Source organism: Kitasatospora sp. NPDC058046, assembly GCF_042885595.1.
Lineage (GTDB): Bacteria > Actinomycetota > Actinomycetes > Streptomycetales > Streptomycetaceae > Kitasatospora.
The window spans coordinates 1-115,343 of the sequence record NZ_JBHVRS010000026.1; the positions used below are offsets into that span (position 1 = coordinate 1).

At 73.7% G+C, this 115,343-nt stretch carries 86 protein-coding genes and 1 rRNA gene (1 of these 87 running past the window's edge); 67 read left to right on the forward strand and 20 right to left on the reverse strand.

The window, feature by feature from the left end:
• Positions 1-91: ribosomal RNA gene (gene rrf / locus ACFVU7_RS37095) — 5S ribosomal RNA — on the forward strand; the annotation flags it as partial.
• A gap of 59 nt (positions 92-150) precedes the next feature.
• Positions 151-996 carry a phosphatase PAP2 family protein gene (locus ACFVU7_RS37100; protein ID WP_388050083.1) on the forward strand — a complete coding sequence of 282 codons (846 nt, stop codon included), beginning with the start codon at positions 151-153 and terminating at the stop codon, positions 994-996.
• An 8-nt stretch (positions 997-1,004) separates the two neighbouring features.
• Here the strand turns inward: ACFVU7_RS37100 and ACFVU7_RS37105 are convergent, their stop codons facing one another.
• Both ACFVU7_RS37105 and ACFVU7_RS37110 read right to left on the reverse strand, forming a co-directional pair.
• Positions 1,005-1,568 (reverse strand): GPR1/FUN34/YaaH family transporter, encoded by a 564-nt coding sequence (locus tag ACFVU7_RS37105; protein ID WP_049658771.1) that lies wholly within the window; start codon positions 1,566-1,568, stop codon positions 1,005-1,007.
• Between the two features lie 314 nt (positions 1,569-1,882).
• On the reverse strand, positions 1,883-4,444 hold the full coding sequence (locus ACFVU7_RS37110) for a SpoIIE family protein phosphatase (RefSeq protein ID WP_380743871.1): 2,562 nt from the start codon (positions 4,442-4,444) through the stop codon (positions 1,883-1,885).
• A 573-nt stretch (positions 4,445-5,017) separates the two neighbouring features.
• On the opposite strand from ACFVU7_RS37110, the gene ACFVU7_RS37115 reads away from it, so the two are divergent.
• The 9 genes from ACFVU7_RS37115 (at position 5,018) to ACFVU7_RS37155 (ending at position 18,312) form a co-directional block, all read left to right on the forward strand.
• Entirely contained in the window at positions 5,018-9,526 is a 4,509-nt protein-coding gene (locus ACFVU7_RS37115) for a HAMP domain-containing protein (protein WP_388050180.1), read from the forward strand.
• A gap of 293 nt (positions 9,527-9,819) precedes the next feature.
• Positions 9,820-10,458, forward strand: a complete 639-nt coding sequence (locus ACFVU7_RS37120) for a response regulator (RefSeq protein WP_049659044.1) — start codon at positions 9,820-9,822, stop codon at positions 10,456-10,458.
• A 148-nt stretch (positions 10,459-10,606) separates the two neighbouring features.
• On the forward strand, positions 10,607-13,282 hold the full coding sequence (locus ACFVU7_RS37125) for a DNA translocase FtsK (RefSeq protein ID WP_388050087.1): 2,676 nt from the start codon (positions 10,607-10,609) through the stop codon (positions 13,280-13,282).
• A gap of 282 nt (positions 13,283-13,564) precedes the next feature.
• Entirely contained in the window at positions 13,565-14,428 is an 864-nt protein-coding gene (locus ACFVU7_RS37130) for a helix-turn-helix domain-containing protein (protein ID WP_375877275.1), read from the forward strand.
• Positions 14,429-14,524: 96 nt separating this feature from the next.
• Positions 14,525-16,030 (forward strand): 30S ribosomal protein S12 methylthiotransferase RimO, encoded by a 1,506-nt coding sequence (rimO, locus tag ACFVU7_RS37135; RefSeq protein ID WP_049660304.1) that lies wholly within the window; start codon positions 14,525-14,527, stop codon positions 16,028-16,030.
• A complete protein-coding gene (pgsA, locus tag ACFVU7_RS37140; protein WP_049660306.1) occupies positions 16,027-16,665 on the forward strand; it encodes a CDP-diacylglycerol--glycerol-3-phosphate 3-phosphatidyltransferase in 639 nt (212 codons plus the stop codon). The genes rimO and pgsA overlap by 4 nt, the downstream gene beginning before the upstream one ends.
• 94 nt (positions 16,666-16,759) lie before the next feature.
• The gene (locus ACFVU7_RS37145) at positions 16,760-17,239 is read left to right on the forward strand and encodes a CinA family protein (RefSeq protein ID WP_387973948.1); all 480 of its coding nucleotides are present in this window, start codon (positions 16,760-16,762) and stop codon (positions 17,237-17,239) included.
• Between the two features lie 349 nt (positions 17,240-17,588).
• Entirely contained in the window at positions 17,589-17,957 is a 369-nt protein-coding gene (locus ACFVU7_RS37150) for a helix-turn-helix domain-containing protein (RefSeq protein ID WP_049660741.1), read from the forward strand.
• 55 nt (positions 17,958-18,012) lie between these two features.
• A complete protein-coding gene (locus ACFVU7_RS37155) occupies positions 18,013-18,312 on the forward strand; it encodes a hypothetical protein (RefSeq protein ID WP_388050089.1) in 300 nt (99 codons plus the stop codon).
• A gap of 77 nt (positions 18,313-18,389) precedes the next feature.
• Here ACFVU7_RS37155 and ACFVU7_RS37160 read toward each other — a convergent pair whose 3' ends face one another.
• Positions 18,390-23,102, reverse strand: coding sequence for an ATP-dependent helicase (locus tag ACFVU7_RS37160; RefSeq protein WP_388050092.1), 4,713 nt, complete (start codon positions 23,100-23,102; stop codon positions 18,390-18,392).
• Between the two features lie 159 nt (positions 23,103-23,261).
• Here ACFVU7_RS37160 and ACFVU7_RS37165 point away from each other — a divergent pair, with 159 nt between their 5' ends.
• From ACFVU7_RS37165 to rny, 7 genes are all read left to right on the forward strand, one after another.
• Positions 23,262-24,773 (forward strand): S8 family serine peptidase, encoded by a 1,512-nt coding sequence (locus ACFVU7_RS37165; protein ID WP_388050094.1) that lies wholly within the window; start codon positions 23,262-23,264, stop codon positions 24,771-24,773.
• Between the two features lie 92 nt (positions 24,774-24,865).
• The gene (locus tag ACFVU7_RS37170) at positions 24,866-25,456 is read left to right on the forward strand and encodes a GNAT family N-acetyltransferase (RefSeq protein ID WP_074005700.1); all 591 of its coding nucleotides are present in this window, start codon (positions 24,866-24,868) and stop codon (positions 25,454-25,456) included.
• A complete protein-coding gene (locus ACFVU7_RS37175; protein WP_049659179.1) occupies positions 25,453-25,647 on the forward strand; it encodes a DUF3046 domain-containing protein in 195 nt (64 codons plus the stop codon). Before ACFVU7_RS37170 ends, ACFVU7_RS37175 begins: the two co-directional genes overlap by 4 nt.
• A 37-nt stretch (positions 25,648-25,684) precedes the next feature.
• Positions 25,685-26,911, forward strand: coding sequence for an AI-2E family transporter (locus ACFVU7_RS37180; RefSeq protein ID WP_388050098.1), 1,227 nt, complete (start codon positions 25,685-25,687; stop codon positions 26,909-26,911).
• 195 nt (positions 26,912-27,106) lie between these two features.
• Positions 27,107-28,222, forward strand: a complete 1,116-nt coding sequence (gene recA, locus ACFVU7_RS37185) for a recombinase RecA (protein ID WP_388050100.1) — start codon at positions 27,107-27,109, stop codon at positions 28,220-28,222.
• A gap of 4 nt (positions 28,223-28,226) precedes the next feature.
• Entirely contained in the window at positions 28,227-29,234 is a 1,008-nt protein-coding gene (recX, locus tag ACFVU7_RS37190) for a recombination regulator RecX (RefSeq protein WP_387973916.1), read from the forward strand.
• A 133-nt stretch (positions 29,235-29,367) separates the two neighbouring features.
• The gene (gene rny / locus ACFVU7_RS37195) at positions 29,368-30,837 is read left to right on the forward strand and encodes a ribonuclease Y (protein ID WP_375877269.1); all 1,470 of its coding nucleotides are present in this window, start codon (positions 29,368-29,370) and stop codon (positions 30,835-30,837) included.
• Between the two features lie 21 nt (positions 30,838-30,858).
• On the opposite strand, the gene ACFVU7_RS37200 is transcribed toward rny, so the two are convergent.
• The 5 genes from ACFVU7_RS37200 to ACFVU7_RS37220 form a co-directional block, all read right to left on the reverse strand.
• Complete coding sequence (locus ACFVU7_RS37200; RefSeq protein WP_375877268.1) at positions 30,859-32,574, reverse strand: FAD-dependent monooxygenase; 1,716 nt, start codon at positions 32,572-32,574, stop codon at positions 30,859-30,861.
• Positions 32,575-32,696: 122 nt separating this feature from the next.
• Positions 32,697-33,545, reverse strand: coding sequence for an amino acid ABC transporter permease (locus ACFVU7_RS37205; RefSeq protein ID WP_074005696.1), 849 nt, complete (start codon positions 33,543-33,545; stop codon positions 32,697-32,699).
• Positions 33,542-34,192, reverse strand: a complete 651-nt coding sequence (locus ACFVU7_RS37210; RefSeq protein ID WP_049655583.1) for an amino acid ABC transporter permease — start codon at positions 34,190-34,192, stop codon at positions 33,542-33,544. The genes ACFVU7_RS37205 and ACFVU7_RS37210 overlap by 4 nt, the downstream gene beginning before the upstream one ends.
• Before the next feature lie 53 nt (positions 34,193-34,245).
• On the reverse strand, positions 34,246-35,154 hold the full coding sequence (locus ACFVU7_RS37215; RefSeq protein WP_074005695.1) for a glutamate ABC transporter substrate-binding protein: 909 nt from the start codon (positions 35,152-35,154) through the stop codon (positions 34,246-34,248).
• 122 nt (positions 35,155-35,276) lie between these two features.
• Positions 35,277-36,050, reverse strand: coding sequence for an amino acid ABC transporter ATP-binding protein (locus ACFVU7_RS37220; RefSeq protein WP_049655580.1), 774 nt, complete (start codon positions 36,048-36,050; stop codon positions 35,277-35,279).
• A gap of 391 nt (positions 36,051-36,441) precedes the next feature.
• On the opposite strand from ACFVU7_RS37220, the gene ACFVU7_RS37225 reads away from it, so the two are divergent.
• Both ACFVU7_RS37225 and ACFVU7_RS37230 read left to right on the forward strand, forming a co-directional pair.
• Positions 36,442-37,215 (forward strand): response regulator transcription factor, encoded by a 774-nt coding sequence (locus tag ACFVU7_RS37225; RefSeq protein WP_388050103.1) that lies wholly within the window; start codon positions 36,442-36,444, stop codon positions 37,213-37,215.
• 6 nt (positions 37,216-37,221) lie between these two features.
• Positions 37,222-38,655 (forward strand): HAMP domain-containing sensor histidine kinase, encoded by a 1,434-nt coding sequence (locus ACFVU7_RS37230; RefSeq protein ID WP_049655577.1) that lies wholly within the window; start codon positions 37,222-37,224, stop codon positions 38,653-38,655.
• A 15-nt stretch (positions 38,656-38,670) separates the two neighbouring features.
• On the opposite strand, the gene ACFVU7_RS37235 is transcribed toward ACFVU7_RS37230, so the two are convergent.
• Complete coding sequence (locus tag ACFVU7_RS37235; RefSeq protein ID WP_063780264.1) at positions 38,671-39,690, reverse strand: TAXI family TRAP transporter solute-binding subunit; 1,020 nt, start codon at positions 39,688-39,690, stop codon at positions 38,671-38,673.
• Between the two features lie 95 nt (positions 39,691-39,785).
• On the opposite strand from ACFVU7_RS37235, the gene miaB reads away from it, so the two are divergent.
• Both miaB and ACFVU7_RS37245 read left to right on the forward strand, forming a co-directional pair.
• The gene (gene miaB / locus ACFVU7_RS37240) at positions 39,786-41,288 is read left to right on the forward strand and encodes a tRNA (N6-isopentenyl adenosine(37)-C2)-methylthiotransferase MiaB (protein ID WP_255357448.1); all 1,503 of its coding nucleotides are present in this window, start codon (positions 39,786-39,788) and stop codon (positions 41,286-41,288) included.
• A 78-nt stretch (positions 41,289-41,366) separates the two neighbouring features.
• Entirely contained in the window at positions 41,367-42,065 is a 699-nt protein-coding gene (locus tag ACFVU7_RS37245) for a class III extradiol dioxygenase subunit B-like domain-containing protein (RefSeq protein WP_117489707.1), read from the forward strand.
• 25 nt (positions 42,066-42,090) lie between these two features.
• Here ACFVU7_RS37245 and ACFVU7_RS37250 read toward each other — a convergent pair whose 3' ends face one another.
• Positions 42,091-42,360 (reverse strand): antitoxin, encoded by a 270-nt coding sequence (locus ACFVU7_RS37250; protein WP_241853171.1) that lies wholly within the window; start codon positions 42,358-42,360, stop codon positions 42,091-42,093.
• 163 nt (positions 42,361-42,523) lie between these two features.
• On the opposite strand from ACFVU7_RS37250, the gene miaA reads away from it, so the two are divergent.
• From miaA to hflX, 5 genes are all read left to right on the forward strand, one after another.
• Positions 42,524-43,468 (forward strand): tRNA (adenosine(37)-N6)-dimethylallyltransferase MiaA, encoded by a 945-nt coding sequence (gene miaA / locus ACFVU7_RS37255; protein WP_388050107.1) that lies wholly within the window; start codon positions 42,524-42,526, stop codon positions 43,466-43,468.
• A 228-nt stretch (positions 43,469-43,696) separates the two neighbouring features.
• Positions 43,697-44,209, forward strand: a complete 513-nt coding sequence (locus tag ACFVU7_RS37260) for a hypothetical protein (RefSeq protein WP_049658893.1) — start codon at positions 43,697-43,699, stop codon at positions 44,207-44,209.
• A gap of 32 nt (positions 44,210-44,241) precedes the next feature.
• Complete coding sequence (dapF, locus tag ACFVU7_RS37265) at positions 44,242-45,147, forward strand: diaminopimelate epimerase (protein WP_388050111.1); 906 nt, start codon at positions 44,242-44,244, stop codon at positions 45,145-45,147.
• A gap of 259 nt (positions 45,148-45,406) precedes the next feature.
• Positions 45,407-47,584: a RelA/SpoT family protein gene (locus ACFVU7_RS37270; RefSeq protein ID WP_388050114.1), complete on the forward strand. Its 2,178-nt coding sequence runs from the start codon at positions 45,407-45,409 to the stop codon at positions 47,582-47,584.
• A gap of 237 nt (positions 47,585-47,821) precedes the next feature.
• Complete coding sequence (gene hflX, locus ACFVU7_RS37275; protein ID WP_049658942.1) at positions 47,822-49,324, forward strand: GTPase HflX; 1,503 nt, start codon at positions 47,822-47,824, stop codon at positions 49,322-49,324.
• Between the two features lie 68 nt (positions 49,325-49,392).
• Here the strand turns inward: hflX and ACFVU7_RS37280 are convergent, their stop codons facing one another.
• Positions 49,393-50,511, reverse strand: a complete 1,119-nt coding sequence (locus tag ACFVU7_RS37280; protein ID WP_380740134.1) for a trypsin-like serine peptidase — start codon at positions 50,509-50,511, stop codon at positions 49,393-49,395.
• 58 nt (positions 50,512-50,569) lie between these two features.
• Entirely contained in the window at positions 50,570-51,763 is a 1,194-nt protein-coding gene (locus ACFVU7_RS37285; RefSeq protein WP_380740132.1) for a trypsin-like serine peptidase, read from the reverse strand.
• Between the two features lie 412 nt (positions 51,764-52,175).
• Between ACFVU7_RS37285 and ACFVU7_RS37290 the strand changes: the two genes are divergently transcribed.
• Genes ACFVU7_RS37290 through ACFVU7_RS37310 form a run of 5 tightly spaced genes read left to right on the forward strand, consistent with a single transcriptional unit; the run spans position 52,176 to position 59,996 of the window.
• Positions 52,176-53,990 carry an IucA/IucC family protein gene (locus ACFVU7_RS37290; protein WP_074005688.1) on the forward strand — a complete coding sequence of 605 codons (1,815 nt, stop codon included), beginning with the start codon at positions 52,176-52,178 and terminating at the stop codon, positions 53,988-53,990.
• A complete protein-coding gene (locus tag ACFVU7_RS37295; protein ID WP_388050183.1) occupies positions 53,882-54,595 on the forward strand; it encodes a GNAT family N-acetyltransferase in 714 nt (237 codons plus the stop codon). The genes ACFVU7_RS37290 and ACFVU7_RS37295 overlap by 109 nt, the downstream gene beginning before the upstream one ends.
• Positions 54,596-54,604: 9 nt before the next feature.
• Positions 54,605-56,053 (forward strand): lysine N(6)-hydroxylase/L-ornithine N(5)-oxygenase family protein, encoded by a 1,449-nt coding sequence (locus tag ACFVU7_RS37300; RefSeq protein ID WP_388050118.1) that lies wholly within the window; start codon positions 54,605-54,607, stop codon positions 56,051-56,053.
• Positions 56,031-57,854, forward strand: a complete 1,824-nt coding sequence (locus ACFVU7_RS37305) for an IucA/IucC family protein (RefSeq protein WP_375876200.1) — start codon at positions 56,031-56,033, stop codon at positions 57,852-57,854. Before ACFVU7_RS37300 ends, ACFVU7_RS37305 begins: the two co-directional genes overlap by 23 nt.
• Before the next feature lie 12 nt (positions 57,855-57,866).
• Positions 57,867-59,996 (forward strand): ATP-dependent DNA helicase, encoded by a 2,130-nt coding sequence (locus tag ACFVU7_RS37310; RefSeq protein WP_079272798.1) that lies wholly within the window; start codon positions 57,867-57,869, stop codon positions 59,994-59,996.
• A 176-nt stretch (positions 59,997-60,172) separates the two neighbouring features.
• Here the strand turns inward: ACFVU7_RS37310 and lexA are convergent, their stop codons facing one another.
• Complete coding sequence (gene lexA / locus ACFVU7_RS37315; RefSeq protein ID WP_310593172.1) at positions 60,173-61,054, reverse strand: transcriptional repressor LexA; 882 nt, start codon at positions 61,052-61,054, stop codon at positions 60,173-60,175.
• A 354-nt stretch (positions 61,055-61,408) separates the two neighbouring features.
• Between lexA and nrdR the strand changes: the two genes are divergently transcribed.
• The 14 genes from nrdR (at position 61,409) to ACFVU7_RS37385 (ending at position 79,383) form a co-directional block, all read left to right on the forward strand.
• Positions 61,409-61,909, forward strand: a complete 501-nt coding sequence (nrdR, locus tag ACFVU7_RS37320; RefSeq protein WP_049653458.1) for a transcriptional regulator NrdR — start codon at positions 61,409-61,411, stop codon at positions 61,907-61,909.
• Between the two features lie 205 nt (positions 61,910-62,114).
• Positions 62,115-65,018, forward strand: a complete 2,904-nt coding sequence (locus ACFVU7_RS37325; protein WP_388050121.1) for a vitamin B12-dependent ribonucleotide reductase — start codon at positions 62,115-62,117, stop codon at positions 65,016-65,018.
• Between the two features lie 108 nt (positions 65,019-65,126).
• Complete coding sequence (locus ACFVU7_RS37330) at positions 65,127-66,014, forward strand: hypothetical protein (RefSeq protein ID WP_388050124.1); 888 nt, start codon at positions 65,127-65,129, stop codon at positions 66,012-66,014.
• Between the two features lie 35 nt (positions 66,015-66,049).
• Entirely contained in the window at positions 66,050-66,817 is a 768-nt protein-coding gene (locus tag ACFVU7_RS37335; RefSeq protein WP_387973888.1) for an SDR family oxidoreductase, read from the forward strand.
• A 303-nt stretch (positions 66,818-67,120) separates the two neighbouring features.
• The gene (locus ACFVU7_RS37340; protein ID WP_388050126.1) at positions 67,121-68,977 is read left to right on the forward strand and encodes an ATP-binding protein; all 1,857 of its coding nucleotides are present in this window, start codon (positions 67,121-67,123) and stop codon (positions 68,975-68,977) included.
• Positions 68,977-69,411, forward strand: a complete 435-nt coding sequence (locus ACFVU7_RS37345; protein ID WP_049653112.1) for a roadblock/LC7 domain-containing protein — start codon at positions 68,977-68,979, stop codon at positions 69,409-69,411. Before ACFVU7_RS37340 ends, ACFVU7_RS37345 begins: the two co-directional genes overlap by 1 nt.
• A gap of 82 nt (positions 69,412-69,493) precedes the next feature.
• Entirely contained in the window at positions 69,494-69,862 is a 369-nt protein-coding gene (locus ACFVU7_RS37350) for a DUF742 domain-containing protein (RefSeq protein ID WP_049653110.1), read from the forward strand.
• The gene (locus ACFVU7_RS37355) at positions 69,843-70,667 is read left to right on the forward strand and encodes an ATP/GTP-binding protein (RefSeq protein ID WP_388050128.1); all 825 of its coding nucleotides are present in this window, start codon (positions 69,843-69,845) and stop codon (positions 70,665-70,667) included. The genes ACFVU7_RS37350 and ACFVU7_RS37355 overlap by 20 nt, the downstream gene beginning before the upstream one ends.
• On the forward strand, positions 70,664-71,908 hold the full coding sequence (locus tag ACFVU7_RS37360; RefSeq protein WP_388050131.1) for a cytochrome P450: 1,245 nt from the start codon (positions 70,664-70,666) through the stop codon (positions 71,906-71,908). Before ACFVU7_RS37355 ends, ACFVU7_RS37360 begins: the two co-directional genes overlap by 4 nt.
• 127 nt (positions 71,909-72,035) lie before the next feature.
• Positions 72,036-73,250, forward strand: a complete 1,215-nt coding sequence (locus tag ACFVU7_RS37365; protein WP_388050133.1) for a cytochrome P450 — start codon at positions 72,036-72,038, stop codon at positions 73,248-73,250.
• 347 nt (positions 73,251-73,597) lie between these two features.
• The gene (locus ACFVU7_RS37370; protein WP_388050136.1) at positions 73,598-74,986 is read left to right on the forward strand and encodes an ABC transporter substrate-binding protein; all 1,389 of its coding nucleotides are present in this window, start codon (positions 73,598-73,600) and stop codon (positions 74,984-74,986) included.
• A gap of 281 nt (positions 74,987-75,267) precedes the next feature.
• Entirely contained in the window at positions 75,268-76,320 is a 1,053-nt protein-coding gene (locus ACFVU7_RS37375) for a carbohydrate ABC transporter permease (RefSeq protein WP_079272796.1), read from the forward strand.
• Entirely contained in the window at positions 76,317-77,282 is a 966-nt protein-coding gene (locus ACFVU7_RS37380) for a carbohydrate ABC transporter permease (RefSeq protein WP_388050140.1), read from the forward strand. The genes ACFVU7_RS37375 and ACFVU7_RS37380 overlap by 4 nt, the downstream gene beginning before the upstream one ends.
• A gap of 577 nt (positions 77,283-77,859) precedes the next feature.
• Positions 77,860-79,383, forward strand: a complete 1,524-nt coding sequence (locus ACFVU7_RS37385) for a DUF4153 domain-containing protein (protein WP_388050142.1) — start codon at positions 77,860-77,862, stop codon at positions 79,381-79,383.
• A 166-nt stretch (positions 79,384-79,549) separates the two neighbouring features.
• Here ACFVU7_RS37385 and ACFVU7_RS37390 read toward each other — a convergent pair whose 3' ends face one another.
• Positions 79,550-81,097, reverse strand: a complete 1,548-nt coding sequence (locus tag ACFVU7_RS37390; protein WP_049653101.1) for an MFS transporter — start codon at positions 81,095-81,097, stop codon at positions 79,550-79,552.
• Positions 81,098-81,471: 374 nt separating this feature from the next.
• Here ACFVU7_RS37390 and ACFVU7_RS37395 point away from each other — a divergent pair, with 374 nt between their 5' ends.
• The 3 genes from ACFVU7_RS37395 (at position 81,472) to ACFVU7_RS37405 (ending at position 83,726) form a co-directional block, all read left to right on the forward strand.
• Positions 81,472-82,143: a TetR/AcrR family transcriptional regulator gene (locus ACFVU7_RS37395; RefSeq protein WP_388050145.1), complete on the forward strand. Its 672-nt coding sequence runs from the start codon at positions 81,472-81,474 to the stop codon at positions 82,141-82,143.
• A 129-nt stretch (positions 82,144-82,272) separates the two neighbouring features.
• The gene (locus ACFVU7_RS37400) at positions 82,273-82,971 is read left to right on the forward strand and encodes a ribonuclease HII (protein ID WP_049653099.1); all 699 of its coding nucleotides are present in this window, start codon (positions 82,273-82,275) and stop codon (positions 82,969-82,971) included.
• 101 nt (positions 82,972-83,072) lie between these two features.
• A complete protein-coding gene (locus tag ACFVU7_RS37405) occupies positions 83,073-83,726 on the forward strand; it encodes a hypothetical protein (protein WP_074005679.1) in 654 nt (217 codons plus the stop codon).
• 146 nt (positions 83,727-83,872) lie between these two features.
• On the opposite strand, the gene ACFVU7_RS37410 is transcribed toward ACFVU7_RS37405, so the two are convergent.
• Together ACFVU7_RS37410 and ACFVU7_RS37415 are read right to left on the reverse strand one after the other, a co-directional pair.
• Positions 83,873-84,592, reverse strand: coding sequence for a hypothetical protein (locus tag ACFVU7_RS37410; protein WP_380719014.1), 720 nt, complete (start codon positions 84,590-84,592; stop codon positions 83,873-83,875).
• A 363-nt stretch (positions 84,593-84,955) separates the two neighbouring features.
• Complete coding sequence (locus ACFVU7_RS37415) at positions 84,956-87,151, reverse strand: RecQ family ATP-dependent DNA helicase (RefSeq protein WP_107418950.1); 2,196 nt, start codon at positions 87,149-87,151, stop codon at positions 84,956-84,958.
• Between the two features lie 229 nt (positions 87,152-87,380).
• On the opposite strand from ACFVU7_RS37415, the gene ACFVU7_RS37420 reads away from it, so the two are divergent.
• On the forward strand, positions 87,381-88,946 hold the full coding sequence (locus tag ACFVU7_RS37420) for a DUF4192 domain-containing protein (protein WP_074005676.1): 1,566 nt from the start codon (positions 87,381-87,383) through the stop codon (positions 88,944-88,946).
• 34 nt (positions 88,947-88,980) lie between these two features.
• Here the strand turns inward: ACFVU7_RS37420 and ACFVU7_RS37425 are convergent, their stop codons facing one another.
• Entirely contained in the window at positions 88,981-90,294 is a 1,314-nt protein-coding gene (locus ACFVU7_RS37425) for an alpha/beta fold hydrolase (protein WP_074005675.1), read from the reverse strand.
• Between the two features lie 762 nt (positions 90,295-91,056).
• On the opposite strand from ACFVU7_RS37425, the gene ACFVU7_RS37430 reads away from it, so the two are divergent.
• From ACFVU7_RS37430 to ACFVU7_RS37465, 8 genes are all read left to right on the forward strand, one after another.
• Positions 91,057-93,183, forward strand: a complete 2,127-nt coding sequence (locus ACFVU7_RS37430) for a glycogen debranching N-terminal domain-containing protein (protein WP_241853172.1) — start codon at positions 91,057-91,059, stop codon at positions 93,181-93,183.
• A 191-nt stretch (positions 93,184-93,374) separates the two neighbouring features.
• Positions 93,375-94,133, forward strand: coding sequence for an NUDIX domain-containing protein (locus tag ACFVU7_RS37435; protein ID WP_074005708.1), 759 nt, complete (start codon positions 93,375-93,377; stop codon positions 94,131-94,133).
• A 207-nt stretch (positions 94,134-94,340) separates the two neighbouring features.
• The gene (locus ACFVU7_RS37440) at positions 94,341-94,619 is read left to right on the forward strand and encodes a hypothetical protein (protein ID WP_074005674.1); all 279 of its coding nucleotides are present in this window, start codon (positions 94,341-94,343) and stop codon (positions 94,617-94,619) included.
• A gap of 337 nt (positions 94,620-94,956) precedes the next feature.
• Positions 94,957-96,573, forward strand: a complete 1,617-nt coding sequence (locus tag ACFVU7_RS37445; RefSeq protein WP_074005673.1) for an ATP-binding cassette domain-containing protein — start codon at positions 94,957-94,959, stop codon at positions 96,571-96,573.
• Positions 96,574-96,576: 3 nt separating this feature from the next.
• Positions 96,577-97,482 carry a hypothetical protein gene (locus ACFVU7_RS37450; protein ID WP_074005672.1) on the forward strand — a complete coding sequence of 302 codons (906 nt, stop codon included), beginning with the start codon at positions 96,577-96,579 and terminating at the stop codon, positions 97,480-97,482.
• Positions 97,483-97,671: 189 nt separating this feature from the next.
• Entirely contained in the window at positions 97,672-98,604 is a 933-nt protein-coding gene (locus tag ACFVU7_RS37455; protein WP_049650790.1) for a FadR/GntR family transcriptional regulator, read from the forward strand.
• 607 nt (positions 98,605-99,211) lie between these two features.
• Entirely contained in the window at positions 99,212-100,864 is a 1,653-nt protein-coding gene (locus tag ACFVU7_RS37460; protein ID WP_375876182.1) for an RNA polymerase sigma factor, read from the forward strand.
• 301 nt (positions 100,865-101,165) lie between these two features.
• Positions 101,166-101,966, forward strand: coding sequence for a trypsin-like serine protease (locus ACFVU7_RS37465; RefSeq protein WP_049650795.1), 801 nt, complete (start codon positions 101,166-101,168; stop codon positions 101,964-101,966).
• A 311-nt stretch (positions 101,967-102,277) separates the two neighbouring features.
• On the opposite strand, the gene ACFVU7_RS37470 is transcribed toward ACFVU7_RS37465, so the two are convergent.
• The gene (locus tag ACFVU7_RS37470) at positions 102,278-102,511 is read right to left on the reverse strand and encodes a hypothetical protein (protein WP_049650788.1); all 234 of its coding nucleotides are present in this window, start codon (positions 102,509-102,511) and stop codon (positions 102,278-102,280) included.
• Between the two features lie 538 nt (positions 102,512-103,049).
• Here ACFVU7_RS37470 and ACFVU7_RS37475 point away from each other — a divergent pair.
• The 6 genes from ACFVU7_RS37475 (at position 103,050) to ACFVU7_RS37500 (ending at position 110,246) form a co-directional block, all read left to right on the forward strand.
• Complete coding sequence (locus tag ACFVU7_RS37475) at positions 103,050-105,161, forward strand: type IIA DNA topoisomerase subunit B (RefSeq protein ID WP_049650787.1); 2,112 nt, start codon at positions 103,050-103,052, stop codon at positions 105,159-105,161.
• A 156-nt stretch (positions 105,162-105,317) separates the two neighbouring features.
• Complete coding sequence (locus tag ACFVU7_RS37480; protein ID WP_388050152.1) at positions 105,318-105,803, forward strand: DUF1453 domain-containing protein; 486 nt, start codon at positions 105,318-105,320, stop codon at positions 105,801-105,803.
• 9 nt (positions 105,804-105,812) lie between these two features.
• Positions 105,813-107,009 (forward strand): sensor histidine kinase, encoded by a 1,197-nt coding sequence (locus ACFVU7_RS37485; RefSeq protein WP_388050155.1) that lies wholly within the window; start codon positions 105,813-105,815, stop codon positions 107,007-107,009.
• Positions 107,006-107,698: a response regulator transcription factor gene (locus ACFVU7_RS37490; protein ID WP_049650785.1), complete on the forward strand. Its 693-nt coding sequence runs from the start codon at positions 107,006-107,008 to the stop codon at positions 107,696-107,698. The genes ACFVU7_RS37485 and ACFVU7_RS37490 overlap by 4 nt, the downstream gene beginning before the upstream one ends.
• A gap of 320 nt (positions 107,699-108,018) precedes the next feature.
• Positions 108,019-108,468: a DUF485 domain-containing protein gene (locus tag ACFVU7_RS37495; RefSeq protein WP_181970691.1), complete on the forward strand. Its 450-nt coding sequence runs from the start codon at positions 108,019-108,021 to the stop codon at positions 108,466-108,468.
• Entirely contained in the window at positions 108,465-110,246 is a 1,782-nt protein-coding gene (locus ACFVU7_RS37500; protein WP_234348313.1) for a cation acetate symporter, read from the forward strand. Before ACFVU7_RS37495 ends, ACFVU7_RS37500 begins: the two co-directional genes overlap by 4 nt.
• A gap of 95 nt (positions 110,247-110,341) precedes the next feature.
• Here ACFVU7_RS37500 and ACFVU7_RS37505 read toward each other — a convergent pair whose 3' ends face one another.
• Both ACFVU7_RS37505 and ACFVU7_RS37510 read right to left on the reverse strand, forming a co-directional pair.
• Positions 110,342-111,028 carry a response regulator gene (locus tag ACFVU7_RS37505; RefSeq protein ID WP_049650784.1) on the reverse strand — a complete coding sequence of 229 codons (687 nt, stop codon included), beginning with the start codon at positions 111,026-111,028 and terminating at the stop codon, positions 110,342-110,344.
• Positions 111,028-112,623 carry a sensor histidine kinase gene (locus ACFVU7_RS37510; protein ID WP_117489753.1) on the reverse strand — a complete coding sequence of 532 codons (1,596 nt, stop codon included), beginning with the start codon at positions 112,621-112,623 and terminating at the stop codon, positions 111,028-111,030. Before ACFVU7_RS37510 ends, ACFVU7_RS37505 begins: the two co-directional genes overlap by 1 nt.
• Before the next feature lie 271 nt (positions 112,624-112,894).
• Here ACFVU7_RS37510 and ACFVU7_RS37515 point away from each other — a divergent pair, with 271 nt between their 5' ends.
• The 3 genes in view from ACFVU7_RS37515 to ACFVU7_RS37525 are tightly spaced (at most 35 nt apart) and all read left to right on the forward strand, a layout consistent with a single transcriptional unit that may run on beyond the window.
• Positions 112,895-113,704, forward strand: a complete 810-nt coding sequence (locus tag ACFVU7_RS37515) for an ABC transporter ATP-binding protein (protein WP_049650781.1) — start codon at positions 112,895-112,897, stop codon at positions 113,702-113,704.
• Positions 113,694-114,623, forward strand: a complete 930-nt coding sequence (locus tag ACFVU7_RS37520; protein ID WP_380743594.1) for an ABC transporter permease — start codon at positions 113,694-113,696, stop codon at positions 114,621-114,623. Before ACFVU7_RS37515 ends, ACFVU7_RS37520 begins: the two co-directional genes overlap by 11 nt.
• Before the next feature lie 35 nt (positions 114,624-114,658).
• Positions 114,659-115,343, forward strand: the 5' portion of a protein-coding gene (locus ACFVU7_RS37525; protein WP_074005667.1) for an ABC transporter substrate-binding protein. 377 nt of this gene lie beyond the right edge of the window; the window shows 685 of its 1,062 coding nt (coding positions 1-685); its start codon is at positions 114,659-114,661; its stop codon lies beyond the right edge, outside the window.

Below are 115,343 nucleotides of genomic sequence, written 5' to 3' on the forward strand. Positions count from 1 at the left end.
GCCCGGTTACATTCCGAACCCGGAAGCTAAGCCTTACAGCGCCGATGGTACTGCAGGGGGGACCCTGTGGGAGAGTAGGACGCCGCCGAACAATTATTCCGAAAAGCCCCTTCCCATCCGGGAAGGGGCTTTTTGCGTTACCCTCTGCCAATGCAGAACCTGACCCTGACCTGGCAGTCCGCCGGGGCCGTCTCCGTCGGCCTCTACGCGGGCGCGTACGCCGCGGCGAAGGGCCGGAAGCCGGCGCTGTCCGCGCTGTTGCGGGAGGCCGGCACGCTGCTGGCGCTGTTCGCCCTCTGGCAGCTGGTCGGGCACCTCTCGGTGATGAGTACGGACCACGCGCTGGACCGCGCGAGCTGGATCCACCACACCGAGCAGGTGATCGGACTGCCGGACGAGGCCTCGTGGCAGAAGGCGGTCACGCCGTACCCGGTGCTGGTGAGGCTGGCGAACTACTACTACGCGGCCATGCACTTCGCCGTGATGCTCGGCGTCCTGCTCTGGGTGTTCGTGCGGCACCGCGAGCGCTACGCGTGGGTGCGCAACACGGTGGTGATCACGACCGCGGTCTGTCTGCTGGTGCAGTTCATCCCGGTGGCGCCGCCGCGGATGCTCCCGGAGAGCGGCTTCGTCGACGTGGCCGCCCAGTACGGGCAGTCGGTGTACGGCGGCGCGGTCGGCGGTGTGCTGGTGGCCGACCAGCTGTCGGCGATGCCCTCGGTGCACGTCGCCTGGTGCGTGCTGGCGGCGGTCGCGGTGATCCGGGTGTCGAGCAGTTCGCTGCGATGGGTGATGGTGCTGCACCCGGTGCTGACGGTGGCCGTGGTCGTGGTGACGGCCAACCACTTCTGGCTGGACGGCATCGTGGCGGTGGCGATCCTGCTCCTGGCCTACGCCGTGCTGGCGGTGGCGGCACGGCGCCGGGGCCGGGCCTCCGCCAGGACGGAGGTCCGGCCCCTCAGCGCCGCCGAGGAGCGGCTGGAGCAGGTGGGCTGAACCGACGGTCACTTGACCGGCAGGGCGAGCTTTCCCCAGGAGCCGTTGCTCAGTGCGGAGGTGGCCCGGTACCAGGCGGCGAGCCCGGAGGCGGCCGCGATCCAGCCGCCGGTCTTGGCCAGGCCGCCGTAGCCGCCGAAGCTGGCGACGGCGGAGAGCACCAGGGAGACCGTCAGCAGGCCGTAGACGGCGCGGCCGAGCAGGCCGGCGCCCCAGCTCGCGGCGGTCAGGGTGAGGCCGAGCAGGGCCCACAGCAGCAGGAAGAGGCCGGCGGCGTTCTTGCCGGCTCCGCCGGCCGCGGACCAGGCCGCCCAGAAGGCGCCGAGGCTGGTGAAGGCGGTTCCGGTGAAGCCCTCGCCGCCGCGGAGCTGCCAGAGGCCCGCGATGAAGAGGGTGACGCCGCCGAGGAGGAGGGCGAGGTCGGCCGCGTTCCCGACTCCGGCGCCGTGCAGGACGCCGGTGGAGAGCAGGCCGTAGGCGAGCAGTGTGAGACCGAGCGCGAGGTAGCCGAGGTTACCCGCGTCGGCTCCGGTGGAGCGGGCGTTCGTTGCCCCGGTAGCTTCGTTGCTCACCGGAGGCTCCTTTCACTCTGGGCGCGCGCAGGGCGCAGTGACGCTGTGGTGTCGTCCGGATGAGTGCGGAGAGGAGTGCAGAGATGGAGAGAAGGAGTGGGGATGAGGGCCGCGCGCGACCGCGCCGAGGGCGCACGGCTGTGAGCGTGCGCGGCTGCGGTCGAAGGTGATGGGCCGGCGGACGTGGTGGGCCGGCGGAGAGCCGCCGGTCACGTCCCGGCCGGGGGATTCCCCGGTGGGATCGGTCTACCCGGCCGAACGCGCTTGTACCATTGTGAATATAACAATTTGTGACTGCGTCAGCGGATGACCGCTCACACCTGACGCCGAGTGGGCACCCGCAGGGTCAGGATCGCCATGTCGTCGGACGGCGGCTCCGGGGCGAAGCGCTCGACCGCGCGCTGCACCCGCGCCGCGACCGCTCCGGCCGTCAGCCCGGTACAGCCGGTGAGCACCTCGGCGAGGCCGTCGTCGCCCAGCATCCGCCGGCCCTCGCGGCGTTCGGTGACCCCGTCGGTGACGCAGAGCAGGACCTCGCCGGGCGCGAGCACCAGGCGCTCGGCGGTGAGGTCGAGGTCGTCCATGACGCCGAGCAGTGGCTGCGGGGTGGCGGCGCGGTCGACCTGGCCGTCGGTGCGCAGTCGCAGCGGCAGCGGATGGCCGGCGCAGACCAGGGAGAGCTCGGTGCTGCCGTCCGGAAGGGGCGTCAGCTCGCCGTAGAGCAGGGTGAGGAAGCGGCTGCGCGAACCCTCGTCCAGGATGGCCGCGTTGAGCCGGCGCAGCACCTGCGGGGCGTCCAGGCCCTCGCGGGCGAGCAGCCGCAGTGAGTGCCGGGCCAGGCCGGTGACCGAGGCGGCCTCGGGGCCGGTGCCGCAGACGTCGCCGATGGCGAAGCCGTAGGTGCCCTCGCGGATGGTGAACAGGTCGTAGAAGTCGCCGCCGACCTCGTTGCCCTCGCCGGCCGCCTGGTAGTAGACGTCCACCTCGACGCCGGGGATCTCCGGCAGGTCCGGCGGGAGCAGGCTGCGCTGGAGGGCCTGGCTGGTGGCGGTGCGCTCGGAGTAGAGGCGGGAGTTGTCCAGGGCGAGGGCGGCCCGGCGGGAGAGGTCCTCGGCGAGTTCGAGGATCTCCTGGCGGAACCGGACGCCGGCCGGGACGCCGAGCACCAGCAGGCCGATGACGCGGTTGCGGGCGGTCAGCGCGAGGACGACGGTCTCGCCGAGCAGGCCGGCCAGGTCCGGGCCGTCGGTGAGGCCGCCGGCCTCGGCGGTCTCGGCGGGGGCCGTCCAGAACCGGACGCCGTGGGAGGGGCCGGCCTCCGGGACGGGGGTCTTGTCGAGCAGGGCGCGCAGCGGGTCGATGCGGTCCTCGTCCTCGTGCAGGACGAAGGCGAGGCGGGCCGGGGAGGCGTGGTCGGCGGTGGTGTAGACGGCGCACCAGGAGGCGAGGGTGGGGACGGCCATCTGGGCCATCAGCGCGAGGGTCTGCTCGTGTTCGAGGGTGCCGGCCAGCAGGTCGGAGGCCTCGACCAGGAAGGAGAGCGAGCCGCGGCGCAGCTGTTCGAGCTCGGTCAGCCGGGTGCTCTCGACGGCGAGGGCGACCCGGTCGGCGGCGAACTGGAGGCGCAGCGCGTCCTCGTTGTCGTAGCGGCCGGGCACGGCGGCGGCGATGCCGAGCGAGCCGATCAGCCGGCCCTCGACCTTGAGCGGGACGGTGATCAGGGAGCGCATGCCGCTGTCGGAGAGCAACGGCAGGCCGGTGGGCCGGGTGGCGAGGTCCTCGTGGACGGAGGGCAGCCGGGCGGAGTCGTAGCGGTTGCCGGTGCCGACCGGGAAGCGGGCGTGTCGGCGGTGCCCGGAGGTGAGTCCGGTGGCGGCGCGGACCTCGAACTCGGCCTCGTCGTCGGTGGTGAGCAGCAGGTACGCGGCGTCGCCGTCGAGCAGGTCGCGGGCGCGTTCGACGGTGCGCTGCAGCAGGGTGTCGAGGTCGTCGGTGGCGACCGGGCCGGCCAGCAGGTCGAGCCGGGGGCCGGCCGGGTCGGGGCGCTCGCCGGGCAGGGCGCGGGCGGGGGAGCGCAGCACCGCGCGGTCGGGTTCGAGGACGAGCAGGCAGAGGGTGGAGGGGACGCCCTCGGTGTCGCGCAGCCGGACCTGGACGCCGTACACCTCGACCTCGCGGCCGTCCTGGCGGCGGACGCCGTAGCCGCCCTCCCAGCGGGCCATCCGCAGGGTGTCGGTCAGGCCGAGGCCGCGGGCGGGGGCCTGCGGCCAGACCGCGAGGTCGGCCCAGGGGCGGCCGAGGACGGCGGCGGCGGGGTGCTGGAAGAGCGCCTCGGCGTCCGGGTTCCAGGCCAGCACCCGGCCGTCCTCGTCGAGCTGGACGACGGCGACGTGCACCGGGCCCGGACCGCTGGGCAGGTCGCTGCCGGGGGTCGCGGGAACGGCGTAGCGGGTGCCGGACACGTGTACGGGCAGGGCGAGGCGGAACCAGACGGTCTTGCGGCCGGCCGCGTACTCGACGCCCCACCGTTCGGCGAGGGCGGAGCACATCAACAGGCCGCGGCCGCCCTCGCCGTCCGGGTCGGCGTAGCGGTCGGAGTCGACGACCGGACCGTCGCCGAGCGAGGGCAGGCCGCGCTCGGGGTGGTGGTCGGTGACCTCGATCCGGACGCTCTCCTCCTCGCGCAGGCAGCAGACCTCGGCGGCGGTGCCGGCGTGCACGACGGCGTTGGTGACGAGCTCGCTGACCAGCACGACCGCGTCGTCGACGACCTCGGGCAGCCCCCAGCCGAGCAGCGCGTCCCGGACGAAGCCCCGTGCGGCGGCCGCGGACCGGCCGTCGGGGTCGAAGGTGGCGGCTGCGCGCGCGGTGACCACGTTGCCACTTCTCCTCTGCTGCTCTTGCCCTGGCTGTCCGGGGGCGCGGCGCCGACTCCCCGTGCGCGCCGTCGGGGTGAGCGGCGGCGCTGGGTCGGGCCGTGGCCCGGTGCAGCGCTCCACCCTACTTTCCGCTTGGTTCCCCGTGGGGGCGGGGAGTCGAAACTGGCACCAGAGGGTGATTCTGCCCACCTGTTTCGGACGGTGCGGTACGAACCGAGCGCAACCGGCCCTTCACCCGGTGCCGGTGCTGCCAGACTGGGGGGTCCGCGACGGCCGGTGGGAGCAGTACGGTCGTCGGGGTGCCGGCGCGCCGCGGGCCGCCGGTACGCAGCCCGACCGGGCCGGTGCCCGGGTGCGTGCCGCACCGGCACGGGTCGGTCACCGGACAGTTCACGATGTGGGAGGGGCCCGTTGAGTTCGGCCACCAAGGACGCAACCGGAACGACGCCGCCCGCCCCGCGCGGTGGGCGCCCCGGGGCCGCGCCGCGGAACGCGGCCGGTCGGCGGGTGAGTCACAACCGTGGCGCGGAGCCCGCCGAGCTGCGCAAGCTGCTGTCGGCGCTGACCGCGATGCGGGACGGCAACTTCCGCCGCCGGCTGACCGTCCCCGGGGACGGGCCGCTGGCCGAGATCGCCGCGGTCTTCAACGAGGTCGCCGAGCGCAACCAGCACCTGACCGGTGAGCTGGCGCGGGTCCGCCGGGCGGTGGGCCGCGAGGGCCGGCTGAACGAGCGGCTGGAGACCGGCGCGGGCGAGGGCGCCTGGATGGCGGCGGTCGACAACTGCAACGCGCTGATCGACGACCTGGCCCGCCCGATGGCCGATGTGGGCCGGGTGCTCACCTCGATCGCCGAGGGCGACCTGGACCAGAAGATGGAGCTGCGCTCGCTGCACAGCAACGGGGTGAGCCACCCGCTGCGCGGCGAGTACCTGAAGATCGGGCGGACCGTCAACGGGCTGGTGGACCAGCTCTCCGAGTTCACCGACGAGGTGACCCGGGTGGCCCGCGAGGTCGGTACCGAGGGCAAGCTCGGCGGCCAGGCCAAGGTCCGCAGCGTGTCCGGGAGCTGGAAGGACCTGGCGGACTCGGTCAACACCATGGCGGGCCGGCTGACCGCCCAGGTCCGCAACATCGCCCAGGTGACCACGGCGGTCGCCAAGGGCGACCTGTCCCGCAAGGTCACCGTCGAGGTGGCCGGCGAGATGCTGGAGCTGAAGAACACCGTCAACACGATGGTGGACCAGCTGAACGGGTTCGCCGCGCAGGTCACCGGGGTGGCCAGGGACGTGGGGACGGAGGGCCGGCTCGGCGGTCAGGCCCAGGTGCCGGGCGTGGCCGGGGTCTGGCGGGACCTGACCGACTCGGTGAACTTCATGGCCGACAACCTGACCGGCCAGGTCCGCAACATCGCCCAGGTGACCACGGCGGTGGCGCGCGGGGACCTCTCGCAGAAGATCGAGGTGGACGCGCGCGGCGAGATGCTGGAGCTGAAGAACACCATCAACACGATGGTGGACCAGCTCTCCGGCTTCGCCGAGCAGGTGACCAGGGTGGCCCGCCAGGTGGGCACCGAGGGGCGGCTCGGCGGGCAGGCCCAGGTGCCCGGGGCGGCCGGGGTCTGGCGGGACCTGACCGACAACGTCAACTTCATGGCGAACAACCTCACCGATCAGGTGCGCAACATCGCCCAGGTGACGACCGCGGTCGCCAAGGGCGACCTGTCGCAGAAGATCCAGGTGGACGCGCGCGGGGAGATCCTGGAGCTGAAGAACACCATCAACACGATGGTGGACCAGCTGGGCGCCTTCGCGGACGAGGTCACCCGGGTCGCCCGGGACGTCGGCACCGAGGGCATCCTCGGCGGCCAGGCCAGCGTGCCCGGCGTGGCCGGCATCTGGAAGGACCTGACCAACTCCGTCAACCTGATGGCCAACAACCTGACCAGCCAGGTCCGGAACATCGCCGAGGTGACCACGGCGGTGGCGCGCGGCGACGTCTCCAAGAAGATCACCGTCGACGCCCGGGGCGAGATCCTGGAGCTGGTGACGACCGTCAACACCATGGTCGACCAGCTGTCGGCGTTCGCCGACGAGGTGACCCGGGTGGCCCGCGAGGTGGGCACCGAGGGCATCCTGGGCGGCCAGGCCCGGGTGCGCGGGGTGTCGGGCATCTGGAAGGACCTGACCGACAACGTCAACTTCATGGCGTCGAACCTGACCGGACAGGTGCGCAACATCGCCGAGGTCGCCGGTGCGGTGGCCCGCGGCGACCTCTCCAAGAAGATCGCGATCGACGCGCAGGGCGAGGTGGCGGCGCTCGCCGCGACCCTCAACACCATGGTCGACCAGCTGTCCTCCTTCGCGGTGGAGGTCACCCGGGTGGCCCGCGAGGTCGGCACCGACGGCACCCTGGGCGGCCAGGCGAGCGTGCCGGGCGTGGCCGGCATCTGGAAGGACCTGACCGACAACGTCAACCTGATGGCCAACAACCTCACCGGCCAGGTGCGGAACATCGCGCTGGTGATCACCGCGGTGGCCCGCGGCGACCTCTCGCAGAAGATCGACGTCGACGCGCGCGGCGAGATCCTCCAGCTCAAGACCAGCATCAACACCATGGTCGACCAGCTCTCCGCGTTCGCCGACGAGGTCACCCGGGTCGCCCGCGAGGTGGGCACCGACGGACGGCTCGGCGGCCAGGCCCGGGTACCCGGCGTGGACGGCACCTGGCAGGACCTCACCGAGTCGGTGAACGAACTGGCCAACAACCTGACCCGGCAGGTGCGCGCGATCGCCCAGGTCGCCACCGCGGTCACCAGGGGCGACCTGAGCCTGCGGATCGACGTGGACGCCGCGGGCGAGCTCGACGAGCTCAAGGACAACATCAACCAGATGATCGCCAACCTGCGCGAGACCACCCGCACCAACCAGGAGCAGGACTGGCTCAAGACCAACCTGGCCCGGATCTCCGGCCTGCTCCAGGGCCGCCGGGACCTGGAGGCCGTCGCCTCGCTGATCATGACCGAGCTGACCCCGGTGGTCTCGGCCCAGCACGGCGCCTTCTTCCTCGCCCAGCCGGCCGGCCGCACCGCCGAGCTGATCACCGAGGACGACGACGAGAACGACACCGTGCTGCGCCTGATCGGCAGCTACGGCTACCAGCGGCGGGCGATGCCGACCACCTTCCGGCCCGGCGAGTCGCTGATCGGCCAGGCCGCGGTGGAGAAGCGGGCGATCATCCTCAAGGAGGCGCCGCCCGGGTACCTGAAGATCGCCTCCGGCCTCGGCGAGGCCTCCCCGGCCCACATCGTGGTGCTGCCGGTGCTGTTCGAGGGCCGGCTGCTGGGCGTGATCGAGCTGGCCACCTTCAGCTCCTTCACCACCGTCGCACTGGACTTCCTGAACCAGATCGCCGACCTGATCGGCGTCACCGTCAACACCATCAGCGTCAACACCAAGACCGAGGGCCTGCTGCTGGAGTCCCAGCGGCTGACCGCCGAACTCTCGATGCGGTCCGCCGAGTTGGAGGCCCGCCAGGAGGAACTGGAGCGCACCAACGAGGAGTTGCAGGAGAAGGCCGAGCAACTCGCCCAGCAGAACCGCGACATCGAGATCAAGAACGGCGAGATCGAGGAGGCCCGGCAGGTCCTGGAGGAGCGCGCCGAGCAGCTCGCCCTGGCCTCCCGGTACAAGAGCGAGTTCCTCGCCAACATGTCGCACGAGCTGCGCACCCCGCTCAACTCGCTGCTGATCCTGGCCAAGCTGCTCTCCGACAACAACGAGGGCAACCTCTCGCCCAAGCAGGTCGAGTTCGCCGACACCATCCACGGCGCGGGCTCCGACCTGCTCCAGCTGATCAACGACATCCTCGACCTGTCCAAGGTCGAGGCCGGGAAGATGGACGTCCGTCCGGCCCGGATCGCCCTGGTCCAGCTGGTCGACTACGTCGAGGCCACCTTCCAGCCGGTCGCGCTGGACAAGAACCTGGACTTCGCCGTCCGGGTCTCGCCCGCCCTGCCGGTCACCCTGCACACCGACGAGCAGCGGCTCCAGCAGGTGCTGCGCAACCTGATCTCCAACGCGGTGAAGTTCACCGACGCCGGAGCCGTCGACTTCTCGATCCGCCAGGCCGGCCGGGAGGTCCCGCAGCACGTGCGCGAGCGGCTGCTGGAGTCCGGCTCGATCCAGGGCCCGGACGACGAGCTGATCGCCTTCTCGGTCTCCGACACCGGCATCGGCATCCCCGACAACAAGCTGCGGGAGATCTTCGAGGCGTTCAAGCAGGCCGACGGCACCACCAGCCGCAAGTACGGCGGCACCGGCCTCGGCCTGTCCATCAGCCGGGAGATCGCCCGGCTGCTCGGCGGCGAGATCCACGCCGAGAGCGAGCTGGGCAAGGGCTCGACCTTCACGCTCTACCTGCCGCTGCGCACCGAGGCCCCGGAGCCCGTCGGCGACCCGCGCCAGGGCGCCCCGGGCAGCCTGGCGCCGCGGGCCTCGGTCGGGGTGACCCCGGTGGGCCTGCCGGTGCCGGTCGGCGAGAACCCGGCCGACCACTGGGCCCAGGAGGTCCGCGAGCTGGCCGAGGAGCGCCGCCGCGGCGCGGTGGAGCGCCGGCGCAGCGCCGCCCTGGAGAGCGCCGCAGGGCCACGGACGGTGGAGCCCGTACCGCCCCGCCCGGCCGGCGGCGGCCGCCGCTTCGACGGCCAGCAGGTGCTGATCGTGGACGACGACGTCCGCAACGTGTTCGCCCTCACCAGCGTGCTGGAGCAGCACGGCCTGACCGTCCTGTACGCGGAGAACGGCCGCGAGGGCATCGAGATGCTGGAGCAGCACGAGAGCGTGGCGCTGGTCCTGATGGACATCATGATGCCGGAGATGGACGGCTACGCGACCACCGAGGCGATCCGCCGGATGCCCCAGTTCGCCGGCCTGCCGATCATCGCGCTGACCGCCAAGGCGATGAAGGGCGACCGGGAGAAGTCGCTGCAGGCGGGCGCCACCGACCACATCACCAAGCCGGTGGAGACCGACCACCTGCTGTCGGTCATGCACGAGTGGTTGAGCGGCGACCGGGAGTGACCCGGGGGGAGGCGTGAACCCCGGCCCGGGCCCCGGGGTTCACGCCGGTCGGTCGGCCGGTTTGCTGGCGGTCGGGCCCGGGAACCCGGTAGGGTCACCGATCGTTGCGAACAGTGACCGGACGGCAACACGCTGGTGAGCGTGCGCCGGAGCACTGACTGCGCGCCGCCCCGGATCGGGTCACGACGGGGCGATGTGCCGGGCGAGGGGGTGCGGCTAGCATGACCGGGGTAGCGGTGGGCAGTACGCGGGTGCCTGCACCGGGCGGCAGGCAGGCGACAGGAGGGCGAGCCCTGATGCAGAAGGCCAAGATCCTCCTGGTCGACGACCGACCGGAGAACCTGCTGGCGCTGGAGGCGATCCTCTCGGCGCTGGACCAGACGCTGGTGCGCGCGGCCTCCGGTGAGGAGGCGCTGAAGGCGCTGCTCACCGACGACTTCGCGGTGATCCTGCTGGACGTGCAGATGCCGGGGATGGACGGCTTCGAGACGGCCGCCCACATCAAGCGCCGGGAGCGCACCCGGGACATCCCGATCATCTTCCTGACCGCGATCAACCACGGTCCGCACCACACCTTCCGCGGCTACGCGGCCGGCGCGGTGGACTACATCTCCAAGCCCTTCGACCCATGGGTGCTGCGCGCCAAGGTCTCCGTCTTCGTCGACCTGTACGCGAAGAACTGCCAGCTGAAGGAGCAGGCGGCGCTGCTGCGCCTGCAGCTGGAGGAGGGCGGCGGCGAGCAGGCCCTCGGCGGGGCGCTGCTGGGCGAGCTGTCCGCGCGGCTGGCGGCGGTCGAGGAGCAGGCGGAGGCGCTCGGCAAGCAGCTGGACGGGGGCGAGGACGCCGGGGTGGCCGCCACCGCCGCGCACCTGGAGCGCAAGCTCGCGGGGCTGCGCCGGGCCCTGGACGCGATGCGTCCGGGCAGTTCCTGACCCGCGGTCGGCGTTCACCCGTCCGGGTGGTCCAGTGTGCTGCGACCGGGTGAATCCCGGTCAGGGTGACGGTGTGTCTGCGACACGTCCGGGCGCCCGGGCTCGGGCACATGTGCACTGGTCGCCCGCCCCGGTAGGCTGCTGACCCATGGCCACTCGCACGCCCGGGAACGCAGCACGTAAGACGAGTCCGGGAGCGTCCAAGAAGGCCGCGGCGAAGGCCCCGGGCAAGCCGCCCGCGAAGAAGGCGGCGGCGAAGAAGGCGGCCCCCGCGAAGAAGGCCGCGGCCAAGCAGGCCCCGCCCCCGCCGAAGCCGTCCAGGTCGGTGCTGATGAGCACGCTCAACGCCCTGGGCAGCCCGATCGCCGCGATCTTCCGGGGCTTCGGCGACGGGGCCAAGAACCTGCACCCGGCCCACCGCAAGGACGGCGTGGGCCTGCTGCTGTTCGGGCTCGCGCTGGTGACCGCGGCCGGCACCTGGTTCAGCCCGCAGGGCTGGCTGGGCGAGGGCGCCACCGCCGTGGTCTCCGGGCTGTTCGGCCGGCTCGACGTGCTGGTGCCGTTCCTGCTGGCCGCGATGGCGATCCGGCTCTGGCGCCACCCGGAGCTGCCGGAGGCCAACGGCCGGATCATGATCGGGCTGAGCGCGCTGCTGGTCGGCGTCCTCGGCCTGGTCCACATCGGCTGCGGCGCGCCCATGATGGGCAGCGGCGCCTCCCGGATACGGGCGGCCGGCGGGATCATCGGCTGGGCCGTCTCCACCCCGATGATGGCCGCCGCCGGACCGGCGCTCGCCGTGCCGCTGCTCCTGCTGCTGGCCTTCTTCGGCCTGCTGGTGGTCACCGCCACCCCGATCAACCGGATCGGCGACCGGGTGCGCGGGGTCGGCATACGGCTCGGCGTGGTCGAGCCCGGGCCCGAGGACGAGCAGCTCTGGGGGCGCACGCCGGAGCGCGAGCTGTCCACCGACCCGCCGGAGGACGCCGACCCCGACGCGCTGCCGTTCACCGTGGACACCGGCAGTGACGACCCCTCGGACGAGGTGGCCGCCCGCCGGCGCCGCCGCCGGCGCAAGCAGACCGACGAGCCGGAGGACGCCGAGCGGATCTCCCTCGACAAGGAGCCGCTGGACCCGTACGCCACCCGCGACCTCGCCGCCGGCGCGGCCGCCGACCTGGACGGCGCGCTGGTCTACGGCGTGCCCGCCTCCTCCGCGGTGGCGGACATGATGCACCAGGTGCAGGACCGCACCGCCCCGCCGGAGGAGGCCGCCGTCCCGGCCGCCCGCAGCGGCGGGCCGGGCGCGCCCGAAGAGCACGGCGCGGCGCCGGTGCGGATGGAGCAGCTCCAGCTCGGCGAGGGCGTCACCTACGCGCTGCCCTCGCTCGACCTGCTGGAGCGCGGCGGCCCGGCCAAGGCCCGCAGCGCCCTCAACGACGAGGTGGTCGCCCAGCTCACCGGCACCTTCGCCGAGTTCAAGGTGGACGCCAAGGTCACCGGCTTCACCCGGGGCCCGACGGTCACCCGCTACGAGGTCGAGCTCGGCCCGGCCGTCAAGGTGGAGCGGATCACCGCGCTCGCCAAGAACATCGCGTACGCGGTGGCCAGCCCGGACGTGCGGATCATCAGCCCGATCCCGGGCAAGTCCGCGGTCGGCATCGAGATCCCCAACCGGGACCGCGAGATGGTCAACCTCGGCGACCTGCTGCGCTCGCGCACGGCCGCCGAGGACACGCACCCGATGGTCGTCGGCATGGGCAAGGACGTCGAGGGCCACACCGTGATGGCCAACCTCGCCAAGATGCCGCACATCCTGGTGGCCGGCGCGACCGGCGCCGGAAAGTCCTCCTGCATCAACTGCCTGATCACCTCGATCCTCGCCCGGGCCACCCCCGACGAGGTGCGGATGGTGCTGGTCGACCCCAAGCGGGTCGAGCTGACCGCGTACGAGGGCATCCCGCACCTGATCACGCCGATCATCACCAACCCCAAGAAGGCCGCCGAGGCCCTCCAGTGGGTGGTGCGCGAGATGGACATGCGCTACGACGACCTCGCGGCGTTCGGCTTCCGGCACGTGGACGACTTCAACGCCGCCGTGAAGGCCGGCAAGGTCACCCCGCCGCTCGGCAGCGAGCGCGAGCTGAGGCCGTACCCGTACCTGCTGGTGATCGTCGACGAGCTGGCCGACCTGATGATGGTCGCCCCGCGCGACGTCGAGGACTCGGTGGTCCGGATCACCCAGCTGGCCCGCGCGGCCGGCATCCACCTGGTGCTCGCCACCCAGCGGCCCTCGGTGGACGTGGTCACCGGCCTGATCAAGGCCAACGTGCCGTCCCGGCTGGCCTTCGCGACCTCCGCGATGGCCGACTCCCGGGTCATCCTGGACCAGCCCGGCGCGGAGAAGCTGATCGGCAAGGGCGACGCGCTCTTCCTGCCGATGGGCGCGAGCAAGCCGATCCGGATGCAGGGCGCGTTCGTCACCGAGGCGGAGATCGCCAGGGTGGTGGAGCACTGCAAGGACCAGCTGAGCGCCGTCTACCGGGACGACGTGATGGTCGGGGCCGGGCCGAAGAAGGAGATCGACGAGGAGATCGGCGACGACCTGGACCTGCTGGTCCAGGCGGCCGAGCTGGTGGTCTCCACCCAGTTCGGCTCCACCTCGATGCTCCAGCGCAAGCTCCGGGTCGGCTTCGCCAAGGCGGGCCGGCTGATGGACCTGATGGAGTCGCGCGGGATCGTCGGCCCGAGCGAGGGCTCCAAGGCCCGCGACGTGCTGGTGAAGCCGGAGGAGCTGGACGGGGTGCTGATCACCCTTCGGGGTTGACGGTCGGCCCCCGGGGCCGGCGGCCCGTGTCCTGACCGAGGTGTCACTCGTTCGGAGGAGGGTAGGCGCCGTGTGGGGAACCGAACGTCCGTACGCCGCGTCACACGGCGGAAAGCGACCGCCGGGCTCCCCCCGCACGGCTCCGCTGACGGTTCGTCAGCGCCGTGCCGGACCCCGGTCGGACCGGGCGCGCGCATTCGGCCCGTTCCGCTTGAGAAACGATCCGCCCGCGCCCCTAGACTGTTCCCCAGCAGGTGGCCATCCGCTCGAAAGGCGTGCCCCGTGACCATCGGCAAGTCCTCCGACCGCGAGAACGCCATGCCGTCCGTCGAGCCGACCGACGACGTGGTGCAGGCGGCCGATGCCCCGAGCATCGGCCGGGTGCTGTCCACCGCCCGGATCGACGCGGGGCTCACGGTGGACCAGGTGAGTACCGCCACCCGGGTGCGGGTGCCGATCGTCCATGCCATCGAGGAGGACGACTTCGCCCGCTGCGGCGGCGACTTCTACGCCCGAGGGAACATCCGGCTGATCGCCCGCGCGGTCGGCCTGGACGGCGAGGCGCTGGTCGCCCGGTACGACGCCGCGCACGGCGGCCCGCCCGCCGCCAGGCGCCCGGCGACCCAGCTGATCGACAGCGGCCCGATCAAGGTGCCCCGGCGCGGCCGGCCGAACTGGGCGGCCGCCATGGTCGCCGCGATCGTCGCCGTGGTCGCGCTGATCGGCTTCAACCTGGTCAGCGGCAAGGGCGGGCACGGCACCACCGGCTCGGCCAGCGCGCCGCTGCCCAGCGGCTCCGGGACCGGCTCGGTGGCCCCCGCCGCCACGCCCGCCGTCCAGCCGCCGGCGCCCGTGCCGAGCGCCGCCGCGATCGCCGCCGTCCCGGCCGACAAGGTCACCGTGAAGCTGGTCGCCGAGGGCACCAGCTGGGTCTCGGCGATGGACGGCAACGGCAAGTCGCTGTTCCAGAACAACATCGGCAACGGCCAGGACCAGACCTTCACCGACCCCAAGCAGATCAAGCTGGTGCTCGGCAACGGCGGGGCCGTGCACGCGTACGTCAACGGGAAGGACCTCGGCCTCCTGGGCAAGGACGGCCAGGTGGTGCACGTCACGTACACCCCCGGAGACCCGCAGGCGGGCTGACCACAGGGGCCGTCCGGCCCACTGATGATCAGCTGATCCGAGGCGCGCGGCCTCCGGGGCGAACGGCACCGGAGCCCGCGCGTTAATCTTGGGCCTATGCCTGAACGCCGTACTGTCGCCCTTGTCACGCTCGGATGCGCCCGCAACGAGGTGGACTCCGAGGAACTCGCCGGGCGACTGGAGGCCGACGGCTGGTCGCTGGTCGACGACGCCTCCGAAGCGGACGTCGCCGTGGTCAACACCTGCGGCTTCGTCGAGGCCGCCAAGAAGGACTCGGTGGACGCCCTGCTGGAGGCCAACGACCTCAAGGGGCACGGCCGCACCCAGGCCGTCGTCGCGGTCGGCTGCATGGCCGAGCGGTACGGCAAGGAGCTCGCCGACGCCCTCCCCGAGGCGGACGGCGTCCTCGGCTTCGACGACTACGCGGACATCTCCGACCGCCTCCAGACCATCCTCTCCGGCGGCCACCACGCCCCGCACCTCCCGCGCGACCGCCGCAAGCTGCTGCCGATCAGCCCCGCCGAGCGGCAGAGCGCCGCCGAGACCGTCGCCCTGCCCGGCCACGGCACCGAGGCCGCCGCCGAGCCCATCGCCGACCTGCCCGACGGCCTCGCCCCGGCCTCCGGCCCGCGCACCCTGCGCAAGCGGCTGGACGACAGCCCGGTCGCCTCCGTCAAGCTCGCCTCCGGCTGCGACCGGCGCTGCTCCTTCTGCGCCATCCCGGCCTTCCGCGGCTCCTTCATCTCCCGCCGCCCCTCCGACGTGCTCAACGAGGCCCAGTGGCTGGCCGGGCAGGGCGTGCGCGAGATCGTCCTGGTGAGCGAGAACAACACCTCGTACGGCAAGGACCTCGGCGACATCCGGCTGCTGGAGACGCTGCTCGGCGAGATCTCCGCGATCGAGGGCGTCGAGCGGGTCCGGGTCTCCTACCTCCAGCCGGCCGAGATGCGCCCGGGCCTGGTCGACTCGATGACCGGCACCGCCGACGTGGTGCCCTACTTCGACCTGTCCTTCCAGCACTCGGCGCCCGCCGTGCTGCGCCGGATGCGCCGCTTCGGCTCCACCGACCAGTTCCTGGAGCTGCTGGGCACCATCCGCGGCAAGGCCCCGCAGGCCGGCGCCCGGTCCAACTTCATCGTCGGCTTCCCCGGCGAGACCGAGGAGGACTTCGCCGAGCTGGAGCGCTTCGTCACCCACGCCGGGCTGGACGCGATCGGCGTCTTCGGCTACTCGGACGAGGACGGCACCGAGGCCGCGACCTACGACGGCAAGCTCGCCGACGACGTGATCGCCGACCGGGTGGACCGGCTGAGCCGGCTGGCCGAGGAGATGACCGCCCAGCGGGCCGAGCAGCGGATCGGCACCGAGGTCGAGGTGCTGATCGAGTCGATCGAGGACGGCGTGGTCGAGGGCCGCTCGGCCCACCAGGCGCCGGAGACCGACGGCCTGACCACCCTGGAGGGCGTCGAGGCCCCCGCGGTCGGCCAGTTCTGGCGGGCCAAGGTGGTCGCCAGCGAGGGCGTCGACCTGATCGCCGAGGCGCTGGAGCAGGTGCGACTGCCCCGGACGTCGGGGGCCGAGGCCTCGGGAGCCGGGGAATGACCAAGGGGCCCGGCGCCCCGGCCGCGGCCCACCCGGGCAGACCGGTGGCCGCGGCGCCGTCGACCCCGGGGATCTGGAACATCGCCAACGTGCTCACGATGGTCCGGGTGCTGCTGGTGCCGGTCTTCGTGGCGCTGCTGTTCGCCGGCGGCGGGCACGACCCCAAGTGGCGCTCGGTCGCCTGGGCCTCGTTCGCGATCGCGATGATCACCGACCTGTTCGACGGTGAACTGGCCCGGCGCAAGGGCCTGGTCACCGACTTCGGGAAGATCGCCGACCCGATCGCCGACAAGGCGATCATGGGCTCGGCGCTGATCGGCCTCTCGCTGCTCGGCGACCTGCCCTGGTGGGTCACCGCGGTGATCCTGGCCCGCGAGCTCGGCATCACCCTGATGCGGTTCTGGGTGATCCGCTACGGGGTCATCCCGGCCAGCCGCGGCGGCAAGCTCAAGACGCTGACCCAGGGCACCGCGGTCGGCATGTACGTACTGGACCTGACCGGCTGGCTGGCCACCGGGCGGGCGGTGCTGATGGGGCTGGCGGTGCTGCTGACCGTCGGCACCGCGCTGGACTACATCGGGCAGGCGCTGCGCCTGCGCCGCGAGGGACGGACCGCGGCGCGGGCCGGCCGCTGAGCGACGGGGGGACCGGGTGTCGGAGCGGGACGTGGCGGAGCACGGCGCGGCGGCGCGGGGCGTGCCGGTGCGGGACGCGGTGGCGCCGGACGCGGTGGCGCGGGACTTCGCACTGGCCGAGCGGGCGCACGCCGCGCTGCGGGCCGAGGGCGGCACGCTCGCCGTCGCCGAGTCGCTGACCGGGGGGCTGCTGGCCGCCGCGCTGGTGGACGTCCCCGGGGCGTCCGCGACCTTCCGGGGCTCGGTCACCGCGTACGCGACCGAGCTGAAGGCCTCGGTGCTCGGGGTGGACGAGGGCCTGCTGGACGTGTACGGGCCGGTCCACCCGGTGGTGGCCCGACAGATGGCCGAGGGCGTGCGCGCACTGCTGGGGGCCACGTACGGGCTCGCGACGACCGGGGTGGCCGGGCCGGACCCGCAGGACGGGCAGCCGGTGGGCACCGTACACCTGGCCGTCGCCGGCCCGGGGGGAACTCTGGTCAGTTCTCCCCTGCTGTCGGGCGGTCGTGCCACAATCCGTCACGAAGCGGTGACCGCCGCGCTGGAGCTGCTGGTCGGTCGGTTCGCACGGTAGGCCGGTTCGTACGGCCGGCCGGTTTCGCGCGACCGGGGCCCGTGGGGAGGGCCTCCACCGACCGGGATCGCCGGGCGGGCGCGCGGGTATGGGACAGCGGGAGGATCGTGTTACATCCAACACCCTGGTTGGGCAGAAACCAGGTGGCGAACGAGTTGCGTGACGGTGGCCGGGTGGGTCGCTACGGGTACCACGAGGGGCCCGCGAACCCGGGTGCGACACCGGAACAAGGAGGGGGACGGCCTTGCAGCCCAGAGTGAACACGACCAGGGTCCCCGCACGCGAAGCGGGCAAGGCGGTACGGTGGGGTCGTGACATCTCGATCCGCAGTCCGAGGAGGGAGGCACCGATGATCCTGCTTCGTCGCCTACTGGGCGATGTACTGCGTCGGCAGCGCCAGCGCCAGGGCCGCACACTCCGCGAGGTGTCGGCGGCAGCCAGGGTTTCGCTCGGATACCTCTCCGAGGTCGAGCGGGGACAGAAGGAGGCCTCCTCGGAGCTGCTCTCCGCCATCTGCGACGCACTCGACGTCCGGATGTCCGAGGTCATGCGCGAGGTCAGCGACGAACTGTCGCTCGCTGAACTTGCGGCGATGGCCACCCTCTCCGAAGGTGATCTGCTGAGGCCGGTACTCGAACCGGTTCCGCTGCCCGCCCCCGGCACCGACCGGGCGAACATGTCGCCCAAGGCCGCCGCGATGGACGTGGTCGCCGCCTGATCCCGGCCTCGACTCCCGGGCGCCCCTGCCCGGGGCGAGCGAAGGGAGGGCGGTCGTGCGAACAGACGCGCAGACGCGCCCGATGGCCCGAATACGGGCCCGGGCGCGGCTGTTCCTCCGGGTACGGCGTCCGGTGCGGTGGGTGCTGGCGGCCTCGGCGGCCGGGCTCGCCTGGTGGCTCCTGGTGGTCCGGGGACAGCTGACCGACGGTGCGGCGCTGGGGCTGCTCGTGGCCGGCGGCTGGGGACTCGGTCTCATTCCGGTCCACGCCGACTGGAACGCGACCGGACCGGCCCGGCGCCCGCGTGCGGAGCCGGCGGGACCGGTGGAGGTACAGCCACCGCCGATCGTGTGATGGACGTGGCCGGAGGCCGCGGGGTCGACGACCCCGCGGCCTCCGGTGTCTTCCGGCCCTGGTTCCGTGGCCGTGGATCAGGGGCGCAGGCGCAGGCCGCGCGGGGTGGCGTGGAAGCCCGCCTCCTCCAGCGCGCGGCCCAGGGCCGAGCCCAGGGCGGGCTCGCCGTTGGCCCGTTCGACCGTGACGCTGCCGAGCGCGCCCTCCCGGACGGCGGCCGCGAGCGCCCCGGCCGCCAGCGCCCGGGTGGCCTCGTCCTCCGGCCAGGCCAGCAGGGACTTGCCGCCGCGCTCGACGTACAGCGCCGGCTCGCCGTCCACCAGGACCACCAGGGCGCCCGCCTTGCGGCCCGGGCGGTGGGCGGTGGGCTCCTTGCCGTCGGGGGCCGCGGGCGGGTCGGGCCAGGGCAGGGCCGCGCCGTAGGCGTTGGCCGGATCGGCGGCGGCCAGCACCAGCGTCTGCGGCGGCTCGCCCGCCGGGGCGGCCGGCCACTCGGCCGCCCGGGCCCGCTCCAACCGGCCGTTCACCGAGCGCAGCCGGTCGGCCGCGCCCTCCATGGCGAACTGGGCGCCGCCCAGGCCCTCGACGAAGTAGCCCCGGCGGGCCCGGCCGCGCTCCTCCATCGCGGCGAGCACCCGGTAGACCCCGGCGAAGCCGCCGGGCACCCGTTCGGCCGCCACCGCGCCCCGGGTGAGCAGGCCGTGGCGGTCCAGCAGGTTCTGTGCCTGGGCGGTGGCCCGGACCGTCGGGTCGGCGGCGAAGGCGGGCAGCAGCGACCAGCGGCCGGCCACCGTCGGCGGGCCGCTGCGCAGGGCGCCGCCGACCCGGCCGAGGGCGCGGCCGGCCCCGCCGTAGCGGCCGCGCGGGGTGGATCGCGGCGCGCGGTGGGCGGTGGCGCCCGCCGTCCGGCCGGAGCCGAGCAGGGCGCGCAGCGGGGCGAGGGTGTCGTTGGTGACGAAACCGGCCCAGACCAGGTCCCAGAGCGCCTCGACGACCTCCGGCTCGGCGGTCTCCTCCGGGAGCTGCTGGACGAGTTGGCGGAAGAACAGGCCGTAGCCGCCGGCCAGCGCGGACAGCAGGGCGCTGTGCACCGGGGTGAGCGTGGGCGGGACGGGCTCGGGGCGCAGCAGGTGGGCGTTCTCGGCGAGGTGCAGGCTGAGCCAGCCGTCCTTGCCGGGCAGGGCGCCGGCCCCGCACCAGCCGATCTCGCCGGCCGCCATCAGCTCGTCCAGCAGGCCGGGGGAGTAGTCGGTGAGCCGGGCCGGGAGGATCAGCTTCTCCAGCGCGGAGGCGGGCAGGGCGGTGCCCTGGAGCTGCTCGACCACCCGCAGCAGGCCGTCCGGGCCGCGCAGCCGGTGGCCGGCCAGGTGCTGCCACTGCGGCAGGAAGGCGGCCAGGGCGCGCGGCGGGACCGGCTCGACCTCGTGGCGCAGGGCGGCGAGCGAGCGGCGGCGCAGCCGGCGCAGCACCTCGGCGTCGCACCACTCGGGGGCGGTGTGCCACTCGGGGTCGGTCTGGCTCCCGGCGGGCCTGAAGTGGCCCTGGACCAGGCGGCCGGCGGCGGTCAGGCGGTGCAGTGTGCCGGTGACCACGGCGGTGCCGAGGCCGTAGCGGGCGGCGGCCTCGGCGGCGGTGAACGGGCCGTGGGTGCGGGCGTGGCGGGCGATCAGATCGCCCAGCGGGTCCTTGACCGGCTCGGTGAAGGCCTCCGGGACGCCGACCGGCAGCGGGGTGCCCAGTGCGTCGCGCAGCCGTCCGGCGTCCTCGATCGCGGCCCAGCGGCGCTCGCCGGCGATCCGGACCTGGATCACCCGGCGGGCGGCCTCCAGCTCCAGGGCCCAGAGCGGCTCGGCGCCGCGGACGGTCAACTCGGCCTCGGAGAGCGGGCCGAGCAGGCGCAGGGCGTCGGCGACGCCCTCGGCGTCCTTGATCCGGCGCTCGGGGACGAGGCGTTGGAGCTCGGCCTCCAGTTCGGCGAGCACCCGCGGGTCGAGCAGCTCGCTCAGCTCGGCCTGGCCGAGGAGTTCGGACAGCAGCCGGGAGTCGAGCGAGAGGGCGGCGGCGCGGCGCTCGGCGAGCGGGGAGTCGCCCTCGTAGAGGAACTGGGCGACGTAGCCGAACAGCAGCGAGCGGGCGAAGGGCGAGGGCTCGGGGGTGGTGACCTCGACCAGGCGGACGGCGCGGGACTCCAGATCGCCCATCAGCTCGACCAGGCCGGGGACGTCGAAGACGTCCTGCAGGCACTCCCGGACGGCCTCCAGGACGATCGGGAACGAGCCGTACTCGGAGGCGACTTCGAGCAGTTGGGCGGCGCGCTGGCGCTGCTGCCAGAGCGGGGTTCGGCGGCCTGGGCTGCGGCGGGGGAGCAGCAGGGCGCGGCCGGCGCACTCCCGGAAGCGGGAGGCGAACAGGGCGGAGCCGCCGACCTGGTCGGTGACCAGCTGCTCGATCTCGCCGGGGTCGAACAGGGTGGCGTCGGCGCCGACCGGGGCCTCGTCCTGGTCCGACTGCGCCGAGGGGCTGCCGAAGTCGAAGTCGAGGCTCAGCAGGTCGGCGTCGGGCAGGCGCAGCACGATGCCGTCGTCGGCGTGCATGACCTGCGGGTCCAGGCCGTGCTGCTCGCGCAGCCGGGCGCCGAGGGCGAGCGCCCAGGGGGCGTGGACCTGGGCGCCGAAGGGGGAGTGGACGACGATCCGCCAGTCGCCGAGCTCGTCCCGGAAGCGCTCGACCACGATGGTGCGGTCGTCGGGGAGGTGGCCGCAGGCGGCGCGCTGCTCGGCCAGGTAGTCCAGCAGGTTGGCCGCCGCCCAGTCGTCCAGGCCGGCCCGCTTGAGGCGCTCGGTGGCGGCCTCGGGCGGCAGGGCGCCCAGTTCGCGGGTGAAGGCGCCGAGGGCGCGGCCGAGTTCGAGCGGGCGGCCGAGCGTGTCGCCCTTCCAGAACGGGAGCCGGCCGGGGACGCCGGGGGCGGGGGTGACCAGCACCTTGTCGTGGGTGATCTCCTCGATCCGCCAGGAGGTGGTGCCGAGGGTGAACACGTCGCCGACGCGGGACTCGTAGACCATCTCCTCGTCGAGCTCGCCCACCCGTCGCCCACCACCACCCTTCTTCTCGGGGTCCGAGCCCGCGATGAAGACGCCGAACAGGCCGCGGTCGGGGATGGTGCCGCCGGAGGTGACGGCCAGTCGCTGGGCGCCGGGGCGGCCGGTCACGGTGCCGGCCACCCGGTCCCACACCAGGCGGGGGCGCAGCTCGGCGAAGGCGTCCGAGGGGTAGCGGCCGGCCAGCATGTCGAGCACGGCGTCGAAGGCGGACTGCGGGAGGGTCGCGAAGGGCGCGGCGCGGCGGACCACGGCGAGCAGGTCGTCCACCGGCCAGGTGTCCAGGGCCGTCATCGCGACCAGCTGCTGGGCGAGCACGTCCAGCGGGTTGCGCGGGATGCGCAGCGCCTCGATCCGGCCGGCCCGCATCCGCTCGGTGACCACGGCGGACTGGACGAGGTCCCCCCGGTACTTGGGGAAGAAGACGCCGGTGGAGACGGCGCCGACCTGGTGGCCGGCCCGGCCGACCCGCTGCAGGCCGGAGGCGACCGAGGGCGGGGACTCGACCTGGACGACCAGTTCGACGGCGCCCATGTCGATGCCCAGCTCCAGGCTGGAGGTGGCGACCACGGCGGGCAGCCGGCCGGCCTTCAACTCCTCCTCGACGAGCGACCGTTGCTCCTTGGAGACGGAGCCGTGGTGGGCCCGGGCGATGACCGGGGGCGCGCCCTTGGCCGCGCCCGAGCCGCCCATCAGCTCGGCCGGGGCGTGCGCCTCGGGGGCGGCGGTGCCGGTGGCGCGCTCGTAGGCGATCTCGTTCAGCCGGTTGCACAGCCGCTCGGCCAGCCGGCGGGAGTTGGCGAAGACGATGGTCGAGCGGTGCGCCTCGACCAGGTCGACGATCCGCTCCTCGACGTGCGGCCAGATCGACGCCTGCCGCTGCGGGTCGGTGCCGGCGGCGCCGCCGGTGGCCGGGGCGGCGGGCAGGTCGTCCAGGTCGGGGACGGGGACGACCACCGAGAGGTCGAACTCCTTGGCGGTGGCGGGCTGGACCACGGCGGCGCCGCGCCGCGGGCTCAGGAAGCGGGCCACCTCCTCGACCGGGCGGACCGTCGCGGACAGGCCGATCCGGCGGGCCGGGCGGTCCAGCAGTTCGTCCAGCCGTTCCAGGCTGAGCGCGAGGTGCGCGCCGCGCTTGGTGCCGGCGACCGCGTGCACCTCGTCCAGGATCACCGTGTCCACGCCGCGCAGGGCCTCCCGGGAGGCGGAGGTGAGTAGCAGGAACAGCGACTCGGGGGTGGTGATCAGGATGTCCGGCGGATGGGTCGCGAAGCGGCGGCGGTCGGCGGCCGGGGTGTCGCCGGAGCGGATGGCGACCTGGACCTCGGGCTCGGGCAGGCCGAGTCGGACGGCGGCCTGGCGCAGGCCGGCCAGGGGGGCGCGCAGGTTCCGTTCGACGTCCACCGCGAGGGCCTTGAGCGGTGAGACGTAGAGGACCCGGCAGCGGTGCCTCGGCTCGGCGGGGGGAGGGGTGGTGCTGAGCCGGTCGAGGGCGGAGAGGAAGGCGGCCAGCGTCTTGCCGGAGCCGGTGGGGGCGACCACCAAGACGTCCGTCTCCCGCTGGATGGCCTGCCAGGCCTCGGCCTGCGCGGCGGTGGGGGCGGAGAAGGCACCGGTGAACCAGGCCCGGGTGGCCGGGGCGAAGCCGGCCAGGGGGTCGTCGGCGGGCGGGGTCGGGTGCTGGGGCGCCATGCCCCCATGGTGCCGGGTGGGACCGACAAGCGGGGGTGGGCGGGAGGTTCGGAGGAGGGGTGCAAGCCGGGGAGCAGAAACCACAATCCGCTCATATGGTGAGGAATCGGATGGGTGATCCACCCGTGACCCACCGGACCGACGAGCGGAGACCGTGCGATGGCGCAGGCGCACCCGTCGGGCGGGCCCGCCCGACGCCGTCGGGTCCGCGGGCCCGCCCGGGCGCTGCTTGCGATGCTGCTGATGGCGCTCGTGGTGGGCGGCGCCGTCCCGTCCGTGTCCGGGGCGGGGCGGGCGTACCTCAGCTACCTGGTGCTGGCCGAGGGCGAGGACGCCGCCGGCGCCGCCCGGGCCGGGGCGGAGAGCCGGGCGGCGGGCGGGCAGGTGGTCCAGGAGTACCCGCAGATCGGGGCCGTGCTGGTGTACGCGACCGGCCCGTTCGCCGACCGGGTGCGGGCCCGGCCCGGGATCGCCGCCGTCGGGGCGACCAGGACCGCGCCGGTGGTCGCGCCGCCCCGGGCGGTGACGGGGGCGGGGGACTTCACGGCGGGGGCCGGGACCGGTGGCCGGGCGGGCGGCGACCGGATGGACGGGGAGACCGTCACGGTGCCCGACCCGGGGGAGGCGGGCGCCTGGAACCTCGCCATGCTCGGCGGTGCCGCCCGCGGGGCGGCGGACGCCTCGGCGGTCTCCGGCGGTGCCGCACCGAGCGCCGACGCGCTGCACGGGGTGCTGGTCGCGGTGCTGGACTCCGGGGTCGACGACACCCACCCGGACCTGCGGGCCGCCGTCGACCCGAAGGCCTCCGCCTCCTGCGCGGACGGCCGGCCCGACGCCCGCACCGGCGCCTGGCGGCCCGACCCCGGGGTGGTCGAGAGCGGCCACGGCACGCACGTCGCCGGGATCGTCGGCGCCACCCGGGACGGCCACGGCGTCACCGGGGTGGCGCCCGGGGTGCGGATCGCCGCCGTCCGGCTGCTCGGGCCGCTCGGGCAGTACTACGCGGAGAACATCGTCTGCGGCATGCTCTGGGCCGCCGACCACGGGGCCAAGGCGGTCAACAACAGCTACTTCGCCGACCCGTGGAAGTACAACTGCCCCGGGGACGCGGACCAGGCCGCGCTGATCGCGGCCGTCGGGCGGGCCGCCGGGTACGCCCGGCGGGCGGGGGCGGTGGTGGTCGCCTCGGCGGGCAACGACGGGCAGGACCTCGGCGCCTCGCGGACCGACGAGCGGAGCCCCAACGACCGGGTCTCGGGGCCGGCGCCCCTGCGTCACCTGGGCACGGAGTGCGTACGGCTGCCCGGTGAGCTGCCCGGGGTGGTCACCGTCACGGCGGTGAACCGGAACGGGCACCCGGCGGCCTACTCCAACTACGGGCGCGGACGGGTCTCGCTGGCCGCGCCCGGCGGCGACCCGGACGGCGGGCCGCAGGGGGCGGTCGTCTCCGACTGGCCGGACGGGCGGTACGCGGCGCTGGCGGGGACCTCGATGGCGGCCGCGCACGTGACCGGGGCGGTGGCGGTGGCGGCGGCCCTGCACCCGGAGCTGGGGGCGGACGGGTTGGCCGCGCTGCTGGCCGGGGCGGCGGCGCCGGGGTGCCCCCCGGGGCTCCTGGGCTGCGGGGAACGGCAGTACTTCGGGGCGGGGCTGCTGGTGCTGCCCCGGTGACGGGGGCGCGGGCCGCGCCCCGCGCGCCCGTCGGGTGGTGGGGCGGGGAAAAGCAGGTGACGGGGCGGTGGGACGGGGGTGAGGATCGGGGCATGGGTGATTCGGGTGCGGCCGTGTTCCTGACGACCGAGCGGCTGGTGCTGCGGCGCTTCACGACGGCGGACGCGGACCGGCTCGTGGAGCTGGACGGGGACCCTGCGGTGATGCGCTTCCTCACCGGGGGGAAGCCGAGTCCGCGGGAGTGGGTCGAGGGGGAGCTGCTGCCGCGCTACCTGGAGCACTACCGGCGCTACGGCGACCTCGGCTGGTGGGCGGCCGAGGAGCGGGCGGGCGGGGCGTTCCTGGGGTGGTTCGAGTTCCGGCCGACGCGGGAGGGGGAGCGCGGGGAGGTCGAGCTCGGATACCGCTTGCGGCAGGCCGCGTGGGGGCGCGGGTACGCGACGGAGGGGGCGCGGGCGCTGGTCCGGCTCGGGTTCGCGGAGCTGGGGGTGGAGCGGGTGGTGGCGTACACCATGGCGGTGAACGCGGGCTCGCGGCGGGTGATGGAGAAGAGCGGGCTGTCGTACGTCCGCACGTTCCACGAGGACTACCCGGAGATGATCCCGGGCAGCGAGCACGGCGAGGTCGAGTACGCGCTGACGGCCGGGGAGTGGCGGGCCCGGTCCGGGATACTTGGGGCATGAGGCTGACGGAGTTCTGGCGACGGATGTACGCGCACTTCGGGGAGGGGTACGCGGAGTCGTTCGCGACCGACCATGTGATGAGCGAGCTGGGCGGGCGGACGGTGCGGCAGGCGCTGGAGGCGGGCTGGGAGGCCAAGGAGGTCTGGCGGGTGGTCTGCGACACCCAGGGCGTCTCCGGGGTGCTGCGCTGACTGCCGGCCCCCCGGGGGCATGGGACAGACTGTTCGGGTGACAAATAGCGCGGAACAGAAGAATTCGGACCGGGACGCCGAGGGCGCTCCGGCGGGTGGGGGTCTGTGGGGCGGCGGGATGCCGCGTTGGCTGCCGCGGGCGATGGTGCTGTTCCTGGTGCTGGTGGGGGCCTTCCAGTTCGCGGACTGGGCGTTCCGGCAGCTGATCGACCTGTTCGTGATGCTGCTGGTGTCGTTCTTCCTGTCGCTGGCGCTGGAGCCGGCCGTGGACCGGATGGCCGCGCGGGGGGTGCGCCGGGGGGTCGGGACCTTCCTGGTGTTCGTGGCGGTCGGGATCGCGATGGTGGGCTTCCTCGCCGCGCTCGGCACCCTGCTGGTCGACCAGGTGGCGAAGCTCGCGGGGGACCTGCCGCACCTGGTCGACAACCTGATCGACTGGATCAACCGGACCTTCCACCAGGACCTCTCGCTGGGCGAGTTGCAGAATCGATTGCTCAAGGATTCCGGCACCATCGAGACCTACGTCCAGCAGGCCGCCGACAACGCCTGGGGCGTCTCGTCCACCGTGATCGGCGGGCTTTTCAAGGCCTTCACGGTCGGGCTGTTCACCTTCTACTTCACCGCCGAGGGCCCGCGGGTGCGCCGGACGGTCTGTTCGATGCTGCCGCCCGCCAAGCAGGCCGAGGTGCTGCGGGCCTGGGAGATCGCGCTCGCCAAGACCGGCGGCTACCTGTACTCCCGGGCGCTGCTCGCGGTGGTGTCGGCCGCCGGGCACTGGGTGATGTTCGAACTGCTCGGCCTGCCGTACGCGGCGGCGCTGGCGGTCTGGGTCGGCGTCATGTCGCAGTTCGTGCCGACCCTCGGGACGTACCTGGCCGGGACGCTGCCGGTGCTGGTGGCGCTGACGGTGAAGCCGGTGGACGCGCTCTGGGTGCTGGTCTTCGTGGTGGTGTACCAGCAGATCGAGAACTACCTGCTGCAGCCGAGGATCACCGCGCGGACGGTGGACGTGCACCCGGCGGTGGCCTTCGGCTCGGTGATCGCGGGCGCGGCGCTGCTCGGCGCGGTCGGCGCGGTGATCGCGATCCCGGCGGCGGCGACGCTCCAGGGCTTCGTGGGGACGTACGTACGGCGGTACGAGGTGGCCACCGACCCGCGGATCGACCGGGGCGAGCAGCGGCGGGCCCGGCGGGAGCTGCGCCGGGAGGCGGCCCGGCGGCTGCGCCGGATGGTCGGCGGGGACGGGGCGAGGCGCGGGGAGTGACCCGGGGCGCCGCCCCCGGGGTGTTTCCGGGGGCGGCGGGGCCCGGACGTGCGACGCTTGAATCGAACAGATGTTCTTTGTACTCTCCGGCGTGGAGTTTTCCACAGGCGGAGCCCGGCCGGGCCCGTTTGTCAGTGGGACGCGCTAGCGTCGAGGACGATGAAGCGCACAGCACAGAACCCGAGGGAAAAAGCCATGGCAGGTACGGATCGCGAGAAGGCCCTTGAGACCGCGCTCGCCCAGATCGAGCGGCAGTTCGGCAAGGGCTCGGTGATGCGCCTCGGCGAGAAGGCCAACGAGCCGGTCGAGGTGATCTCCACCGGGTCCACCGCCCTGGACGTCGCCCTCGGGGTCGGCGGCATCCCGCGTGGCCGCGTGGTCGAGATCTACGGCCCCGAGTCCTCCGGCAAGACCACCCTGACCCTGCACCTGGCCGCCAACGCCCAGAAGGCCGGCGGCACGGTCGCGTTCGTCGACGCGGAGCACGCGCTCGACCCGGAGTACGCCAAGAAGCTCGGCGTGGACACCGACGCCCTGCTGGTCAGCCAGCCGGACACCGGTGAGCAGGCGCTGGAGATCACCGACATGCTGATCCGCTCCGGCGCGATCGACCTGGTGATCATCGACTCGGTCGCGGCGCTCGTGCCGCGCGCCGAGATCGAGGGCGAGATGGGCGACTCGCACGTCGGTCTGCAGGCCCGGCTGATGAGCCAGGCGCTGCGCAAGATCGCCGGTGCGCTGAACCAGTCGAACACCACCGCGATCTTCATCAACCAGCTGCGCGAGAAGATCGGCGTGATGTTCGGTTCGCCGGAGACCACGACCGGTGGCCGGGCGCTGAAGTTCTACGCCTCGGTCCGCCTCGACATCCGCCGGATCGAGACCCTGAAGGACGGCACCGAGGCGGTCGGCAACCGCACCCGCGTCAAGGTGGTCAAGAACAAGGTCGCCGCGCCGTTCAAGCAGGCCGAGTTCGACATCCTCTACGGCGTGGGCATCAGCCGCGAGGGCGGCCTGATCGACATGGGCGTGGAGCACGGCTTCATCCGCAAGTCGGGCGCCTGGTACACCTACGAGGGCGACCAGCTCGGCCAGGGCAAGGAGAACGCCCGCAACTTCCTGCGGGACAACCCGCAGCTCGCCGACGAGATCGAGCGGAAGATCAAGGGCAAGCTCGGCATCGGCCCGAAGGTGGAGGAGCCGGCCGAGGAGAGTGCCGAGGCCGCCGCCGCCGACGGCGCGGCCAAGCCGATCACCGCGACCGCCACCAAGACGGCCGCGGCGAAGAAGACGGCGGCGGCCAAGGCCTGAGCCGTTGACGCAGTACGACACGGTGGGCGGCGGCCCGGCGGGCCCGGAGGACGACGACTACGGGCCGCCGGACTGGTTCGCAGCGGTCGCGGAGGAGCCCGAGCCGGTGGCCGCGAAGCCCCGGGCCTCGCGCTCCCGGCGCGGCCGTCCGTCCACCGCGCAGTGGGCATCCGGCGCCGAGCCGGAGTTCGACCTGGCTCCGACCCGGGCGGTGCGCGGCGCGGCGCCCGGGCCGGAGCCGGCGGAAACCCCGGTCGAGGCGCTCGGCCTGGTCTCCGCCTCCGAGCTGCCCACCGGCCGCCGGCGGCGGCGCTCGGCCCTGGAGGCCGAGCAGACCGAAGCGGCCGGACCCGCTTCGACACCGACGGCCGTGGAGAGCGGCCGCGGCGGCGGCGAGGCGGCCGGTCACGGGGGTGTGGCCGCCTCGGCCTCCCGTCGCGGCGGGCGCCGGGGCCGCTCCGCCACCGGGCTGCCCGGGGAGGAGGGCTCCGGCCGTACCTCCCGGAAGCAGGCCGAGGAGTCGGCCGACCCGGAGACCCGCGCCCGGGACATCTGCCTGCGGCTGCTGACCGGCGCCGCCAAGACCCGCAAGCAGCTCGCCGACGCCCTGCGCAAGCGGGAGATCCCGGAGGAGGCCGCCGACGCGGTGCTCACCCGGCTCGAAGAGGTCGGGCTGATCGACGACGCGGCCTTCGCCGCGGCCTGGGTGGAGTCCCGGCACGCCGTCCGGGGCCTGTCCCGGCGGGCGCTGGCCCAGGAGCTGCGCACCAAGGGCGTCGCCGCCGACCTGGTCGAGCAGGCCGTCGCCCAGCTCGACCACGACGACGAGACGGACGCGGCCCGGGCGCTGGTCGAGCGCAAGCTGCGGTCCACCCGAGGGCTGGACGCCCAGGTGCGCACCCGGCGGCTGGTCGGGATGCTGGCCCGGCGCGGCTACTCCGAAGGACTGGCGTTCCGGGTGGTGCGCAGCGCGCTGGAAGAGGAGTGGAGTGAACCGTCGGGTCGGGAGTAGTGGCAGTTCTGTAGGTGTCTTGGAGTGGACCAGGTCAACTCTTGACCCTCCCGTGACCCCCACCTAGCCTCGCCTTCAGTGCCCGGGGCGCCTCCGGACGGCGGCGCGCGCGGCGACGGGGGAGTGGGCGGGAATGGGGATCTCGGCGGGCACCGGCCCGGGCGGCTCACTGGTGCCGGTCGCCGGATCGGCCGCACTCCTGCTGCTGGTGGTCGTGGCCGCCGCCGGGCTGGCGATCAGGCGGCTCCGGGCGGCCCGGCGCGGTGCGCTGGCCGAGGCCGAGCAGGCCCGCCGGTGGGCCGAGGAGCAGTCCGCCCGGCAGCGGACCGAACTGGCCCGCCGCGAGGAGGACATGGCCGAGGAGCTGCGCAGGCTGCGCCGCCGGGAGGACGAACTGGCCGAGCGCTCCGCCGAGGTGGAGCAGTCCCGGGGCGAGGCCGAGGCGCTGGTCGCCCGGCGGGCGGCGGCGTTGGAGCGGGCCGCCGGGCTCTCCGCCGAGCAGGCCCGCGCCGAACTCCTGCGGGAGGCCGAGGACTCGGCCCGGCGGGAGGCCGCGGTCACCGTCCGGGAGATCGAGCGCGAGGCCCGGGAGGAGGGCGAGCGCCGGGCCCGGGACATCGTCGCCGGGGCGGTCCAGCGGCTGGCGACGGAGCAGACCGCGGAGAGCGCCGTCACCGTCCTGCGGCTGCCGAACGAGGACATGAAGGGCCGGATCATCGGCCGCGAGGGCCGCAACATCCGCGCCTTCGAGGCGGTCACCGGCGTGAACCTGATCGTCGACGACACCCCCGAGTCGGTGCAGCTGTCCTGCTTCGACCCGGTCCGCCGGGAGACCGCCCGGCTCACCCTGGAGCAGCTGGTCGAGGACGGCCGGATCCACCCGACCCGGATCGAGAGCCTGTACGAGCGCAGCCGCGAGGAGGTCGGGCAGAGCTGCGTCCGGGCCGGCGAGGACGCCCTGCTGGAGGCCCGGGTCGACGGGGTGCACCCCGAACTCGTCCGCACCCTGGGCTCGTTGCGCTACCGGGCGTCGTACGGGCAGAACGTGCTCGGGCACCTGCTGGAGTCCGCGCACCTGGCCGGGATGATGGCCGCCGAGCTCGGGGTGGACCCGGAGCCGGTGCGGCGCGCGGCGCTGCTGCACGACATCGGCAAGGCGCTCACCCACGAGTCGGAGGGCAGCCACGCCGCGGTCGGCGCGGAGCTCGCCCGGCGGTACGGGGAGTCCGCCGAGGTGGTGCACGCGATCGCCGCCCACCACAACGAGGTCGATCCGCGCACCGTGACGGCCGTGCTGACCCAGGCCGCGGACGGCTGCTCGGGCGGCCGGCCGGGTGCGCGCAAGGAGTCGCTGGAGCTGTACGTCCGGCGGCTGGCGCGGCTGGAGGAGATCGCGCGTTCGCACGAGGGCGTGGCCGAGGTGTTCGCGATGCAGGCGGGCCGCGAGGTGCGGGTGATGGTCCGTCCGGACGCGGTGGACGACCTCGGTGCGGAGCTGATCGCCCGTGAGGTCGCCCGCCAGGTCTCCACCGAGCTGACGTACCCGGGCCAGATCCGGGTGACGGTGGTCCGCGAGAGCCGGGCCACGGCGGTGGCCGGCTGAGACCCCCGACTCGGGGAAGCCTCAGCTCGGGGAGTCCACCTGCTGGGGCGAGGGCTGCTCGGCCGGGTCGGGGGCCGGGCCGAGCGTGGCCGGGCCGCCGCGGGCGCGGTCGGCGAGGGCGAGCAGGTCCTCGGCGACGGCCCCCTGGGTGGTGCCGACCAGGTGGCCGTCCGGGCGGATCAGCAGGACGGTGTGCGGCCCGGCGCCCGGGTAGTCCTCGGTGACCAGCACCTCGGCGGGGACGGGCAGCGCGGCGGCGACCTCGGCGAGGCGGGGCATCAGGCCGGCGCCGAGCCAGTGCTCGGAGGACCAGACGGCGGTGCCGGGGGCGACCAGCAGCAGCAGGAAGGTGGTGCCGAGCCGGGCGTGCAGGTGGTCGGGGGTGCCGTCGTCGGCGAGCACCGGCAGGTCCGGGACGAGCACGCCGGGGGCGGTGGCGGGCAGCAGCTCGCTGAGCGAGGTGGTGCCGCGCGCGCCGCGCTGCACCGGGACCCGGGCCGGGACGCCGGAGGGCGCCGCCGGGTAGGCGGGCGCGCCGCCGAACCGGCCGGTGCCGAGCTGGCCGTCGGCGAGCAGCGGGGCGTGCTTGCGGAAGCCGCCGACCAGCAGCGAGCGCCGGGTCTGCTGCCAGCCGCGCAGCGGGCGCAGCAGCGGCATGGACTGGTCGACCGCGCGCAGCCGGGCGCCGACCGCCCCGCGCCGCTCGGCCTCGTAGCCGTCCAGCAGGGAGCCGCCGGGCTGCGGGCCGCCGGAGTGGAGGTGCCAGGCGAGGGCGAGCCGCCAGGCGAGGTTGTCGGCGTCGCGCAGCCCGTCCGCGAGGTTCTGCATGCCGAGCGCGCCGTGCAAGTGGGCGGCGTCGCCGGCCAGGAAGCAGCGGCCGCTGCGGAAGCGGGCGGCGAGCCGCTGCTGGGCGGTGTGGTCGGCGGCGGCCAGCAGTTCGAAGCGGGGCAGTTCGCCGCACCAGCCGGTGAGGGTGGAGGTGACCCGGGTGAGCAGGGTGTCGCCGGTGACGATGCCGGGCCAGGTGGCGTGCGGGTCGACGGTCTCGGTGGCGGCGGGGCGGCCGGGGGGCAGCCGCCAGTCGAGCCGCCAGACGCCGTCCGGCAGCGGACGGGCGGAGGCCTCGCGGTCGCCCCGCCACGGGGGCTCGCGGTGCAGCCGGGCGCCGTCGAAGGGCAGGTCGACCCGGACGGTGGCGATGGCGTTGCGGTCGACCGCCGGGCGGCCGGGGAAGCGGATCTTCAGGAGCTTGCGGACGGTGGATCTGGCGCCGTCGCAGCCGACCAGGTGGCTGCCGCGCCACCAGGTGGCGGAGCCGTCCTGGGTGCCCGTGGTGCGGAGGCTGACGCCGTCCCGGTCCTGTTCGAGTTCGACGACCCGGTTGAGCGGGACCAGCCTGATCAGCGGGGTGCCGGTCAGGGCGTCGCGCAGCCCGCGCTGGAGGCGGTGCTGGGGCAGGTGGTAGGTGGGCGAGTCGGTGAGGTCGATCCGCAGCACCTCCTGGCGGCGGCGCCAGACGGCGAAGGAGTCCCACAGCGCGGAGTCCGAGACGGCCCGCGGGTAGCCGATCCGGGTCAGGAAGGCGGCGGTGTCGGCGCCGAGGACGAGGCTGCGCGGGCCTTCCGGGCAGAGGCCGGAGCCCTCGTCCAGGACGATGGTGGGGACCTCGTGCCGGGCCAGGGCGAGGGCCAGGGCCAGACCGACCGGTCCGGCCCCGACCACGATCACCGGGTCCATGAGGGAACCTCCGGGCACGAACCGGCCGATCGGCCGGCGTCAGTTACCGCTGCCGCATATGCCGCGTGGATGCTCCCGGGAGGTGTCACGAAGAGCAATGCAACAGTTCGCCTGCGTGTCCGTCAAGCAGAAGTCGAAGTGCGCCGGTTCGCGCCGCGACGGCCGCGTGCTTCGATCCAGCGTGCGAGCGCGGTCAACAGGAGGCACATCGCGATGTAGATCGGTCCGATCACCAGCACCACGGGGATGTAGGGGAAGCCCGCGGCGTTCATCGGCTGGCTGGCGATCTTCTTGCCGATGAACAGCAGCTCCTGGTAGGTGATGATCAGACCGAGCGAGGTGTCCTTGAGGGTGACGACCAGCTGGCCGATCATCGAGGGCAGCATCGAACGGACGGCCTGCGGCACCAGGATCGACGTCATCACCTGGGTCTTGCGCATGCCGAGCCCGTACGCCGCCTCGCCCTGGCCGCGCGGGACGGCGTTGACGCCGCTGCGGATGATCTCGGCCTGGACCGCCCCGTTGTAGAGGGTGAGGCCGAGCACCAGCGCCCACATCGACTCCTTGGCGAAGAAGGCGTAGTAGAGCCCGACGATCAGGATCAGCAGCGGCATCGCCCGGAAGAACTGGGTGAAGGCCGTGCAGAACCAGCGGACCGGCTTGTGGTCGGAGAGCTGACCGGCCGCGAGCAGGGCGCCCAGGGCGAGCGAGAAGACCGCCGCCAGCCCGAAGGCCTTCAGGGTGGCCAGCAGGCCGTCCAGGATCATCTGCTGGACGAAGTTGTACTGGAACGGGTCCCACAGGTCGGGGTCGAACTGGCCGTTGTCGTTCAGCGCGGTGAAGACGTACCAGAGGAGACCGGCGATGCCGAGCACCGAGAGGACGCCGAAGGCGCGGTACCGGGTGCGGGCCTTCGGGCCGGGGGCGTCGTAGAGGACGCTGGCCGAAGCCTGGCGGTTCAGAACACTCATCGGGCCACCGCCAGTCGGGATTCCAGGAAGCGGAAGAACGTGGCGATCGTCGCGCTGATCAGCAGGTAGGCGCAGGCCACCCAGAAGAAGATGGCGAAGATCGAGAAGCCGCGCTCGGAGAAGGTCTGCTGGGCGCTGTACAGCTCGGAGACGCTGAACGCGCCGGCGATCGCCGAGTTCCTGGGCAGGGCGATGAACACGCTGCTCATCGGGCCCAGGACGGTCCGGGCGGCCTGCGGCAGGACGACCAGGGTGAGGGTCTGGCCGAAGGACATGCCCAGGCTGCGGGCGGCCTCCGCCTGGCCGAGCGGCACGGTGTTGATGCCGGAGCGGATCACCTCGCAGACGAACGAGGCGGTGTACCCGCCGAGCGCCAGCACCGCGAACACCAGGTGGCTGAAGTGCACGCCCAGCGGCGGCAGGCCGAAGGTGACGGCGAAGAACAGCAGGGTCAGCGGGGTGTTGCGGAAGAGCGTGACCCAGGCGGTGCCGAAGGCGCGCAGGACCGGCACCGGGGAGACCCGGAAGGCCGCCAGCAGGGTGCCCAGCAGCAGGGCGAGCAGAGCGCTGAGCGCGCTCACCTCGATCGTCTGTAGGAAGCCGTCGCGGAACAACGCGAAGTTGTCGTCCTCGAACAGGAACCCCATCCGGCGGCCCTCCTCTCAGTTCATGGTCGGGAAGTCGACGTACGGCGGGTGGATCAGTAGCGCTCGAGGGCCGGGACGTCCGGCGCGGCGGAGCCGGAGGCGCCCAGGGTCGCGTCGTAGGCCTTCTTCCAGTCGCCGTTGTCCTCGTGGGCCTTGAGGGCGTCGCTGATGGCGTCGCGCAGCGCCTTGTCGTCCTTGTTGAGGCCGACGCCGTAGTTCTCCTTGGTGAACGGCTTGCCGACCACCTTGAGCTTGGGGGCGTACTTGGAGGCGTAGCCCTTGAGGATCGCGTCGTCGGTGGTGACCGCGTCGACCTCGCCGGACATCAGCTTCTCGACGCAGGCCGAGTAGGTGTCGAACTGCGTGACCTTCGGGTTGTACTGCTGGATGTTCTTGATCGAGGTCGAGCCGGTGGCGGTGCAGACGTTCTTGCCGCCGGTGCTCTCCGCGCCGGTGATCGTGGTGTTGTCGGCCTTCACCAGCAGGTCCTGGCCGGCGATGTAGTACGGGCCGGCGAAGGAGACGCTCTTCTTGCGCTCGTCGTTGATGCTGTAGGTGCCGACGTAGAAGTCGATCTGGCCCTTGGCGATGGCCGGCTCGCGCTGCGAGGAGACCAGGGTCTGCCACTTGATCTGCTGCGGGGTGAAGCCGAGGTCGGCGGCGATCATCTTGGCGATCTCGATGTCGAAGCCGCTGCGGTCGCCGCTGGCGACGTCCTCCCAGCCGAGGTTCGGCTGGTCGGCCTTGGCGCCGATGATCAGCTGGCCGCGCTTCCTGGCCTCGGCGAGGACCGCGGAGTCGACCTTGACGTCGGTCTTGACCGTGTAGGTCGGCAGCGCCGGGGCGGCGCTGCCGCCGCTGCTCGCGGCGGTGGTGCCGGGGGTGCCGTCCTTGCCGCAGGCGGCGGTGGCGGTGAGCGCGACGGCACAGAGCGCGACGGCGAGGGTGCGGGACGTCCTCATGAGGGTTCTCCTGGGGGTGGGCCGCGGTGTCAACCGGGCTCTGGCGTCTGGAAGGCGTTGCACGGCGGGACCGGCCGGCACCGGTGACGATGCCGGGGGGCGGCCCCGCCGGTCTCGAAGCGTCAGTGGTGGAGGATCTTCGAGAGGAAGTCCTTGGCGCGGTCGGAGCGCGGTGCGGTGAAGAAGGCGTCCGGGGTGTTCTGCTCGACGATCTTCCCGTCGGCCATGAACAGCACCCGGTTGGCGGCGGAGCGCGCGAAGCCCATCTCGTGGGTGACCACGACCATCGTCATGCCGTCCGCGGCCAGTTGGCGCATGACCTCCAGCACCTCGTTGACCATCTCCGGGTCCAGCGCCGAGGTGGGCTCGTCGAAGAGCATCACCTTGGGCTTCATCGCCAGCGCCCGGGCGATCGCCACGCGCTGCTGCTGGCCGCCGGAGAGCTGGGCCGGGAACTTGTCCGCCTGCGCGCCGACGCCGACCCGCTCCAGCAGCTCCCGGGCGGTCTTCTCGGCCTGCGGGCGGGGCACCTTGCGCACCTTCACCTGGCCGATGACCACGTTCTCCAGCACGGTCTTGTGCGCGAACAGGTTGAAGCTCTGGAACACCATGCCGACCTCGGCGCGCAGCCGGGCCAGCTCCTTGCCCTCGTCGGGCAGCGGCCGGCCGTCGATGGTGATCGTGCCGGAGTCGATCGTCTCCAGCCGGTTGATCGTCCGGCAGAGCGTCGACTTGCCCGAACCGGACGGGCCGATCAGTACGACCACCTCGCCCTGGGCGATCCTGAGGTCGATGTCCTGCAGCACGTGCAGCGCGCCGTAGTGCTTGTTGACCTTGCTCAGCACGACCAGGGGGGCGGCTGCGGTGGTTGAGTCCTCGACCGGGCTCTCGGTCATCGCGCCTGCTCCCTCTGTCGTCGAATAACGCCTGCCCGAGAAGTCTCAACTCCCTTGGGAGGCAGTGGTGGTGCGAATCCGGGGGCCGCGGCCGGCGGAGCCGCAGCCCCCGGTGGGCCGACCTTAGGAGCCGTGACCGTTCGCCGTCAGCCGATCTGAGCGGAACTTGAGGATCACGAAACGGCCACGCGTCGCCCACGCGCTGTTCGCGCGGGCGCCGACGGGGCATGTCACAGCGGGAATCCGCTCCGGTGCTCCCCGTCCCCCACGGGCCCGGTGCGCGGTCGAACCTGGCGTCGGGCCGTTCACTGGCTCATACTGCGCAGGACCGGGACCTGACCGATCGGCCCGGTGATCACTGGTGATCAGGTGGGGGAAGGAGGAGAACAGGATGCGACTTCTGCTCGTCGAGGACGACGAACGCGTGGCCGCCGCGCTGGTCGCGGTGCTGGGCCGGCACGGCTTCCAGGTCCGGCACGCCCGCAGCGGGCACGAGGCGCTGGACGCCCTGGTGCCGGACGGCAACGAGCCGTACCGCGTGGTGCTGCTCGACCTCGGGCTGCCCGACCGCGACGGCTTCGAGGTGTGCAGCCGGATCAGGGCCGGCAGCGGCGTCCCGGTGATCATGGTCACCGCCCGCGCCGACGTCCGCTCCCGGATCCACGGCCTCAACCTGGGCGCCGACGACTACGTCACCAAGCCGTACGACATGGGCGAGCTGCTCGCCCGCATCCACGCCGTGGCCCGCCGCGGCGCCGCCCCCGCCGCGGTGCCGGTGCCCGCGCCCGACACCGTGCCGCAGCAGCGCGGCCCGCTGGAGTCCCGCGGCATCCGGATCGACCGGGAGCGCCGCCGGGTCAGCGTGGACGGCCGCGACGTGCCGCTCACCCGCAAGGAGTTCGACCTGCTCGCGCTGCTCGCCCAGAGCCCGGGCGTGGTCTACCGGCGCGAGCAGATCTTCAGCGAGGTCTGGCGCAGCGGCTGGGAGGGCAACGGGCGCACCCTGGAGGTGCACATCGGCTCGCTGCGCAACAAGCTGGCGCTGCCCGGACTGGTCGAGGCCGTGCGCGGGGTCGGCTACCGGCTGATCCCCGACTGTCCGGCGCCCGCAGCCCCCGCCCCGTCGGCCGCCGCCCCGTCCGCCCCCGCTCCCGCGGAGCACTGACCGCACGTGCGCACCCGCCTGCTCGGCATCCTGATCGCCCTCATGCTCTGCGTCCTGGCCGCCCTGGGGCTGCCGCTCGCGGCGGCGGTCGCGGCGGCCGAGCAGACCAAGGTCGTCGTCGACCGGCTCGACGACGCCGCCCGCCTCGCCCAGGACCTGCCCACCTCCGGCGCCGCCGACTCCGCCCGCAAGGGCGAACCGGAACCCGCCCCGGGCGACCTCAGCCGGCAGCGCGCGATCCTCTCCGAGGTCCGCCGCTACCACGACCTGTACGGCGTCCGCCTGGGCATCTTCCAGCGCGACGGGGTGGCGATCGCCGCCGCCCCGGGCGACTGGCGGGTGCCCGGCGAGGGCTGGGGCGCCCAGGCCTTCCAGGAGGCGCTGGACGGGCGGCGCAGCCACAACCCGCCGCAGGTCTGGCCGTGGACGCCGGACCGGACGATCATCGTCGCCGCTCCGGTGGTGCGCGACGGCGACGTGGTCGCGGTGGTGCTGAGCGAGTCCCCGACCGAGGCGCTGCGCACCCGGGTGCTGCACAAGTGGCTGGTGATCGTCGCGGGTGAGGCCGCCGCGATGATCGTCGCCGTGCTGCTCGCCGTCCGGCTCACCGAGTGGGTGCTGCGCCCGGTGCGCACCCTGGACCGGGCCACCCACGACATCGCCACCGGCCGGATGGCCGCCCGGGTCGCCCCCGGCGGCGGACCGCCCGAACTCCAGCGGCTGGCCCGCTCGTTCAACGAGATGGCGGACCACGTGGTGCTCGCCATGGACCAGCAGAAGGCCTTCGTCGCGGACGCCTCGCACCAGCTGCGCAACCCGCTGTCGGCCCTGCTGCTGCGGGTCGAACTGCTCGGCCTGGAACTGCCCGAGGGCCACGAGGAGGAGCTCAGCGGCGTACGGGAGGAGGGCGTCCGGCTGGCCCGGGTGCTGGACGACCTGCTCGGGCTGGCCACCGCCGAGCACGCCCGCCCCGAACCGGAGCGCACCGACCTCGCCGAGCTCACCCTGGCCCGGGTCGACGCCTGGCGGCCGGCGGCCGAGCAGCGCGGGATCACGCTGCGCTGGGACGGCCCGGCGCTGGCGATCGGGATGGCCGACCCGATCGGCTTCGGCTCGGCCCTGGACGCCGTGGTCGACAACGCGCTCAAGTTCGGCCCGCCCGGCAGCGAGGTGCGGCTGCGGGTCGCGGTGCGCCGGGACGAGGTCGCGGTGACCGTCACCGACGCCGGGCCCGGCCTCACCGAGGACGAGCTGTCCCGGGCCGGGGACCGGTTCTGGCGCAGCCCGCGGCACCAGAACGTGGACGGTTCGGGGCTCGGGCTGTCCATCGCCCGCACCCTGCTGGCGGCCGGCGGCGGCACGCTCGGCTTCGCGCCGGTCAAGCCGACCGGGCTCGCGGTGACGCTGGCGGTGCCCCGGCCGGAGAAGCCGGAGAAGTAGCCGCCGGGGCGGGGCCTACGGCTTCACCGAGCGGTAGTAGCGCGCCGCGCCGGTGTGCAGCGGGAGCGGGTCGGTGTAGACGGCGGTGCGCAGGTCGACCAGCTGGGCCGCGTGCACCTGGGCGCCGATCTGGTCCCGGCTGTCGATCACCGCGCGGGTCATGCCCTCGACCAGGCCCGGGTCCACGTCGTCCCGGGTGATCAGCAGGTTGGGCACGGCCACCGTGGCGACCGCGTCCTTCGGTTCGGCGTTCGGGTAGGTGCCCTTGGGCATGGTGGCCGCCCGGTAGGCGTCGGTGCCGCCGCCCTCGGCCTTGTGCAGGGCCTCGGCGAGGTCGCTCAGCGGCACGATCCGGATCCGGACGTGCTCGGAGAGGTCGGTGAGCGCGCTGGTGGGCAGGCCGCCGGACCAGAAGAAGGCGTCCAGGGTGCCCGCGCGCAGGTCGTCGGCGGCCTCGCCGACGCCCTTCGGCACCGGGACGATGTCGTGGTCCGGGTCCAGCCCGGCGGCGGTCAGCAGCCGCCTGGTCACCAGGTTCACCCCGGACTGCGGCAGCCCGACGCCGACCTTCAGGCCCTTGAGGTCGGCGGTGCGCCGCACCGGGGAGGAGGCCGGGACGACCAGCTGCAGGTAGTCGTCGTACAGCCGGGCGATCGCCCGCAGCTTCTCCTTGCCGGGCTCGTGGTAGTCGGCGACCGCGTCGGCGGTGGCGATCGCGAAGGTGTCCCGGCCGTCGATCACCCGGCCGATGTTGTCGACCGAGCCCTCGGAGTTGTCCAGGGCCAGCCGCACCCCCGGCATCGCCCGCGAGACGTGGCCCTGGAGCAGCTGCCCGTACCGGTCGTAGACGCCGCGCTGCACCCCGGTGGCGAAGCGGACCTCGCCGCGCGGGTACCCGGGCGAGCGGCCCGCCGACAGCCACCAGCCGCCGAACCCGGCCACCAGCAGCACCAGCACCAGCACCGTCCGCCACAACGGGCTGCGGGCCGCGGCACGGACGGCGGCGCCGGGACGGTACGGAGTGGTGGGGGTCATGCAGGGATACTGCCAGGCGCTCCGGCCGAACGGGAGGGGAACGGGTGGTGGAAGCTCCGGGAAAAGCCCTTCGCCGCTGCCCGTACCCTGGTCTGGTGAGCGGTGAGAGCGGATTGAAGAGCTACAAGGTCGTCACGCACGGCTGTCAGATGAACGTCCACGACTCCGAGCGGCTGTCCGGCCTGCTGGAGGACGCGGGGTACGTCAAGGCCGGGCCCGAGGGCGACCCGGACCTGGTGGTGTTCAACACCTGCGCGGTGCGCGAGAACGCCGACAACAAGCTGTACGGCAACCTCGGCCAGCTCGCGCCGGTCAAGACCCGCCACAAGGGCATGCAGATCGCCGTCGGCGGCTGCCTGGCCCAGAAGGACCGCGAGACCATCGTCAAGCGCGCCCCCTGGGTCGACGTGGTCTTCGGCACCCACAACATCGGCCACCTGCCGGCGCTGCTGGAGCGGGCCGCGGTCGAGCGCAAGGCCCAGGTCGAGATCCTGGAGTCGCTGGAGACCTTCCCCTCCACCCTGCCGACCCGCCGCGAATCCGCGTACGCCGCCTGGGTCGCCATCTCGGTCGGCTGCAACAACACCTGCACCTTCTGCATCGTCCCCGCGCTGCGCGGCAAGGAGGAGGACCGCCGCCCCGGCGACGTCCTCGCCGAGATCGAGGCGCTGGTGGGCGAGGGCGTCATCGAGGTGACCCTGCTCGGCCAGAACGTCAACGCCTACGGCTCCGACCTGGGCGACCGCGAGGCCTTCTCCAAGCTGCTGCGCGCCGCCGGCCAGATCGAGGGCCTGGAGCGGATCCGCTTCACCTCGCCGCACCCGCGCGACTTCACCGACGACGTGATCGCCGCGATGGCCGAGACCCCGAACGTGATGCACCAGCTGCACATGCCGCTGCAGTCCGGCTCGGACCGCGTCCTCAAGGCGATGCGCCGCTCCTACCGGCAGGAGCGTTTCCTCGGGATCATCCGGAAGGTCCGCGAGGCGATGCCCGACGCGGCGATCTCCACCGACATCATCGTGGGCTTCCCCGGCGAGACCGAGGAGGACTTCGAGGAGACGATGCACGTCGTCCGCGAGGCCCGCTTCACCAACGCCTTCACCTTCCAGTACTCCAAGCGCCCCGGCACCCCCGCCGCGGAGATGGCGGACCAGGTGCCGAAGGAGGTCGTGCAGGCCCGCTACGACCGGCTGATCGCCCTCCAGGAGGAGATCTCCTGGGAGGAGAACAAGAAGCAGGTCGGGCGGACCCTGGAGATCCTGGTCGCCGAGGGCGAGGGCAAGAAGGACGACCAGACCCGGCGGCTCTCCGGACGCGCCCCCGACAACCGGCTCGTGCACTTCACCAAGCCGGAGGAGCCGGTGCGCCCCGGCGACACGGTGACCGTCGAGATTACCTACGCCGCCCCGCACCACCTGCTCGCCGAGGGCCCCGCGCTCGCGGTGCGCCGCACCCGGGCCGGCGACGCCTGGGAGAAGCGCCAGGCCGCGCCCGCCGCCAAGCCGGCCGGCGTGCTGCTCGGCCTGCCGAAGATCGGCGCCCCGGCGGAGCTGCCACTGGCCGCGCCGGCGGGCGGGGCCTGCTGCGGCGACTGACACCGTGCCCGGTACGGCGGCCTGACGGGAGGATCCACTCCCGCCGGGCCGCCGTCGTCGTTGGCTAGAGTGATCCGCATGCTGGTAGCCGCCGCCGTGTGCCCCTGTCCGCCGCTGCTCGTCCCCGAGGTCGCCGCCGGGGCCGCGCCCGAGCTGGACGGCCTGCGCGCGGCCTGCGACGAGGCGCTCGCGGCGCTGGTCGCGGCCGGACCGCAGCTGGTCGTGGTGGTCGGCACCGGGCCGGCGGCCGAGGTGTGGACCGAGGGCGGGGCCGGCTCCTTCCACCGCTACGGGGTGCCGCTGGTCGCCAAGCTGCCCGGCGAGCGGGTCGAGGGGCCCGAGCTGGCCCCCTCGCTGACCGTCGGCGCCTGGCTGCTGGAGCGCGCCGGGGTGGGCCTGCCCACGCACGCCTGCGCGGTGCCCGCCGACGCCCCCGCCGACCGGATGCTCGGCCTTGGCCAGGGCCTGGCCGGGCTCGCCGACCGGGTCGCCCTGCTGGTGCTCGGCGACGGCAGCGCCTGCCGCTCGGTGAAGGCGCCCGGCTACCTGGACGAGCGGGCCGAGGGCTTCGACACCGCGCTGGCCGCCGCCCTGGGCACGGCCGACCTGCCCGCCCTGGCCGCACTGGACCCGGGCCTGGCCGCCGAGCTCAAGGCCGACGGCCGGGCACCCTGGCAGGTGCTGGCCGGCGCCGCGCAGGGCGCCGGCCTCACCGGGCGGCTGGGCTACCAAGACGCGCCGTACGGGGTCGGGTACTTCGTGGCGTCCTGGTCCTAGCAAGTCGGCGGGGCAGGCCTGCGGGTCAGGACCGCGGGGCCTGCGGGGGCTGCTCCTCGTCGCCGGGCTTCGGCTTGTGGGCGAAGTCGCCGACCGCGCCCTTGGCCTTGCCGGCGCCGTGCTCGATCTTGTCGCTGTACTTGCCCTTGGTCGCCTTGTCGATCGCGCCGCCGGCCTTGTCCACGGCCTTCTCGATCTGGTCGCTGTGCTTGCCGGCGAACTCGCTGGCCTTGTCCTTGAGCTCCTCGGCCTTGCCCTTGAGGTTGTCCATCAGACCCATGGCGATCTCCTTCATCCGCTGTTCCCCGCACAACGACCGGGCTCGGCAAAGCGTTCGCAAACCGGCCCAACCGGGGAAACGGCCGGAAAGTGTCCGGGAAACAGTCATATCCTCGCGCAGTCGCGGGCGGGTGGCAGCCCGGTCCGCGGGCGCCCGGCCGTTTTGCGAGACTGGAGCGGTGAGCAGCTCCCGTACCCCGCGCGTCATCTCGATCGTCGGCGCGACCGCCGCCGGCAAGTCCGACCTGGCCGTCGCCATCGCCCGCAGTCTCGACGGCGAGGTGATCAACACCGACTCGATGCAGCTGTACCGGGGCATGGACATCGGCACCGCCAAGCTCACGATGGAGGAGCGCGGGGGGGTGCCGCACCACCTGATGGACGTCTGGGACGTCACCGAGGCCGCCAGCGTCGCCGAGTACCAGCGGCTGGCCCGGGCCGAGATCGACCGGCTGCTCGCCGCCGGCCGCACGCCCGTCCTGGTCGGCGGCTCCGGGCTGTACGTCCGGGCGGCGATCGACGAGATGGAGTTCCCGGGCACCGACGCGACGGTGCGGGCCCGGCTGGAGGCCGAGCTGGAGCACGCCGGCCCGTACGCGCTGCACCGGCGGCTGGCCGAGCTGGACCCGGCGGCCGCCGAGGCGATCCTGACCGGCAACGGGCGGCGGATCGTCCGCGCCCTGGAGGTCATCGAGATCACCGGGCAGCCGTTCACCGCCAACCTGCCGAGCAACACCGCCGTCTACGAGGCGGTGCAGATCGGCGTCGCCGTGCCGCGCCCCGAGCTGGACGAGCGGATCGCGCTGCGGGTCGACCGGATGTGGGAGGCCGGACTGCTGGACGAGGTGCGGGAGCTGGAGAAGGTCGGACTGCGGGAGGGCAGGACCGCCTCCCGGGCGCTCGGCTACCAGCAGGTGCTCGACCACTTCGCCGGCGGGTGCACCGAGGACGAGGCCCGGGCCGAGACCGTCCGGGCCACCAAGCGCTTCGCCCGCCGCCAGGAGTCCTGGTTCCGCCGCGACGACCGGATCCACTGGCTCTCCCGGCCGGCCGGCACCGACCCCGTCGAGCTGCTGGAACACTCCCTGGAACTGATCGACCGTCAGGGAGTTCCGGCCGCGTAGGAAGGGTTTCCGGCCAATCCGGCGGTGCACCTGCGCGCGCAGGCGACCGTGCAGGACGAACCGGCGGTCACGGGCCGATCACGTGATGGCCACGGATCACCCGTCGACCCCGGTCAGGCCCGGAACGCCCCTCTGGACATGCCATCATCGATGCCGTAGGGGTCGACCGAACGGGCCGGCCGTGCCCGGCCGCGAGTCCGCTCGTGTCGAACTGTCAGGGGAGGCCGTGTGTCGACGGGTACCGGCCCCGAATCCGGCCAGGGCGGGAGCGTCACCGTACCGGCCGAGGAGTTCGACGAGTCGACGATGGGCGACCTGCCCGTGCTGACCGGCCTGGAGGCGCCGACCTCCTACGCGGCCGCGGTGCCCGCCTTGGACACCCGCACCCCGCCCGGCGGCGCGGTGCACGAACGGGAGATCCGCCCGCTGCGCCGGCTGCGCTGGTGGCAGACGCTGCCGATCGCCCTGCTGGGCACCCTCGGCTCGCTGATGTTCGCCTTCCCGCTCGCCTTCGGCTCGGCCGGGGCGCGCGCCACCATGGTCGGGATGCTCGGGCTGCTGTTCACCGCCGCCTCGATGGGCTGGGGCGCGATGGCCGCCCGGCACGCCGGCTACACGTGGCCGGGGCTGCCGCGCCGGGGCTCCGGGCAGCGGGCCGGCTGGAAGGCGATCGCGGTCTACACCCTGATCGCGCTGGCCGCCTGCGCGCTCGCGGTCTGGCGGGTCGCCTACCTGCGCTGAGCGCCTCCCGGCGGCTCAGTACCATCGGAGGGGTGAGCGCATCCTCCCCCCAGCAGGTCGGCATCCCCTTCTTCAAGGGCCACGGCACCCAGAACGACTTCGTCATCGTCCCGGACCCGGACGGCGCGCTGGAGATCGGTCCCGAGACCGTCGCCGCGCTGTGCGACCGGCGGGCCGGCATCGGCGGGGACGGGCTGCTGCGCGTGGTGCGCGCCGCCGCCGACCCGGCCGCCGCGGCGATGGCCGACCGGGCCGAGTGGTTCATGGACTACCGCAACTCGGACGGCAGCATCGCCGAGATGTGCGGCAACGGCCTGCGGGTCTTCGCCCGCTTCCTGGTCGAGGCCGGACTGGCCGAGCCGGGCGAACTGGCCGTCGCCACCCGCTCCGGGGTGCTCACCGCGAAGGTCGCCGGGGCCGCCGCGGACGGCACGCCCGGCGACGTCACCATCGACATGGGCCGGGCCCGGTTGCCCGGGCCGGACGGCATCGAGGTCGCGGTCGGCGAGCGGCGCTGGCCGGCCCTGAACGTCAACATGGGCAACCCGCACGCGGTGGCCTTCGTGGAGAGCCTGGACCACGCCGGGGACCTGTACACCGCTCCGCTCACCAGCCCGGCGGACGCCTACCCGGAGGGCGTCAACGTCGAGTTCGTGGTGGACCGCGGGCCGCGGCACGTCGCGATGCGGGTGCACGAGCGCGGCTCGGGCGAGACCCGGTCCTGCGGCACCGGCGCCTGCGCGGTGGCGGTGGCGGCCATCCGCCGGGACGGCGCCGACCCGGCGGTCACCGGCGAGGCGGTCTCGTACACCGTGGACGTGCTGGGCGGCCGGCTGGTCATCACCGAGCACCCGGACGGCCGGGTGGAGATGGCCGGGCCGGCGGTGATCGTGGCCGAGGGCCGGCTGGACGGGAGCTGGTGGGAGTCGGTCCGCTAGGGCCCCTCTCCGGTGGGGCTCGTCCTCGAACCCGCGTCCGCGGGGCGACAGACCCGGCGGCAGGCAGCCCGGTTTGCCCAATTCGTTCGGTGATGAATCCCCCCGATCGGGTGATACCGGTCGCGGACGGGAATCAGGGCGTCGCGGAACGTGCTCTGCTCGGTAGCATGGACCACCGGGTCGATCACCCCATGGGGAGGGGTGTCGAGATCACCCCCTCGGACGGGGCGGCGCCCGGCGACCGTTGCCGGAGGTGCCGATGACCATCGAAGCCGGGCAGCCCCTGGGGCAGCCGACGACCGTACGGCAGGGAGGGGCCAGGCGGCCCCTCGGGGAGCTCGGCCTGGCCGCCCTCGGCCGGGCCGGGCGGGCCGCCCTGCTCGCCACCGGCCGGCCGCCCGTGCCGGACGCCCTGGAACCGCTCGTCCGGGTCCACCGCCGGCACCATCCGCAGGCCGACCTCGGCCTGCTCGCCCGGGCCTACCGGCTCGCCGAGGCCAGCCACCGCGGCCAGAAGCGCAAGAGTGGCGAGCCGTACATCACCCACCCGCTGGCCGTCACCATGATCCTGGCCCAACTCGGCGCCGGGACGACCACCCTGGTCGCCTCGCTGCTCCACGACACCGTCGAGGACACCGAGTTGACGCTGGACCAGGTGGGCGCCGGGTTCGGGCCCGAAGTCGCCTACCTGGTCGACGGGGTGACGAAGCTGGAGAAGGTCGACTTCGGGGCCGCCGCCGAGGCCGAGACCTTCCGCAAGATGCTGGTCGCCACCGGGGACGACGTCCGGGTGATGGTGATCAAGCTCGCCGACCGGCTGCACAACATGCGCACCATCCGGCACATGAAGCCGGCCAGCCAGGTGCGGATCGCCAAGGTCACCCGGGACGTGCTGATCCCGCTGGCCGAGCGGCTCGGCATCCAGGTGCTCAAGGCGGAGCTGGAGGACATCGTCTTCGCCACCCTGCACCCCGAGGAGCACGCCCGCACCCGCGCCCTGATGACCGGTCACGAGGCCGAGCCGGACACCCTGCTGGAGCCCTTCGCCCGGCAGCTGGCCCGCCAGCTGGCCGAGGGCGGGGTGCCCGCCGAGGTGACCGTCCGGCCCCGGCACTGCGTCTCGCTGCACCGGGTGCTGCTCCGGCGGGCCGCCGTGCCCGGGCCGGACGGCCGGCCGCAGGGGCCGCGGCCGGCCGACTTCGGGCGGCTGCTGGTGGTGGTCGAGGAGAACGCCGACTGCTACGCCGTGCTCGGCGAGCTGCACACCTGCTGGACGCCGCTGCCCGGGGAGTTCAAGGACTTCGTGGCCGCGCCCAAGTTCAACCTCTACCAGTCCCTGCACACCGCCGTGGCGCTGAGCGGCGGCGCGGTGGTCGAGGTGCTGGTCCGCACCCGGCGGATGCACGAGGTGGCCGAGACCGGGGTGGTCGCGCTCGGGGACCCGTCCCCGGCCGGCGCCGTCCAGGACGCCGACGAGCTGGACCGCACCGACCCGGCCCGCCCGGGCTGGCTCAGCCGGCTGCTGGAGTGGCAGCAGGAGACGCCCGACCCGGACGCCTTCTGGTCCGCGCTCACCGCCGACCTGGCCGGCGACCGGGAGATCACCGTGGTGACGGAGAGCGGCGAAACGCTTCAGCTGCGGGCCGGCGCCACCTGCGTGGACGCGGCCTACCTGCTCGGCGAGGAGACCGGCCACCGATGTATCGGCGCACGGGTCAACGGGCGGCTCACCGCGCTGTCCACCGTGCTGGAGGACGGCGACCAGATCGCGGTGCTCACCGAGACCCTCCCGGCCGGCGGCGGACCGCCCTCCGGCCCCGCCCCCGAGTGGCTGGCGCACGCCCGCACCCCCGCCGCCCGGCTGGCCATCGAGCGCTGGCTGGCCGATCCCCCGGCCCGGCAGCCGGCGGTCCGCACCGGCCCGGCCGGCGGCCAGCCCGCCCCGCCCGGGCGCCCGGCCGCCGAGCGGCGGGCGGCCCCGGTCGCGGTGGCCGGCCGGCCCGGGGCGTCGGTCCGGCTGGCCCGCTGCTGCACCCCGGTGCCGCCGGACGAGGTGGCCGGCTACCCGATCCGCGGCGGGGCGGTCACGGTGCACCGCACCGGCTGCCCTGCGGGGGAGCGGATGCGCGCGGACGGGCGGGCCGAGCTGGAGGTCCGCTGGCAGTCGGAGGGCGCGCCGGCGGCCGGGCACCGGGCCACCCTGCGGGCCGAGGCGCTGAACCGGCCCCGGCTGCTCGCCGACCTCACCGCGGCGATCTCCGGCGCGGGCGTCGGCATCGTCTCGGCCGAGGTCGAGCCGCCGCAGGAGTCCCGGGTCCGGCACACCTACACCGTCGAACTGCCCGAGCCGGCCGCGCTGCCCGGGCTGATGCGGGCGATGCTCAAGGTCTCCGGGGTGTACGACGTGAGCCGGCCGCAGGCCCCGGAGGGTTCGTAGGGGCCGCAGTCCCGGGGAAAATGGGGATGACCGGCCCGCGCCGGGCGTGCGACCATCATGGGGAATTCACGGCCGGTCCACGGCGTTCTCCGGGCACAGGAGCCCGGGGGCACCCGGGGACCTGAGGGGTAGCTCACCCCGCCCGGACGGTAGCCGGGGCGGCAGCTGGGCAGACTCCGTACGGGACCGCCACCGCGGTCCCCGAAGGCCACCCGTACCAGCCAGCCAAAGGACAGAATGACCTCCACGTTCGACACCCGCGACCACGCCGACGCTCCGCGCCGCCTCGACGGTCTGCGGGCGGAAGCCCTCATGGACGAGGACCTCGCGGCCATCGACGAGGACCGTGGCCACCACTACGACGGCGACCAGTACGACCGCAGCGAGCGAGCCGCCCTGCGCCGTGTCGCCGGCCTCTCCACCGAACTCGAAGACGTCACCGAGGTCGAGTACCGCCAGCTCCGCCTGGAGCGCGTGGTGCTCGTCGGCGTCTGGACGGACGGCACGCTGGAGGAGGCGGAGAACTCGATGGCCGAGCTCGCCGCGCTCGCCGAGACGGCCGGCTCCCAGGTGCTGGACGGCGTCATCCAGCGCCGTGACAAGCCCGACGCGGCCACCTACATCGGCTCCGGCAAGGCGAAGGAGTTGCGCGACATCGTCGCCGCCACCGGCGCCGACACCGTGGTCTGCGACGGTGAGCTCACCCCGGGCCAGCTGATCCACCTGGAGGACGTGGTCAAGGTCAAGGTCGTCGACCGGACGGCCCTGATCCTGGACATCTTCGCCCAGCACGCCAAGTCCCGGGAGGGCAAGGCGCAGGTCTCGCTCGCGCAGATGCAGTACATGCTGCCGCGGCTGCGCGGCTGGGGTCAGTCGCTGTCCCGGCAGATGGGTGGCGGTGGCTCCGGCTCCTCGGGCGGCGGCATGGCCACCCGCGGTCCCGGTGAGACCAAGATCGAGACCGACCGGCGCCGGATCCGCGAGAAGATGGCGAAGCTCCGCAAGGAGATCGCCGACATGAAGAAGGGCCGCGACACCAAGCGCCAGGAGCGCAGGCGCCACCAGGTGCCGTCCGTGGCCATCGCCGGGTACACCAACGCCGGCAAGTCCTCCCTGCTCAACCGGCTCACCGGCGCCGGCGTCCTGGTGGAGAACTCGCTGTTCGCCACCCTGGACCCGACGGTGCGCCGGGCCGAGACCCCGACCGGGCGGCTCTACACCCTGGCCGACACCGTCGGCTTCGTCCGGCACCTGCCGCACCACCTGGTCGAGGCCTTCCGCTCGACCATGGAGGAGGTCGCCGACGCGGACCTCATCCTGCACGTCGTGGACGGCTCGCACCCCGAGCCGGAGACGCAGCTGGCCGCCGTCCGCGAGGTCATCGTCTCGGTCGACGCGCAGAACGTGCCGGAGGTCGTGGTGATCAACAAGGCGGACGCCGCCGATCCGCACGTGCTCCAGCGCCTGCTGCGCCGCGAGCCGCACGCCATCGTGGTGTCGGCCCGCAGCGGCGCCGGCATCGAGGAGCTGCTGCGGCTGATCGACGACGAGCTGCCGCGTCCGGCGGTCGAGGTGCGGGCCCTGGTGCCCTACACCCAGGGAGCGCTGGTCTCCCGGGTGCACGCCGAGGGCGAGCTGCTCTCCACCGAGCACACCGGCGAGGGCACCCTGCTGCACGCCAAGGTGCCGGCCGAGCTGGCCGCCGAGCTGGAGTACTTCGCGGTGGCCCTGCAGGGCTGAGCCCGAAGCGCACGGAGGGGCCCCGGGACGGATCGCCGTCCCGGGGCCCCTCCGTGTCTCCGGCGGTGCTACCGGACGTTCTTGGCGAAGTAGTCGAAGGCCTGCTTCGCCTGGTCCTGGAGGGAGGGGCCGGCCTGGTAGCCGGCCGGGTTGCGGTTGCCGACCGCGCCGACGCTGACCAGGTTGGGCTTGCCGTCCCGGATGACGAACCAGCCGCCGCCGGCGGCGCCCGCCGTCATGGTGCAGCCGATCACGTACATCGGCGGGCGGTCCCGGTCGAAGGAGAGCAGCCCGGGGGCGAGCGGGGAGTCGCAGTGTTCGAGCTCCAGGCCGTCGAACGGCCGCTCGGCCGGGTAGCCGTAGGCGGCGGTCCCGGTGATCTGGTCGCGCGGGGCGTTGAACCAGATCGGCACCGAGCCGCCGACCGTCTCCTCCAGGGACCTCCCGGAGCCGTCCTCGCCGCGCACCCGCAGGACGCCGTAGTCGTACTGGTGGTGGGCGCCGACGCCGCTCTCCTGGAGCCAGGTCGGCGAGACCAGCGCGCGCACCGCCGTCCACCGGCCGTACGGGGCGACCAGCCGGTCGGCGTTCGCCTTGCCGTGGACCGCCTGGCCGTCCCGGTTGAAGCCGGGCACGAAGACCGGGTTCTTCAGCCAGCCGCCGCCCTTGCCGTCGTGCAGGCAGTGTGCGGCGGTGTAGACGAGGTTGCTGCGGCCCGGGTTGACCGGGTCGGAGACCACGGTGGCGGAGCAGGACACGTCGCCCTGCGGCGTGGTCGCGAAGAGCCGGCCGACCACCGAGCCGACCGGTCCGTACGGGTGCGGCTGCGGCTTGGCCGGGACGGCGGCGGGCGGGGCGTCCCGCTCGACGCCGGCCGCCGCGGGGGCGGTCAGCGAGTACTCCGGGGTGGGCCGGGGCCTGGCGGCGTCCATCCGGGCCGCCGTCCAGGCGCCGGGCGCCGCGTCGTTGGCGAAGGCGCTCTCGGCGACGTAGCGGGCCCAGTCGTCCACCTTCCAGCCGCTCAGGTCGCCCGGGCTGGTGGGCGACGACCTGGGCAGGGCGAGGGGCGCGGTGGCGGGCCGGGCGGGGCCGTCCGGGCCGCACCCGGCCGCGCCCAGCGCGAGCGCGGCGAGCAGCGCGGCGCCGCCCGTCGCGGCCCGGCGCCGCCGGCTGGTGGTTCTCGGCATGCTGGCTCGTCCCCCCGTGCTGTGCTGGTGGTTCCCTACCGCCCCCCGTCGGCGGCGGCTACTTCTTGGAGATCCAGTCCAGCGCCTGCCGGGCGACCGCCTCCAGGTACGGGCCGCTCAGCGAGGTGTGCTCCTGGGTGCCGATCGAGGTGTTGCTGACCAGCGCGGTCCGGCCGTCCGGCATGGTGGCGAACCAGCCGCCGCCGCTGGCGCCCTGGGTCATGGTGCAGCCGATGGTCAGCATGGTCGGGCGCTTGGCGTCGAAGGAGAGCCGGGTGGGCTTGCCGCCGTCGCACTTGTACAGCTCCTGGCCGTCGAACGGCTTGGCGAGCGGGTAGCCGACGGCCGAGACCTTGAGCTGGTCGCGCGGCGCGTCGAACCAGACCGGGACGGCCGAACCGACCGTCTCCTCCAGGGACTTGCCGGTGTCGTTCTGGTTGTGCACGCGCATCACCGCGAAGTCGTACTGGTTGGCGGCGTCGCCGGTGCCGCCGCCCTCGACCATCCACTGCGGCGAGGTGGTGACCTGGTCGGCCCACCAGGTGCCGAGCGGGGCCAGCTCGGACAGCGGGGCCCGCTTGCCGCCGCTGGAGGCGCCGGAGTTGTTGTAGGCGGGCACGAAGACCAGGTCCTTGTAGAAGTTCCCGCCCTTGCCCTCGTGCACGCAGTGCCCGGCCGTCCAGACCAGGTTGCTCTTGCCCGGGTGCTGGGGGTCGGCGATCACCGTCGCCGAGCAGTTGCCGCGGCCGCCCTGGGCGGAGAAGAACACCTTGCCGGAGGGCTGCTTCAGGTACGGGCGGGGCACCGTCACGGCCTTGACCGGCGCGGGATCGGGGTCGGTCACGCCGTCGTCGGTGGCCGGCTTGGGCGTGGCGGGGGCGGGCTTGGCGGTGGGCGGGGCCGGGTCGGCGGGCTTGGAGTCGCCCATCTTGTCCGGGTCCCAGAAGTCCTTCACCACCGGGTTGTTGAAGACGTGCTTGGACGCCCACTTGTCCCAGTCCTCGTACTTCCACTTCTTCAGGTCGTCCCAGCTCCTGGGCAGTCCCTCCAGCAGGCTGGTCGGCAGCCCGGACGGGAGCGGGATCCCGCCGATCACGCCGCCCGAACCCGCGGCCTGGGTCGACTCGGTGGAGGGCGGCGGTGCGGGGCTCGTCCCGCCGCCCGCCGGGCCGTCCGGCCCGCAGGCGGTCACGGCGAGCAGGGTGCCCGCGGCCAGGGCGGCGGCCAGGGCTGACCGGTGGATCGTGGGCATCTGTGCGCTTCCCCCTGTGCTCGGTCGGTCGGTGCCGGTCGGTGCCGGGCCGCCCGGTGGTGTCACGGCCGGCGGTTGCGCACCGCGGTGGTGCGTGTCCGGCCGGTTCGCGGTGCGGCGGTTCGCCGCCATGGAGTCTTCCATCGCGGACGAGGACGGCGCTGCCCACCCCCCGGGTTGCGGTGCGGGCCGGAGGTCACCGATCCGTGATCCGGGCCCGCCCGGTCCGCCGACGCAGCAGGGCATCGGGCCCCGTTGGTGGACAATCCCCGATCTTCACCCTGACGAGTGATCCGTCCTTGTGATCACCCGTCAGGGATAGGTAACCCTTACCTGACGCGACGGTGCGAGCGCCCGCCGACCCCTCCACCACAGTGCGCGTCCGCACCCCCACGCGCCCCAAGGAGCAGCCTTGAGCACCGCCGCCCTCACCGTCGCCCCGCCCGTACCGTCGCCCACCGTGGAGCGGGCCCACGGGCACGACCTCCTGCTGCACCCCGACCCGGCCGTCGCCGCCGAACAGGCCGGACTGGAGGCCCTGCTGCGCTGCTGGACCCGGGAGACCGGAGCCCGGCCCGGCCCGGACGGCCGGCTGCGGATCGCCGTCCTCGGCGGGGCCGCCCGGCTCACCGCCCCGGTCCGCTACTGGTCGCCCGGCGGCTGGCACCGCTTCGGACCCGCCACCCTCGCGGTCGGGGAGACCGGCCCGGCCGGGGACGTCCGCGAGGCCCCCGTGGACGCCGTCACCGCCGCCGCGCTGCTCGCCGCCGCGGCCGCCGAACGGCCCGACCCCGGGCAGGTCGCCGACCTGGCCGCCAGGGTCGGCGACTCGGTGGTGCGCACCGCCGAGATCCTCGCCCACCGCCGCACCGCCGCCGTGCCCGGCGGGCCGGAGCGCTCGCACTTCCTCGCCGCCGAGCAGTCCCTGCTGCTCGGCCACCCGCTGCACCCCACGCCGAAGAGCCGCGACGGCCTCGGCCCGGCCCAGAGCGCCGCCTACTCGCCCGAACTGCACGGCTCCTTCCAACTGCACTGGTACGCCGTCGACCGCGAACTGCTCGCGGCCGGCTCCGCCGTCGCCGAGAGCGCCGAACGGCTCACCGCCGGACTGCTCGACGGCGCCGTGCCGCTGCCGCCCGGCACCGCCGCCGTCCCGCTGCACCCCTGGCAGGCCCGCGAACTCGCCCACCGCCCGGCCGTCGCCGCCCTGCTCGCCGACGGGCTGCTGCACGACCTCGGCCCGGCCGGCGACCCCTGGTACCCCACCTCCTCGGTGCGCACCGTCTACCGGCCCGGCACCCCGTGGATGCTCAAGCTCTCGCTCGGCCTGCGGATCACCAACTCCCGCCGGGAGAACCTGCGCAAGGAACTGCACCGCGGCCTGGAGATGCACCGGCTGCTGGAGAGCGGGCTGGCCGCCGAGTGGCGGGCCGCCCACCCCGGCTTCGACATCGTCCGCGACCCGGCCTGGATCGGCGTCGACCACCCCGCCCTCGGCGACCCGGGCGGCCTGGACACCGTGCTGCGCGCCCAGCCCTTCGCGCCCACCGACCGGGCGCTGTGCGTCGCCGGCCTGGTCGCCGAACAGCCGCTCGGCACCGGCGACACCGTGCCCTCCCGGCTCGGCGACACCCTGCGGGCCCTGGCCGTCCGCTGCGCCCGCCCGCTGCCGACGGTGGCCGCCGAATGGTTCCTGCGCTACCTGGACGCGGTCGTGCTGCCGATCCTCTGGCTGGACGGCCGGGGCGGCATCGCCCTGGAGGCGCACCAGCAGAACAGCCTCGTCCTGCTGGACGCCGAGGGCTGGCCCTGCGGCGGCCGCTACCGCGACAACCAGGGCTACTACTACCGGGAGAGCGCCGCCGCGCGGCTCGCCGCCCGGCTGCCCGGACTCGGCGCGGACAGCGACACCTTCCTGCCGGACGACGTGATCGACCACCACTTCGCCTACTACCTCGGCATCAACCACGTGCTCGGCCTGATCGGCGCCCTCGGCTCCCAGCGGCTCGCCGACGAGACGGTGCTGCTGGCCGCGCTGCGCCGGTTCCTGGCCGGCCCCCGGGCCGCCGCCACCGGCTCGGCGCTGCCCGCGCTGCTGCTGGACGCGCCCGCGCTGCCCTGCAAGGCCAACCTGCTCACCCGGGTCAACGGCATGGACGAACTGGTCGGCCCGGTCGCCAGCCAGTCCGTGTACGTGGACATCCCCAACCCGGTGGCGGGTGCCTGATGACGGACGACGGGTGCCGGGTGCCGGACGGCCTGTCCGGGTGGGGCGCCGTCCCCACCCCGGTCGGCGAGTTCCGGCTCGGCCCGGTCCGGCTGCCCGCCGACCTGGCGCTGCTCGCCGGGTGGATGAACGACCCCGAGGTCGACGCCTTCTGGGAGCTCGCCGGGCCGCCGGAGGTCACCGAACGGCACGTCCGGGCCCAACTGGACGGCGACGGCCGCAGCCTCCCGTGCCTCGGACTGCTCGACGGCGAGCCGATGAGCTACTGGGAGGTCTACCGCGCCGACCTCGACCCGCTCGCCGCGCACTACCCGGCCCGGCCGTACGACACCGGCGTGCACCTGCTGCTCGGCCCCGCCGCCAGCCGCGGCCGCGGCCTGGGCGCCGTCCTGCTGGCCGCCCTCGCAGAATTGATTCTCCGCCGGAATCCGCGCTGCGAACGGGTGGTGGCCGAGCCGGACGTCCGCAACCGGCGGTCCGTCCGGGCCTTCGAACGGGCCGGATTCCGGGCCGCCGCCGAACTCGACCTGCCCGACAAGCGCGCCGCCCTGATGGTCCGCGACCGGGCCGACGGGCCCGCCGCGCAGGCCCAACTCCCCGCCTAGGACGACCCTGTGGACACCTCGACACCCCCTCCGTACGACCTGCTCGGCGTCGGCATCGGCCCGTTCAACCTCTCGCTCGCCGCACTCGCCGAACCCGTCCCCGGCCTGCGCACGCTCTTCTGCGACCAGCGCCCGGAGTTCCGCTGGCACCCCGGGATGCTGGTCGACGGGGCCCGGATGCAGGTGCCGTTCCTCGCCGACCTGGTCTCCCTGGTCGACCCGACCAGCCCGTGGTCCTTCCTCAACTACCTGCGCGACCAGGACCGGCTGTTCCCGTTCTACTTCGCCGAGCGCTTCCAGCTGCCGCGCCGCGAGTACGACCACTACTGCCGCTGGGCCGCCGAGCGGCTGGCCAACTGCCGCTTCGGCACCGAGGTCACCGCCCTGCACTGGGAGGCGCCCTGGTACCGCGCCGAACTGACCGACACCGCGACCGGCCGGCGCTCCGAGGTCAGGGCCCGCAACCTCGCCCTCGGCGTCGGCACCCGGCCGGTACTGCCCGAGGCCTTCGCCGCGCTGGCCGGCCACCCGCGGGCCTTCCACTCCGCCGAGTACCTGGACCGCCGTGCCGACCTGGCCGGCACCCGCGACATCACCGTCGTCGGCAGCGGGCAGTCCGGCGCCGAGGTCTTCCTCGACCTGCTCCGGCGCCACGAGGGCGACGACGTCCGGCTGCGCTGGCTCACCCGGACCAGGGCGCTCGCCCCCATGGAGTACTCCAAGCTCGGCCTGGAGCACTTCACCCCCGACTACACCCGCTACTTCCACGGCCTGCCCGCGGCCGTCCGGGACGCGCTGGTCACCGCCCAGTGGCAGCTGCACAAGGCCGCCAGCGCCGAGACCCTCGCCGAGATCCACGACCACCTCTACGAGCGCACCATCGGCCGCCCGATCGACGCCGCCCCGGTCGAGATCACCCCCGGCACCGCCGTCGACGCCGCCCGCCCCGGCCCCTGCGGCGGCCTCGAACTGCACTGCCGGCACACCGACTCCGGCGCCGAACACCTGCTGCGCACCGACGCCGTGGTGCTCGCCACCGGCTACCGGGCGGCCCGCCCGGCCGCGCTCGAACCGCTCGCCGAACTGATCGACTGGGACGAGGCCGGGCGCTACCGGGTCGACCCGGACCACCGGGTCGCCACCCGGCCCGGACTCACCGGCGGGCTGTACGTCCAGAACGCCGAACTGCACACCCACGGCGTCGGCACCCCCGACCTCGGACTCGGCGCCCACCGGGCCGCCGTGATCCTCAACGCCGTCACCGGGCGCACCGTCCACCGGCTGCCCGGCCGCACCGCCTGGACCGGCTTCGCGCCGCCCGGCCCCGCCGGGCCCGCCGACCAGCCCACCTCCGCCGGTCCCGTAGAACAGCCCACCCCCGCCGGTCCCGTGGAACAGCCCACCCCCGCCGTCCCCCGCCCCCAGGAGTTGACCCGTGCCGCAACCGTCGGCCGCTGAACCGCCGCTCCACCTGCCCCCGCACCTCACCGCCGGGCACTGGCAGCGGGCCGGCCGCGCCCTGCTGGCCAAGATGCTGGGCGAGTTCGCCTACGAGGAACTGCTCCGACCCGTCCCCGGCGACGAGCCCGGCGAGTACCGGCTGGAGCTGCCCGAGGCCGAGTACCGCTTCACCGCCCGGCGCGGCTCCTACGACAGCTGGCAGGTCGACCCGGAGTCCGTCCGCTGCTCCCGCCCGGACGGCCTGGACCCGCTGCGCTTCCTCCCGTACGCCCGGCAGACCCTCGGCCTGCGCGGCGAGACCACCGGCCACCTGATCCGCGAGCTCTCCGCCACCCTCACCGCCGACGCCCGCCAGCTCGCCACCGCGCTGACCGCCGCCGAACTCGCCGACCTCGACCACGCCGCGCTGGAGGGCCGGCAGACCGGCCACCCCTGGATCGTCCCCAACAAGGGCCGGATCGGCTTCTCCGCCGCCGACGCCGCCCGCTGGGCCCCGGAGGCCCGCAGCCCGCGCCCGCTGCCGTGGATCGCCGTGCACCGCCGGCTCGCCGAGTACCGCGGCGTGCCCGGCCTGGAGCGGCCCGAGCAGCTGTACGCCCGCGAGCTCGACGACGTGGACGCGCTGCGCGCCGCGCTCGGCCCGGACGCCGAGGACTACCTGCTGCTGCCCGTCCACCCCTGGCAGTGGGACGAGACGGTCCTGCCGCTGTTCGCGCCCTGGATCGCCTCCGGCGAGATCGTCCCGCTGCCCTCGGACGGCGACCCACGGCTGCCCCAGCAGTCCATCCGCTCCTTCTTCAACACCGCCCACCCCGAGCGCTGCACCGTCAAGCTGCCGCTGTCCATCCTCAACACCCTGGTCTGGCGCGGCCTGCCGGTCGAGCGCACGCTGGCCGCGCCCGCCGTCACCGCCTGGCTGCTCGGACTGCGCGACGCCGACCCGTACCTGCGCGACGAGTGCCGGGTGATCCTGCTCGGCGAGATCGCCTCCGTCACCGTCGACCACCCGCTCTACCGCGAGCTGCCCGAGGCGCCGTACCAGTACAAGGAACTGCTCGGCGCGATCTGGCGCCAGCCGCTCGGCCCCTTCCTGGACGGTGGCGAGCGCGCCCGCACCCTGGCCTCGCTGCTGCAGACCGGCTCCGACGGGCGGGCGCTCGCCGCCGAGCTGATCGACCGCTCCGGCCTGCTCCCCGGCGACTGGACCGCCCGGCTGTTCGCCGCGATGATGCCGCCGCTGCTGCACTTCCTCTACCGCTACGGGCTGGTCTTCTCCCCGCACGGCGAGAACGCCATCGTGGTCTTCGACCCCACCGACGCGCCGGTCCGGCTCGCGGTCAAGGACTTCGTGGACGACGTCAACCTCAGCGCCCAGGACCTGCCCGAACTGCGCGGCCTGCCCGACGAGGTGGCCGAGGTGCTGCTGAGGGAGAGCCCGCAGGGGCTCTGCCAGTTCATCCACTCCGGGCTGTTCATCGGCGTCTTCCGCTTCCTCGCCCCGCTGCTGGAGGCGCAGACCGGACTGCCCGAGACCGAGTTCTGGGCACTGCTGCGCGCCGAGGTGCTGCGCTACCAGGACCGCTTCCCCGAGCTGCGCGAGCGCTTCGAGCTGTTCGACCTGTTCCGCCCCCGGATCGACCGGCTCTGCCTCAACCGCAACCGGCTGCTGATGGACGGCTACCAGGACCGCCCGCACCGCCCGCACGCCGCCCGGTACGGGACAGTGCCGAACGCGCTGGTCGCCGTGGACGTGCGGATGCCCGGGCAACGGGACCGGATTGTCACCCCCGCCCCGTAGGCTGGGAGGGTCATGACGAACGACTCCGAATCCCACGACTCCGAATCCCAGCGGGCGGCAGTCCTCGGCGACGAGGCCGAGGAAGCCGTCGCCGTCCCGCGCTCGCGGATCCCCGAACTGCTGCACGCCGCGGTGGCGGCCGTCGGCGGTGTGGAGCGCCCCGGCCAGGTCCGGATGGCCGAGGCCGTCGCCGACGCCGTCGACCACGCCGAGCACCTGCTCGTCCAGGCCGGCACCGGCACCGGGAAGTCCCTGGCCTACCTGGTGCCCGCGCTCGCCCACGGCGACCGGGTGGTGGTCGCCACCGCCACCCTGGCGCTGCAACGCCAGCTGGTGGAGCGGGACTTGCCGCGCACCGTCGAGGCGATGCACCCGGTGCTGCGCCGCCGCCCGCTGTTCGCGATGCTCAAGGGCCGCTCCAACTACCTCTGCCTGCACCGGGCCAACGAAGGCACCCCGAGCGACGAGGGCGAGGGCCTGTTCGACCCGGTGGACGCGCTCGGCGGGCCCACCGGGAAGCTCGGGAAGGACGTGCTGCGGCTGCGCGACTGGGCCGACGAGACCGACACCGGGGACCGCGACGACCTCAGCCCCGGCGTCTCCGACAAGGCCTGGGCCCAGCTCTCGGTCACCTCCAAGGAGTGCCTGGGCGCCACCCGCTGCCCGTACGGCCAGGAGTGCTTCGCGGAGAAGGCGCGGGAGCGGGCCAAGCTGGCGGACGTCGTGGTCACCAACCACGCGATGCTCGCGATCGACGCGATCGAGGGCGCGCCGGTGCTGCCCGAGCACGGGCTGCTGATCGTGGACGAGGCGCACGAGCTGGTCAACCGGGTCACCGGCGCGGCCACCGCCGAGCTGACCGTCGGCGCCGTCAACCGGGCGGTGAAGCGGGCCGCGCGGCTGGCCAACGAGAAGGCGGTGGACGCGCTCCAGGCCGCCGCCGAGAACTACCACGGCCTGATGGAGACCGCCCAGCCCGGCCGGGTCGAGGAGCTGCCCGAGTACCTCGCGTACGCGGTCACCGCGATCCGGGACGCCTCCCGCCAGGTGATCACCTCGCTCGGCGAGACCAGGGACAAGGGGCTCAGCGACGAGGACGCCGTCCGCAAGCAGGCGATGGCCTCGGCCGAGGCGCTGCACGAGACGGCCGAGCGGCTGCTGGAGGACTCCGAGTACGACGTGGTCTGGATCGAGCGCAGCGACCGCTACGGGCTGGGCACCGCCTCGCTGCGGGTCGCCCCGCTGAGCGTCTCCGGGCTGCTGCGCGAGGGGCTGTACAAGGAGCGCTCGGTCGTCCTCACCTCGGCCACGCTCAAGCTCGGCGGGGACTTCAACGGCGTCGCCGCCTCGGTCGGCCTGCCCTCCGAGACGCGGCTGCCGGACGTCCGCACCGCCGGGGACAACCCGGACGCCGAGGCGGGCTTCGGCGAGGACGCGGTGCCGCACTGGCGCGGGATCGACGTCGGCTCGCCGTTCAAGTACCCCAAGCAGGGCATCCTGTACGTCGCCAAGCACCTGGCCGACCCCGGGCGCGATCCCGAACGGCCCGACATGCTGGACGAGTTGGCCGAGCTGATCGGCGCGGCCGGCGGGCGCACGCTGGGCCTGTTCTCCTCGATGCGCGGCGCCCAGACGGCCGCCGAGGCGATGCGTGAGCGGCTGGACCACCGCGTCCTGCTCCAGGGCGAGGACACCCTCGGTGAGCTGATCCGGGAGTTCGCCTCGGACGCGACGACCTGCCTGTTCGGCACGCTCTCGCTCTGGCAGGGCGTGGACGTGCCCGGCTCGGCCTGCCAGCTGGTCGTGATGGACCGGATCCCGTTCCCCCGGCCGGACGACCCGCTGATGAGCGCCCGCCAGAAGGACGTCGAACAGCGCGGCGGGAACGGCTTCATGGCCGTCGCGGCGACCCACGCGGCGCTGCTGATGGCGCAGGGCGCGGGCCGGCTGGTGCGCGCGGCCGACGACCGGGGCGTGGTCGCGGTGCTGGACCCGCGGGTGGAGACCAAGCGGTACGGGAGCTTCTTCCGCTCCTCGATGCCGGAGTTCTGGTACACCACGGACCGCAACCAGGTGCGCCGCTCGCTGGCGTCGATCGACGCCTCGGCGGCGCCGGTGCGGCCGGTGGTGAAGCGGGGCTGAGGGCACCGGCCGCCCGGCCCGTGGAACGCCGGAGGGGCTCCCCGCACTGTGCGGAGGAGCCCCTTCCCGGTGTGTGTGGTGGTGCGGTGCGTGCTGGTGCGTGTTGCTGTGCGCGCCGAGGCGGCGCGGGTGCGCTCAGAGGCGCACGGGGCCGCCCAGGGGCGGCACAGGGCCGCTCAGAGGCGGCGCAGGACCGCGACGACCTTGCCCAGGATGGTCGCGTTGTCGCCGTTGATCGGCTCGTACGCCGGGTTGTGCGGCATCAGCCAGATCCGGCCGTCCTCGCGCTTGAGCCGCTTCACGGTGGCCTCGCCGTCGATCATCGCGGCCACGATGTCGCCGTTCTCGGCGACCGGCTGGCGGCGCACGGTGACCCAGTCGCCGTCGCAGATGGCTGCCTCGATCATCGAGTCGCCGCGCACGGTGAGCGCGAACAGCTCGCCCTCGCCGACCAGCTGGCGGGGCAGTGGGAAGACGTCCTCGACCGTCTGCTCGGCCAGGATCGGCCCGCCGGCGGCGATCCGGCCGACCAGCGGGACGTAGGAGGTGGAGGGCCGGCCGGCCGTCTCGGCGGTGTTCGGGCGGGCCACCTCGACGCCGCGGACCTCGTAGGCGCGCGGGCGGTGCGGATCCCGGCGTAGGAAGCCCTTGCGCTCCAGGGCCATCAGCTGGTGGGCGACCGAGGAGGTGCTGGACAGGCCCACGGCCTGGCCGATCTCCCGCATGGACGGCGGGTAGCCGCGGCGCTGGACGGAATCCCGGATGACCTCGATCACCCGGCGCTGGCGCTCGGTGAGACCGGCCTCGTCGGTGCGGATGCCGGGGGGGCGACCGGGCATCGCCCGGGCGGGGGAGGTGTGGGAGTCGTCCATGGCGGTGGAGTGTTCGATCGGCTGGTCGGGAACGCGGGTCGCCCCGGAAAGGGCCGCGCCGGAGAGGCGGTGGTCTTCGCTACGGTCCATGCTGCTGTCCACACCCTGCTGATTCGTGGTGCGCTGCCCCACCTTGAACTGGGAGTGTTCCTGCACCGGGATGGTGTTGCTTTCGATCGTGTTCACGGCGGCCCCTCTCGACGGCTGTCCTCTCCCCTTTTCCAGCCCAACGCGCCTCCTATCGAAAGGTTGCGCCAAACACACGTTCGAGTGAATTATTCGGGAGTTGACTGACTCGATCAAGGCTTTGTTGTACATCGAGTAAATGTTCGAGCGAAACTCGCCCCCGGCAGTCTAATCGGGCCCCTCGCGACATCGACACGCCAAGGCGCTCACCTCCCCCAGACTCCTAGATGTAGTGGCTACAGTCCTCTCCGTGCCCAGTACTAGTGGTCGCCCCGCATGATCAGCTTGCCGAGGCCGGGGGCGCATCGCATAGACTCAACAGGTCCGAACGTTCTGCCAGGGAGGGATCCCGAGGTGCACTGCCCCTTCTGCCGGCACTCCGACAGCCGTGTTGTCGACAGCCGGACCACCGAGGACGGCAGCTGCATCCGCCGTCGTCGGCAGTGCCCGGACTGCGGACGCCGCTTCACCACGGTGGAGACGGCCGCGCTGATGGTCATCAAGCGCAGCGGCGTCACCGAGCCGTTCTCCCGGCAGAAGGTCATCACCGGCGTCCGCAAGGCCTGCCAGGGCCGCCCGGTCACCGAGGACGCGCTCGCCCAGCTCGGCCAGCGGGTCGAGGAGTGCGTGCGCGCCAGCGGCAGCGCCGAGCTGACCACCCACGACGTGGGGCTGGCCATACTCGGCCCGCTCAAGGAACTCGACGTGGTCGCCTACCTGCGCTTCGCCTCCGTGTACCAGGCGTACGACGGACTGGAAGACTTCGAGGCCGCCATCGCGGAGCTCCGCGCAGAACGGCCCCGCACCCCCGAGGCGGACGACACCTGCGTGTCCGTGTCCGCCGCCGCGCCCTAGGAGGCGCCGGGCCCCTCGCGGGCCCAGCCACCCGCACCACCACGGCCCCGCGGGGCCCACGCGTGCCCGAAAACGGGGCACAGAACACTACAAACCGTGCGTAAGCAGGCAGGGTTCCTGCCTGCCCGCACACCGGAAGAACGAACCAGCAGTGCCCGGACTTTTCAGGGCACTTCGGGCGTTTGCCCAGGAGGAGGAGCGAGAAGTGACAGACACCACGAGCGGTTCCGCACGCGGGTCGAAGTCCGAGAAGGCCGCGGCCAAGGGCGCCAAGGCCCCGAAGGGCGGTCTCCGGATGGAGCGCATCTACACCACTCCTGGCGTGCACCCGTACGACGAGGTCCGCTGGGAGCGGCGGGACGTCGTCATGACCAACTGGCGTGACGGCTCGATCAACTTCGAGCAGCGCGGCGTCGAGTTCCCCGACTTCTGGTCGGTCAACGCCGTCAACATCGTCACGTCCAAGTACTTCCGCGGCGCCGTCGGCACCCCCCAGCGCGAGTGGAGCCTCAAGCAGATCATCGACCGCGTGGTGCTCACCTACCGCGCCGCCGGCGAGAAGCACGGCTACTTCGCCTCCAAGGACGACGCCGAGATCTTCGAGCACGAGCTGACCCACGCCCTCCTCCACCAGGTGTTCAGCTTCAACTCGCCGGTCTGGTTCAACGTCGGCACCAAGCAGCCCCAGCAGGTCAGCGCCTGCTTCATCCTGTCCGTCGACGACTCCATGGACTCGATCCTCGACTGGTACAAGGAAGAGGGCATGATCTTCAAGGGCGGCTCCGGCGCCGGCCTGAACCTCTCCCGGATCCGCTCCTCCAAGGAACTGCTCTCCTCCGGCGGCAACGCCTCCGGCCCGGTCTCCTTCATGCGCGGCGCCGACGCCTCGGCCGGCACCATCAAGTCCGGTGGCGCCACCCGCCGCGCGGCCAAGATGGTCGTGCTCGACGTGGACCACCCGGACGTCGAGGCCTTCATCGAGACCAAGGTGAAGGAGGAGGAGAAGATCCGCGCCCTGCGCGACGCGGGCTTCGACATGGACCTCGGCGGGGACGACATCACCTCCGTCCAGTACCAGAACGCCAACAACTCGGTCCGCGTCAACGACGAATTCATGACCGCCGTCGAGAACGGCACCGAATTCGGCCTGCGCGCCCGGATGACCGGCGAGGTCATCGAGACCGTCGACGCGAAGAAGCTGTTCCGCAAGATGGCCGAGGCCGCCTGGGCCTGCGCCGACCCCGGCATCCAGTACGACACCACGATCAACCACTGGCACACCTGCCCGGAGTCCGGCCGCATCAACGCGTCCAACCCCTGCTCCGAGTACATGCACCTGGACAACTCCAGCTGCAACCTCGCCTCGCTGAACCTGATGAAGTTCCTCCGCGACGACGACTCCTTCGACGCGGCGACCTTCGCCAAGGTCGTCGAGCTGGTCATCACCGCGATGGACATCTCCATCTGCTTCGCGGACTTCCCCACCGAGAAGATCGGCGAGACCACCCGCGCCTACCGCCAGCTCGGCATCGGCTACGCCAACCTCGGTGCCCTGCTGATGGCCACCGGCCACGCCTACGACAGCGAGGGCGGCCGCGCCCTGGCCGGCGCCATCACCTCGCTGATGACCGGCACCGCCTACCGCCGCGGCGCCGAACTCGCCGGCGTGGTCGGCCCGTACGACGGCTACGCCCGCAACGCGGCCCCGCACCAGCAGGTCATGAAGCAGCACGCCGACGCCTCGCTGGACGCCGTCTCCCACGACGACCTGGACGCCCCGGTCTGGCTGGCCGCCAACAAGTCCTGGCAGGACGTGCTCCGCCTCGGCGCCCAGAACGGCTTCCGCAACGCCCAGGCCTCGGTGCTCGCCCCGACCGGCACCATCGGCCTGATGATGGACTGCGACACCACCGGCGTCGAGCCCGACCTGGCCCTGGTCAAGTTCAAGAAGCTGGTCGGCGGCGGCTCGATGCAGATCGTCAACGGCACCGTCCCGCGCGCCCTCAAGCGCCTCGGCTACCAGGACGAGCAGATCGAGGCGGTCGTCGCCCACATCGCTGAGCACGGCAACGTGGTGGACGCCCCGGGCCTGAAGCCGGAGCACTACGAGGTGTTCGACTGCGCGATGGGCGAGCGCTCCATCTCGCCGATGGGGCACGTGCGGATGATGGCCGCGATCCAGCCCTGGATCTCCGGCGCCATCTCCAAGACCGTGAACATGCCGGCCGCCGCGACCGTCGAGGACGTCGAGGAGATCTACTTCGAGGCGTGGAAGATGGGCGTCAAGGCGCTCGCCATCTACCGCGAAAACTCGAAGGTCGGCCAGCCGCTCTCGGCCAAGAAGAAGGACTCCGAGGAGAAGATCGAGGCGGCCGCCCCGGTCACCCCGGCCGCCGTGGTCGAGAAGGTCGTCGAGTACCGCCCGGTCCGCAAGCGCCTGCCCAAGGGCCGTCCGGGCATCACCACCTCCTTCACGGTCGGTGGCGCCGAGGGCTACATGACCGCCAACTCCTACCCGGACGACGGCCTGGGCGAGGTCTTCCTGAAGATGTCCAAGCAGGGCTCGACCCTCGCGGGCATGATGGACGCCTTCTCCATCGCCGTCTCGGTCGGCCTCCAGTACGGTGTGCCGCTGGAGACCTACGTCTCGAAGTTCACCAACATGCGCTTCGAGCCGGCCGGCCTGACCGACGACCCGGACGTGCGGATGGCGCAGTCGATCGTCGACTACATCTTCCGCCGCCTGGCGCTCGACTTCCTGCCGTTCGAGACCCGCTCGGCGCTCGGCATCCACTCCGTCGAGGAGCGCCAGCGCCACCTGGAGACGGGCTCGTACGAGCCGCTGGAGGCCGAGGAGCTCGACACCGAGTCGCTCGCCCAGTCCGCCCCCGTCGCCGCCAAGCCGGCCGCCGTCCCGGCCCCGGCCCCCGTCGTCGTCGAGGCACCCAAGGCGGCCCCGAAGCAGGCCCACAACTCCACGGAGCTGATGGAGATCCAGCTCGGCCTCAACGCCGACGCCCCGCTCTGCTTCTCCTGCGGCACCAAGATGCGCCGCGCCGGCAGCTGCTACCTCTGCGAGGGCTGCGGCTCCACCAGCGGCTGCAGCTGACCGTGCCCGACCCCGGTTTCACCCGATGAGGTGAAAACCTGAGGCGGGGCGAGGACTTCACGTCCTCGCCCCGCCTTTTCTGTCGGTCGGGGTTGCTTTGCTGCGCGCATGGCGACAGGAGCAGAGAAGCGGGCACCACGACGGCCACCGGCGGCGGAGATCACACCGGAGACCCCGATCTGGTGCCCGGCGTGCCGGGACCACCACCCGGCCGCCGATTTCCCGAGGAACGCGAGCAGGCCGAGCGGTCTGCAGAGCGAGTGCAAGCAGGCCGTCCGGGCGAGGGCGGCGAGGCCGGAGGCCCGCGAGGCCGCGAACCGGGCCCGGCGGAAGAAGTGGGAACGGCCGGAGGTCCGGGCCGCCGCACTGGAGCGGCAGCGCGCTCGGCGCGCGAAGCTCGGTGCCGGGCACGATCTGCGCCGGTCGCGGGCCAGGCTTCAGGCCGTGGTGACGGAGTGGAAGAGCGGCGGCTGCGTTGACTGCGGGTACGCCGATGTACGGGCCTTGGACCCCGATCACCTGGACCCGACGCAGAAGGCGGGGACGATATCCCGCCTCGTGCAGCTGTGCGTCGCCAAGGACCGGCTGCTGGCCGAGCTCGCCAAGTGCGAGGTCCGGTGCGCCCGCTGCCATCGAGCGCGGACGATGCGGCAGCGCGGGCGTTCGACGGAACGGCTGCCTCCGTCCTGGGCCCGGATGGTGGAGGCCCAGGCGCGGAACGACCGGTTGAAGCTGGCGCGGGGCTGCGCCGACTGCGGTTGGCGGGGATGGGCCCGGGGCCTCGACTGGGACCACGTGCGCGGCGCCAAGTCGGCGAACGTGTCGCAGCTGATCGCCGAGCGGAAGCCGTGGTCGGAGGTCGCGGCGGAGATCGCCAAGTGCGAGGCCGTGTGTGCGAACTGCCACCGGATCCGGACTGCGGTCAGGCGGGGCCGGACGTCCCGGAGCGCGTCCAGCGTGCCGATGTCACGTTCGGGGGCGGTGTCCGGTCTGTAGGGGGTGACGGGGTTCCTCTGGGAAGGAGTGGCGCGGTGGTGGGAACGGTGCTGGTGACCGGGGCGACGGGGACGTTGGGGCGGGAGGTGGTGCGGCTGCTGGTGGCGCGCGGGGTGGCGGTGCGGGGGCTGAGCCGGCGGGTGCGGGACGGGGGCGACGGGGTCGAGTGGGTGGTCGGGGACCTGGTCGGCGGGGCCGGGGTGGCGGAGGCGATGGCCGGGGTCGACGTGGTGGTGGACTGCGCGACCACGCAGAAGAAGGCGGACGTGGCCGGGGTCCGGACACTGGTGGCCCGGGCCCGGGAGGCCGGGGTGCGGCACCTGGTGTACGTGTCGATCGTCGGGATCGACCGGGTGCCGTTCGGGTACTACGCGACGAAGCTCGCCTGCGAGCGGGTGGTGCGGGAGTCGGGGCTGGGCTGGACGGTGCTGCGGGCGACGCAGTTCCACGACCTGGTGCTGAAGGTCTTCGACGCCTCCGTGAAGCTGCCGGTCCTCCCGGTGCTGAGCGGGGTGGCGTGCCAGCCGGTGGACGTACGGGAGGTGGCCGCGGCGGTCGCGGACCTGGCGGGGGAGGAGCCCGCCGGGTTCGCCCCGGAGGTCGGCGGCCCGCAGGTGCGTTCGTACCGGGAACTGGCCGAGGCCTACCTGCGGGCGGCGGGCAGGCGCCGGTTGCTGCTGCCGCTCCCCCTGCCGGGAGCGACCGGCCGCGGACTGCGGGCGGGCGGCAATCTGACGCCGGATCGGGCGGTGGGCCGGGGGACCTTCGAGGAGGCGCTGAAGCGACGGTTCGGCGGCCGCTGAGGTCGGCGGCCGCCGGCACAGGACGGGCGCCCACGGTGTGAGGCGTGGCGCTCGGGTGGGCGTCGGGGCGTCGTCGTGTGGTGTGGGCGGCGTGAAGGTAGGAGATTGGCCGTCAACTGGCCGCTTGAGGCCTATGTCTGAATCGATATGATCGGCCGAAAGCGTGAACCGATCAGACGCCCGGAGACGTTTCGCTACGTCGCCGGGCGGACTGGTATGCGCCCGACCAGCTGTCGGCGGCCGCAACCGTCGCCGACCCGCCGCCCGCGCCGCCGCCCGCCGACGTTGCCGAGGACCGCACCGATGAGAGAAGCCACCAGCCCCGACGGCCGATCGCGCCGACGGCCCGCGCCGCGCACCGTCGCCCTGACCGCGGCCGCCGTGCTGCTGGCGCTGGTCGCCGCGCCGGTCGGCGTCGCCCGGGCGCTCGGCGCGCACCAGCCGCTCACCGCCCTCGCGGTGGGCGCCGTCACGGTGCTCTGGCTGATCGCCGTCGGCCTCGCGGCGACCGGCGTCGAACGCTCCCGCGGGCTGGCCGAGGACCTGGCCGCGCAGCACGAGGAGACCCGGGCGGCGCTGGTCGCCGCGGGCACGGCCCGGCAGGCCGAGACGGCCGCCGCCGACCGCACCGCCGCCGCGCTCGCCGAGCGGGACGCCGCCCGCGCCGGGCAGGCCCGGGCCGAGGCCGACGTCACCACCGCGCACGCCGAGCTGGCCCGGCTGCGGGCCGAACTCGACGCCGAGCGGGCCGGGGCGGAGGCGGAGCGGACCCGGGTCGAGGCCGAGCGCGCCGAGCTGGCCCGGATCACCGAGGGCGTGCTGCCCGAGGTGGTGGCGAAGCTGCGGGCCGGCGCGGCGGTGGACAGTGCGCTGGCCGTCCACCGCAAGCACCCCCAGTACCCGCTGCTGCGTGCCGTCGGCGAGGAGATCGGCCGCGGCGAGCGGCTGCGGGCCGCCGCGCTCGCGGTGTGCGCGACCGCCGCCGGGCGGGTCCAGGCGCTGGCCACGAGCATGCACGCCGAGCTGCGCGAGATGCAGCACCGGCACGACGAGGAGGTCCTCGGCGACCTGCTGAGCCTGGACCACTCGACCGCCCAGGCGGGCCGGATGGCCGACAGCATCGCGGTGCTCACCGGCGCCCGCTCGGGCCGCCGTTGGGCCAAGCCGATCGCGGTGGAGTCGGTGCTGCGCGGCGCGCTCGGCCGGATCGGCGCCTACCAGCGGGTGCGGCTGCACAACGCCAGCACCGCCGCGGTCGCCGGGTACGCGGCCGAGGGCGTGATGCACGCGCTGGCCGAACTGCTGGACAACGCCACCAACTTCTCCGCCCCGCCGGCCGAGGTGCACGTCTACGTCGAGGAGGTGCCCGCCGGGCTGGCGGTCACCGTCGAGGACAGCGGGCTGGGCCTGAGCGACAGTTGGCTGCGCCGGGCCGAACGGGCCGTCTCCGCCGAACCGCTGGACCTCACCACGCTCTCCGCGGGTACCCGCCTGGGGCTGGCGGTGGTCGGCGTGCTGGCACGCAAGCACGGGCTGCAGATCTCCTTCCGGCCCTCGGCGCGCGGCGGTACCGGCGTGGTGATGCTGATCCCGCATCAGCTGGTCACCCACCCGGCACCGGCCGCGGCCCCGGCGCCCGTCCAGGTGTCCGTACCGGTACAGGCGTCGCCCGCGGAGACCGCGCGCCCCGCGCTCACCTCGGCGCGCCCCGCCCCGGCCTCCCTGCCTCCGGCTCCCTCCGCGCAGCGGACCCGCGTCGGGACGCAGGCCGCGGCCGGGACGCGGACCGCCACCGCGCCCGCGCTGCCGGCCGCGCCCGTCCGGACGACCGATAGCGGCCTGCCGCAGCGCCGCCGCGGACAGACGCTGGCCACCGCCGCCCCCGCGACGGACCGGGCGGCGAAGCCCGCCGGCACCGACGCGGCGGGTGCGGCCGGCCGGTTCGGCGCGTTCCGCCGGGCCGCCGCCCGTCCGGTGGAGGCCGGGCGGCCCGCCGCCGGGGCTCCGACCGAGGGCCCCGCCGGGACGCCGGTCACGGACCCTGCCGGGGCTCCGGCCGCCGACTCTGCCGGGCCGCCGGCCACCGACCCTTCCGGGGTGCCGACCACAGCCCCCGACACCACGCCCGACGCTTCCCCCGTCACCGAGAAGGACACCTGATGAGCAGTGCCACCGACCGTGACCTCGACTGGCTGTTGGAGAACCTGCTGGCGGCGACCCCCGGCACCCGGCACGCCCTGGTGCTCTCCGCCGACGGGCTCAAGCTCTGCCACACCGCCGGACTGAGCACCGACCAGGCCGACCAGCTGGCCGCCATCGCCTCGGGTCTGCAGAGCCTGGCGCACGGCGCCTCGATCGAGTTCGGCGACGGCAGCGGCGGCGTGCGGCAGTCGATGACCGAGTTCCACGGCGGCATCCTGTGCATCGTGGCGGCCGGCGAGGGCGCGCACCTGGCGGTGGTCACGGACGACGACGCGGACGTCGGCGTGGTCGGCCACAACATGCACGGCCTGATCGAGCAGATCGGGGTCCACCTCAGCGCGCCCGCCCGGGCGGCGGAAGGCGAGGCCGCGCAAGAGAGCGCGGTCATATGAGCGCGCGGAGCGAGCGGACGGTCGAAGGAGTCGCGGGGGTCGCGGGGGTCGACGCCCCCGCCGCGCGGAGCGAGGTGGGCGCATGAGTCCGGGGCCGGTGCTGCCGGGCCGCGACGACGACCCGGACCGTCTCTACACCATCACCCGGGGCCGCAGCCGTTCCCCGGAGAACGCCTTCGACCTGGTGACCCTGATCGTCGCCGAGCGGCAGCCGGCGCCCGGGATGCAGTCGGAGCACGCCCGGATCCTGCGGATGTGCGAGGCCCCGACTGCCGTGGTGGAGGTGGCGGCGGAACTGGCGCTGCCCGTCTCGGTGGTGAAGATCCTGCTCGGCGACCTGCTGGAGTCCGGGGCGGTCACCGCCCGCCACCCCCGGTTCGCGCCGAACAAGGCCCGGCTGCCCGACCTCGACACGCTGAAGCAGGTGCTGCATGGCCTTCAACAGCTCTGACGTCTCGCCCGTCGGCGGCGTCCGGACCGCTGTGGAGGCCCGGCCCGCTGCCGATGTCCACGGCGTCGCCGACGTCCGGCCCGCCGGTGCGCGTACCCCGCTGCGGGCGACGGCCGACAACGCGCTGAAGATCGTCGTGGTCGGCGGCTTCGGCGTGGGCAAGACCACCCTGGTCGGCTCGGTCAGCGAGATCCGTCCGCTGAACACCGAAGAGGTGATGACCAAGGCGGGCGAGGGCATCGACCCGGCCGGCGCCTGGGGCAAGCGCTCCACCACGGTCGCCTTCGACTTCGGCCGGATCACCCTTTCCGAGCGCCAGGTGCTGTACCTGTTCGGCGCGCCCGGGCAGGAACGTTTCTGGTTCCTCTGGGACCGCCTGTTCAGCGGCGCCCTGGGCGCGGTCGTCCTGGTGGACACCCGGCGCCTGGAGGACTCCTGGTACGCCATCGACCGGCTGGAGCACCACGGCACGCCGTTCATCGTGGCCCGCAACAACTTCGGCGAGCCGGGCCACACCCTGGAGCAGGTCCGCGAGGCGCTGGACCTGCCGGCCGAGGTGCCGCTGGTGGACTGCGACGCGCGCGACCGCGAGTCCGGCAAGCGGGTGCTGATCGCCCTGGTCCACCACCTGGCCGCCTTGGCCGGGGCCGACGAGGCCGCCCTAGCCGGGGCCGACGGAGCCGTCCTGGCCGGGGCCGACGGAGGCGTCCCGGCCGCTGCCGCCGGGGAGGACGAGACGGCTCCCGCCGCGCGGCCAGCCCCGGCCGGGCCCCGCACCGCGATCTACGAGGAGAGCACCCCGTGACCGAGCCCGCCGCCACCCCGCCCCCGGGCTGCCCGGCGCACGTCGGCGCCACGCCGCTGTACGGGCCGCGCTTCCAGACCGACCCGTCCCAGCTCTACCGCGAGCTGCGCGCCGCGCACGGCCCGGTCGCCCCGGTCGAGCTGGCCGGCGGCGTGCCCGCCTGGCTGGTCATCGGCTACCGCGAGCTGCAGCAGGTGACCGGCCGGCCGCAGCTGTTCGGCCGCGACTCCAGCCGCTGGCACGCCTGGGCGACGCTGCCCGCCGACTGGCCGCTGAAGCCGATGATGGCCCCCGTCCCCTCGATCCTCTACGCCGAGGGCGAGGAGCACGTCCGGCGTTCGCGCGCGGTCACCGACGCGCTGGCCGGGATCGACCCGTACGAGCTGCGCAAGCACGCGGAGGAGATCGCCGACGGCCTGATCGACGAGTTCGCCGGGCGCGGCGAGGCCGACCTGGTCGCCGAGTACGCGCACCGGATGCCGCTGCTGGTGCTGTGCCGGGTGCTCGGCCTGGACGAGGAGCAGGCGCCGCAGTTGATCGCGGCGCTGCTGGCCATGCTGGACGGCGGCCGGGACGCGCCGGCCGGCGCCCAACGGCTGCTGGAGCTGATGCTCGCGCTGGTCGAGGAGAAGGCCGAGCACCCGGGCGCCGACATCGCCTCGCGGATGCTGGCGCACCCGGCCGGGCTGACCCACGACGAGGTGATGCGCGACCTGCGGGTGCTGCTGATCGCCGGCCACCAGCCGAGCTCGTACTGGATCTCCAACACGCTGCGGCTGATGCTCACCGACGAGCGGTTCGCGGCCTCGCTGGCCGGCGGCCGGCGCAGCATCAGCCAGGCGCTGAACGAGGCGCTCTGGGAGGACACCCCGACCCAGATCTTCGCCGGACGCTGGGCGGTCCGCGACACCCAGGTGGGCGGCCAGCGGATCGGCGAGGGGGACATGGTCCTGCTCGGCATCGCCGGGGCCAACGCCGACCCGGCGGTCCGGCAGCCGGACGGCCGCCCGGCGGAGGGCAACCGGGCGCACCTGAGCTACTCGTACGGCGAGCACGGCTGCCCGTTCCCGGCCCAGGAGGCGGCCGAGGTGATCGCCACCACCGCGATCGAGGTGCTGCTCGACCGGCTGCCGGACCTGCGGCTGGCGGTGGCCGAGCACGCGCTGGTGTGGCGGCCGTCGGCCTGGGTGCGCGGGCTGGTGGCGCTGCCGGTCTCGTTCACCCCCGGCCACCCGGCCTGATCCACCCGCACCCGCCGTTCGAAAGAGCCGCGAAACCCCTCGAACGCCCTCGAAACCTCCGAAAGGCTTCGGCTGTTTTCGAACAGCTTCGAAAGAGCTTCTCCAGAGCTTCGAAAGAGAGACGTCGATGACCGCTGCCCCGGCCCGAATCGCCCTCGACCCGCTGGCCCGCGACAACGCGGCCGAGGGCGCCCTGCTGCGGGCCGCCGGCCCGGTGGTGCCGGTCGAGCTGCCCGGCGGGGTCGCCGCCTGGGCGGTGACGCGGCACGCCGCCGCGCGTGACCTGCTCACGGATGCCCGGCTCGTGAAGGACGCCGCGCACTGGGCGGCCTACCAGCGCGGCGAGGTCCCGAAGACCTGGCCGCTGATCGGCCTGGCGGTGCCCGGCCCGAGCATGGTGACCACCGACGGGGCCGAGCACCGCCGGCTTCGGGCACTGGTCGCGCAGGCCTTCACCCCGCGCCGGGTGGAGCTGATGCGGCCGCGCGTCGAGGAGATCACCCACGCGCTGCTGGACGCCCTGGCGGCGGGCGAGCCGCTGGTGGACCTCAAGACGGCCTTCGCCTTCCCGCTGCCGATGACGGTGATCTGCTCGCTGCTGGGCGTAGCGGAGTCGGACCACGGCCTGCTGCGCGACCTGTACGAGCGGTTCTTCGGCATCAAGCCGAACCCGGAGGGCATCCAGGCGACCGTCGCCGGGCTGAACGCCTTCGTCAACGGCCTGGTGGCGCAGCGCCGTTCGGCTCCCGGCGAGGACCTGGCGAGCGTGCTGCTGGCGGCCGACACGGAAGGCGGGGCGCTGAGCGACGCGGAGGCGGCGGCCACCCTGCGGGTGATCATCGCGGCCGGCCACGAGACGACGGTGAACCTGATCGGCAACGCGGTGCGGGCCCTGCTGGCCCACCCGGACCAGCTGGAACTGGTGCGTTCGGGACAGGTGTCCTGGGACGCGGTGGTGGAGGAGTCGCTCCGCTGGACACCGCCGACCAGCAACTTCCTGTTCCGGTTCGCCGCCGAGCCCATACCGGTCGGCGAGGTGGTGATCCCGGCCGGCGAACCGGTGCTGGTCTCGTACAACGCGATCGGCCGCGACCCGCTCCAGCACGGGGTGACCGCCGAGGTCTTCGACATCACCCGGGACCCGTCCCGCCACCTGTCCTTCGGCCACGGCCCGCACGTCTGCCCGGGCTCCCCGCTGGCCCGGCTGGAGGCGGGGGTCGCGCTGCCCGCGCTGTTCGAGCGCTTCCCGGGGCTGTCGCTCGCGGTGCCGGACGCGGACCTGCGGCCGAGCCCCTCGCTGGTGGTCAACAGCCTGCTGGAGCTGCCGGTGCGGCTCTTCTGACGTTCGGTCATATCGCAAGGCCCCGGCTGGATTTACGGTGGATGTCCGATTGGACGTCCGGCTGAACGTCCGGTCGGGGCCTTCGGCTTCCGGTCGCGGGTCACGGTCGGGACACCGGCTTGTGAAGGTCGAACGGGGACCTTGGCGGGGGGCGGCGGCTGCGTTAACGTCTTCGATCAGTCCGGCCGCCGTCCGCTCGTGATCCCGCTCGTGATCCCGCTCCGCGAATCCGTTCCGCGATTCCGTTCCCGTGAACCTGTCCGCGATCCCCGTGTAGGCCCATCTCCGGTACAGCGCAATGTCGTTCAGCCCACCGTCGGCAGCATGCCCTGGCGAGGAGAACCGCATTGACCCTCAACCCGACCGCGCCGCAACCGAGTTCCCGCCGCCGTCTGGCCGCCGTGCCCGCCCTGGTGGCGGCACTGGCGCTGACCGCGGCCTGCTCCAACAGCTCCGGCGGTTCGGGTGGCGGCGGAGGCGGATCGGCCGCCTCGCTGTCCGGCGACTGCGCCAAGTACCAGCCGTACGCCGGACACTCGGGCACCACCGTGACGATGTTCGCCTCGATCCTGAGCCCGGAGTCGGACAACCTGGAGAAGTCCTGGGCCGAGTTCAGCAAGTGCACCGGGATCAGGATCAGCTACGAGGGCTCGAACGACTTCGAGTCCCAGCTGCCGGTCCGGGTCTCCGGCGGCAACGCCCCGGACTTCGCGATCATCCCGCAACCGGGCCTGCTGGCGCAGATGGTGAAGAGCGGCAAGGTGGTGAAGCCGCCCGCCCAGACCGTTGCCAACCAGGACAAGTGGAGCCCGATCTGGAAGACGTACGGCTCGGTCAACGGCACCTACTACGCGGCCCCGATGAGCGCCAACATGAAGTCCCTGGTCTGGTACTCGCCGAAGGCCTTCACGGCGGCCGGCTACGACGTGCCCAAGACCTGGACCGACCTGATGGCGCTCAGCGACCGGATCGCCAAGGCCGGCGGCGCCAAGCCGTGGTGCGGCGGCATCGCCTCCGGGACGGCCACCGGCTGGCCGGCCACCGACTGGCTGGAGGAGGTCGTGCTCGGCTCGTACGGCGGCGAGGTGTACGACCAGTGGGTCGGCCACCAGGTGAAGTTCTCCGACCAGAAGATCACCACCGCGATGAAGACGGTCGCCGACTGGATGCAGAACCCGGCCTGGGTCAACGCGGGCTTCGGTGACGTGAAGTCGATCGCCACCACCACCTTCCAGGACGCGGGCACGCCGATCCTGAGCGGCAAGTGCCTGATGCTCCAGCAGGCCTCCTTCTACGAGGCGCAGTGGCCCAAGGGCACCAAGGTCGGCCCGGACGGGGACGTCTTCGCCTTCCACCTGCCCGCGGTGAACCCGTCGGTCGCCAACCCGGTCGAGGGCGGCGGGGAGTTCCTGGCGGCCTTCTCCGGGCGGCCCGAGGTGCAGGCGGTGCAGAACTACCTGTCCAGTTCGGACTGGGCGAGCAGCCGGGTGAAGACCGCGAGCGGCTGGGTCTCGGCCAACCAGGGCGTGGACAAGAGCCTCTACACCGACCCGATCGACAAGCTGTCGGCGGAGGCGCTGACGGACCCGTCGGCGACCTTCCGCTTCGACGGCTCCGACCTGATGCCGGCCGCCGTGGGCGCCGGGCAGGAGTGGAAGTCGCTGACCGCCTGGTTCGCCGAGGGGCAGTCGATCCAGAAGACCGCCGCCGACATCGACGCCGCCTGGCCGCAGTAGCCGGGCCGTCCGTCCTGCTCGGTTCCGGGGCTGGTTCCGGGGCTGCTCTCGGAGCCGGAGCCGGAGCCGGAGCCGGAGCCGGAGCCGGAGTTGGAGCTGGACCCGGAGTTGGCCCTGGCCCCGGTTTCGGTCCTGGGCCCGGCGCCGGCCTCCGGGGCCGACACCGAGGAGCCGGTTCCCGGGGGTCGGGCACACCGAGGACCACCTGTCGAGGGCGGTGCGGGGCCACCCACCCGCACCGCCCGCCCCCCTTCCCACCACACCCGAAGGGAAGCGCAGCCATGTCCGTAACCGGATTCCCGTCACCCGTCGCCGAATCGGCCGCCGGGAGGCTGGTCGCCGAGAACCTGGCGGCCGGCTCCTGGAACGACGCGGCGGTCAAGTTCGGCAACACCTTCGGCGCCGTCGCGGGCTTCCTGGGCATCCTGCTGGTGGTCTTCCTGGCCGCCGGTCGGGCCCGGGGCCGCCTGGCCCGACCGCTGGCGGTCGCGGTGTTCCTCGGCCCGGCGGTGCTGCTGCTGGCCGTCGGCCTGGTCGTGCCGCTGGTCCGCACGGTCTACCTCAGCCTCCAGAACGACGACGGCACCCGGTTCGTCGGCGGTGAGAACTTCGGCTGGGCCCTCACCTCCGACTCGGTGCAGAAGGTGCTGGTCAACACGCTGCTCTGGCTGGTGGTCGCGCCGCTCGTGGCGACCGGGCTGGGGCTGGTGCTGGCGCTGCTGGTCGACCGGATGCGCGGCCAGTCGGTGTACAAGTCGCTGATCTTCATGCCGATGGCGATCTCGCTGGTCGGCGCGTCGATCATCTTCAAGTTCGTCTACGAGTCGCGCGGGCCGGGCCAGCCGCAGATCGGCCTGCTCAGCCAACTCGCCGTCGCCGTGGGCTGGGACGATCCGCCGAACTGGCTGCTCTCGCAGCCGCTGAACACCTTCCTGCTGATGGCGGTGATGGTCTGGGTGCAGACCGGCTTCGCGATGGTGGTGCTGTCGGCGGCGATCAAGGCGATCCCGGACGAGGTGGTGGAGGCGGCCCGGCTGGACGGCGCGAGCGGGGTGCGGCTGTTCTGGTACGTCACCGTGCCGATGATCCGCACCACGGTGATGGTCGTACTGACCACCGTCATGATCATCACCCTGAAGGCCTTCGACATCGTCCGCACCATGACCGGCGGCAACTTCGGCACCCAGGTGCTGGCCAACGAGATGTACTCGCAGTCCTTCGTGCAGTTCAACTCCGGCCGGGGCAGTGCCCTCGCGGTGCTCCTCTTCCTCGCGGTGCTGCCGCTGGTGGCCTACAACATCGTGCAGCTGCGGAAGGAGCGTGAGGTCCGGTGACCGGGACGGACGGCCGGGAGCGGCCGGCGGAGTCGGTGCGGCCGGTGAAGGCGGCGCGGCCGGTGCGGCCAGTGCGGAAGGCCTTCAGCAGTCCGCTGGCCTCGGTGTTCGTGATCGCGATGACGGTCCTCTGGACGATCCCGACGCTGGGCCTGCTGGTGACTTCTCTGCGCCCCAAGCAGGACGTGACGGCCAGCGGGTGGTGGAACGCCTTCCTCCACCCGGACCTCGGCCTCGGCAACTACCACTCGGTGCTGTTCGAGGGCGGGTCCGGCGCCTCCACCGGCCTGATGCCCTTCCTGGTCAACTCGCTGGCGATCAGCGTCCCGGCGACGGTCTTCCCGCTGGCGCTGGCGGCGATGGCGGCGTACGCGCTGGCCTGGGTGCGGTTCCGGGGGAGCGACGCGGTCTTCTTCACGGTGTTCGCGCTCCAGGTGGTGCCGCTCCAGATGGCGCTCATCCCGCTGCTGCGGCTGTTCGCCGGCGGTGCGCACCTGGGCTCGCTGACGCTGATCCCGGCGGTGGACCTCAAGGGCAGCTACGCACCGGTCTGGCTGGCGCACACCATGTTCGCGCTGCCGCTGGCGGTGTTCCTGCTGCACAACTTCATCGCCCAGCTGCCGCGCGACCTGATGGAGGCCGCGGTGGTGGACGGCGCCTCGCACTTCAAGATCTTCCGCTCGATCGTGCTGCCGCTGTGCACCCCGGCGCTGGCCTCGTTCGCGATCTTCCAGTTCCTGTGGGTCTGGAACGACCTGCTGGTGGCGCTGACCTTCGCGGGCGGCACACCGGAGGTGGCGCCGATGACGGTGCGGCTGGCGCAGCTGTCCGGCTCCCTCGGCGGGCGCTGGGAGCTGCTCACGGCGGGGGCGTTCCTGTCGATCATCGTTCCGCTGATCGTCTTCTTCAGCCTCCAGCGCTACTTCGTCCGGGGGCTGCTGGCCGGATCGGTGAAGGGGTAGCCAGGGAAGTCCTGTGGTGGTGAGGGCATTCTGAACGCGTTCGAAACCGATTTTTGAACTTGTTCAGAATGGTCTACAGTCGGCAGCGGCCGGGCGCTGAGCGCGCCGGTCCGCGGACCGCCCGATGGGTGGCGTCCGCATGCCTGCCGACCACTGAGGGGGACTCATGCCGGGCCCGTCCACGCCTGCCCCGTCCGATTCGCCCGGTCCGACCGAGTCGGCCGACTCGACCTCGCCGGGGTCGACTGAGTCGCTCGATCCGACTGGGTCACCTGACTCGACTGGGTCACCTGACTCGACTGAGTCGCCCGACCTGACCGGGTCGCCCGATCCAGTCGCGCCGGGGTTGACCGAGTCTCCTGACCTGACTGGGGCACCTGACCTGACCGGGTCGCCCGATCCGGTCACGCCGGGATCGACTGGGTCACCCGACCCGACCAGGTCGCCCGATCCAGTCGCGCTGGGGTCGACCGAGTCGTCCAACCCGTACGACGCGTTCGACCCGTACGGTCCGTACCGCCCGGCGGGCACTCAGCCGCAGAGCAGGCCGGGTCCGGGCCGGGCGCCCGGCGTGGCCGTGCCCTCGCCCCCCGCGTGGCTGGGCCCCAGCGCCCCCGAGCGCCGGGCGGGGGCCACCCCCAAGGTCCTCCTGGCGGCCCTGCTCACCGGCCTGCTGGCGGCCTGGCTGCTCTACGACGGCCTGGGGCCCAACCTGCTGCTGCTCGGCGCCGCCACCGCTGTCGGGGCGGGGATCGCCGCCCGGACAGCCGGGCGCCGGATCCGACCCTGGACGGCGGTGTGGAGCCTGCTCGCCCTCGCCCTGCTCGCCGTCCCGGCCCGGTGGGACGCCGGCTGGCCCGCGGTGCCGGCCGTGGTCGGTGCGCTGGCGCTGGCCTCGCTGGCGCTGCACGGCGGCCGTCGCTGGCCGGGTGTGCTGTTCCCGCTGCCCGGCATCGTGTGGCAGCTGGTGTCCTCGGTGGTCTGGGTCTGGGAGAGCATGGACCGGCGGCCGCTGCCCGGCCGCGACCGGATCGTCCCGGTGCTCAAGGCGCTCGGGGTCGCCGCCGCCCTGTTGACCGTCTTCGGCCTGCTGTTCGCCAGCGCCGACGCCGCCATGGCGGATCTGCTGGGTGGTCTCAGTCCGGATCTCGACCTCGACCAGCTCCCGGGGCGCGGCGCGCTGTTCGTGCTCGGAACGGTGACCGTGCTGGGCTTCGCGCACATGGCCGCCGGCCCGCGCCGCTGGGACCGTACGGTGATCCGGCCGGGCCGGGAGCGGCGGCGGCTGGAGTGGGCGCTTCCGCTGATCGGGCTGAACCTGATGTTCGGTGTCTTCGCGGTGATCCAGGCCGTGGTGGTGCTCGGCGGCGCGGACGCCGTGCTGAGCAACACGGGGATGAGCCGCTCCGAGTACGCCCGGCAGGGCTTCTGGCAGCTGAGCGTGATCACCGTGCTGACGCTGGTCGTGGTGGCGGTCGCCAACCGCTGGGCGCCGCGCACCACCGTGGCCGACCGCCGGGTGGCGCGGATCCTGCTCGGGCTGCTCTGCCTGCTGGCGCTGGTCGTGGTCGCCTCGGCGCTCGGCCGGATGTGGTTCTACGTGGACGCCTCCGGGCTCACCAGGCTGCGGCTCTGGGTGCTGGTGGTCGAGGTCTGGCTGGGTGCCGTCTTCCTGCTGCTGATCGCCGCCGGGCTGACCCGCCGTGCCGGTTGGCTGCCGCGCGTCGTCGTCCTCAGCGGGATGCTCACCGTCGCGGTCTACGGCCTGATGGGCCCGGACGCGATCGTCGCCGAGCAGAACGTCACCCGGTACGAGCAGGCCCTGCGGGACGACCCGCGCACCGCGGCCATCGACCTGCGCAACGTCCGCGGGCTTTCGGCGGACGCGGTGCCCGCCCTGGACCGGCTCCCCGAGCCGCAGCGGAGCTGTGCACTGCAGCTGATCGGGCAGGGCCTGGGGGCGGAGTCGAAGCCCTGGTACGCCACCAACCTCGCGGCCACCCGGGCCCGGGAGATCCTGGCGGAGCGGCCGAGGGTCGACTCGAGGACGGTCGGCCGTACGGCCTGCGATCAGGCGGGGCTGGCGTACGAGGCCTGGTAGACCGCCCGAGGGTGGAGGCGGGGGCCGCGGACAGCGGTAGGGCCGGCCGGGAGCGTGCTGCTCCCGGCCGGCCCTTGGCGTCGTGCGGCGCCGGTCCGTCACCTACGGCGTCGGCGCGCGGTGGCGGTGGCGGTGGCGGCGTCGGCACACGGTGACGGTGACGGTGTCAGTGCATCGCGACGGCGGAGGAGCCGCTCGGCAGGTCGCTGGCCTTGGCCTTGATCACGAAGACCGCGACGAGCAGGGCGACCGCCGCGAGCGCGGCGCCCACGATGAAGCCGTGCGAAATGCCCTGGGTGAGCACGGTGTTCGCGGCGTCGGTGCCCTGCGGGAATTCGTGGTGCTGCTGGAGGTAGGCCAGCTGCTCAGGCTTCGCGCTCTCCATGAACTTCGGCAGCTGCACGGCGGCCTCGGCCGTGGCGTAGTGCGCGAAGACCGTGGTCAGGATCGACAGGCCGAGCGAACCGCCGATCTGCTGCATCGAGTTGAGCAGGCCGGAGGCGGCGCCGGTCTCCTCGCCCGGGACACCCGCGACCGCGAGCAGCATCACCGGGACGAAGATCAGACCCATGCCGAAGCCGAACACCACCGTGGGGCCGAGGACCCCGTCCAGGTAGCCGCTGTCCTTGCTCATCTGGGTCAGCCAGGTGAGGCCGACGGTGACCAGCAGTGCGCCGCCCGCCATGAAGGGCTTCGGGCCGTACTTGGCCTGGAGGTTGGAGGCGATCTGCGCGGCGATGATGATCGCGACGCTGATCGGGAGGAAGGAGACGCCGGCCTTCAGCGGGCTGTAGCCGAGCGGACCCTGCACGAACAGCACGACGTAGAAGAAGATGCCGAACATGGCCGCCGCCAGGCAGAGCATCATCACCAGGCCGCCGGTGCGGTTGCGGTTGGCGAACAGGTGCATCGGGGTGATCGGCTGGTCGGTGCGGCTCTCGACCACGAGGAAGGCGGCGAGCAGGATCGCGCCGGCGGCGAAGGAGCCGAGCGTGATGCCGTCCGACCAGCCGTCCGAGGCGGCCCGGATGAACCCGTAGACCAGGCCGACGAGGCCGAGCGTCGAGGTGAGGGCGCCGGGGAGGTCGAAGCGGCCCGGGTGGCGCTCGGACTCGGCGATGTGGCGCGGCGCGGCGATCGCGATCAGGATGGCGATCGGCACGTTGACGAAGAACACCCAGCGCCAGTTCAGGTACTCGGTGAGCAGACCGCCGGCCAGCAGGCCGATCGCTGCGCCGGAACCCGCCACCGCCGAGAACACGCCGAACGCGCGGTTGCGTTCCGGTCCCTCGTCGAAGTTGGTGGCGATCAGGGCGAAGGCGGTCGGGGAACAGATCGCGCCGCCGATGCCCTGGAGCGCGCGGGCGGCCAGCAGCAGGCTGCTGTCCTGCGCGAAACCACCGAGCAGTGAGGCCAGGCCGAACAGCAGGGTGCCGAAGATGAACACCCTTCGGCGGCCGAGGATGTCACCCGCGCGACCGCCGAGCAGCAGCAGCCCGCCGAAGGTCAGGGTGTAGGCGTTGATGACCCACGACAGGTCGGTGGTCGAGAAGCCCAGGGCGTCCCTGATGTGCGGCAGCGCGATGTTCACGATGGTCGCGTCGAGGACCACCATGAGCTGGGTGGCGGCGATGACGGTCAGGGTGATGCCCTTGCCCCGCCCCTGGTTCGTCCGCGGTGGTGGGTTTTTGCTGAGCGTGTCGGAGATAGCCACGAATGTGCCCCCTGCTGGCTATGTGCTCGGTGGTGCGGGGCCGGCGGAGTCGCCGGTCCGGGCATGGCACTGCGCCCTTGCGCAGGCCGAGAAGGAACGGGATCGTTCACTAGGCGGGACGATATCCTGGCCGTGATTGTGAACGCAAGCGTTCCTTAAGGGTGGTGGCGATGGAGCGGTTGGTGCGACGCCTGGTGGCGGACCGGTCCGGTCGGTCGCCGGGTGGTTCGGCGGGGCCGGCGCCCGGAGAGGCGGCTGTTCGGCCTGAGGTCCTCCGGCCTGAGGTCCTCCGGCCTGAGGCCGTGCGGTCCGGGGCTGTCCGGTCCGGGGCTGTCCGGTCCGGGGCCGTTCGACCGGGGGAGGAGGGCGTCGGGGTGGCGCCAGGGGGGTCGGGCGCCGGGTCGGGCTCGGGGCCGGGTGGCGAACCGGGCTTCTGTCCGGTGCGGGCCGCCCGCCAGGCGCTGACGCGGCCGGCGCGGCGCCGGGGGAAGGAACTGGAGAACGCGATCTTCGAGGCCGCCCTCGACCAGCTCACCTCCGGCGGATACGCGCGGCTCACCATGGAAGGGGTCGCCGGCGCGGCGCGGACCGGGAAGGCCGCGCTCTACCGGCGCTGGGCATCCAAGGACGAACTTGTCATCGACGCCCTGGACGCCACTCTTCCACGCCCTTACGACACCCCCGACCTCGGGTCCGCGCGTGACGAACTCCACCGGCTCATCGAGGGGTTCACGCAGGCGATGGCCTCCCCGACGGGCTCCGCGCTCAACGCGCTGATGGGCGAGATCGACCAGGAGCGGGCCGAGGTCTTCAAGGCCTTCATCACCGACCGGGTCATCGAGCCGACCGCGCGGACCATCCTGGAGATCCTGCGTCGCGGTGCCGAGCGCGGCGACGTCCGGCTCGGTGCGGCCACCCCGCTGGTGGCCGACGTCATTCCGGCGATGCTGCTCTACCAGGTCAAGATCCGCGGGCTGGAGAACATGGGGCCGGGGTTCGCCGGTCGGCTGGTGGACGAGGTGCTGGAGCCGATGATTCGGGCCTGAGGCGGTCGCTGCCGGGCCCGGGGGCTGCCGGACCCGGCGCCTCCCCCGGACCCCTCCCTCCCGGGAGGCGGATTCGGCGGTCGTGAGCGGGCTTAGGCTGGAGGCTGCCCCCGCTGAACGGATTACGCCATGCCCATCGTCCCCCCGACGCACTCCGTCGAACGTTCGCTCCGCCGGGCCGGCGCCAAGATCGTCGTCGGTCTCGACGAGGTCGGGCGCGGCGCCTGGGCCGGGCCGGTCACCGTGGGCGCGGCCGTCACCGGTCTGCGCAAGGCGCCGGAAGGGCTGACCGACTCCAAGCTGCTCACCGAGCTGCGCCGTCGCGCGCTCGCACCCGTCCTCGCCGACTGGGTCACCGCGTACGCGCTCGGGCAGGCCACCCCGCAGGAGTGCGACGAGCTCGGTATGACGGCGGCGCTGCGCCTGGCCGCCGTCCGCGCGCTGGAGGCGCTGCCGGTCGAACCCGACGCGGTGATTCTGGACGGCAAGCACGACTACCTCGGTGGACCCTGGCGGGTGCGCACGGTGATCAAGGGCGACCAGTCCTGTATCTGCGTCTCCGCCGCCTCGGTGCTCGCCAAGGTCCACCGCGACGGCCTGATGGCCGAACTGGGCGAGGGGTGCCCGGACTACGGCTTCGCCGACAACGCCGGCTACCCGTCCCCGGTGCACCGTGCCGCGCTGGAGGAGTTCGGCCCCACCGAGCACCACCGGCTCTCCTGGGCGTACATGGACGGACTGCCGAAGTGGCGCCATCTCAAGCGCGTTCGGGAGGGTGCGGGCGACGGCCAGGGGTCCGCCGACGAACAGTTGACGCTCGGTTTCTGACGGTCCGTCTGGAATTGCCCCGGGAGGGGGCGGCAGGAGGCCGGTGCCCAAGGGGTGGGGTGCCCGTGCGCGTCCGACCGGCATTTGATAGATATCCGGGTATGCCTGTCTTCCCCGAGGAGCCGGAGATTCACGAGAGCCTCCCGGGCCCCGGCGTTCCCTTCCTCCGCGAGTCGGACGCACAAGCCCCCGCCACCGCACCCACCACCGTCGTCGCCCCGGCTCCGGTGCCCGGACCCCGTCCGGCGCCCCCGCGCCCGGCCCCGCCGCGCGCCGCCCGTCCGGGCCCGCCGCAACTGGTCCCCAAGCCCGGGCCGGCACCGCGCCGCCCGGCCCCCGCCGAACCGCGGGTGGAGGTCCAGCGGATCGCCGCCACCCCGGCACAGGCGGTGGAGCGCGCCGACGACGCGGTCGACCTGCTGCTGGAGTCCGGCCGCAACCCGGGCGACATCCTGGTGCTGACGGTCGGCGAAGCGCACCCCTGGCAGCAGCACGAGCTGTCCTTCGGTGAGGAGCGCTACTGGGCGCAGCTCGCCGAGGGCGGGGACGTGTTCTACGCGGACGCCGCGCTGACCCGTCCGGTCCGTCGCGAGGTGGTCGTCCTGGTGGTCAACGGCGGACCGTCCGCCCGGGTCGCCGAGGCGTACGCCAGGGCGCTCGACCACGCGACCGCGCTGCTGGTGGTCTGCGGCGACGCCGGCCCGGCCGCGAGGGGCGCGGCCGGAACCACGCCGGGCCGCCCGGGCAAGGCCTGACCACAGCCGTCCACTTCGGGCCCGGCGCCGCCGTACGGTGCCGGGCCCGAGGTCCGTTCCGCGGCCCCCGGTGGCTGACGGCCGTTGCCGACGGCCGTTGCCGAAGGCCGGTGTTGACGGCCTGACGGCCGAGGGCTGCCGCGGACTCAGCGCGTGCCGGTGCGGCGGGTCGGTTCGGCTGCCGCGGCCCGCGTCGCGGTCCACGGGGGATCGGACTGCGGGGAGCGCGCCGTGTCCTCGCCGCGCTTGGCCTGGTCGGCCGCCAGCAGGCGGGTCCGCTGGCCGCGCGGGGCCTCCAGCGCCGAACGCGGCGGCAGTTCCGTCACGGTGTGCACCGGCCCCTCGGCCCAGGAGCCCGAGTGCGGCTTGCGCCCGCCCCGACCGTCCCCGAGGACCTGCCAGCCCGCCGGGGTGAGTCCGATGTACGCCCCGCAGCGCAGTCCGTGCAGTGCGGACGCGTCCCGCAGCGCCCACATCCAGGCGCCGTCCTGCGCCGTCCAGCCGGGTGCGCCGTCGCGGCAGCGCAGCAGTAGGGCCGTCCGGGTCGGCTCGGGCAGTCGCAGGTCGTGCGGGATGATCCGGCGCAGGTTCGCCAGCAGCGCGTTGCGGTGCTGCCATCCGTCGGTGTCGTGCGGCCAGGGGGTGAACGAGGCCGAGGCGGCGAGGTGGTGGAGCGCGTCCAGGACGGCGACCACGACGGTGCCCGGCTGGGGCAGGTGGCGCTGGTGCAGTTCCACGACGAACTCGCGCGGGTCGCGCAGCAACGGGATCCCCGAGGCGGTCCAGGTCTCCAGGTCCAGCACCCGTCTGGGTTCCGGGCTCCCGGAGAAGGGATTCTGACCTCGGCCGATACCGTTGATCACGATCCTCCTTCCTGGCCCGTGGGCAGGCGGGTGCCTGGGTACGCCGAAGGGCGGGTCCAGCGGACCGGATTTCGGGTACCCCCCAATTCTCGGGGCATCGGGGGCGGAGCGGCAACGATGAAATGATGAACGCCATCCGATAGCCCATGGTCTGCCGGATATGTTCCACAGTCGCCCGAACGCCGTGGAGGTGCCGCCGAGCCTTGATCCACAACGCCCGGAGGGCAGGGTGAGCCGTCATCGGCACGGTGACCACTCCTTTCTCGGGCCGTTCGACGGGTGTGATCGAAATCGCTTCGCTTGATCCTTTCTGTTGGGCCATTCGAGTGAACGAGAGGGCTCCTCCGCCGGTTTTCCGGCGTCGGGTCACCCCTGCACGGCCAGTACCAGCGGCAGCACCGCACTCGCCCCCGCCCGGCGCAGCAGCCGGGCGGCCACGGTGACCGTCCACCCCGAGTCGACGAGGTCGTCCACCAGCAGCACCGGCCCACCGGCTGCCGCCACCGCCTGCTCGACCTCCGGTGGCAGGACCAGCGCGCCGGCCAGCGAGTGCAGCCGCTGGGCGCTGTTGCTGCGGGCGCCGTGCGGGGGCAGCCCGCCGACGTACTCGATCCGGCCGAGCAGCGGCAGCCGCCCGATCTCGGCGATCCGCGTGCCCAGGCTGCCGACCAACCGGGGCCTGGCCGAGGAGGCCATCGTCACCACGCCGACCGGCCGGTCCAGCCGGGCTCCCTCCGTGGTCGCGGGCCCGGCCCAACCGCCCGGACCGCGGGCCCAGTCGGCGAGCACCGCCACCAGGGCGTCCACCGCCTCGCCGGGCACCGGCACGTCCGGCGCCTGCTCGGCGAGCAGGGTGCGCAGCCGGTTGCCCCAGCCGATGTCGGACAGCCGGCCGAGCGCACGGCCGGTCTCCGCCTGCTCGCCCGCCGGGATCCGGCCCTTGAGCGGCACCCCGAGCGCGTCCATCCCGGTCGGCCAGAGCCGTCGGGGCTCGAAGCTCACGCCCGGGCGGCCGAGCGCGGCCCGGGCGGCGGCCAGCGCCTCGGCGGAGACGTCCGGGGTGTGCAGCGGCCCCGCGCAGTTGTCGCACCGGCCGCACGGCGCGGCCTCCTCGTCGTCCAGCTGGCGGCGCAGGAACTCCATCCGGCAGCCGGTGCCCGCCGCATAGTCGCGCATCGCCCGCTGCTCCGCCTCCCGGGAGGCAGCGACCTTGGCGTAGCGGGCGGTGTCGTACTCCCAGCTCTGGCCGGTGGCCGTCCAGCCGCCCTTGACCCGGCGGACGGCGCCGTCCACGTCGAGCACCTTGAGCATGGTCTCCAGCCGGGCCCGGCGCAGGTCCACCCGGGGCTCCAGGGCGGCGGTGGAGAGCGGCCGGCCGGCCTCGGCCAGCGCGTCGATGGTGCGGCGCACCTGATCCTCCGGGGGGAAGGCCAGCGAGGCGAAGTAGCGCCAGATCGCCTCGTCCTCGCGCCCGGGCAGCAGCAGTACCTCGGCCCGGTCCACTCCGCGCCCGGCCCGGCCGACCTGCTGGTAGTAGGCGATCGGCGAGCTGGGCGAGCCGAGGTGCACTACGAAGCCGAGGTCGGGCTTGTCGAAGCCCATGCCGAGCGCGGAGGTGGCGACCAGCGCCTTGACCCGGTTGGCCAGCAGGTCGGCCTCGGCGGTGCGGCGCTCGGCGTCCTCGGTGCGGCCGGAGTAGGAGGCCACCGGGAAGCCGCGTTCGCGCAGGAAGGCCGTCACCTCCTCGGCGGCGGCCACCGTCAGGGTGTAGACGATGCCCGAGCCGGGGAGCCGGTCGAGGTGGTCGGCCAGCCAGGCGAGGCGGTGCGCCGGGTCGGGCAGGGAGAGCACGCCCAGGGTGAGGCTCTCCCGGTCGAGCGGCCCGCGCAGCACCAGGGCGTGCTCGTCGGTGGTGCCGGTGCCGAGCTGCTCGGCGACGTCCGCGGTGACCCGGGCGTTGGCGGTGGCGGTGGTGGCCAGCACCGGGACGCCGGGCGGCAGGTCCGCGAGCATGGTGCGCAGCCGGCGGTAGTCGGGGCGGAAGTCGTGCCCCCAGTCCGAGATGCAGTGGGCCTCGTCGACCACGAGCAGGCCGGTGGAGGCGGCGAGCTCGGGCAGCACCTGGTCGCGGAAGTCCGGGTTGTTCAGCCGCTCGGGGCTGACCAGCAGGATGTCGACCTTCCCGTCGGCGACCTCCTCCTGGATCGCGGTCCACTCGTCGGTGTTGGCCGAGTTGATCGTGCGGGCCTGGATGCCGGCCCGGCCGGCCGACTCGACCTGGTTGCGCATCAGGGCGAGCAGCGGTGAGACGATCACCGTCGGCCCGGCGCCGCGGGCCCGGAGCAGGGCGGTGGCGATGAAGTAGACGGCGGACTTCCCCCAGCCGGTGCGCTGGACGACCAGGGCGCGGCGGTGGTCGACCACGAGGGCCTCGATGGCCGTCCACTGGTCCTCGCGCAGGGTGGCTCCGGGGCCGGCGAGCTCGCGCAGGACGGCCTCGGCCCGCGCCCGGACCTCGGCGCGGTCGGCGGTGGCGGTGGTGTGGATGTCGGGCTGCTGCATGGCGTCCATGTAACCCCGTACCGCCGACAAGCGACGAATGCCGGGGAGCGGAGACGGGGGAAGGCGGGGTGCATTTCATCCGCTGATCCGCTGAACGGCGGTCAAAATCCACTCGCGGGAGGGAGTGTCGCCTGCTCCGAATGAGTGAGGGAAAATTCGGGGGCGGAGTTATCCACAGGAAAAAAGTCGGTTCCGACATCGTTCGCGGATTGCGTCCACTCTTGCGGCCATGAACGCGATGAACAACGAACACGTCATTCTGTCCCTCGGACCGGCCTCCGACCACCGGCAGGTCGTCATGCGCGGCCCGGCCGACATGGCCGAGCTGCTTCCGTACTTCCTGGGCTTCTACCCCGACGACAGCATCGTCGCGGTGGGGCTCCACGGCCCCGGCCTGCACCAGGGCGGGGTGATCCGGGCGGACCTGCCGCGGTCGCCCGCGCAGTGGCCGGCCGCGGCGGAGGAGACGGCCGCCCTGCTGGTCGCGCTCTCCGAGCGGCACGGCGCCCGGCCGCTCCAGGTGCTCCTCTACCTCTGCCAGGACCGCGGTACGGCCCACGCCCCGCCGGTGGTGGACGGGCTGCGGCCGCTGGCGGAGGCCCTCCGGGCGGCCTTCGGGCGCCGGGGCGTGGCCGTCAAGGAGGCGCTGTGCGTCTCGGACGGCCGCTGGTGGTCCTTCCTCTGCCGCGGCGACGGGTGCTGCGACGCGGCGGGCAATCCGGTGCGGCGCAGCCCGGAGCCCGGTCCGGCGGCCGCCGCCGCGACGGTGGCCGGCCTGGTGCCGCGCGGCAGCCGCAAGGCCATCATCGGCGGGCTGGACCCGGTCGGTCCGCCGGCGGACGCCGCCCAGCGCGAGGCGCTCGCCCGGGCCGAGGCCGTGGACGCCCTCGCCAGGGAGCAGCGCCTCGCCCTGCTCGACCAGGCCTTCGCCGAGTTCCGGGCCGGAGCCAGGGAACTCGACGCGGACCGGACGGCCCAGCTGCTGCTCGCCCTGCGGGACCGCCTGGTGCGGGACCGCGGCGTCGAGTACGCCAGGCCCGACGAACTGGCCCCGGCCGAGCGGCTCTGGCGCTTCCTCGCCCGGCGGGCCGTGCCGCCGTACGAGGGCTGTGCGGTGGCCCCGCTCACCCTGCTGGCCTGGACGTCCTGGGTCGCCGGGGACACGGCGACGGCCCGGGTCGTGCTCGGGCACGTCCTGCGGCTCGCCCCGGGCTACCTGCTGGCCGAGCTGCTCTACGAGTCGCTCAACGACGGCATGACGCCCCAGGGGCTGCTGGCCGCCGTCGAGGCTCAGCGCCGGCGGCGCGAGGAGCCCGGGGTCGCCACGGTCCCGGGCGAGGAACCGCGGCCTCCGGCGGGCGGAGCGCCGAACGCCGAGGTGCCGCCGCCCGCCCAGGGGGCGCCCCTCCGCGACGACGCGGGTCCCGGGCCCGCCGCCCCGGGCGCCGACGAGCCCTCAGGTGAGCGGTACGGGCGGTCGGCCGGCGCGCGGCGGCACCGGCGTGGCGGTCGCCGGAAGGGCTCGTCCACGGCGTCGGTACCGACGGATCCGGGTCAGGGCGCCCCGGACGGCTCGGGAGGCCCGGAGCCGGACGGCGGTGGTGCCGGGGCGGTCGCCCTGCTGTCGGCGCCCGGACGGGCCGTGGCGCCCGGGCACGCCAGGGTGGCCGGGGAGCGGTTCGCCCGGGGCCTGCGGCTCGGCCGGGCGGCGGCCTGCGTGCCCGCCGCCCGGACCGGCCACCACCGCTGCCGGGGCGTCCGGCGGGCGGCGGGAGGAGGCCACCGTGCGCACTGAGCCGCTCCGCGCCGCGGCGCCGGCCCGAGGGTCGCTACGCCTCGCCGTGCGCCATCTTGATCAGGCGGTCCAGCACCGTGCCGCCGCTCATCCGAAGGCCGTCGTGCTCCCACTCGTTGGTGATCCAGGTCCGCAGGCCGCGCACCGCGCGGGCGGTCTCCACCGAGTCGGCGGTGTCCACGTACATGTCGTCGTGGTACACGGCCGCCACGACCGGCACGGTGTTGGTGGCCAGTCGCACCCGGTCGTACAGGTCGGGCCAGTCGGTGCGGGCGGCGAGCAGGTCCGCGGTCTCCTTCAGCGGGCGCAGCGCCGGGTCGGTGTCGAACATCCAGGGGTAGATCATCTCCCCGGTGAACAGCACCGGCGCGTCGGACTCCAGCGCGGCCCGGGCGTCGAACTGCGGGAACTCCTTGCGGACCCGCTCGGCCGCCCAGGCGGTGCCGCCCTGGTCCACCGACCGCTGGCCGTAGATCGACTCGTGCAGCACCGCGTAGAGCGGGCCGCCCGCGAAGGAGAGCTGGGCCTGGGCGCCGGCCAGGAAGGTATCGGAGAGCTCGGCCCCGGCCGCGCCCTCCACCCAGGCCTCCTCCAACAGGTAGTGCAGCGTGCCGGAGCCGTTGCCGCCGCCGAGCAGCATGCCGAGCGCCTGGAACGCCTCGACGGTGAGCAGCCCGCCGTCCGGCAGGGTCGCGGGGGAGTCGGCGAGGTGGGCCGCGATCCGGCGCACCGCCTGGACGTCCTGCGGGAACCGGGCGTAGTGGCCCTCGTTCTTGCCGACCACCCGCGGGTAGGCGGCGCGGTAGACGTCGTCGGCCGAGCTGCCGAGGCCGGAGAGGCCACCAGTGATGAAGGCCTCGGTCAGGCCCTCGGGGGCGATGGAGAGGTAGGTGAGGGTGCAGAAGCCGCCGAAGCTCTGGCCCAGCACGCTCCAGCGCCGGTCGGCGCCGAGCAGCCGCTCGCGGATCAGCTCGGCGTCCCGGACGATCGAGTCCGCGCGGAAGTGGGCCAGGTAGTCCGCCTGCTCCTGCGGACCACCGCGCCGGGCGAGGGTCTGCCGGGTCGCGGGGGTGGACCGCCCGGTGCCGCGCTGGTCGAGCAGGAGCACCCGGTAGTCGTCCAGGGCGCGCTCCAGCCAGGAGTCCCGGCCGAGCGGCCGGGCGGCCTTGCCGCCCGGCCCGCCCTGGAGGTAGACCAGCCAGGGCAGGTCGGCCCGCTCGCGGCCTGCGGCGACCACCTCGCGGGCGTACACCTCGATCTGCTCGCCCTGCGGGGCGGCGTGGTCGAGCGGCAGCTGGAACACGTGGTCGGTCGTGACAATCCCGGGCAGCCGGCTGATGGTGGACATGCAACTCCTCGGTCTCTGCTGGTCACAGCGATGGCGTCGCGGTTCACGGGGTCACCGGGTGCGGGGGCCGCGACCCCCGCACCGTATCCTGGCGGCGGTCGAGCACCGGTTCGACCGCCCCGTCCGTCCGACCGGTCGGCCGACCCCGGCCGACGACCGCCCCGAGCGGGCCCGACGGAGGCCCGCAAGACGAGTGCCGGCCCCGGATCGCGGACGGTGACGCGCCCGCGCGGAGGCCCCGGTGACGTTCCGACAGAAGCTGTACGGCCGCCTGGCAGAACCGTCCCGACCAGCGGCGCAGCGGCGGGGCGTGACCTGGTGGCGGTGCGCGGCGTTCACTCCGGGGGTCTCCGCCCGGTTCGGGCGGGCCGATCACCGGGCGGTGCGGACCCGAGCGCCCGGACACCGGCAGCCGTCGGCGGCCGCGTGCGGCACCATGACCGGTGGCCACCAGGGGGCCGAGCGTCACGGCGGGTGCGGGCCGCGGGGGAAGGGCGTCACCGGCCGACCGGGCCGCCGGACCTGACGGCGTGCCGGGCCACGGCGAGGGGCCCCGGGAACGAAGGCGCGGCGCGCCGGTACCGGCCCGGTACCGAGCACCGCATGGCACGACCCGTCACCGGGTACGGCCAGAAACGGCACACCCGCCGACGGGACGGCCCCGCCGGCCCGGCATCATCAGCACGCGATCGAGCATGCTCGCGGCCCACCGGCCTGACCCGGCCACCGGACCGCCGAGGGGAGGAGAGTCCGGTGACCGCCATGAGGCCACCACAGGCCATGCCGGCCGAGAGCGTGGTCGGCGCGCCGCCCAGGCCGGTGGGCCGCCACGACCAGGCCCCGGCAGCCGGGCCCGCGGGCGCACCGCTCGGCCCGGGCCGAGCCGCGGCCCCGCCGCGGCCGCAGCCGCCCGCCGTCCACCATGCGGTGATCTGCGTCAACGCCCCGGCGATGGCCGCCTCCGGCCCCGACGGCCAGCTGCGCGGCCACGGCCTGCACGGCTTCTACCGCAACGGCGTCCGGGTGCTCGCCCGGATGGAGCTGCGGCTGGGCGGCATGGAGCCGCTGCCGCTCCAGGGCACCCTGACCAGCACCGCCCAGGCCCGCTTCCTCGGCGCCGTCCGCATCCCCGGCGACCTCGACCCGGATCCGGCACTCACCGTCGAGCGGCTGCGGCACGCGGACGGCGTGGAGACCGTGGTCGTGCGCAACACCGGTCCCCGGCCCGCCCGGCTGCCACTGGAGATAGCCCTCGGCACCGACCTCGGCCCGGTCGCCGAGATCGCGGCCGGGCACCGCCAGCCCGACCTGCCGGGGCAGGTGCAGTCCGCCGGACTGCGCTGGACGGGCCCGGTGCACAGCGCCGTCGTCAGCGCCCAGCCCTCCCCGCACGCCGTCCTGGCCGGCGCCGGCGTGCTCCGCTGGGACCTGGAGGTCCAGCCGGGCGCCCGCTGGTCGGTCGAGCTGCACACCGAGCTGGAGACCGCCGCCGGCGGCCCGCGCCCGCCGGGCGGCCGCGGCACCGGCGCACCACTGCCCTGGTCCGAGCCGGAGGTCCGCAGCGACGACACCCGGGCCGCCCCACTGGTCTCCCGCTCGCTGGACGCCCTCGGCGGGCTGCTGTTCGCCGACCCGGACCGCCCGACCGACCTCTACCCGGCCTCCGGAGCGCCCTGGCGCTTCGGCCTCGCCCCGGCCGACGCGCTCTGGGCCGCCCGGCTGACCCTGCCGCTCGGCACCCGGCTGGCGGCCGGCACCCTCCGGGCGCTGGCCCGCCGCCAGCAGCTCGCCCCCGCCCCGGGCCGCACCGAGGGCCTGCTGCCCGGCGCCCTGCGCCACGGCGGTCCCGAGCTGCCACCCACCTGCACGGCCACCGAGGCCACCCTGCTGTTCGTCACCGTGCTGGCCGAGGCCTGGCGCTGGGGCCTGCCCCCGGCGGAGGTCGCCGAGCTGCTGCCGACCGCCGAGCGGGCCCTGGCCGCCCTGCGGGAGGGTCTGGTCGACGGCTTCGTCACCGACCTGAGTCGCCCGGCAGAGGAGCGCTCCGCCCACCCGGTCGCCGCCCGCGCCGAGGTCCAGGCGCAGGCCCACCGCGCCGCCCTGCACGGGGCCGAGCTGCTGGAGGCCTTCGGTCGACCGGACGCCGAGGACTGGCGCGGCTGGGCCGCCGGGCTGCGCCGGCGCTTCCGCGAGCGGTTCTGGGTCGACGACCTCTCCGGCGGCCGCCCCGCGGCCGGGCTGGCGCCGGGCGGCCAGCCGCTGCCCGCCGTCGCCTCCTCCCTGGTGCACCTGCTGGACACCGGGCTCGCCGTCGACGGTGGCCGGAACGAGAGCCTGCTGGACCGCGAGCAGACCCGGCTGCTCGCCCAGCGCCTGGTCGCGCCGGAGCTGGACAGCGGCTGGGGCCTGCGCACCCTGAGCGCCAAGTCCCTCCGCTTCAACCCGCTGGGCCACCGCGGCGGTGCGGTGCGGGTCCATGAGACGGCGCTGGCGGTCGCCGGACTGGCCGAGGCCGGTCACGAGAACGAGGCCGGCACCCTGCTGGAGGGCCTGCTCGCCGCGAGCGCCCACTTCGAGGGGCGCCTGCCGGAGATGTACGCGGGGGAGCAGCGCACCCCCGGCTGCCCGCCGGTGCCGCACCCGGCCGCCTGCCGCCCGGCGGCGGTCTCCGCGGCCGGTGCCGTGCACGCGGTGTTCGCCCTCGCCGGGGTCCGGCCCGACGTCCCGGGCGGCCGGGTGCTGGTCCGCCCGGCCAGCACCGCACCGCTCGGCGAGCTGGAACTGACCGGTCTGCGGGTGGCGGGCGAGCCCTTCTCCGTCCGGGTGAGCCGGATCGGCGTGGCGATGGTGGAGGAGGCGTCCGAGGACCTGCAACTCGTCGCCCGCTGAGCCCGCCGCCGCCCGCCACCGCCCGTCCGGGCCCGGTGTCGGTGACACCGGGTCACCGGCACCGGTCCCGTCCGCTCCCGGCCCCGCCCGGCCCGTACACGAACCGCGCCGGGCCGGGCGGGGGCCACCGGCCAGGAGCGGCCACGCACGGGCCTGTGCTTATCGTCAGAGAGACGACTATGATCGTCGCCATGTCGCGCTACGATCCGTCGGCCTTCCCCCCGTTCGCTGTCACGGTTGACCTCGTGGTGCTGACGGTGCGCGACCACTCGCTCTGCGCCCTGCTGGTCAGACGAGGCGAGCCGCCGTTCCAGGGGTACTGGGCGCTGCCCGGCGGCTTCGTCCGCCCGGACGAGGGCCTGGCCGAGGCCGCCTCCCGTGAGCTGGCCGAGGAGACCGGCCTGCGCGCCCACACCGCCCCCGGCCAGGACGCGGTCGGCCCCGGTGCGGCCGGCGCCCACCTCGAGCAGCTCGCCACCTACGGCCACCCGCAGCGCGATCCCCGGATGCGCGTGGTCAGCGTCGCCTACCTGGTGCTCGCCCCCGACCTGCCGACGCCCCGGGCCGGCGGCGACGCCAGCGGCGCCCGCTGGGCCCCGGTCGGCGAACTCCTCGGGGAGAACCCGGCCGACGGCGTCCCGCTCGCCTTCGACCACGGCCTGATCCTCGCCGACGGTGTGGAACGCGCCCGCTCCAAGATCGAGTACTCCTCCCTCGCCACCGCTTTCTGCCCGGCCGAGTTCACCGTCGGTGAGCTGCGCCGGGTCTACGAGGCGGTCTGGGGCGTGGTGCTGGACCCGCGGAACTTCCACCGCAAGGTCACCGGTACCCCCGGCTTCCTGCTGCCCTCGGGCGGCACGACGACCCGTCAGGGCGGTCGCCCGGCCCAGCTGTTCACCGCCGGCGGTGCGACCGTCCTCAACCCGCCCATGCTCCGCCCGGAGTCCTGACCCCCGCGGGCCCTGTGCCCGGTCCTGTCCCCAGCCCTCCGCCAAGCCCTGCGCCAGGTCCGCCCGGACCCGGTACCGACCCGCCGTTGCGCGGCATCGGGTAGCCGAATGGCCTGGTCTGGCTGCGGACCCGGGGGCGTCGGCGCAGAGTGTCGGTGGACGCTCCGACCGCCCGGGCCGGAGGCCTCCGGCCCAGGGAGTCCCGCGATGGCCATCAAGGACTGCGCCAACCAGCGAATCCTCATCGAGGGGCTGGCGGCGGACTACCGGAGCCTGGACAGGACCACCACCGCAACGGAGAAGGAACTGGCCGAGCTGCAGGCCGAGCACGCGGCGCCCGAGTCGATCGCCGCCGTCGAGGAACGGCTGGCCGCCGAGCGGGAGCGGTTGGGCGAGATCGGGGTCGAGGGCCAGGCCGCCGTCGACGACTTCCACGCGGAGTGCGGCGGTGAGCAGCTCCCGCCACCGCCCTGGCCTTCCCGGTAGGAGCCGCACCCCTCATCGGACACGGAGCCCCGCCCGTCCGGCACCACCGAAGCTGCCGACACCACCGGCACCACCGAGGCCACCGGAGCTGCCGAAGTCACCGAAGCAACCGACTCCGCCGGGACCCGGAACGGACCGGTCGACCGTGAATCGCAGGATCGGATTGTCCCCTGATCGGGTGAGGTGGGCAGCCGGCGGGCCCGTGCCGTTCCCGTAATGCCCGGAATAGCCGTCGCCGCCCCCTAATGTGCTGGCGCGGAGCCGCGCGGGTGCATGCCCGCCCGTCAGGGGTGCTCCGCGTCGAACAGCTCGGCCGAGGGCACGGGAGCAGCCAGCGATGATCCAGATCACCGGACTGACCAAGGTCTACCGCAAGGGCGCTCCGCCCGCAGTGCTCGACCTGACCTTCGATGCCCGGCCCGGCACGGTGACCGCGCTGCTCGGCGCCGAGGGGGCGGGCAAGTCCACCGCCCTGCGGCTGATGCTCGAACTCGAACGCGGCCAGGGTGTCACGCTCTTCGACGGCCGCCGCTACCGTCGGCTGCGCCACCCCGAGCGCGAGGTGGGGGTGCTGCTGCCCGGCACCGGGGAGGCCGCGGTGGCCGGACATCCGGGCCGCAAGGCGCGCAGCCACCTGCGGATGCTCGCCGCGGCCGTCGGCGTCCCGGCCCGGCGGGCCGACGAACTGCTGGAGCAGACCCGGCTGGCCGCCGTCGCCGGGCAGCGGCTGCGCACCTTCTCGCCCGGCATGCACCGCCGCCTGGCCCTGGCCGCCGCCCTGCTCGGCGACCCCGGCGCGCTGCTGCTGGACGGGCCCGCCGACGGTCTGTCACCGCGCAACGTCGAGTGGTTCCACTCCTTCCTGCGCTCCTTCGGGGCCGCCGGCGGAACGGTCCTGGTGACCACCCGCACGCCGCAGGAGGCCTCGCAGCTCGCGGACCGGGTGGTCACCCTGGACCGCGGTCGACTGGTGGCCGACCAGCCGGTCGCGGAGTTCCGGCGGACCAGGCTCAGCCCCGAAGTGGCCGTCCGGGGGCCGCAGATGGCGCGGCTGGCGGACCTGCTGGTCAGCCAGGGCGCGGACGTCCGACGGGACGGCAGCGTGGGCCTCGCGGTGGCCGGCATCGACCGCACCGAGATCGGCGAACTCGCCTACCGCCACGGGATCCTGTTGCACGAGTTGGCGGACCGGGTGGTCGAGCAGCCGGCGCCGCGGGTCGTCCTGCCGGCCGGCTCGGGCCGCTCCGGCCACCTCCGCCTCCACCCGGAACCCGGGGCGGGGCCGAGCCCGGAGCCGGCCGAGCAACCGAACCCGGAACCGGACCCGGCACCGAACCTGGAACCGAAGTCAGAGTCAGGCCCGCAGTCGGCCGCGGAGCGGATCCCCGAACCGGCCGCCGAGCCCACCCCGGTCGGAGCCGTGACGACTCCGGCCGAACCGGCCACCGTCTCCGCCCCCGAAGCCTCCGTCCCCGAAGCCTCCGCCCCCGTCCCCCGTGCCGCCACCGCCCCGAAGCGCAACGCCCCCCGCCGCCGGGAGGACGGCTCCCTGCCCACCCGCGCCCTGCCCGCCGTGGCAATCGCCGCCGCGCTCCCCGTCCTCGGTTCGGCGGGCCGCCGCCCCGGGCCCGTCGGCCGTCGGCCGGAGCCGACCGCGGAGGCCGGGTCCGACGCCCCCGCCAAGCCCGCCCCCGCGCCCACCGTCGCCGTCGACCGGCTCTTCCGCGACGACCCGGCCCCGGCCCTGCCGCAGCCGTCCGCCCGGGTCCGGCCGCCGGGCCGCCGGGTGAGCGCCGACGACCTGCTCACCGACGACACCGTCCGCCTCCGTCGCCCCGTCTCGGGCACGAGCGTCGTCCGGGTCTCCACCGCCCAGCCCCCCGCCGCCCCCACGGCCCCCGCCATCCCCGCAGCCCCTGCCCCCGCCACCCCCGACGACCACCGGAGCGAGTGAACCGTGCGTGTCCTGGCCTACGAGCTGCGCCGCCTGCGCGGCCTGCGTTCCACCTGGCTGCTGCTCGCCGCCGTGCTGCTCGGCGACGCCGTCGTGGCCGCCGTCCTGGCGGACCAGTCCCCGGACGGTCCACTGGCCGCCCCGGCCGGGGTGCGGCTGCTGACCGCCGCCGTCCCGTTGGTCCCGCTGCCCTTCGCGGCGCTCGGCGCCGGGGTGCTGGGCGCGCTCTCGTACGGGCACGAGGTGCGCCACCCGGGGCTGCCGGCCTCGCAGGTGTCGTACCCGCGCCGGGTGCGACTGCTGCTGGCCAAGCTGCTGGTGATCGGGCCGGTGGCGGCCCTGTTGGCGCTGGCCACCCTGCTGCTCGACACGCTGGCCGTGCACCTCGCGCTGCCGGACGGCGTCACCGTGGCGGCCTGGGCGGACCCGGCCGCGCTGTCGGACCGGGTGTCCGCGGCGGTGACCGGCGCCGGGCTGTCCGGGCTGTCCGACCTGCCGGGCGTGTTCTCCCCGCTCGGCCTGACGGCCGGTCACGGGGTGCCCGCCGCCCTGCTGGCCTTCGTCCTGCTCACCGTGGTGGCGGCCTGGACCGGGGTGCTGACGGCCTCGCTGACCCGCAGCGCCGCGGCCGGGGTGCTGTTGCTGTGCGCGCTGCCGCCGCTGCTGGAGTCCGGCGTCGCCCTGCTGCTGCGTCACACCGGCAGGCCGTGGCCGACCCGGGCGGCCGAGCTGCTGCCGTTCCAGTCCGGGATCGAGTGGGCCTACGGCTGGGTGTACGGCGGTGCGCACGAGGCGGTGGCCGGGAGCGCGGCGCTGACCGATCCGGCGCTGCTCGCCGCGGTCGCGGCCCCCGCGGGGCTCCTGCTGCTCGCCGCCCTGCTGGTCCAGGCCCGCCGCCGCGCCCTGTAGGCCCGTGGCTGCGCATCGCGCAGGGCCTCCCGCACGGCGCCGCACCCATGGGCGGCCCTGTCCGGTCCCGCGGAAGCCCCCGGGGTGCGGTCCTGCCCGTGGCTACCAAGATCGACCAGCAGTGACCGTAATGCGCGGTTCTTCCTGATAAGAAGTCAATTATCCAGTCACGGTCGATCACCCTTTCGTGTGCTTTTCACGAGAATTCTCAAGCCACGCCTGCGGATCGCCGACAAAGGAGGCGTGAGTACCCTTGCGCACCCCACCATGACCCCCGCCCGTTCCGCCGATGGGCCCATCCACGGTCCCGGCGACCTGGACCGCTTCTCGTACGCCGACCGGCCGACCCCGCCGGCGCCCCGCTGGGAGGGCGCCGAGTCCGACATCGGTCGGGTCGGCCGCAAGACCACCAGCAGCCGCGGCCGCGGTCTGCACGGCCAGCTGGTCCAGCAGCTCGGCCAGATGATCGTCTCCGGCGATCTCGGTGCCGACCGCCCGCTGGTGCCCGAGGAGATCGGCCAGCGGTTCGAGGTCTCCCGGACCGTCGTCCGCGAGTCGCTGCGCGTGCTGGAGGCCAAGGGCCTGGTCAGCGCCCGGCCGAACGTCGGCACCCGGGTCCGTCCGGTCGGCGACTGGAACCTGCTGGACCCGGACATCATCGAGTGGCGCGCCTTCGGTCCGCAGCGGGACGAGCAGCGCCGGGAGCTGTTCGAGCTCCGCTGGGCGATCGAGCCGCTGGCCGCCCGGCTCGCCGCCGGCCACGGCCGGGAGGACGTCCAGCAGCGCCTGGTCGAGCTGGTCGAGATCATGGGCCACGCCGCCTCCCAGGCCGACCTCTCCACGTACACCCGGGCCGACGCCGAGCTGCACGGCCTGATCCTCCAGATGGCCGGCAACCGGATGCTGGAGCACCTGTCCGGGATCGTCGCCTGCGCGCTGCAGGTCTCGGGCGGCCCGGCGATCTCCTGCGAGCGGCCCTCCGAGTCCTCGGTCGGCCTGCACGCCCGGCTGGTGGACGCGCTGGGCGCCGGCGACGGCACCGCGGGCGAGGTCGCGATGCGGGCGCTGCTCACCGTCCATCCCGAGGTCGAGCCGTCCGTCCCCGCGCCCAGGGAGCACTGAACGGGCTGTTTCCACGAGCGGAGGCGCCGGCTGGCGGCGGTCCGCTCCGCCAGGGCCCTCCGGTCGCATCGTGCGGCGCAGCCGGGGGGCCTCCGCATGCCGTCACCCTCGGGTCGACCGGAGCCGGGAGAACGTGGGGAACGCCGGGGGCGGGAGAAGGACGGGGAAGCCGGGGGAAGCCGGAGTCGGGGGAGCCGGGGGGAAGCCGGGCGAGCCGGCCGCGCCCGGGAGGGGTCACCGGGCCCGGGAAGGCGGGCAGGCGAAGGACGAGCCCGTTTCGCGGCTTGTCCATGACAACAGTTCACCCCGCGAGTGCGCGATGATGGAAGCGGCCCCGGGTTGCGGGCGCCGGGTCGGTGTGACCCGCGACACGAAGGCCATGCGTAACACTTGACGAGTAGCAGCGATGTGTCCTGAGCGGAAGCAGCTCCGGAATACTCCAACATGTCAGAATGCTGTGTTGGTCCGCGGCGCTGCTGCCGTCCTGCAAACCCAGTCCTCAAGCCCGAGTCGGTCGGAATCGACACCGCGCGTCCGACGCGCGATCTCCTTCCCCGCCCGCTCGGGCGGCCGGTACGGGTTCGAGATCCACTCATCGTCCGAGAGGTTGTTCGTGTCGGCCAGCACATCCCGTTCGCTTCCCCCCGAGATCGCCGAGTCCGCGGCTCTGCTGGCGCTCATCGAGCGGGGCAAGGCCCAGGGGCAGATCGCCGGTGACGACGTGCGCCAGGCGTTCGAGGCGGACCAGATCCCGGTCACCAAGTGGAAGAACGTCATGCGCAGCCTCAACCAGGTGCTGATTGAGGAGGGGGTGGACCTCATGGTCAGCGCGGCCGAACCGGCCGGCGCCAAGCGCAAGAGCGTTGCTGCCAAGAGCCCCACCAAGCGCACCGCCACCAAGGCTGTCACCACCCGGACCCCGGCCGCCTCGTCGGCCCCGACCAAGCCGCCCGTGCGGATCGCCCCCGGCGCTCCCGTCGCGGCTCCGGCCGTCGCGGCCGCCACGGCCTCGGCTCCCACCGTCTCCGCCGAGATCACCGCCGAGGGGAGGACCGCGGTCGGCTCCGAGCTGAAGGCGGCTCCCGCGAAGAAGGCCGCGCCGGCCAAGAAGGCCGCGGCGAAGAAGACCGCCGCGCCGGCCAAGAAGACCGCTGCCAAGAAGACCGCCGCCGGCAAGACCGCCAAGGGCGACGAGGAGCTGCTCGGCGAGGAGGAGCTGCTCGAGGACGTCGCGCTGCCCGGCGACAAGACCGAGGCCGAGGGCACCGCTCCGGAGGAGGAGTCGGAGGGCTTCGTCCTCTCCGACGACGACGAGGACGACGCGCCGGCCCAGCAGGTCGCCGTCGCCGGTGCCACCGCCGACCCGGTCAAGGACTACCTGAAGCAGATCGGCAAGGTCCCGCTGCTCAACGCCGAGCAGGAGGTCGAGCTCGCCAAGCGCATCGAGGCCGGCCTGTTCGCCGAGGACAAGCTCTCGGCCGCCGACAAGCTCGCCCCGAAGCTCAAGCGCGAGCTGGAGATCATCGCCGAGGACGGCCGCCGGGCCAAGAACCACCTGCTGGAGGCCAACCTCCGCCTCGTGGTCTCGCTGGCCAAGCGCTACACCGGTCGCGGCATGCTCTTCCTGGACCTGATCCAGGAGGGCAACCTCGGTCTGATCCGTGCGGTCGAGAAGTTCGACTACACCAAGGGCTACAAGTTCTCGACCTACGCCACCTGGTGGATCCGCCAGGCGATCACCCGCGCCATGGCCGACCAGGCCCGCACCATCCGCATCCCGGTGCACATGGTCGAGGTCATCAACAAGCTGGCCCGCGTCCAGCGCCAGATGCTCCAGGACCTGGGCCGCGAGCCCACCCCGGAGGAGCTGGCCAAGGAACTCGACATGACCCCCGAGAAGGTCATCGAGGTCCAGAAGTACGGCCGTGAGCCGATCTCGCTGCACACCCCGCTGGGCGAGGACGGCGACAGCGAGTTCGGTGACCTGATCGAGGACTCCGAGGCGGTCGTCCCGGCCGACGCGGTCTCCTTCACCCTGCTCCAGGAGCAGCTGCACTCGGTGCTGGACACCCTGTCCGAGCGCGAGGCGGGCGTGGTCTCGATGCGCTTCGGCCTGACCGACGGCCAGCCGAAGACGCTGGACGAGATCGGCAAGGTGTACGGGGTCACCCGTGAGCGCATCCGCCAGATCGAGTCGAAGACCATGTCGAAGCTGCGCCACCCGTCGCGCTCCCAGGTGCTGCGCGACTACCTGGACTGATCGACGGCAGTCGTTCCACGCGAAGGCCCGGAGCCGCACGGCTCCGGGCCTTCGCGGCTGTCCGGGCCCGGGCGCGTCAGCGTACGGGTGGTGGTTGTCCCTCGTCCGGGTGGCGGCGCGACGGGAAGCGGTCGCACCGTGTAGCCGGTCACCTACGCTGTGCCGGTTGCCCGCTTCCGAGCCTCCTGGAGTCACGGTGCCGACCGAGCCGGACCGCACAGACCTGCCGACGCCCGCCCCGTTCCCGGCGGACCCCGCCGACCCGGCCGCCGACCGGGCGGGCCGCCGCCGCAGGGCCGCCGTGCTGGCGCTGCTCGCCGCCGTTCCCGTTCCGCTGGTCGCCCTCGGCACCGCGGCGCCGGCCGAGGCACAGCGCCGGGTGGTCGGCGGCAGCGCGGTGAGCACCGCGGACCACCCGTGGATCGTGGCGCTGTCCAGCCGCCAGCAGTTCGGCAGCGGCCGTTCCGGCCAGTTCTGCGGGGGTGCGCTGGTCACCCCGACCAAGGTGGTGACGGCCGCGCACTGCTTCTACGACGAGGCCAGGGGCCGGGTGGACCGGCCGGGCCTGAAGGTGATCGTCGGCCGGGACGACATGCGCGGCACGTCCGGCCGGGAGGTGGCGGTGCGGTCGGTCTGGATCCACCCCGACTACTCCTTCGCCGCCAACATGAACGACGTCGCGGTGCTCACCCTTGCGGAGTCCCAGGGCGCCCTGCCGGTGGTCGAGCTGGTCGGCCAGGGCGAGACCGAACCGTACGCGGCCGGGACCACGACCCAGGTGTACGGCTGGGGTGACACCACCGGGCGGGGCGACTACTCGCCCGTGCTGCGCGGGGTGTCCGTGCCGGTCGTGCCGGACCAGGTCTGTGCGCAGGCCTATCCGGGCGGGCAGGACGGGAGGTTCGACGCCCGGGGCATGGTCTGCGCGGGCGAGGAGAGGGGCGGCAAGGACGCCTGCCAGGGCGACAGCGGCGGCCCGATGATCGTCGACGGTCGGCTGGTGGGCCTGGTCTCCTGGGGGACGGGCTGTGCCGAGGCGGCCCACCCGGGCGTCTACACCAGGGTGTCCTCGGTCGCGGACGCAGTGCGCTCGGTGCTGTGACCACCCGCGACCACTCGCAACCACCGGTGAACGCCCGCGAACGCCGGTGGCAGCCGCGAACGAGGCGCCTCCGGTGCCGCGGTCGTCGCGGCGGGTGAGCGGTCGGTCACGTGCCGGCACCGGGTTCTGACGCCGCGTCGGACGCCGCCGGGGCCACGGCTCGGGGCAACGGCCGGGCCCGGGAGGGCGGCCCGGGGTACAGCAGAGCCGGGCGACCGGCCCCCGAAGGGGTCCGTCGCCCGGCTCACCGGTCGCGCGTGGTGCGCGACCGGACACAGCTCGAGGCCGGCTGCTGTTGGTGGCGCCCTGTATCAGCGCTCGTCGTCGGTGGCCGTCACGGTGGTCGCGGTGGTGAGACGGCCGCTCTCGTCCTGTATCTCCACGGCGATCTTCTTGAGCTCGGGCTCGAACTTCCGGCCGTGGTGGGCGCAGAAGAGCAGCTCTCCGCCGCTGGCGAGTACGACGCGCAGGTAGGCCTGGGCGCCGCAGCGGTCGCAGCGGTCAGCCGCGGTGAGCGGGCTCGCAGGGGTCAGAACAGTAGTCACGTCGCCTCTTCTCTAGCTCGACGAGCTGTCGTACCAGGGTCAACATCCAACCAGGCCGAAAACGTTCCCGCTCGTGGCTTTTCTTCTCTGAGGATTCTGCTGTGTTGATGAGGACGTGCCCCGGGCGCCGGTGGTTCATGCGTGCCGGATTCCGGGATCCGCCCTTCGCTCGAACGCCCGATCGGGATCGGGTGCGAGGTCCGCGTAGCATAATCCTCTGCCGGGTTGGAGCATAAGCCCCGTCCCGGGCCCCGGTAGCCTGCATAACGGCAGTTCCGGAGCCTGCGCCGGGCCCCACGATCCGCCAGGACCGGTGGTACCGGGAGGAGATGGCGCCCCCGGGGCCCACACCCGGGTGCGGTGCTTGTTCGCGCAGCGCGTACAAGCTGCGCGGGGCCGGTCCGTCGTGCTGTGCACCCGGCGCACGGGTTCGGGCACGCAGGGCGACGGGTGTCGGTGCGGCGTGCTGCACTGGCGTTTGGTCCGGATGCGTCCGGATGTGACCGATGAGACAGATCTTCACCGAGGAGAGTGCCGCGTGAGTGCCGAAACGACCGTGCCGTCCGCGCTGCTGGCCGGCGACGACGGTTCCAACTACACCGCGCGGCACCTGCTCGTCCTGGAGGGCCTGGAGGCGGTCCGCAAGCGCCCCGGCATGTACATCGGCTCGACCGACAGCCGCGGTCTGATGCACTGCCTCTGGGAGATCATCGACAACTCCGTCGACGAGGCGCTCGGCGGCTACTGCGACCGCATCGACGTCGTGCTGCACCCCGACTCCTCGGTCGAGGTCCGGGACAACGGGCGCGGCATCCCGGTCGACGTCGAGCCCAAGACCGGGCTGTCCGGCGTCGAGGTCGTGATGACCAAGCTGCACGCCGGCGGCAAGTTCGGCGGCGGCTCCTACGCGGCCTCCGGCGGTCTGCACGGCGTCGGCGCCTCGGTCGTCAACGCGCTCTCCGCCCGCCTCGACGTCGAGGTCGACCGCAGCGGGCACACCCACGCGATCAGCTTCCGCCGCGGCACTCCCGGCATCTTCACCGAGACCAGCCCGGACGCGCCCTTCGAGGCCGGAAACGGCCTGACCAGGACCCGCAAGGTGCCGAAGACCCGCACCGGCACCCGGATCCGCTACTGGGCCGACCGGCAGATCTTCCTCAAGGACGCCAAGCTCTCCCTGGAGACGCTGCACAGCCGCGCCCGGCAGACCGCCTTCCTGGTCCCCGGCCTGACCATCGTGGTGCGTGACGAGCGGCTCACCGAGAGCGAGCAGATCGACGAGACGGTCTTCCGCTACGACGGCGGCATCGCCGAGTTCTGCGAGTTCCTGGCCCCCGACAAGCCGGTCTGCGACGTGCTGCGGCTGCGCGGCGAGGGCACCTTCAAGGAGACCGTGCCGGTCCTGGACGACCTCGGCCACATGACCCCCACCGAGGTCACCCGCCACCTCGGCGTGGACATCGCGCTGCGCTGGGGCGCCGGCTACGACACCACCCTGCGCTCCTTCGTCAACATCATCGCCACCCCCAAGGGCGGCACCCACATCACCGGCTTCGAGCGCTCGCTGGCCAAGACGGTCAACGAGGCGCTGCGCGCGAGCAAGCTGCTGCGCGTCGCCGAGGACGACATCACCAAGGACGACGCCACCGAGGGCCTCACCGCCGTCGTCACCGTCCGGCTCGCCGAGCCGCAGTTCGAGGGCCAGACCAAGGAGGTGCTCGGCACCTCGGCGGCCAACCGGATCGTCGCCGCCGTCGTCGCCAAGGAGCTCAAGGCCTTCCTCACCTCGGCCAAGAAGGACCAGAAGCTCCAGGCCCGGGCCGTGCTGGACAAGGTCGTCGCGGCCGCCCGCACCCGGGTCGCCGCTCGGCAGCACAAGGAGGCCCAGCGCCGCAAGACCGCGCTGGAGACCAGCTCGCTGCCCGCCAAGCTGGCCGACTGCCGCAGCGACGACGTCGACCGCAGCGAACTGTTCATCGTCGAGGGGGACTCCGCGCTCGGCACCGCCAAGCTCGCCCGCAACTCCGAGTTCCAGGCGCTGCTGCCGATCCGCGGCAAGATCCTCAACGTGCAGAAGGCGTCCGTGAGCGACATGCTCAAGAACGCCGAGTGCGCCGCGATCATCCAGGTGATAGGGGCCGGCTCCGGCCGCACCTTCGACATCGACCAGGCCCGCTACGGCCGGGTCATCTTCATGGCCGACGCCGACGTCGACGGCTCGCACATCCGCACCCTGCTGCTCACCCTGTTCCACCGCTACATGCGGCCGATGGTCGAGCAGGGCCGGGTCTTCGCCGCCGTGCCGCCGCTGCACCGGATCGAGCTCACCAGCCCCAAGCGCGGCCAGGAGAAGTACCACTACACCTACTCCGACGCCGAACTGCGCTCCACGCTGCTGGAGTTCCAGCGCAAGAACCAGCGCTGGAAGGAGCCGGTGCAGCGCTACAAGGGCCTCGGCGAGATGGACGCCGACCAGCTGGCCGAGACCACCATGGACCCGCGCCACCGCACGCTGCGCCGGATCAACCTGGGCGACCTGGAGCAGGCCGAGCGGATCTTCGACCTGCTGATGGGCAACGACGTCGCCCCGCGTAAGGAGTTCATCGTGGATTCGGCGGCCACCCTGGACCGCTCCCGCATCGACGCCTGATTCCCGGCCGGACGCGAGGGCCCTCCACCCACGGGTGGAGGGCCCTCGAGCCGCCGGTTCCACCCGTGCTCCACCCCGGCTCCGATCAGCGGGAAGCGCCGGATCCGTAGCGTCGGAGAGGTCAGCAAGAAGCCTCTCCTCGGGACGGAGAATCCGATGAGTTCCATCGCCAACATCCTCGTGGTCATCGCGGTGGTGGTCCTGGTGGTCCAGCGCCAGATGCGCGTCCAGCGGCTGGACACCGAGCGCCGGTTCTGGCTGCTGCCGCTGGTCCTGGGCGCGCTCGCGCTGCGCGACCCGCAGCTCGTCGACCACCAGCACAGCGCGGTCTCCGCCACGCTGCTGGTCGCCGGCCTCGTCGCCGTGCTCGCGATGGGTACGGTCTGGGGCTGGACCGTACGGATCTGGCGGGCCCCCGACGGCGGCGTCCTGGTCAAGGGCACCAAGGCCACCGTGGCCGCCTGGTGCGGGATGATCGCCATCCGGATCGGCCTGTACGCGGTCGGCTCGGCCCTGCACGTCCACCAGGCGGGCAGCACGCTGCTGCTGGGCATGGCGGTCCTGCTGCTGGTCCGCTCCGTCGTGGTGAACTGGAGGGCCCGCACGCTGGAGCCCGCGCGGACCGCCGCCGGACTGCGCTGACCCGCCGCCGTGAGCATCGAGGAGGCCCCCGTGGCCGGGTGGTACTGGACCCGCTGGCCGTCCCGGGAAGGGATCGGTCGTGAGGACGAGAGCCGGCCGCGGCGGGTCCTCACCGTGTTCGGCCGGACCGTCCTGGTGGTCGTCGTCGGCTGGGGGACCTTCTCCGGGGGCCGGTACGCCGGCTGGGCCGCGGCCGCCGCGGCGGCCGGGCTGGCCGCGGCCTTCGCCCTCAGCGCGGGGTACCTGCGGGTCACCCGGGAGCAGCGCCCGGCGGCCTCGTACCTGCTGGCCGCCGCCCTGGTCGGCGCGGGCTGGCTCGCCAACCAGGGGCTGGCCTACACGCTGGCCGACTTCCTCTGGATCGGGCTGGCCGTGACGGCCCTGATCCGGTTGCCGCCCGCGCCCGCGCTGTGCGCCGCGGCGGTCGCGCTGGGCTCGTACACGGCGGCCTCCCCGGCGAGCTGGCTCAGCATCGCCGCCACCATCGGAGGGTCCGTCCTGGTCGGCTTCCTGCTGCGGCTGGACATCGAGGCGCGCGGCACCGCCCGCCTGCTGCTCGCCCAGGAGCGGGCCGCCCGGGCCGCCGAGGCGGAGAGCGCGGCGCTCGCCGAACGGGCCAGGATCGCCCGGGAGATCCACGACGTGCTCGCCCACAGCCTCTCCGCGCAGCTCGTCCACCTGGAGGCGGCCCGGCTGATGCTGGACGCCGGGACGGACCGCGAGCAGGTCCGCGAACGGGTCGTCGCCGCCCGGCGGATGGCGCAGGACGGGCTGGCCGAGACCCGGCAGGCACTGTCCGCGCTGCGCGGGGAGTTCACCCCGGTCGGGGAGTTCCTGGTGGAGCTGACCGGGCGGGAGCGGGCCGCCCTCACCGTCACCGGCACGCCCCGGCCGCTCGCCGCCGAGGCCGCCCTCGCGGTGCGGCGCACCGCGCAGGAGGCGGTGACCAACGTCCGCAAGCACGCGTCCGGCGCCCGCTGCGCCGTCGAACTGCGCTACCTGGACGGCGTGGTGGAGCTGGAGGTGCGCAACACCCGGCCGCCGCGCGGCCCGTCCGCGGCCGAGCCGGCGTCGGGGGAGCTGGCGGCCAGCGGCAGCGGGTACGGTCTGCTGGGGATGCGCGAACGCGCGGAACTGCTCGGCGGCACGCTGCTGGCGGGCCCGGAGGACGGAGGGTGGCGCGTGCTGCTGCGGGTGCCGGCATGACGGAACCGGCGATCAGGGTGCTGGTCGCGGACGACCAGACGGTGGTGCGCGAGGGCATCGTGATGCTGCTGGGGCTGCTGCCCGGCATCGAGGTGGTCGGTGCGGCGGGGGACGGGGAGGAGGCCGTCGCCCTGGTGGAGCGTCATCACCCGGACGTGGTGCTGATGGATCTGCGGATGCCGCGCTGCGACGGCGTCGAGGCGACGAGGCGGATCCGCACGGCGCACCCGGAGACCGAGGTGGTGGTGCTCACCACCTACGCCGACGACGAATCGCTGTTCCCGGCGCTCCAGGCCGGGGCGCGCGGCTACCTCACCAAGGACGCCGGCGGCGAGGAGATCGCCCGGGCCATCGCGGACGTTCGCTCGGGCGCCGCCGGGCTCTCCCCGCAGATCCAACTCCGGTTGCTGGAAAGGCTTTCGGAGCAGCCCGGCGGCTCCGGGCCGGCCGCCGGGCCGCCGGTCGGCCGGCCGGGGGAGCTGCCCGACGGGCTGACCGTCCGGGAGGCCGAGGTGCTGGCGCTGATCGCCCAGGGGCTGTCCAACGCGGAGATCGCCCAACGGCTGTTCGTCAGCCAGGCCACCGTGAAGACCCACATCAACAATCTGTTCGCCAAGACCGCGGTACGGGACCGGGCTCAGGCGGTCGCCTACGCCTTCCGACACGGAATCACCGGGACGCAGCAGTAGTCCGATGAGTGTCTGTCGGATGATCGATCACCTCATCGAGTGAACGTATCTGCGATGGTCAGAGGCGTTGTCCTAGGGCCGCCATCATGGTTCGGGTCAGAACATCCGGCCGTCCAGGAGCATCAGTGCCACAGCAGCAGACGAGCAGCCCCGGCCAGGGGCAGCGATTCGACTGGTGGGCCGCTCCGGCCGCCGGCACCCCCGTTGAGCCCGCCGAGCCATCGGCTGCGCACCGCCGGTCGGCGGTACCGGCGCAGTCGGGCCCCATCCGTACGGAGCACACCCGTCCGGACCGGTCGGCAGAGGCAGTCGGCGAGCCTGTGGCCGTCGGCGCACCGATCCACGGGCCCGCCGTCGAGCCGTTCGCCCAGAGCACCCCCGTCGACCAAGCGGCCCCGGCCGCACCGCACGCACCCCTCGGGTCCCTCGCGCCACGAGACGAGGAACCGGTCGCCGACCGGACCGAGGTCTACCGGGAGGTCCAGGCCAGCGCGGCCTTCCGGCAGATCCGCCGCAGCTACCGGACCTTCGTCTTCCCCATCACCGGCGGCTTCCTCGCCTGGTACCTGCTGTACGTCGCCGCCCAGGCCGGTGCCCCCGACCTGATGCGCCGCGCGGTGGCCGGCCCGCTCAACGTGGCCTGGCTGCTGGGACTTCTGCAGTTCGCCTCGACCTTCCTGCTCGCCTGGCTCTACGCCCGCAACGCCCGGACCAAGCGCGACCGCGCCGCCCTGGGCCTGCGCTGGGACACCCAGGACCAGCTGCGATGACGACCCTGATGGCCACCGTGCCCACCGACGCGGCCGTGGCCGCCGTGAGGACCGCCGCGCGGACCGTGGTGTCGACCGCCACCCCGCCCCCGGTCGCCCCCACCGGCGACCACCACTCGCTCGCCATCGCGCTGTTCGCTGTCGTCGTCCTGGTCACCCTGGGGGTCACCCTCTGGGTCGGCCGCCAGGGCAACGCCGCCGAGGACTTCTTCGCCGGCGGCCGCGACTTCACCCCGCTGCAGAACGGCTTCGCGCTCTCCGGCGACTACCTGTCCGCGGCCTCCTTCCTGGGCGTCGCCGGGCTGATCGCGCTCTACGGCTACGACGGCGTGCTCTACAGCATCGGCTTCCTGGTCGCCTGGCTGGTCGTGCTGATGCTGGTCGCCGAGCTCGTCCGCAACGCCGGCCGGTACACCCTCGCCGACGTGCTCGCGCTGCGGCTGCGCCGCCGCAAGGTGCGCGCCGCGGCCGGCGGCGCCAGCGTCGTGGTCACCCTGCTCTACCTGGTGGCCCAGATGGTCGGCGCCGGTTCGCTGGTCGCCCTGCTGCTCGGCACCGGCAGCCCGCACGCCCGCACCTGGACCATCATCGCGGTCGGCGCCCTGATGATCGTCTACGTCACCATCGGCGGGATGCGGGCCACCACCTGGATCCAGATCATCAAGGCCTTCCTGCTGACCGGCGGTTCGGTGCTGCTGACGGTGCTGCTGGTGGTCCGCTTCCACGGGGACCTCGGCGAGCTGATGCGCCAGGCCGCCGACCACAGCGGTGCCGGGCACCGCTACCTGGAGCCCGGGCTCAAGTACGGCGGCAGCCTCACCAGCCGGCTGGACTTCGTCAGCCTCGGCCTCGCCCTGGTGCTCGGCACCGCGGGCCTGCCGCACATCCTGTCCCGCTTCTACACGGTGCCCACCGCGCGGGCCGCCCGCCGCTCCACGATGTGGGCGATCGGCCTGGTCGGCAGCTTCTACCTGATGGCCATCGTGCTCGGCCTCGGCGCCACCGCGCTGATCGGCTCGGCCGAGGTGCGGCACGCCAACTCGGCCGGGAACACCGCCGTTCCGCTGCTCGCCCTGGTGCTCGGCGGCGGCAACGGCAGCACCGGCGGGGTGGTGCTGTTCGCCCTGATCTCGGCGATCGCCTTCGCCACCATCCTCGCCGTGGTCGCCGGGCTCACCCTGGCCTCCTCGGCGGCCTTCGCCCACGACGTCTGGGCCGGCGCCTGGCGCGCCCGGCCCGCCCGCGAGCAGGCGAAGAACGGTCGCGGCCGCCGTCGTCGGGGTGAGACCGTCCCGGCCTCCCGGTCGGAGGAGTCGGTGTCCGGGATCAGCGAGCAGCAGGAGGTGGTGGTCGCCCGGTTCGCCGCCGCAGGGATCGGTGCGACGGCGATCGTGATCAGCCTCTTCGCCCAGCAGCTGAACGTCGCCTTCCTGGTCGGCCTGGCCTTCGCCGTCGCGGCCTCGTCGAACCTGCCGGTGCTGCTGTACAGCCTGTTCTGGTCGCGGTTCACCGCCCGCGGCGCGGTCTGGGCGGTGTACGGCGGGCTGGTCCCGGCGATCGTGCTGGTGTTCTTCTCGCCGGTGGTGTCCGGCTCCCACGAGGCGCTCTTCCCCGGCCTCGACTTCCACTGGTTCCCGCTGGAGAACCCGGGCCTCGTCTCCATCCCGCTCGGCTTCCTCGCCGGGTGGCTCGGGACGGTCACCTCGTCCGAGCCCGCCGACCCGGACCGGTTCGCCGAGCTGGAGGTACGCGCTCTCACCGGTGCGGGCGCGGCCTGAGCCGTCGCGCCCGGGGAACCCCGGCGGGCCTGGGGCCGCCGGGGTTCCCCCCTGTCCGGGCCCGGTCCGGCGGTCATCGGCCCTGACCGGAACGGCTACGCCCGTGCCGCCAGGCCGTAGCGGTGCTCCGGGCGGCCGGTGTCGCCGTACCGCAGGGTCAGCCGCAGCCGGCTGTCCCGTTCCAGCTGCTTGAGGTAGCGCTGCGCGGTGGAGCGGCTCAGCCCGGTGGCGTCGGCGACCTCCTGGGCGGAGAGCGGCCGGCCGGCCCGGCGCAGGACGCCCATCACCAGGTCGGTGGTGGGCGCCGAGTGGCCCTTGGGAAGCGGCCCGGCCGGGGCGGCGGCGCTGCGCAGGGTCGCGAACAGCCGGTCCACCTCGTCCTGGCCGGCCTCCCGGGCCGGCGCGGCGAGCGCGTGCCGCAGCTGCGCGTACGCCACCAGCTTCTCCCGCAGCCCGGCGAAGGTGAACGGTTTGACCAGGTACTGGAGCGCGCCGTGCTGCATCGCGGCGTGCACCGTCGACACGTCCCGGGCGGCCGTCACCATCATCACGTCGCAGGCCACCTGGCGTTCCCGCAGCCGGCGCACCAGGGCCAGGCCGGTCTCGTCCGGCAGGTGGTGGTCGAGCAGCAGCAGGTCCACCGGTCGGCGCTCCAGGGCGGCCAGTGCCTCCCCGGCCGAGTGCGCGGTGCCGGTCACCCGGAAGCCGGGGACCTTGGCCACGTAGGCGGCGTGCACGTCCGCGACCCGGAAGTCGTCGTCCACCACGAGTACGTCGATCATCACGCCTCCACGAGCTGGGTGGTGAGCAGGGCCTCGGGCAGCTCGACGGTGAACCGGGCACCGCCGAGCGGCCCGGTGTCGAGCACGATCCGGCCGCCGGTCCGTTCGACCAGCCGCCGCACCATCGCCAGCCCCAGCCCGCGTGGACGGTGCGCGGGCGCGTCCTTGCTGCTCCACCCCTCTTCGAAGACCTGCTCGCGCAGCTCCTCCGGCACGCCCGGGCCGCTGTCCGCGACCTGCAGCAGCAGCGTTGGGCCGGCCGCCGCCAGGCTCACCTCCACCCGGCCCCCGCCACCCGCGGCCAGCGCGTCCACCGCGTTGTCGATCAGGTTGCCGAGCACCGTCACCAGCGCCCGGGCGTCCACCACCGCGTCCGGCAGGTGCGCCGCCGGGGCCAGCGCCAGCCGCACCCCGCGCTCGCCCGCCACCGCGCTCTTGCCCGCCAGCAGCGCCGCCACGTGCGGGTCCTGCACCTGCTCGGCGATCCGCGCCGCGACCACCGCGTGCGAGCCGGACTGCTCCGAGATGAACGCCACCGCCTGCTCGTGACGGCCCAGTTCCAGCAGGCCCAGCAGGGTGTGCATCCGGTTGGCGTGCTCGTGGTCCTGGGCCCGCAGCGCCTCGGTCAGGCTGCGGGTGGTGTCCAGCTCGCGGACCAGCGACTCCAGCTCGGTGCGGTCCCGCAGGGTCACCACCGCGCCGCCCTCGGGCGTGGCCGTCCGGTTGACCACCAGCACCCGGTCGTCCCGGACGGCCGGCAGGTCGGCGCCGGCGATCCGCCCGGCGAGCACGTCCGCCAGCCGGCCCGGCGGCAGCACCGCGCCGATCGGGCGGCCGGCGCAGTCCTCGGGCAGGCCGAGCAGCCGGAACGCCTCGTCGTTGGCCAGCCGGATCCGGCCGTGCTCGTCCAGCGCCACCATGCCCTCGCGGATGCCGTGCAGCATCGCCTCCCGCTCCACCAGCAGCGCGGAGATGTCGGCCAGCGCGATGTTGTGGGTGCGGCGCTTGAGGCGGCGGGCCAGGAGGAGGGTGGCGAGCGTCCCGGCGGCGAGGCCGGCGCCCGCGCACAGCAGGATCCCGGTGAGCATCTTCAGCAGCCGGCGGCGGATCGAGTCGTCGCTGATGCCGACCGAGACCTCGCCGACGATCCGGCCGTCCGCCATCCGCAGCGGCACCTTGCCCCGGGCGGTGCGGCCCAGGGTGCCCTGCTGGATGGCGGTGACGCTGCGGCCGCTGAGGGCGGGCTCCGGGTCGGTGCTGACCCGCTGGCCGATCCGGCCCGGGTCGGTGTGCGAGAGCCGGATGCCGTCCAGGTCGGTGACCACGACGAAGCTGGCGCCGGTGGCCAGCCGGATCTGCTCGGCGTTGCGCTGCGCGGCCACCACGTCGCGGCCGGCGGCGGCCCGGGCGATGTTCTCGTCGGTGGCGGTGGCCTGGGCGATCGACAGCGCCCGCTGCATCGCGTCGTGGTCCAGCTCGCTGCTGACCGGGGCCAGGAACAGCCCGGCGGTCACGGCGGTGACACCGACGGTGACGACGGTCTGGCTCAGCAGCAGTTGGGCGAAGACCCGGCGGGGCCGGCGGGCGAGCTTCATCCGGGCCTCCTCTCGGCGGCTGCGGGGGAATCGGATGTCCGGGAGCGGGGATGGGAGCGGGGGGCGGGGTGGGGGGCGCCTCCGGTGGGGTGGGTCGGGACACCCTATGTTTCCGCGCTGTTTCTGTCAGCCGCGTCCCCGCAGTTGTAGCGCAAGCAAAACGAGCAGAACACCCCTCTATGCGGAGAAGTCGCACTACGCGAAGAAGGCTCCCGCCGGGGCCGGGCCCGCTCCTACCTTTCCGGGGCAAGCACAGAACCGGGAGGAATGCATGACCGAGACCCCGGCGATCGAGCTGACCGGCGCGACCAAACGCTTCCGCACCCCCTCGGGGGCGTTGCACACCGCCGTCCGCGATCTCGATCTGACCGTCGCCCAGGGCGAGTTCGTCGCCGTCGTCGGCCCCACCGGCTGCGGCAAGTCCACCACGCTGACCCTGGTCAGCGGCCTGGAGGAGCCCACCGAGGGCGAGGTCCGGGTGTACGGCGAGCCCGTGCGCGGGATCGACCCCAAGGTCGGGTTCGTCTTCCAGCAGGACGCCGTCTTCCCCTGGCGCACCGTCCTGTCCAACGTGATGGCCGGCCCGCGCTTCCGCGGCGTGCCCGCCGCCGAGGCCAGGGAACGGGCCCGGGACTGGCTCGGCCGGGTCGGCCTGGCCGCCTTCGAGGACCGCTACCCGCACCAGCTGTCCGGCGGCATGCGCAAGCGCGTCGCGCTCGCCCAGACCTTCGTCAACGACCCGGCGATCCTGCTGATGGACGAGCCGTTCTCGGCCCTGGACGTGCAGACCCGGGCCCTGATGTCGGACCAGCTGCTGGAGCTGTGGGCCGGTACCGGCTCGTCGGTCGTCTTCGTCACCCACGACCTGGACGAGGCCATCGCGCTCGCCGACCGGGTCGTCGTCATGACGGCCGGACCGGCCACCGTCAAGGAGGTCTTCACCGTCGACCTGCCGCGCCCGCGCACCGTGGAGGCCGTCCGGCTGGAACCGAGGTTCGTCGAGCTGTACCGCGAGATCTGGGCCTCGCTCGGCGAAGAGGTGCGCATCACCCGGGAGAGAGGAGCGGGTCGTGCCGCTTGAGACCGCGTCCGATTCCGTGCCCGAGTCCGTGTCGGGAGCCGTGTCGGGAGCCGCGCCGGGAGCCGCGCCGGCCGGCGCCGGGAAGCCCCCGGCCGTCACGACGAGGACCGAGGCCCGCGAACGGGCCGCCCGCAACCGCCGGTTGGTCGTCTACGGCGCCCGGGTCGCGGTGCTGCTCGCCTTCCTCGGGCTCTGGGAGGTCTGCGCCCGCACCGACGTCATCGACCCGTTCAACTTCTCCCAGCCGTCGAGGATCTGGGACCAGATCTGGCAGTGGGTCACCCACGGCACCGCGCAGGGCTCGCTCGGCGAGCAGATCGGCTACACCCTGTACGAGGCCCTCGCCGGCTGGGTGATCGGCGTCATCGGCGGCGTGCTGCTGGGCATCGCGCTCGGCCGGATCCGCTTCCTGGCCGACGTGTTCGGGCCGTACATCAAGGTGCTCAACGCGATCCCGCGGATCGTGCTCGCGCCGATCTTCCTGATCTGGTTCGGCCTCGGCCCGGCCTCCAAGGTCGCCTCCGCGGTGGTGCTGGTGTTCTTCCCGGTGTTCTTCAACGCCTTCCAGGGCGCCCGCGAGGTCGACCGCAACCTCGTCGCCAACGCCCGCATCCTGGGCGCCGACAACCGCAGGGTCACCCTCCAGGTGGTCATCCCCGCCGCCACCACCTGGATCTTCACCAGCCTGCACGTCAGCTTCGGCTTCGCGCTGATCGGCGCCATCGTCGGCGAGTACATCGGCGCCACCAAGGGCCTCGGCCTGCTCGTCGCGGCCGCCCAGGGCACCTTCAACGCGGCCGGCGTGTACGCGGCCATGACCATCCTCGCCGTCGTCGCGCTGCTCACCGAGGGGCTGCTGACCTTCGCCGAGAAGAAGCTGTTCCGCTGGAAGCCCGCCGACGCGGGCGACGGCCGCTGAACCTCCCCCGCCCGTACGAAGAGAGGCCCCCACCCATGCGCAGAACGGCTGCCGCCGCCCTCGCCGCCCTCCTGCTCCTCCCGCTCTCCGCCTGCGCCAACGACGCCGCCACCGCCGGACACGGCGCGGTCGCCGCCCCCGCCGGGCAGCAGGTCGACGGACCCAAGGTCAAGATCATGGTCGGTGGCCTGGACAAGGTCATCTACCTGCCCGCGATGCTCACCCAGCGGCTCGGCTACTTCGCCGAGGCCGGCGTCAACGTCGAGCTGATGACCGAACCGGCCGGCGTCAACGCCACCACCGCGCTGCTCGCCGGGGACGTCCAGGGCGCCGTCGGCTTCTACGACCACACCATCGACCTCCAGGCCAAGGGCAAGAAGGTCGAGTCCGTGGTGCAGTTCGCCCAGGCGCCCGGCGAGGTCGAGGTGGTCTCCAGCAAGCAGGCCGACGCGATCAGGTCCGGCGCCGACTTCAAGGGGAAGAAGCTCGGCGTCACCAGCCTCGGCTCCTCGACCGACTTCCTCACCAAGTACCTCGCGGTCAAGAACGGCACCGCCGTCAGCGAGTTCAGCCCGATCGCGGTCGGCGCCGGCCAGACCTTCATCGCCGCGCTCCAGCAGGGCAGCATCGACGCCGGGATGACCACCGACCCGACCGTCGCCGCCGTCCTGGACAAGGGCCTCGGCAAGGTCCTCTACGACATGCGCACCCCCGAGGGCT

Bases quoted from the DNA above. Each gene is read 5' to 3' on its own strand.
- ACFVU7_RS37100 (WP_388050083.1), top strand. From the start codon at position 151: ATGCAGAACCTGACCCTGACCTGGCAGTCCGCCGGGGCCGTCTCCGTC.
- ACFVU7_RS37115 (WP_388050180.1), top strand. From the start codon at position 5,018: ATGCGGGACGGCAACTTCCGCCGCCGGCTGACCGTCCCCGGGGACGGG.
- ACFVU7_RS37125 (WP_388050087.1), top strand. From the start codon at position 10,607: ATGGCCACTCGCACGCCCGGGAACGCAGCACGTAAGACGAGTCCGGGA.
- rimO (WP_049660304.1), top strand. From the start codon at position 14,525: ATGCCTGAACGCCGTACTGTCGCCCTTGTCACGCTCGGATGCGCCCGC.
- pgsA (WP_049660306.1), top strand. From the start codon at position 16,027: ATGACCAAGGGGCCCGGCGCCCCGGCCGCGGCCCACCCGGGCAGACCG.
- ACFVU7_RS37150 (WP_049660741.1), top strand. From the start codon at position 17,589: ATGATCCTGCTTCGTCGCCTACTGGGCGATGTACTGCGTCGGCAGCGC.
- ACFVU7_RS37160 (WP_388050092.1), bottom strand. From the start codon at position 23,102: ATGGCGCCCCAGCACCCGACCCCGCCCGCCGACGACCCCCTGGCCGGC.
- ACFVU7_RS37165 (WP_388050094.1), top strand. From the start codon at position 23,262: ATGGCGCAGGCGCACCCGTCGGGCGGGCCCGCCCGACGCCGTCGGGTC.
- ACFVU7_RS37170 (WP_074005700.1), top strand. From the start codon at position 24,866: ATGGGTGATTCGGGTGCGGCCGTGTTCCTGACGACCGAGCGGCTGGTG.
- ACFVU7_RS37175 (WP_049659179.1), top strand. From the start codon at position 25,453: ATGAGGCTGACGGAGTTCTGGCGACGGATGTACGCGCACTTCGGGGAG.
- recA (WP_388050100.1), top strand. From the start codon at position 27,107: ATGGCAGGTACGGATCGCGAGAAGGCCCTTGAGACCGCGCTCGCCCAG.
- rny (WP_375877269.1), top strand. From the start codon at position 29,368: ATGGGGATCTCGGCGGGCACCGGCCCGGGCGGCTCACTGGTGCCGGTC.
- ACFVU7_RS37200 (WP_375877268.1), bottom strand. From the start codon at position 32,574: ATGGACCCGGTGATCGTGGTCGGGGCCGGACCGGTCGGTCTGGCCCTG.
- ACFVU7_RS37205 (WP_074005696.1), bottom strand. From the start codon at position 33,545: ATGAGTGTTCTGAACCGCCAGGCTTCGGCCAGCGTCCTCTACGACGCC.
- ACFVU7_RS37210 (WP_049655583.1), bottom strand. From the start codon at position 34,192: ATGGGGTTCCTGTTCGAGGACGACAACTTCGCGTTGTTCCGCGACGGC.
- ACFVU7_RS37215 (WP_074005695.1), bottom strand. From the start codon at position 35,154: ATGAGGACGTCCCGCACCCTCGCCGTCGCGCTCTGTGCCGTCGCGCTC.
- ACFVU7_RS37220 (WP_049655580.1), bottom strand. From the start codon at position 36,050: ATGACCGAGAGCCCGGTCGAGGACTCAACCACCGCAGCCGCCCCCCTG.
- ACFVU7_RS37225 (WP_388050103.1), top strand. From the start codon at position 36,442: ATGCGACTTCTGCTCGTCGAGGACGACGAACGCGTGGCCGCCGCGCTG.
- ACFVU7_RS37235 (WP_063780264.1), bottom strand. From the start codon at position 39,690: ATGACCCCCACCACTCCGTACCGTCCCGGCGCCGCCGTCCGTGCCGCG.
- ACFVU7_RS37245 (WP_117489707.1), top strand. From the start codon at position 41,367: ATGCTGGTAGCCGCCGCCGTGTGCCCCTGTCCGCCGCTGCTCGTCCCC.
- ACFVU7_RS37250 (WP_241853171.1), bottom strand. From the start codon at position 42,360: ATGAAGGAGATCGCCATGGGTCTGATGGACAACCTCAAGGGCAAGGCC.
- ACFVU7_RS37270 (WP_388050114.1), top strand. From the start codon at position 45,407: ATGACCATCGAAGCCGGGCAGCCCCTGGGGCAGCCGACGACCGTACGG.
- hflX (WP_049658942.1), top strand. From the start codon at position 47,822: ATGACCTCCACGTTCGACACCCGCGACCACGCCGACGCTCCGCGCCGC.
- ACFVU7_RS37280 (WP_380740134.1), bottom strand. From the start codon at position 50,511: ATGCCGAGAACCACCAGCCGGCGGCGCCGGGCCGCGACGGGCGGCGCC.
- ACFVU7_RS37285 (WP_380740132.1), bottom strand. From the start codon at position 51,763: ATGCCCACGATCCACCGGTCAGCCCTGGCCGCCGCCCTGGCCGCGGGC.
- ACFVU7_RS37310 (WP_079272798.1), top strand. From the start codon at position 57,867: ATGACGAACGACTCCGAATCCCACGACTCCGAATCCCAGCGGGCGGCA.
- ACFVU7_RS37330 (WP_388050124.1), top strand. From the start codon at position 65,127: ATGGCGACAGGAGCAGAGAAGCGGGCACCACGACGGCCACCGGCGGCG.
- ACFVU7_RS37340 (WP_388050126.1), top strand. From the start codon at position 67,121: ATGAGAGAAGCCACCAGCCCCGACGGCCGATCGCGCCGACGGCCCGCG.
- ACFVU7_RS37345 (WP_049653112.1), top strand. From the start codon at position 68,977: ATGAGCAGTGCCACCGACCGTGACCTCGACTGGCTGTTGGAGAACCTG.
- ACFVU7_RS37350 (WP_049653110.1), top strand. From the start codon at position 69,494: ATGAGTCCGGGGCCGGTGCTGCCGGGCCGCGACGACGACCCGGACCGT.
- ACFVU7_RS37355 (WP_388050128.1), top strand. From the start codon at position 69,843: ATGGCCTTCAACAGCTCTGACGTCTCGCCCGTCGGCGGCGTCCGGACC.
- ACFVU7_RS37365 (WP_388050133.1), top strand. From the start codon at position 72,036: ATGACCGCTGCCCCGGCCCGAATCGCCCTCGACCCGCTGGCCCGCGAC.
- ACFVU7_RS37375 (WP_079272796.1), top strand. From the start codon at position 75,268: ATGTCCGTAACCGGATTCCCGTCACCCGTCGCCGAATCGGCCGCCGGG.
- ACFVU7_RS37400 (WP_049653099.1), top strand. From the start codon at position 82,273: ATGCCCATCGTCCCCCCGACGCACTCCGTCGAACGTTCGCTCCGCCGG.
- ACFVU7_RS37405 (WP_074005679.1), top strand. From the start codon at position 83,073: ATGCCTGTCTTCCCCGAGGAGCCGGAGATTCACGAGAGCCTCCCGGGC.
- ACFVU7_RS37415 (WP_107418950.1), bottom strand. From the start codon at position 87,151: ATGCAGCAGCCCGACATCCACACCACCGCCACCGCCGACCGCGCCGAG.
- ACFVU7_RS37420 (WP_074005676.1), top strand. From the start codon at position 87,381: ATGAACGCGATGAACAACGAACACGTCATTCTGTCCCTCGGACCGGCC.
- ACFVU7_RS37425 (WP_074005675.1), bottom strand. From the start codon at position 90,294: ATGTCCACCATCAGCCGGCTGCCCGGGATTGTCACGACCGACCACGTG.
- ACFVU7_RS37430 (WP_241853172.1), top strand. From the start codon at position 91,057: ATGAGGCCACCACAGGCCATGCCGGCCGAGAGCGTGGTCGGCGCGCCG.
- ACFVU7_RS37435 (WP_074005708.1), top strand. From the start codon at position 93,375: ATGTCGCGCTACGATCCGTCGGCCTTCCCCCCGTTCGCTGTCACGGTT.
- ACFVU7_RS37440 (WP_074005674.1), top strand. From the start codon at position 94,341: ATGGCCATCAAGGACTGCGCCAACCAGCGAATCCTCATCGAGGGGCTG.
- ACFVU7_RS37445 (WP_074005673.1), top strand. From the start codon at position 94,957: ATGATCCAGATCACCGGACTGACCAAGGTCTACCGCAAGGGCGCTCCG.
- ACFVU7_RS37480 (WP_388050152.1), top strand. From the start codon at position 105,318: ATGAGTTCCATCGCCAACATCCTCGTGGTCATCGCGGTGGTGGTCCTG.
- ACFVU7_RS37490 (WP_049650785.1), top strand. From the start codon at position 107,006: ATGACGGAACCGGCGATCAGGGTGCTGGTCGCGGACGACCAGACGGTG.
- ACFVU7_RS37500 (WP_234348313.1), top strand. From the start codon at position 108,465: ATGACGACCCTGATGGCCACCGTGCCCACCGACGCGGCCGTGGCCGCC.
- ACFVU7_RS37505 (WP_049650784.1), bottom strand. From the start codon at position 111,028: ATGATCGACGTACTCGTGGTGGACGACGACTTCCGGGTCGCGGACGTG.
- ACFVU7_RS37510 (WP_117489753.1), bottom strand. From the start codon at position 112,623: ATGAAGCTCGCCCGCCGGCCCCGCCGGGTCTTCGCCCAACTGCTGCTG.
- ACFVU7_RS37515 (WP_049650781.1), top strand. From the start codon at position 112,895: ATGACCGAGACCCCGGCGATCGAGCTGACCGGCGCGACCAAACGCTTC.